The sequence below is a fragment of the Microbacterium barkeri genome (assembly GCF_027921765.1).
GTDB classification, from domain to species: Bacteria; Actinomycetota; Actinomycetes; order Actinomycetales; family Microbacteriaceae; genus Microbacterium; species Microbacterium barkeri.
In genome coordinates, this window is record NZ_BSEJ01000012.1 from 1 (window position 1) to 113,119 (window position 113,119).

The 113,119-nt window shown below is 71.3% G+C and carries 102 protein-coding genes, 1 tRNA gene and 1 other RNA gene (1 of these 104 cut by a window edge); 53 read left to right on the plus strand and 51 right to left on the minus strand.

All coding sequences use genetic code 11. The features are described from left to right. From PKE79_RS12140 to PKE79_RS12150, 3 genes are all read right to left on the minus strand, one after another. Positions 1–184: hypothetical protein (locus PKE79_RS12140; RefSeq protein ID WP_271173959.1), on the minus strand; the 184-nt coding region annotated here is incomplete at its 3' end. Then, positions 181–972, minus strand: a complete 792-nt coding sequence (gene imuA', locus PKE79_RS12145; protein WP_271173960.1) for a DnaE2-dependent mutagenesis accessory factor ImuA' — start codon at positions 970–972, stop codon at positions 181–183. The genes PKE79_RS12140 and imuA', both read right to left, overlap by 4 nt. A 130-nt stretch (positions 973–1,102) precedes the next feature. Then, positions 1,103–2,251 carry a hypothetical protein gene (locus PKE79_RS12150; RefSeq protein ID WP_271173961.1) on the minus strand — a complete coding sequence of 383 codons (1,149 nt, stop codon included), beginning with the start codon at positions 2,249–2,251 and terminating at the stop codon, positions 1,103–1,105. Positions 2,252–2,405: 154 nt separating this feature from the next. Between PKE79_RS12150 and ssrA the strand changes: the two genes are divergently transcribed. The 3 genes from ssrA (at position 2,406) to PKE79_RS12165 (ending at position 5,190) form a co-directional block, all read left to right on the plus strand. After that, positions 2,406–2,775: a transfer-messenger RNA gene (gene ssrA, locus PKE79_RS12155) on the plus strand. A gap of 144 nt (positions 2,776–2,919) precedes the next feature. Then, positions 2,920–4,233 (plus strand): APC family permease, encoded by a 1,314-nt coding sequence (locus tag PKE79_RS12160; protein ID WP_271173962.1) that lies wholly within the window; start codon positions 2,920–2,922, stop codon positions 4,231–4,233. Between the two features lie 60 nt (positions 4,234–4,293). Further along, a complete protein-coding gene (locus PKE79_RS12165) occupies positions 4,294–5,190 on the plus strand; it encodes a D-alanyl-D-alanine carboxypeptidase family protein (protein ID WP_271173963.1) in 897 nt (298 codons plus the stop codon). Positions 5,191–5,199: 9 nt separating this feature from the next. On the opposite strand, the gene PKE79_RS12170 is transcribed toward PKE79_RS12165, so the two are convergent. Genes PKE79_RS12170 through PKE79_RS12185 form a run of 4 tightly spaced genes read right to left on the minus strand, consistent with a single transcriptional unit; the run spans position 5,200 to position 9,678 of the window. Beyond that, positions 5,200–6,030: a nucleoside hydrolase gene (locus tag PKE79_RS12170; protein ID WP_271173964.1), complete on the minus strand. Its 831-nt coding sequence runs from the start codon at positions 6,028–6,030 to the stop codon at positions 5,200–5,202. A gap of 50 nt (positions 6,031–6,080) precedes the next feature. Continuing rightward, positions 6,081–7,004, minus strand: a complete 924-nt coding sequence (locus PKE79_RS12175; protein WP_271173965.1) for a hydroxymethylglutaryl-CoA lyase-like TIM-barrel protein — start codon at positions 7,002–7,004, stop codon at positions 6,081–6,083. After that, positions 7,001–8,227 carry a CaiB/BaiF CoA transferase family protein gene (locus tag PKE79_RS12180; RefSeq protein ID WP_271173966.1) on the minus strand — a complete coding sequence of 409 codons (1,227 nt, stop codon included), beginning with the start codon at positions 8,225–8,227 and terminating at the stop codon, positions 7,001–7,003. Before PKE79_RS12180 ends, PKE79_RS12175 begins: the two co-directional genes overlap by 4 nt. After that, positions 8,227–9,678: a GntP family permease gene (locus tag PKE79_RS12185; protein WP_271173967.1), complete on the minus strand. Its 1,452-nt coding sequence runs from the start codon at positions 9,676–9,678 to the stop codon at positions 8,227–8,229. The genes PKE79_RS12180 and PKE79_RS12185 overlap by 1 nt, the downstream gene beginning before the upstream one ends. Positions 9,679–9,784: 106 nt before the next feature. On the opposite strand from PKE79_RS12185, the gene PKE79_RS12190 reads away from it, so the two are divergent. Next, on the plus strand, positions 9,785–10,549 hold the full coding sequence (locus PKE79_RS12190; protein WP_271173968.1) for an IclR family transcriptional regulator: 765 nt from the start codon (positions 9,785–9,787) through the stop codon (positions 10,547–10,549). 33 nt (positions 10,550–10,582) lie between these two features. Here the strand turns inward: PKE79_RS12190 and PKE79_RS12195 are convergent, their stop codons facing one another. Next, positions 10,583–11,404, minus strand: a complete 822-nt coding sequence (locus PKE79_RS12195) for an aldo/keto reductase (RefSeq protein WP_271173969.1) — start codon at positions 11,402–11,404, stop codon at positions 10,583–10,585. 84 nt (positions 11,405–11,488) lie between these two features. Here PKE79_RS12195 and PKE79_RS12200 point away from each other — a divergent pair, with 84 nt between their 5' ends. Both PKE79_RS12200 and PKE79_RS12205 read left to right on the plus strand, forming a co-directional pair. Then, on the plus strand, positions 11,489–12,031 hold the full coding sequence (locus PKE79_RS12200) for an RNA polymerase sigma factor (RefSeq protein ID WP_271173970.1): 543 nt from the start codon (positions 11,489–11,491) through the stop codon (positions 12,029–12,031). A 65-nt stretch (positions 12,032–12,096) separates the two neighbouring features. Next, positions 12,097–13,419, plus strand: coding sequence for a hypothetical protein (locus tag PKE79_RS12205; protein ID WP_271173971.1), 1,323 nt, complete (start codon positions 12,097–12,099; stop codon positions 13,417–13,419). A gap of 7 nt (positions 13,420–13,426) precedes the next feature. Here the strand turns inward: PKE79_RS12205 and PKE79_RS12210 are convergent, their stop codons facing one another. After that, positions 13,427–13,990, minus strand: coding sequence for a hypothetical protein (locus PKE79_RS12210; protein ID WP_271173972.1), 564 nt, complete (start codon positions 13,988–13,990; stop codon positions 13,427–13,429). Then, positions 13,987–14,823, minus strand: a complete 837-nt coding sequence (locus PKE79_RS12215; RefSeq protein ID WP_271173973.1) for an inositol monophosphatase family protein — start codon at positions 14,821–14,823, stop codon at positions 13,987–13,989. The genes PKE79_RS12210 and PKE79_RS12215 overlap by 4 nt, the downstream gene beginning before the upstream one ends. A gap of 170 nt (positions 14,824–14,993) precedes the next feature. Between PKE79_RS12215 and PKE79_RS12220 the strand changes: the two genes are divergently transcribed. From PKE79_RS12220 to PKE79_RS12235, 4 genes are all read left to right on the plus strand, one after another. Beyond that, positions 14,994–15,069, plus strand: a tRNA-Lys gene (locus tag PKE79_RS12220). 383 nt (positions 15,070–15,452) lie between these two features. Next, a complete protein-coding gene (locus PKE79_RS12225) occupies positions 15,453–16,781 on the plus strand; it encodes an MFS transporter (RefSeq protein ID WP_271173974.1) in 1,329 nt (442 codons plus the stop codon). Positions 16,782–16,815: 34 nt separating this feature from the next. Continuing rightward, entirely contained in the window at positions 16,816–18,501 is a 1,686-nt protein-coding gene (locus tag PKE79_RS12230; protein ID WP_271173975.1) for an FAD-dependent oxidoreductase, read from the plus strand. A 20-nt stretch (positions 18,502–18,521) separates the two neighbouring features. Beyond that, entirely contained in the window at positions 18,522–20,159 is a 1,638-nt protein-coding gene (locus tag PKE79_RS12235) for a thiamine pyrophosphate-binding protein (RefSeq protein WP_271173976.1), read from the plus strand. 54 nt (positions 20,160–20,213) lie between these two features. On the opposite strand, the gene PKE79_RS12240 is transcribed toward PKE79_RS12235, so the two are convergent. Then, complete coding sequence (locus PKE79_RS12240; protein WP_271174078.1) at positions 20,214–21,155, minus strand: LysR substrate-binding domain-containing protein; 942 nt, start codon at positions 21,153–21,155, stop codon at positions 20,214–20,216. 144 nt (positions 21,156–21,299) lie between these two features. Here PKE79_RS12240 and PKE79_RS12245 point away from each other — a divergent pair, with 144 nt between their 5' ends. Further along, complete coding sequence (locus tag PKE79_RS12245; RefSeq protein WP_271173977.1) at positions 21,300–22,772, plus strand: aldehyde dehydrogenase family protein; 1,473 nt, start codon at positions 21,300–21,302, stop codon at positions 22,770–22,772. Positions 22,773–23,094: 322 nt separating this feature from the next. After that, a complete protein-coding gene (locus PKE79_RS12250) occupies positions 23,095–24,447 on the plus strand; it encodes an FAD-binding oxidoreductase (RefSeq protein WP_271174079.1) in 1,353 nt (450 codons plus the stop codon). Between the two features lie 42 nt (positions 24,448–24,489). On the opposite strand, the gene PKE79_RS12255 is transcribed toward PKE79_RS12250, so the two are convergent. From PKE79_RS12255 to PKE79_RS12275, 5 genes are all read right to left on the minus strand, one after another. Continuing rightward, positions 24,490–25,026, minus strand: a complete 537-nt coding sequence (locus PKE79_RS12255; protein WP_271173978.1) for an RNA polymerase sigma factor — start codon at positions 25,024–25,026, stop codon at positions 24,490–24,492. Beyond that, positions 25,026–25,211, minus strand: a complete 186-nt coding sequence (locus PKE79_RS12260; protein ID WP_271173979.1) for a hypothetical protein — start codon at positions 25,209–25,211, stop codon at positions 25,026–25,028. Before PKE79_RS12260 ends, PKE79_RS12255 begins: the two co-directional genes overlap by 1 nt. 345 nt (positions 25,212–25,556) lie before the next feature. Further along, complete coding sequence (locus PKE79_RS12265; RefSeq protein WP_271173980.1) at positions 25,557–27,095, minus strand: tripartite tricarboxylate transporter permease; 1,539 nt, start codon at positions 27,093–27,095, stop codon at positions 25,557–25,559. Beyond that, positions 27,095–27,673: a tripartite tricarboxylate transporter TctB family protein gene (locus PKE79_RS12270; protein WP_271173981.1), complete on the minus strand. Its 579-nt coding sequence runs from the start codon at positions 27,671–27,673 to the stop codon at positions 27,095–27,097. Before PKE79_RS12270 ends, PKE79_RS12265 begins: the two co-directional genes overlap by 1 nt. Further along, positions 27,670–28,692 (minus strand): tripartite tricarboxylate transporter substrate binding protein, encoded by a 1,023-nt coding sequence (locus PKE79_RS12275; protein ID WP_271173982.1) that lies wholly within the window; start codon positions 28,690–28,692, stop codon positions 27,670–27,672. The genes PKE79_RS12270 and PKE79_RS12275 overlap by 4 nt, the downstream gene beginning before the upstream one ends. A gap of 123 nt (positions 28,693–28,815) precedes the next feature. Between PKE79_RS12275 and PKE79_RS12280 the strand changes: the two genes are divergently transcribed. Together PKE79_RS12280 and PKE79_RS12285 are read left to right on the plus strand one after the other, a co-directional pair. Then, positions 28,816–30,096 (plus strand): ATP-binding protein, encoded by a 1,281-nt coding sequence (locus PKE79_RS12280; RefSeq protein WP_271173983.1) that lies wholly within the window; start codon positions 28,816–28,818, stop codon positions 30,094–30,096. Beyond that, complete coding sequence (locus tag PKE79_RS12285) at positions 30,093–30,815, plus strand: response regulator (protein WP_271173984.1); 723 nt, start codon at positions 30,093–30,095, stop codon at positions 30,813–30,815. The genes PKE79_RS12280 and PKE79_RS12285 overlap by 4 nt, the downstream gene beginning before the upstream one ends. Positions 30,816–30,828: 13 nt before the next feature. On the opposite strand, the gene PKE79_RS12290 is transcribed toward PKE79_RS12285, so the two are convergent. From PKE79_RS12290 to PKE79_RS12325, 8 genes are all read right to left on the minus strand, one after another. Beyond that, positions 30,829–31,164, minus strand: a complete 336-nt coding sequence (locus tag PKE79_RS12290) for a hypothetical protein (protein ID WP_271173985.1) — start codon at positions 31,162–31,164, stop codon at positions 30,829–30,831. A gap of 79 nt (positions 31,165–31,243) precedes the next feature. Continuing rightward, entirely contained in the window at positions 31,244–32,815 is a 1,572-nt protein-coding gene (locus PKE79_RS12295) for an HNH endonuclease signature motif containing protein (protein WP_271173986.1), read from the minus strand. Between the two features lie 92 nt (positions 32,816–32,907). After that, a complete protein-coding gene (locus tag PKE79_RS12300; RefSeq protein WP_271173987.1) occupies positions 32,908–33,711 on the minus strand; it encodes an HpcH/HpaI aldolase family protein in 804 nt (267 codons plus the stop codon). Then, complete coding sequence (gene hpaH, locus PKE79_RS12305; protein WP_271173988.1) at positions 33,696–34,484, minus strand: 2-oxo-hept-4-ene-1,7-dioate hydratase; 789 nt, start codon at positions 34,482–34,484, stop codon at positions 33,696–33,698. Before hpaH ends, PKE79_RS12300 begins: the two co-directional genes overlap by 16 nt. Further along, positions 34,481–35,644: a 3,4-dihydroxyphenylacetate 2,3-dioxygenase gene (gene hpaD / locus PKE79_RS12310; protein ID WP_271173989.1), complete on the minus strand. Its 1,164-nt coding sequence runs from the start codon at positions 35,642–35,644 to the stop codon at positions 34,481–34,483. The genes hpaH and hpaD overlap by 4 nt, the downstream gene beginning before the upstream one ends. Positions 35,645–35,678: 34 nt before the next feature. Further along, positions 35,679–37,190, minus strand: a complete 1,512-nt coding sequence (gene hpaE, locus PKE79_RS12315; RefSeq protein ID WP_271173990.1) for a 5-carboxymethyl-2-hydroxymuconate semialdehyde dehydrogenase — start codon at positions 37,188–37,190, stop codon at positions 35,679–35,681. Beyond that, complete coding sequence (locus PKE79_RS12320; RefSeq protein ID WP_271173991.1) at positions 37,187–37,894, minus strand: GntR family transcriptional regulator; 708 nt, start codon at positions 37,892–37,894, stop codon at positions 37,187–37,189. Before PKE79_RS12320 ends, hpaE begins: the two co-directional genes overlap by 4 nt. Before the next feature lie 4 nt (positions 37,895–37,898). After that, positions 37,899–39,365 (minus strand): fumarylacetoacetate hydrolase family protein, encoded by a 1,467-nt coding sequence (locus PKE79_RS12325; protein ID WP_271173992.1) that lies wholly within the window; start codon positions 39,363–39,365, stop codon positions 37,899–37,901. A gap of 158 nt (positions 39,366–39,523) precedes the next feature. Between PKE79_RS12325 and PKE79_RS12330 the strand changes: the two genes are divergently transcribed. Next, complete coding sequence (locus PKE79_RS12330) at positions 39,524–40,906, plus strand: MFS transporter (protein WP_271173993.1); 1,383 nt, start codon at positions 39,524–39,526, stop codon at positions 40,904–40,906. A gap of 57 nt (positions 40,907–40,963) precedes the next feature. On the opposite strand, the gene PKE79_RS12335 is transcribed toward PKE79_RS12330, so the two are convergent. Next, positions 40,964–42,607, minus strand: a complete 1,644-nt coding sequence (locus tag PKE79_RS12335) for a thiamine pyrophosphate-binding protein (protein WP_271173994.1) — start codon at positions 42,605–42,607, stop codon at positions 40,964–40,966. 275 nt (positions 42,608–42,882) lie between these two features. Here PKE79_RS12335 and PKE79_RS12340 point away from each other — a divergent pair, with 275 nt between their 5' ends. Further along, positions 42,883–44,766: an FAD-binding monooxygenase gene (locus PKE79_RS12340; protein WP_271173995.1), complete on the plus strand. Its 1,884-nt coding sequence runs from the start codon at positions 42,883–42,885 to the stop codon at positions 44,764–44,766. Between the two features lie 11 nt (positions 44,767–44,777). Here PKE79_RS12340 and PKE79_RS12345 read toward each other — a convergent pair whose 3' ends face one another. Further along, a complete protein-coding gene (locus PKE79_RS12345; RefSeq protein ID WP_271173996.1) occupies positions 44,778–45,482 on the minus strand; it encodes an IclR family transcriptional regulator in 705 nt (234 codons plus the stop codon). Positions 45,483–45,492: 10 nt separating this feature from the next. Next, positions 45,493–46,146, minus strand: a complete 654-nt coding sequence (locus tag PKE79_RS12350) for a phosphoribosyltransferase (RefSeq protein ID WP_271173997.1) — start codon at positions 46,144–46,146, stop codon at positions 45,493–45,495. A 238-nt stretch (positions 46,147–46,384) separates the two neighbouring features. On the opposite strand from PKE79_RS12350, the gene PKE79_RS12355 reads away from it, so the two are divergent. Then, complete coding sequence (locus PKE79_RS12355) at positions 46,385–46,555, plus strand: hypothetical protein (protein ID WP_271173998.1); 171 nt, start codon at positions 46,385–46,387, stop codon at positions 46,553–46,555. Between the two features lie 144 nt (positions 46,556–46,699). After that, positions 46,700–48,088: a glycoside hydrolase family 43 protein gene (locus PKE79_RS12360; protein ID WP_271173999.1), complete on the plus strand. Its 1,389-nt coding sequence runs from the start codon at positions 46,700–46,702 to the stop codon at positions 48,086–48,088. A 37-nt stretch (positions 48,089–48,125) separates the two neighbouring features. Here the strand turns inward: PKE79_RS12360 and PKE79_RS12365 are convergent, their stop codons facing one another. Together PKE79_RS12365 and PKE79_RS12370 are read right to left on the minus strand one after the other, a co-directional pair. Then, on the minus strand, positions 48,126–48,779 hold the full coding sequence (locus PKE79_RS12365) for an SIMPL domain-containing protein (protein ID WP_271174000.1): 654 nt from the start codon (positions 48,777–48,779) through the stop codon (positions 48,126–48,128). Positions 48,780–48,802: 23 nt separating this feature from the next. Further along, entirely contained in the window at positions 48,803–49,594 is a 792-nt protein-coding gene (locus PKE79_RS12370; RefSeq protein ID WP_271174001.1) for an aminotransferase class IV, read from the minus strand. 45 nt (positions 49,595–49,639) lie between these two features. On the opposite strand from PKE79_RS12370, the gene PKE79_RS12375 reads away from it, so the two are divergent. Further along, a complete protein-coding gene (locus PKE79_RS12375; protein ID WP_271174002.1) occupies positions 49,640–50,236 on the plus strand; it encodes an anthranilate synthase component II in 597 nt (198 codons plus the stop codon). Continuing rightward, positions 50,233–51,675 (plus strand): anthranilate synthase component I family protein, encoded by a 1,443-nt coding sequence (locus tag PKE79_RS12380; protein WP_271174003.1) that lies wholly within the window; start codon positions 50,233–50,235, stop codon positions 51,673–51,675. The genes PKE79_RS12375 and PKE79_RS12380 overlap by 4 nt, the downstream gene beginning before the upstream one ends. Here the strand turns inward: PKE79_RS12380 and PKE79_RS12385 are convergent. From PKE79_RS12385 to PKE79_RS12400, 4 genes are all read right to left on the minus strand, one after another. Next, on the minus strand, positions 51,660–52,304 hold the full coding sequence (locus tag PKE79_RS12385) for a GntR family transcriptional regulator (RefSeq protein WP_271174004.1): 645 nt from the start codon (positions 52,302–52,304) through the stop codon (positions 51,660–51,662). The two genes, PKE79_RS12380 and PKE79_RS12385, sit on opposite strands and share 16 nt — an antisense overlap. 118 nt (positions 52,305–52,422) lie before the next feature. After that, positions 52,423–53,652, minus strand: coding sequence for an MFS transporter (locus PKE79_RS12390; RefSeq protein ID WP_271174005.1), 1,230 nt, complete (start codon positions 53,650–53,652; stop codon positions 52,423–52,425). Continuing rightward, a complete protein-coding gene (locus PKE79_RS12395; protein WP_271174006.1) occupies positions 53,649–54,101 on the minus strand; it encodes a MarR family winged helix-turn-helix transcriptional regulator in 453 nt (150 codons plus the stop codon). The genes PKE79_RS12390 and PKE79_RS12395 overlap by 4 nt, the downstream gene beginning before the upstream one ends. Positions 54,102–54,177: 76 nt before the next feature. Next, on the minus strand, positions 54,178–54,465 hold the full coding sequence (locus tag PKE79_RS12400; RefSeq protein ID WP_271174007.1) for a hypothetical protein: 288 nt from the start codon (positions 54,463–54,465) through the stop codon (positions 54,178–54,180). 171 nt (positions 54,466–54,636) lie between these two features. On the opposite strand from PKE79_RS12400, the gene otsA reads away from it, so the two are divergent. The 8 genes from otsA to PKE79_RS12440 all read left to right on the plus strand — a co-directional run bounded on the left by otsA (position 54,637) and on the right by PKE79_RS12440 (position 63,965). Then, positions 54,637–56,052: an alpha,alpha-trehalose-phosphate synthase (UDP-forming) gene (gene otsA, locus PKE79_RS12405; protein WP_271174008.1), complete on the plus strand. Its 1,416-nt coding sequence runs from the start codon at positions 54,637–54,639 to the stop codon at positions 56,050–56,052. Then, positions 56,049–56,846, plus strand: a complete 798-nt coding sequence (gene otsB, locus PKE79_RS12410) for a trehalose-phosphatase (RefSeq protein WP_271174009.1) — start codon at positions 56,049–56,051, stop codon at positions 56,844–56,846. The genes otsA and otsB overlap by 4 nt, the downstream gene beginning before the upstream one ends. A 75-nt stretch (positions 56,847–56,921) precedes the next feature. After that, complete coding sequence (gene ilvD / locus PKE79_RS12415) at positions 56,922–58,625, plus strand: dihydroxy-acid dehydratase (RefSeq protein ID WP_271174010.1); 1,704 nt, start codon at positions 56,922–56,924, stop codon at positions 58,623–58,625. 63 nt (positions 58,626–58,688) lie between these two features. After that, positions 58,689–60,494: an acetolactate synthase large subunit gene (locus PKE79_RS12420; protein ID WP_271174011.1), complete on the plus strand. Its 1,806-nt coding sequence runs from the start codon at positions 58,689–58,691 to the stop codon at positions 60,492–60,494. 1 nt (position 60,495) lies between these two features. After that, positions 60,496–61,005 (plus strand): acetolactate synthase small subunit, encoded by a 510-nt coding sequence (ilvN, locus tag PKE79_RS12425; RefSeq protein WP_271174012.1) that lies wholly within the window; start codon positions 60,496–60,498, stop codon positions 61,003–61,005. 60 nt (positions 61,006–61,065) lie between these two features. Continuing rightward, positions 61,066–62,094 carry a ketol-acid reductoisomerase gene (gene ilvC / locus PKE79_RS12430; RefSeq protein WP_271174013.1) on the plus strand — a complete coding sequence of 343 codons (1,029 nt, stop codon included), beginning with the start codon at positions 61,066–61,068 and terminating at the stop codon, positions 62,092–62,094. Between the two features lie 157 nt (positions 62,095–62,251). Further along, a complete protein-coding gene (locus PKE79_RS12435; protein ID WP_271174014.1) occupies positions 62,252–62,671 on the plus strand; it encodes a YciI family protein in 420 nt (139 codons plus the stop codon). 4 nt (positions 62,672–62,675) lie between these two features. Further along, positions 62,676–63,965: an RNA polymerase sigma factor gene (locus PKE79_RS12440; RefSeq protein WP_271174015.1), complete on the plus strand. Its 1,290-nt coding sequence runs from the start codon at positions 62,676–62,678 to the stop codon at positions 63,963–63,965. Here PKE79_RS12440 and PKE79_RS12445 read toward each other — a convergent pair whose 3' ends face one another. From PKE79_RS12445 to PKE79_RS12465, 5 genes are all read right to left on the minus strand, one after another. Then, positions 63,966–64,892 (minus strand): carbohydrate kinase family protein, encoded by a 927-nt coding sequence (locus PKE79_RS12445; RefSeq protein ID WP_271174016.1) that lies wholly within the window; start codon positions 64,890–64,892, stop codon positions 63,966–63,968. A 17-nt stretch (positions 64,893–64,909) separates the two neighbouring features. After that, positions 64,910–66,031 carry a hypothetical protein gene (locus PKE79_RS12450; RefSeq protein ID WP_271174017.1) on the minus strand — a complete coding sequence of 374 codons (1,122 nt, stop codon included), beginning with the start codon at positions 66,029–66,031 and terminating at the stop codon, positions 64,910–64,912. Positions 66,032–66,149: 118 nt separating this feature from the next. Then, positions 66,150–69,425, minus strand: a complete 3,276-nt coding sequence (locus PKE79_RS12455) for a pectinesterase family protein (RefSeq protein WP_271174018.1) — start codon at positions 69,423–69,425, stop codon at positions 66,150–66,152. A 110-nt stretch (positions 69,426–69,535) separates the two neighbouring features. Further along, positions 69,536–70,921: a DNA recombination protein RmuC gene (locus PKE79_RS12460; protein ID WP_271174019.1), complete on the minus strand. Its 1,386-nt coding sequence runs from the start codon at positions 70,919–70,921 to the stop codon at positions 69,536–69,538. A 61-nt stretch (positions 70,922–70,982) separates the two neighbouring features. After that, the gene (locus PKE79_RS12465) at positions 70,983–72,218 is read right to left on the minus strand and encodes a dicarboxylate/amino acid:cation symporter (protein WP_271174020.1); all 1,236 of its coding nucleotides are present in this window, start codon (positions 72,216–72,218) and stop codon (positions 70,983–70,985) included. Between the two features lie 284 nt (positions 72,219–72,502). Here PKE79_RS12465 and rpsA point away from each other — a divergent pair, with 284 nt between their 5' ends. Next, on the plus strand, positions 72,503–73,951 hold the full coding sequence (gene rpsA, locus PKE79_RS12470) for a 30S ribosomal protein S1 (RefSeq protein ID WP_271174021.1): 1,449 nt from the start codon (positions 72,503–72,505) through the stop codon (positions 73,949–73,951). A gap of 95 nt (positions 73,952–74,046) precedes the next feature. On the opposite strand, the gene PKE79_RS12475 is transcribed toward rpsA, so the two are convergent. After that, entirely contained in the window at positions 74,047–74,409 is a 363-nt protein-coding gene (locus PKE79_RS12475; RefSeq protein WP_271174022.1) for a VOC family protein, read from the minus strand. A 170-nt stretch (positions 74,410–74,579) separates the two neighbouring features. Here PKE79_RS12475 and PKE79_RS12480 point away from each other — a divergent pair, with 170 nt between their 5' ends. Then, positions 74,580–75,302 carry a hypothetical protein gene (locus PKE79_RS12480; protein ID WP_271174023.1) on the plus strand — a complete coding sequence of 241 codons (723 nt, stop codon included), beginning with the start codon at positions 74,580–74,582 and terminating at the stop codon, positions 75,300–75,302. 187 nt (positions 75,303–75,489) lie between these two features. Here PKE79_RS12480 and PKE79_RS12485 read toward each other — a convergent pair whose 3' ends face one another. The 3 genes from PKE79_RS12485 to PKE79_RS12495 are packed head-to-tail and all read right to left on the minus strand — an operon-like array spanning position 75,490 to position 78,646. Beyond that, the gene (locus tag PKE79_RS12485) at positions 75,490–75,966 is read right to left on the minus strand and encodes a tetratricopeptide repeat protein (RefSeq protein ID WP_271174024.1); all 477 of its coding nucleotides are present in this window, start codon (positions 75,964–75,966) and stop codon (positions 75,490–75,492) included. Then, a complete protein-coding gene (locus tag PKE79_RS12490) occupies positions 75,963–76,658 on the minus strand; it encodes an SDR family oxidoreductase (RefSeq protein ID WP_271174025.1) in 696 nt (231 codons plus the stop codon). The genes PKE79_RS12485 and PKE79_RS12490 overlap by 4 nt, the downstream gene beginning before the upstream one ends. Beyond that, positions 76,655–78,646, minus strand: coding sequence for an FAD/NAD(P)-binding protein (locus PKE79_RS12495; protein ID WP_271174026.1), 1,992 nt, complete (start codon positions 78,644–78,646; stop codon positions 76,655–76,657). Before PKE79_RS12495 ends, PKE79_RS12490 begins: the two co-directional genes overlap by 4 nt. A 34-nt stretch (positions 78,647–78,680) precedes the next feature. On the opposite strand from PKE79_RS12495, the gene coaE reads away from it, so the two are divergent. Genes coaE through uvrB form a run of 4 tightly spaced genes read left to right on the plus strand, consistent with a single transcriptional unit; the run spans position 78,681 to position 83,748 of the window. Continuing rightward, positions 78,681–79,283: a dephospho-CoA kinase gene (gene coaE / locus PKE79_RS12500; protein ID WP_271174027.1), complete on the plus strand. Its 603-nt coding sequence runs from the start codon at positions 78,681–78,683 to the stop codon at positions 79,281–79,283. After that, positions 79,280–80,035: a 5-oxoprolinase subunit PxpA gene (gene pxpA / locus PKE79_RS12505; RefSeq protein ID WP_271174028.1), complete on the plus strand. Its 756-nt coding sequence runs from the start codon at positions 79,280–79,282 to the stop codon at positions 80,033–80,035. Before coaE ends, pxpA begins: the two co-directional genes overlap by 4 nt. Beyond that, positions 80,032–81,657, plus strand: coding sequence for a 5-oxoprolinase subunit B/C family protein (locus PKE79_RS12510; protein WP_271174029.1), 1,626 nt, complete (start codon positions 80,032–80,034; stop codon positions 81,655–81,657). The genes pxpA and PKE79_RS12510 overlap by 4 nt, the downstream gene beginning before the upstream one ends. A 9-nt stretch (positions 81,658–81,666) precedes the next feature. Continuing rightward, entirely contained in the window at positions 81,667–83,748 is a 2,082-nt protein-coding gene (uvrB, locus tag PKE79_RS12515) for an excinuclease ABC subunit UvrB (RefSeq protein ID WP_271174030.1), read from the plus strand. A gap of 46 nt (positions 83,749–83,794) precedes the next feature. On the opposite strand, the gene PKE79_RS12520 is transcribed toward uvrB, so the two are convergent. Continuing rightward, the gene (locus tag PKE79_RS12520) at positions 83,795–84,010 is read right to left on the minus strand and encodes a hypothetical protein (RefSeq protein ID WP_271174031.1); all 216 of its coding nucleotides are present in this window, start codon (positions 84,008–84,010) and stop codon (positions 83,795–83,797) included. A gap of 144 nt (positions 84,011–84,154) precedes the next feature. On the opposite strand from PKE79_RS12520, the gene uvrA reads away from it, so the two are divergent. From uvrA to PKE79_RS12575, 11 genes are all read left to right on the plus strand, one after another. Then, complete coding sequence (uvrA, locus tag PKE79_RS12525; protein WP_271174032.1) at positions 84,155–87,043, plus strand: excinuclease ABC subunit UvrA; 2,889 nt, start codon at positions 84,155–84,157, stop codon at positions 87,041–87,043. Position 87,044: 1 nt separating this feature from the next. Then, positions 87,045–88,997 (plus strand): excinuclease ABC subunit UvrC, encoded by a 1,953-nt coding sequence (gene uvrC, locus PKE79_RS12530; RefSeq protein WP_271174033.1) that lies wholly within the window; start codon positions 87,045–87,047, stop codon positions 88,995–88,997. A gap of 10 nt (positions 88,998–89,007) precedes the next feature. Beyond that, a complete protein-coding gene (rapZ, locus tag PKE79_RS12535) occupies positions 89,008–89,877 on the plus strand; it encodes an RNase adapter RapZ (protein ID WP_271174034.1) in 870 nt (289 codons plus the stop codon). Positions 89,878–90,004: 127 nt separating this feature from the next. Further along, on the plus strand, positions 90,005–90,979 hold the full coding sequence (whiA, locus tag PKE79_RS12540) for a DNA-binding protein WhiA (protein ID WP_271174035.1): 975 nt from the start codon (positions 90,005–90,007) through the stop codon (positions 90,977–90,979). Positions 90,980–91,106: 127 nt separating this feature from the next. Then, on the plus strand, positions 91,107–91,733 hold the full coding sequence (locus PKE79_RS12545; RefSeq protein ID WP_271174036.1) for a superoxide dismutase: 627 nt from the start codon (positions 91,107–91,109) through the stop codon (positions 91,731–91,733). A 99-nt stretch (positions 91,734–91,832) separates the two neighbouring features. Continuing rightward, positions 91,833–92,837 (plus strand): type I glyceraldehyde-3-phosphate dehydrogenase, encoded by a 1,005-nt coding sequence (gap, locus tag PKE79_RS12550; RefSeq protein WP_271174037.1) that lies wholly within the window; start codon positions 91,833–91,835, stop codon positions 92,835–92,837. An 82-nt stretch (positions 92,838–92,919) separates the two neighbouring features. Further along, entirely contained in the window at positions 92,920–94,134 is a 1,215-nt protein-coding gene (locus PKE79_RS12555) for a phosphoglycerate kinase (RefSeq protein WP_271174038.1), read from the plus strand. Beyond that, positions 94,125–94,916 (plus strand): triose-phosphate isomerase, encoded by a 792-nt coding sequence (gene tpiA, locus PKE79_RS12560; RefSeq protein ID WP_271174039.1) that lies wholly within the window; start codon positions 94,125–94,127, stop codon positions 94,914–94,916. The genes PKE79_RS12555 and tpiA overlap by 10 nt, the downstream gene beginning before the upstream one ends. A gap of 98 nt (positions 94,917–95,014) precedes the next feature. Beyond that, on the plus strand, positions 95,015–95,263 hold the full coding sequence (gene secG / locus PKE79_RS12565) for a preprotein translocase subunit SecG (RefSeq protein ID WP_271174040.1): 249 nt from the start codon (positions 95,015–95,017) through the stop codon (positions 95,261–95,263). Further along, on the plus strand, positions 95,263–95,616 hold the full coding sequence (locus PKE79_RS12570; protein ID WP_271174041.1) for an RNA polymerase-binding protein RbpA: 354 nt from the start codon (positions 95,263–95,265) through the stop codon (positions 95,614–95,616). The genes secG and PKE79_RS12570 overlap by 1 nt, the downstream gene beginning before the upstream one ends. Before the next feature lie 58 nt (positions 95,617–95,674). Next, positions 95,675–95,923 (plus strand): hypothetical protein, encoded by a 249-nt coding sequence (locus tag PKE79_RS12575; protein ID WP_271174042.1) that lies wholly within the window; start codon positions 95,675–95,677, stop codon positions 95,921–95,923. On the opposite strand, the gene pgl is transcribed toward PKE79_RS12575, so the two are convergent. From pgl to tkt, 6 genes are read right to left on the minus strand one after another with little or no spacing between them, the layout of a single operon-like run. Then, entirely contained in the window at positions 95,907–96,680 is a 774-nt protein-coding gene (pgl, locus tag PKE79_RS12580) for a 6-phosphogluconolactonase (RefSeq protein WP_271174043.1), read from the minus strand. The two genes, PKE79_RS12575 and pgl, sit on opposite strands and share 17 nt — an antisense overlap. Continuing rightward, positions 96,680–97,618 carry a glucose-6-phosphate dehydrogenase assembly protein OpcA gene (locus tag PKE79_RS12585; RefSeq protein WP_271174044.1) on the minus strand — a complete coding sequence of 313 codons (939 nt, stop codon included), beginning with the start codon at positions 97,616–97,618 and terminating at the stop codon, positions 96,680–96,682. Before PKE79_RS12585 ends, pgl begins: the two co-directional genes overlap by 1 nt. Further along, positions 97,615–99,162, minus strand: coding sequence for a glucose-6-phosphate dehydrogenase (gene zwf / locus PKE79_RS12590; protein ID WP_271174045.1), 1,548 nt, complete (start codon positions 99,160–99,162; stop codon positions 97,615–97,617). The genes PKE79_RS12585 and zwf overlap by 4 nt, the downstream gene beginning before the upstream one ends. 23 nt (positions 99,163–99,185) lie before the next feature. After that, positions 99,186–100,784, minus strand: a complete 1,599-nt coding sequence (locus PKE79_RS12595) for a glucose-6-phosphate isomerase (protein ID WP_271174046.1) — start codon at positions 100,782–100,784, stop codon at positions 99,186–99,188. Beyond that, on the minus strand, positions 100,781–101,887 hold the full coding sequence (gene tal, locus PKE79_RS12600; RefSeq protein WP_271174047.1) for a transaldolase: 1,107 nt from the start codon (positions 101,885–101,887) through the stop codon (positions 100,781–100,783). Before tal ends, PKE79_RS12595 begins: the two co-directional genes overlap by 4 nt. Further along, complete coding sequence (gene tkt / locus PKE79_RS12605; RefSeq protein ID WP_271174048.1) at positions 101,884–103,980, minus strand: transketolase; 2,097 nt, start codon at positions 103,978–103,980, stop codon at positions 101,884–101,886. The genes tal and tkt overlap by 4 nt, the downstream gene beginning before the upstream one ends. Positions 103,981–104,272: 292 nt before the next feature. On the opposite strand from tkt, the gene PKE79_RS12610 reads away from it, so the two are divergent. Next, a complete protein-coding gene (locus PKE79_RS12610; protein WP_271174049.1) occupies positions 104,273–105,205 on the plus strand; it encodes a heme o synthase in 933 nt (310 codons plus the stop codon). A gap of 35 nt (positions 105,206–105,240) precedes the next feature. After that, positions 105,241–106,731, plus strand: coding sequence for an MFS transporter (locus tag PKE79_RS12615; protein WP_271174050.1), 1,491 nt, complete (start codon positions 105,241–105,243; stop codon positions 106,729–106,731). A 25-nt stretch (positions 106,732–106,756) separates the two neighbouring features. On the opposite strand, the gene PKE79_RS12620 is transcribed toward PKE79_RS12615, so the two are convergent. Next, positions 106,757–107,152: a dinucleotide-utilizing enzyme gene (locus PKE79_RS12620; protein ID WP_271174051.1), complete on the minus strand. Its 396-nt coding sequence runs from the start codon at positions 107,150–107,152 to the stop codon at positions 106,757–106,759. A 138-nt stretch (positions 107,153–107,290) separates the two neighbouring features. Here PKE79_RS12620 and PKE79_RS12625 point away from each other — a divergent pair, with 138 nt between their 5' ends. Together PKE79_RS12625 and PKE79_RS12630 are read left to right on the plus strand one after the other, a co-directional pair. Next, a complete protein-coding gene (locus PKE79_RS12625) occupies positions 107,291–107,731 on the plus strand; it encodes a VOC family protein (RefSeq protein ID WP_271174052.1) in 441 nt (146 codons plus the stop codon). A 31-nt stretch (positions 107,732–107,762) separates the two neighbouring features. After that, positions 107,763–108,281 carry a YbhB/YbcL family Raf kinase inhibitor-like protein gene (locus tag PKE79_RS12630; RefSeq protein ID WP_271174053.1) on the plus strand — a complete coding sequence of 173 codons (519 nt, stop codon included), beginning with the start codon at positions 107,763–107,765 and terminating at the stop codon, positions 108,279–108,281. Here the strand turns inward: PKE79_RS12630 and PKE79_RS12635 are convergent. Next, positions 108,278–109,222 carry a COX15/CtaA family protein gene (locus PKE79_RS12635; RefSeq protein ID WP_271174054.1) on the minus strand — a complete coding sequence of 315 codons (945 nt, stop codon included), beginning with the start codon at positions 109,220–109,222 and terminating at the stop codon, positions 108,278–108,280. The genes PKE79_RS12630 and PKE79_RS12635 overlap by 4 nt on opposite strands. A gap of 234 nt (positions 109,223–109,456) precedes the next feature. On the opposite strand from PKE79_RS12635, the gene sufB reads away from it, so the two are divergent. The 4 genes in view from sufB to sufC are tightly spaced (at most 1 nt apart) and all read left to right on the plus strand, a layout consistent with a single transcriptional unit that may run on beyond the window. Continuing rightward, positions 109,457–110,875, plus strand: coding sequence for a Fe-S cluster assembly protein SufB (gene sufB / locus PKE79_RS12640; RefSeq protein WP_271174055.1), 1,419 nt, complete (start codon positions 109,457–109,459; stop codon positions 110,873–110,875). Continuing rightward, positions 110,876–112,087 (plus strand): Fe-S cluster assembly protein SufD, encoded by a 1,212-nt coding sequence (gene sufD, locus PKE79_RS12645; RefSeq protein ID WP_271174056.1) that lies wholly within the window; start codon positions 110,876–110,878, stop codon positions 112,085–112,087. Next, the gene (locus PKE79_RS12650) at positions 112,084–112,410 is read left to right on the plus strand and encodes a non-heme iron oxygenase ferredoxin subunit (protein ID WP_271174057.1); all 327 of its coding nucleotides are present in this window, start codon (positions 112,084–112,086) and stop codon (positions 112,408–112,410) included. Before sufD ends, PKE79_RS12650 begins: the two co-directional genes overlap by 4 nt. Position 112,411: 1 nt before the next feature. Beyond that, positions 112,412–113,119, plus strand: the 5' portion of a protein-coding gene (sufC, locus tag PKE79_RS12655) for a Fe-S cluster assembly ATPase SufC (protein ID WP_271174058.1). Its footprint extends 63 nt past the window's final position; the window shows 708 of its 771 coding nt (coding positions 1–708); the start codon lies at positions 112,412–112,414; its stop codon lies beyond the right edge, outside the window.

The following is a 113,119-nucleotide window of genomic DNA, read 5'->3' on the forward strand; positions in this document are numbered from 1 at the left end:
GGACCGCGACCGGGGGAGCGGCGGCGCCCGCCGCAGCGGCGGTCGCCGGCGCGGCGGTCGCGGGAGCGCTCGCCTGGCGTGCCCGCGGGTCGCGTGCGGCCCGGCGTGCCGCGTCGCGCGACACGGTCCGCAGGTGCGCGGTGACCGGCCAGTCCGGCAGCCACACGACGATGGCCCTGGTCATCCGACAGCCGCCAATCCGCGTCGCGCGGCGCGCGTCTTCTGCTCGGCGCGGGCGAGCACCGCGCGAGCGCGCTCGGCGCGTTCGGCCGCCGCCGCGTCGATCCGCTCCTCCGCTGCCGGGACGGGCACCACCGCGGGCACGAGAGCCGGACGGGGCACCGCGACAGGGGCGCCCTGTGGCCCGGGCAGCTGCACGCGCACGCGCTTCGGGACGGGGGAGCGCCGCCCCGACGACGACACCGTGACGGTGCGCGCCGTGAGCAGACCGTGGCCCTCGCCGAGGCCGGACCACACGGGATCTTCGAGGTGCAGCGTCGCCTCGGCCTGCGGCCAGGGCCCGGTCACGAGCAGCACGCCGCCTCGGTCGCGCAGTCGCGCGGTCAGGCGCGCGACCTCGGCATCGCGCGGGCTCCCGGCGGGGCGCACCGCGACCACGGGGAAGACCTCGGCGATCGCCGACACCGCGGCGAGCCAGCGGTCGCCGGGCTCGGGGACGAGCGCGAAGCGCGACAGGTCGACGCCCGCAGCCTCGGCCGCCTCCGCCGAGAGCTCGGGCATCCCCACGACCGCGCACCAGGAGCCCGCTCGCGAGGGCTCGGCGAGCAGGGCCAGCAGCAGACTCGCCGCGGGATCGAGCGTGTAGACGGCGCCGGGGCGCAGGCCTCCCTCGGGGAACAGGGGCGCGAGCGCGTCGTGCACGGGCAGCGCCGTGACGCGGGCGCTCGCCCGCTGCATCCTGCTGATCTCGGTCTGCAGCCGCAGCACCTCGACCGGAAGCGCCATCCCCATCCCACCATTCTAGAAAGTATGTTCTAGCTCCGCCAGAGGAGTTGTTCGAACACTATTTCCAGCCTCCGACATCGCGGTCGAGAGGACGGTGAGAGGGGAGAAGGGGTGCTGGTCGCCTCGGAGATCCGCCTCAGCGGGCGCCGAGGAACGCGCCGTCCGCTGACCCGATGAACGCGTAGTCCGCGTAGCCGTCGCCGAAGGAGATCGAGATGCCGACCGGGGCGCCCTCCTCGTAGCCGCGCTCGACGAACATGTACGGCCCGTCGGCGAGCTCGTCGCGCGTCAGGCCGGCCTCGTCGAGCGCCTGCGCGAGCAGCTCGGGGAACGCCGCCCACGCGATGTCGTCGAAGCGGAAGCGCTCCGCATCGGGGTTCTCCGGCTGGATCGACGCCGGACCCTGGTTCTCGACGGTGCCGCCCCGGTAGAAGAAGGTGTCGAACCGGTCGGAGCCCGGTGCGGTCGCCATGTCGGCGGACACGAACTCCTCGTACACGAGCACCTGCACCGTCTCATCCGTTCCCGCGGCCTCCTCGATCGCGGCGAGGGCGCGCTGCACGCGCCCCTCCGCGAACATCGACGCGTGGTCCTCGCCGGTGATGATCGTGAGCGTCTCGGCCCGGACGTCGTCGGCCACCGGCACGAGCACGGCTGCCGCACCGGCCAGGGCGAGCACCACGTAGGCGGCGATCCGCCATCCGCGGCCCTTCGGGCCCGTGCCGATGATCGGATCTCCCTTGCGCCTGCGCGGCGCCCGCTCCGCGCCCAGCACGACCGGGCCATCCTGCCACTCGGCCACGTGCTCGCGTGCGGGCAGGCGCGACAGTCGCGCGGCATCCGGCACCTCGTCGTCGACGATCGCGACCTCGGGCGCATCCGCCTCGAGGCGCGCCACGGTCACGGATGCCCCGGGCTGATACTGCGGGATCCGCACGATGTCGACGAGCTGGCGGATGGTCGTGCGGTAGGCGGGGCGGTCGGCCGGCGCGACCGACACGTCGATCTCGCACACCGGCTGGTCGTTGATCGTCGTGCCGGTGCGGCGGAGCGCGTCGATGCGCGCGGGGGCGAAGCGCCCCGCGGCCCTGGCGGCTTCGATCTTCTTCGGATGGAGCCCGGCGAGGGAGCCCATCGACCGCGCGACGAGCACGAGGGGGAAGAAGATCGACAGGACGATGATCGCGGTGATCCAGACCCACGTGAAGCGGTCGCCGACGAAGATCGTGAAGAGGAGCGCGGCGACCCCAGCTCCGAAGACGAAGGACATGAGGAGCCTGATCACGCTTCCACGCTATCGACATCTGCCGACGGGCGGATGACCGGGGTCGCGCGGGAATGCGGGGGCTCGGGATGTGTTGTAGTCTGTAGTGCTCGGGGAAACCCGAGGTGACAACTCCACAGAGCGACAGCGGTTCCCTTCGCGAGAAGGATTCCCAGGGGCTGATCGGTTTCGACAGTGCTTGCGAATCTGCGAGAAGCGGGCCGAGGATGCAGGGTTATCTCGTAAACGCTCCCTGCGAACCAATAAGTGCCGAATCCAAGCGCACTGACTTCGCCCTCGCTGCCTAAGCGAGCCCGATAGTCCGTCAGACCGTGGTTGATCCCGACACGGACTCTGGCGTCATCTAGGGATCTTGCTGCACGGCGGTGTCGGGACGCCGTGCGGGACTCTTTCTCGACTGGGCTCGTCGACTTAGGTGTCTGTGACAAAGGTCGGAGCCGAGCAGAACGCTTTCACAGACTGCGCCCGGAGAAGCCCCAGAGACTCAGCGCTGGACGGGGGTTCGATTCCCCCCAGCTCCACCGATCGCTGTCGCACAGTGGGAAGGCCCCTCTCCTCGCGTCCGCGAGGAGAGGGGCCTTCGTCATGCTCGGGCTCGGCCCATCGCAGGTGCGCCCCCGCCTCGTCAACCCCGCGCGCGGGCGCCGCGTCGCGGACAGGATGGTCGGATGGCGATCGACTCTGACACCGGAACGCGGCTGCGAAGGGGCATCACCACCCCGCTGCTGTTCGCCTTCATCCTCGGCGACGTCCTCGGCGCGGGCATCTACGCGCTCATGGGCGTGCTCGCCGAGGAGGTCGGCGGCATGCTCTGGGCGCCGCTTCTGCTCGCCCTGCTCATGGCGCTGCTGACGGCAGGCTCGTACGCCGAGCTCGTGACGAAGTACCCGCGCGCCGGCGGCGCCGCGGTGTTCGCCGAGCGGGCGTTCCGGAACCGCCTCGTGTCGTTCCTCGTCGGGTTCAGCATGCTGGCGGCCGGTGTCGTGAGCGCGGCCGGACTGGCCCTGGCGTTCGCGGGGGAGTACCTCGCCACCTTCGTCGAGCTGCCCGCGGTTCCCGTCGCGATCGCGTTCCTCGCCCTCGTCGCGGCGATCAACGCGCGCGGCATCCGCGAGTCCATGGGCGCGAACGTCGTGATGACCGTGATCGAGGTGAGCGGCCTCGTCATCGTCGTGGTCGTCGTGGGCGTGCTCCTCGGAGGAGGCGGCGGAGACCTCGGGCGCGTCACCCAGCTGCCGGATGGCGCGGGCGGGGCGGGCGCGATCCTCGCGGGAGCGATCATCGCCTACTACTCCTTCGTGGGGTTCGAGACATCGGCGAACGTCATCGAGGAGGTGAAGGACCCGACCCGCTCGTACCCGCGCGCGCTCTTCGGCGCGCTCGCCGCGGCGGGCGCCGTCTACGTGCTCGTGGGGCTCGCGAGCGCGATCGCGCTTCCGCCGGAGGAGCTGTCCTCCTCCACCGGGCCCCTCCTCGCGGTGGTCGAGTCGACCGGTGTGGCCGTCCCCTCGTGGCTGTTCAGCGCGATCGCCCTGGTCGCGGTCGCGAACGGAGCGCTCCTCACGATGATCATGGCCAGCCGACTCACCTACGGCATGGCGGAGCAGGGGATGCTGCCGGGCGCGTTCGCGCGGGTTCTCCCGAACCGGAAGACGCCGTGGGTCGCGATCGTCGCGACGACGGTCGTCGCGATGGCGCTCACCCTGATCGGCGACCTCGCGACGCTCGCGGAGACCGTCGTCCTGCTCCTCCTCTTCGTGTTCCTCAGCGCGAACATCTCCGTGCTCGTCCTGCGTCGCGACCGCGTCGACCATCCGCACTACCGCGTGTGGACGTTCGTCCCCGTCCTCGGCATCGCGTCGTGCATCGTGCTGCTCACCCAGCAGCGCCCGATCGTGTGGGCCTTCGGGGCCGCTCTGCTCGCCCTCGGCGGCGTGCTGTACGCGGTCGCCCGCTGGACGAGCCGCGAGCGCGCGCGCTGAGTCCGCGGATTCAGGGACATCCCGGATGTCCGCGGTCCGCCTCGCGGGACACACTGGAGTGTGATCACCTCCTCTGTCCGTCGGCCTGCGGGCATTCGCATCGCGATCGTCGTCGCGGTGCTCGCGGTCGCCGCGGCGCTCATCGTCGGGCTCGTCACGTGGGCGTCGAAGGCCTCGTCGTCAGCGGTCGTCGACGGCATCGACTGGCCGTCGCAGGGGCAGGCCGCCGTCGCGATCGCCGATGGAGACGTCGTCGCGAGCTCGGACGCGCCCGTGCCGATGGCGAGCATCTCGAAGGTCGTGACGGCGCTCATGGTGCTCGAGGAGCGTCCGCTCGAACCCGGTGAGCAGGGCGGCGACTACTGGTTCACCGAGGAGTGGGACATCGCGTACCGGGACTACATCGCGCGAGGCGAGTCCGCCCTGAAGATCCCGGTCGACGGGATGCTCACGCAGCGCCAGCTGCTCCAGGGGATGCTGATCGGCTCCGCCTGCAACTACGCCGACATCCTCGTGACGAGCATCTGGGGTGACGAGGCGGCGTTCGCGACAGCCGCGGCCGCCTTCGTGTCCGAGAACGGCCTCGACGGGATCACGATGGTCGAGCCGACCGGCATCGACACCCGGAACACGGCCACGCCCGAGGCACTCATCGAGCTCGGGCGCCTTGCGCTCGAGAACCCGGTGATCGCGGAGATCGTCGCGACGCCGTCTGTGGACCTCCCGGGGGCAGGGGTGGTCGAGAACACGAACGACCTGCTCGCGGATCCGGGTGTCGTCGGCATCAAGACCGGCACTCTCGAGGGCAGCAGCCTGCTCTCGGCCAAGGATGTGCCGGACGGAGACGGCGAGACGACCCGCGTCTACGCGGTCGTGCTGGGGCAGCCCGACGACGACGCCCGGTTCACGGCGTCGCGGGAGCTGTACGCGCAGGTCGAGGCGTCGCTCGCGGAGTGAGCGACCGGCTCAGCGCGCGGCGAGACGGAGCCGTGCGAAGAGGTCCTCGATGATCAGGCGCTCGTCGAGATCGACGCACACCAGCTCGTGGGGGAGCGATCCGGGAACGGTCCGCGTGCGCGCGTGCCGGAGCGCCGTGAACGCGAGCGGCGCGCTGTCGCCGAGCGGCCAAACGGGGTCGATCGCGACGCCCTCGGGAAGCGGCAGCTGCTCGTAGCGCTCCCACAGCCATCCGCCGAGCTCTCCGGAAGACGGCAGCCGCTCCTCGAGCTCGGCGACCGAGATCGCGAGCAGCCGGTACGTCTCGGCCGGGAAGCGGATGACCTCGAGCTCCGGCTGGGCGAAGACGAACGTCGCCGCGCCGGCATCAGTGTCGCGGTTGTACTCGAACCCGTCGCCCTCGAGCAGGCCGCCGACCCAGAGGAGGCGAGTCCGCTCGACGACGTCGGGCGCGAGGCGGAGGGCGTCGGCGACGTTCGTCAGGGGGCCGCCGCACACGACGGTCAGCTTCGCGTCGGGCGTCGCCTGCGCGGCCGCATCGACGATGAGCCGCGCCGCGGCGGTCTCGCGCGGGCTGCCGTCGAACCCTGTGTCGGCTCCCGCTGCGAGCGGAAGAGGCGCGTGCGCCATCCGCGTGAGGAGCTCGGCGGCGAGTTCACGGCCGCGCTCCGCGGTGCCCTCGGATGGGCCGAACATCGGGTTGAGGAAGGAGCTCGTCACTCCGACGACGTCGTCGGATGGCGAGAGGAGGTGGTGCGCGAGCGCCACGAGGCCATCCGGGTCGCCGCCCCAGTCGTTGTCGACGACCATACGTCCTGCTGTCGCGATCGCATGCCTCATCCGCGCCTCCGCTCCGCTGCCGTGGATGAAAACATTACACGCTTAATGTTTTAGTCTGGCGTGTCACCGACCACCCACGGGAACGCCTTCGCCCGGCTGCGCGCGCCGGAGCGCGCTCGCGACCGGTCGGGCTCGCCGAGCGTCGTCGTGATCTCCTCACCGAGGCGGACGAGGGTGCCGAAGGCGTCGGGAGTGAGCCAGTCGGGGCGGAAGGCGAAGGCGAGGTCCTCCAGGGCGGTGTTGCCGGAGGCGCCCGGCGCGAACGGGCATCCGCCGAGGCCGCCGAGCGCTCCGTCGACGACGGTCGCGCCGCCATCCGCCGCGGCGGCGGCGTTGGCGACGCCGAGGCCCCACGTGTCGTGCCCGTGGAAGACGACGCCGAGACCGGGGCGCGCGGACGCGGCCAGCGCGACGCGTTCGCGCACCTCCGCCGGATGAGCCTGGCCGAGCGTGTCGCAGACGACGACGTCGACAGCGCCGTCGGTGCGCGGGTCGTCGAGGATGCGCGCGAACCGCTCGAGGGGGACCTCGCCCTCGAAGGGGCACGTGAACGACGTCGCGATGCAGAGCTGCACGCTCCCGCCGACCTCCGCGGCCGCCGCGATCGCATCGGGCATGGCGGCGAGCGAGGTCTCAGTGTCGCGCCCGATGTTCGCCTGATTGTGGCTGTTGGATGCCGAGAAGCAGTACTGGAAGTTCCGCACGCCCGCGGCCGCCGCGCGCTCGACGTGGCGCGGCGTGGCGACCCAGACCCAGACGCGGTCGCGCTCGTCGGGGGTGAGGGCCGCGACGACGTCGAGTGTGTCGGCGAGCGCGGGCACGAGGTCGGGCCGCGCCATCGAGCCCACTTCGATGTGCTCGACGCCGAGGGCGAAGAGCTCGCGGACGAGCTGCACCTTCCGCTCGGTGGGGAGCGGTCTGCCGACGAGCTGGAGGCCGTCGCGGAGCGTGACGTCGCGATACTGCAGGGTCATCGAAGGTCCTCCTCGTAGGCGTCGATCCGCGCGTCGTCCCAGCCGAGCTCGCGCAGCACGTCGCGCGTGTGCTCGCCGAGATCGGGCCCGACGTGCGCGATGGGAAGCGATCGCCCGCCGAACACGGGCACGATGCCCGGGAATCCGACGCCCTCGCGGACGCCCTCTCCGTCGTCGACGTCGAAGCGCTGGATCATGTCGCGGGCCGCGTACTGCTCGTCAGCGCAGACATCCTCGGCCGTGTAGATCGGGCCGGATGGCACGCCCGCGGCATCGAGCACGGCAAGCGCCTCCTGGCTCGTGAGCCCGGCCGCCCACGCCCCGATCGCGTCGTCGAGGCGATCGCGCGCGGCCCACCGGCCCTCGTTCGACTGCAGATCGGGCGCGGAGGCGAGGTCGGGTCGGCCGATCGCCGTCATGTACCGCTGATAGATGGCATCTCCGTTGCCCGCGACGACGATGCTCTTGCCGTCTGCGCACAGGTACGCGTTCGACGGGGCGATGCCCTCCATCCGCCCTCCCGTGCGCTCGCGACGGACACCGTACGCCTCCCAGTCGGGGACGAGCGACTCGGTCACCGACAGCATCGCCTCGTTGAGCGCGACGTCGATCACGCGATCGCCGAACGGCGTCTCGCGCAGCCGACCCGCGTCTCGAAGACGCGCGAAGAGCGACATCGCGATGCCGAACGCCGCGTAGATGCCCGCGATCGTGTCGCCGATCGAGACGCCCGTGCGGCTCGGCGGTCGCCCGGGCTCTCCGACGAGCTCGCGGAAGCCGCCGTACGCCTCGGCGACGGCGGCGAAGCCGGGCCGGTGCGACAGGGGGCCGCTCTGGCCGAACGCGGAGATCCGCGCGACGATCAGGTCGGGGTTCGCCTCCTCGAGCGCGGCGGCGTCGAGGCCCCACCTCTCGAGGGTGCCGGGGCGGAAGTTCTCGAGGAGCACGTCGGACGTGCGGATGAGGTCGAGCACGATCGCGCGGCCCTCGTCGCTGCGCAGATCGACCACGACCGATCTCTTCCCGCGGTTGATCGTGCGGTAGAGCATCGAGGTCTCGCCGCGGTGCAGACGCCAGCGGCGCAGCTCGTCGCCCGTGCGCGGCCGCTCGACCTTGATCACGTCGGCGCCGAAGTCGGCGAGCAGGCGCCCTGCCGTCGGCGCCGCGATGTAATTGCCGAGCTCGAGGACGCGGACGCCGTCGAGGGGGCGGAAGGGAGACATCAGAGGAACACCGCCAGGACGAGGGTCATCGCGAGCGCGATGACGGAGGCGAGGGAGACGCCCACGGTCACGGTCTTGAGCGCGCCGCGCACGGACTGCCCGAGGAACGACTGCAGCAGCCAGAACGTGTTCGAGGTGACGTGCACGCAGAAGAGCGCTCCGGCGCCGGCCGCGAGGGCGATGAGCAGCGGGTCGAGCCCGAGGCTCGTCGCGACCGGCGCGATGACACCCGCCGCGGTGATCGCCGACAGGGTGACGGAGCCGACCGCGATGTGGAGCACGGCGGCCATCACCCAGACGACGAGCAGGGGAGCGAACGTCGTCGCCTGGAAGTACCCCTGCAGGATGGCGCCGAGGTCGCCCTCGGAGATGACGGCGGCGAGCGACCCGCCGACGCCCGTGAGGACGAAGATCTGCCCGCCGTCCTGGAAGCCCTTCACGAGCGACTTCTCGATGCGCTGCGTGCCGACCGCGCGGCGCCCGATCATGCCGGTCGCGATGACGGCGAACAGCAGGGCGATGACCGGATTGCCGATGAACTGCATCGCCGGCACCTCGATCGCCAGGACCGTCAGCACCGCCTGCGCGGCGATGAGCAGGAGGGCCGTGAGCATCGGGGCGAACAGGAGCAGGAGCGGCTGCTCGCGCTCGGTGCGCTCGGCGACGGCCGTGTATCCGTGCGGCACGCCGCCGAGCGCGGTGCGCACCGTGCCCGTCCGCGTGCGATCGATGCGCGGCGACGAAGCGGATGGCGCGGTGTCGGTCGAGCCATCCGCCGCGTCTTCCTTGGTCGGCTCCTCGACGATCGCCTTCTCGTCCTTCTCGGGGTTCCAGAAGCCGAGGCGGAAGGCGATCGTCATGAGCATGATCGTGAGGATCACGGTCGGCACGACCACGACGAGGCCGCCGATGAGCATGACGCCGAGCGGCACGCCGAGGAGGCCCGCGAGCGCGACCGCCGCGAAGCCCGGCACCATGAGCACGATGCCCGTCTCGAGGCTCACCGCGAAGACGACGCCCATGATGCCGGTGCCGTTGCGACCCAGGCGCGGGGCGATCCGGCGCGCGAGGGGTGCGGCGATGACGATCATGACGTCGACGAAGATCGTCTGGAGGTAGGTCGCGAACGACAGGCCCAGCGCGTAGGGCACGCCGCGCTTGCCGAACATCCGCAGGAGGCCGTCGACGAGCCGTGTGATCGCGCCCATCTCGTTGAGCATCGCTCCGATGAGCACACCCCACGCGATGAGCAGGCCGGCTTCCATCATGACGTCGCCGAAGCCGCGGGTCATGGTCGTCACGGTGTCGACCGGCCCGAGGCCGGTGAGCAGGCCGATCGCGGCCGCACCGACCGCGAGCGCGATCACGGGGTTGATGCGGAACCGCACGATCGCGAAGACCACCCCGACGATGACGAGTCCGACGACTCCCAGCGTGTACCACTCGTTCACAAACGGCCTCTCCCTTGAAGCGTCATCCTGCTCCTGCTCTGATCCCACACTGTAGGAGCAGTCTCACGATGTGGGCAAGCTGACGTCCGGTCCCTAGGATCGCCTCATGGCCGAACAGCCGCTCCTCGTCCTCGCGAAGATCACCGCCATCCTCGACGCGTTCACGCTCAGCGAGCCGCTACGGACGGCGAGCGAGATCCGCGCCTCGACGGGCCTGCCCGCGTCGACCGCGCACCGGCTGCTGGCGAACCTCGTCGACCACGGGTTCCTCGAGCGCGAGGGCGAGCGGTACCGGATCGGCGTGCGGATGGCGTACTGGGCCGGCCCCGCGACCCGCGCGCGCGACTTCACGGAGCTCCTGACGCCGCAGCTGCAGGCGCTGCGCGACGAGACGGGGGAGACGGCGTGCTTCTTCCGCGTCGAGCAGGGCGCGCGGGTGTGCGTGGGGGTTGCGGAGACGCGCCACGGTCTCAAGCGCGAGATGTACGTCGGGCGCATCCAGCCGCTGCACGTCGGCAGCTCGGGCCGCGTGCTCCTCGCGTGGACCGACGGTCTGCTCGACGAGGTCGCATCGGGGGAGCTGCCCGCGCTGACCGAGGCGACCATCACCGACCCCGACGTGCTGCGCGCGGCGGTCGCGCAGACGCGCGCCGCGGGCTACGCGATCACCGTGGGCGAGCGCATGGAAGCGGCCTCGGGGCTCGCGGCTCCCGTCTTCGACCAGCACGCGGCGCTCGTCGGCGCGCTCACGGTGATGGGCCCCACCCTCCGGATGCCCGTCGAGGTCTGCGAGCAGCTCGTCGACGCGGTCGTCACCGCGGCCGACGCGCTCACGGCCGCGTTCGGCGGGCGCAAGCCCAGCGCGGCCTGAGCCCGCCTCTCTGCCGGATCAGGCCCATTCGCCTCAGTCGAGCGAGGGGTCCCGGCCCGTTCGGAGGCCTGACTCGAGTGCCGCGATCGCCGCGAGATCATCCGCGTCGAGCTCGAACCCGAGGACGTCGATGTTCGCGCGGATCCGCGCAGGGGTGACGGACTTCGGGATGACGACGTTGCCGAGCTGCAGGTGCCACCGGATGACGACCTGCGCCGGGGCGACGCCGTGCTTCTCGGCGATGCGGGCCAGGGCGGGGTCGTCGAGGAGGCGCCCGCGTGCGAGCGGCGACCACGCCTCGGTCACGATGCCGTGGGCGGCGTGATACGCACGCAGGTCGGCCTGCGGCAGGAGAGGGTGCAGCTCGACCTGGTTCACGACGGGGGCCACGTCAGTCTCCGCGCGGAGGCGATCGAGGTGCGCGATCGCGAAGTTGGAGACGCCGATCGAGCGGGCCCGCCCCTCCTCGCGGATCCGCTCGAGGGCGCGGTAGGTCTCGACGTAGCGGTCGCGCGAGGGGATCGGCCAGTGGATGAGGTACAGGTCGACGGCGTCGAGGCCGAGGCGATCGAGACTCGCGTCGAAAGCGCGCAGCGTCTCGTCGAAGCCGTGGTCGTCGTTCCAGACCTTCGTCGTGACGAAGACCTCGTCGCGGGGGATCCCGCTTGTGCGGATCCCCTCGCCGACGCCGCGCTCGTTCTCGTAGAGGGCTGCGGTGTCGATGTGGCGGTATCCTGCCTCGATCGCGACCCGCACGCATTCGGCGGCGTCGGCATCCGGGATCTTGTACACGCCGAGACCGAGCTGAGGGATCGAGCGTCCGTCGGAGAGGGGGATGAGCGCGTGCGACGTCATGCCTCCACTCTGCCGCAGGCCGCGTGCAGGATGTCGGCGCGTCGCGTGCAAGATCCGTGGGCGTCGCGACAGAGACATGGTGTGATGAGCGTGCGCACCGCAGCGGAGGATCCGCCGGCCGAGGGAGGCACGATGCCCGACGACCTCGCCTGGTTCACGGCGGTCGTGCGCGCCCATGCGAGCGCGCTGGTGAAGTACTTCGCCCGGCGCGGGCCCCGGCAGGATGCCGAGGACCTCGCGTCGGACGTCTTCGCGGTCGCATGGCGCCGACGTGCCGACGTGCCGCGAGGGGCGGAGCTCCCGTGGCTCTATCGCACCGCCGAGCTGACCCTCGCGAATGCGCGTCGGAAGCACGTCGACCTCCCGGTCGAGACCCTGCCCGAGTCGGGAGCGTCTCGCGTCGCCGACGATCCCGAGCTGCACGCGCTGTTCGACGCCGAGCTGCGCGGTGCGCTCGCCGCGGTGGGGGAGCGGGACCGGCGGATCCTCCTGCTGCACGCCTGGGAGGGGCTCGACGGCGAGGAGCTCGCGGCGGTGCTCGGCATCTCGCGCTCGGGTGCAGACGCCGCGCTCTCGCGCGCCCGAGCGCGGCTGCGCGCCGCCTGGGGCGAGCGCCTCCGGTTCTGATCCCGCCGCAAGATCCGGCCTTCCCGCCACATAGGCAGGGAGAGCGAGCATTCCAGGAGGACGCCATGAACGCGCATGACCAGGACCCGGTCGACCGCCTCCGCGAGGCGGACCCGGCAGCGGACGTCGAGCCCAGGGAGGGCTTCGCCGACGCGGTGATCGCGGCGGCGACCGCGGAGGGCGCGGCACCGGTCGATCTGGACGCCGAGCGCGCTCGCCGCGGACCGCGGCGGATGGCCGTGCTCGCGATCGCGGCCTCGGTCGCGCTCGCGCTCGTCGTCGGAGGGCTCGCGGGCTACGGTCTCGCCGCGGGCCAGGCGACCGCCGGATCGGGCACCGGTTCTTCGGACGCCGGGGTCTCGGATGGCGACGGAGCGGCACCGCCGATCTCGCTGCCCAGAGAGGGCGGCCCCGCGCAAGGAGGCGCACTCGCCGATCGGGGCGCGGCGGAATCCGGTTCGCAGGACCTCTCCGCACAGTCGTCGGACACGAGCTACCCGTACGGGTACTCGTCGCGGAGCTCGTTCCGGTCGTCGATGCTGCTCTCGTCGAGCGGCGGCCGGGCGGCTGCGTATGGCTACGACGCTGCCGCGTCGTCCACTGCGGAGAAGGTGGGCGCCTTCGCCGCGGCTCTCGGCGTCGAGGGCGCCCCGGAGATCCGCGACGGGATGTGGGTGGTCGGCCCACAGGACGGCAGCGCTGCGTCGTTCAGCGCGAGTCTCGACGGCACTCTCGGCTTCTGGTTCTGGAGCGGCGGGGATCCATGGGCGTGCAGCAAGGCCTGCGTCGCCCCGGAGGAGGGCCCCGCCATCGCCGCCGCGCGCGACCTGATGACGCGGCTCGGAGAGGACCCGGCCGCGTACGAGTACACGTCGGAGACCTGGGAGGGGTCCGCGACCCGCTCGGTCTCGATCTGGACCGTCATCGATGGCCAGCGCATCGATAGCGCCCTGCACCTCGACTACGCCGCGGAGGGGATCGTCAGCGGATACGGCGCCCTCGCCGACATCGTGCCGTTCGGAGAGTACGAGGTCGTCAGCGAGCAGGAGGCGTTCGAGCGCCTGTCCGACCCGCGCTTCGGTGCTCAGCTGACGACCCTGCCCGAGGCGCTGCGCGAGGGCGTGGAGGGTGAGGAGTGGACGCCGCCGACGGCCGCGCCCTCGCTGCCGGAGCCGGGCGCGTCGGTCTCATGGAGCGTCAACGACGTCGAGATCGTGTCGGCACGCCTCGGGCTCGCGAGCCACTGGCAGGCCGATGGGTCCGTGCTGCTCGTGCCGACGTACGAGTTCACCGACTCCGCCGGCGGAACGTGGAGTGTCATCGCCGTCGCCGAGTCCGCACTGGACTTCTCCTCGGCGGAGGGCAGCCATTACGGCTGGATCGAGTGACGCGTGCTCAGCCGCGCCACGTGATGACGGCGAGGCCGCTCTTCGTGTCCGCGAGCGCGACCCATCCGTCGCCGAACGCGTACGTCATGCCGTACCCCTGCTCATCCGCCCATTCCGTCGAGGGCATGCTCTCGGTGAGGTAGACGACGCCGTCGGCCTCCTCGCGCTTCCAGCCCTGGTCGGCGAGGTACCCCTGCAGCTCTGCGGAGACATCCGCCTCGACGGGAGCCCATCCGTACATCTGGACGACGTCGGTCGCTCCGGCCTCGAAGTCGCCCCACGTGCAGCTGACGCCGCCGGGCACCTCGGTGGGGCCGACGTAGAACGGATCGGTGCGCGCCGTCCACCCCAGTTCGGCGAACTGGTCGACGAGCGCGGGCGCGATGATCGTCTCGCAGGTCGGCGCGCCGCCACCCGCACTGGAGGCGCCGCCGTTTGCGGATGATCCGCCGTCGGACGGCGTCTTGGGCGTGAGCGGCGAGGCGCAGCCGACCAGCATCGCGGCGGCGACGAGGAGGGTCGCTCCCGCCGCGGCGAGGGAGCGCCGAGTGCGGGCCGCCCCGGTCGTCACGTCGTGGCCTGCGGCGGGGCGGCGAGGAGCTCGAGGAAGGCGTCGTGGAGGACGCCGTTGGTCGCGAGAGCCGAGCCCTCCGCGATCGTCGGCGCGCCATCGAAGGAGGTCATGCGACCACCGGCCTCGGTGACGATCGCGGCGGCCGCGGCGAGGTCGTACTCCTTGACGTCGAACTCCGCGACGAACTCGAGACGGCCCTCGGCGAGGAGCATGTACGACCAGATGTCGCCGTATGCGCGGTCGCGCCACACGCGGCGGCTCAGGGTGATGAGCTCGTCGAGGTGGCCCGCGTCGTCCCACTGCGCGATGCTTTGGAAGCTCACGCTCGCATCGTCGAGATCGGCGACGTCGGACACGCGGATGGGCCGCGGCTTGCCGCCGTCGACGCTCGTCCAGGCGCCGAGGCCCTCGGCCGCCCACCAGCGGCGGCGCATCGCGGGGGAGCTCACGACGCCGAGGCGCGGATAGCCCTCGATGTCGAGCGCGATCATCGTGCCCCACGCGGGGACGCCGCGGAGGAAGTTCGCCGTGCCGTCGATCGGGTCGATGATCCAGCGGCGAGGCGCGTCGTCGTCGCGGCCGTACTCCTCGCCGAAGATCCCGTCGTCCGGGCGCTCGGTCGCGAGGATGTCGCGGATGGCGCGCTCGGCGGCCAGGTCGGCATCGGTCACGTGGCTGCGGTCGGCCTTGCGCGAGATCTCGAGGTCGGCGGAGTCGAAGCGCGGCAGCGTCTGGGCGTCGGCGGCGTCGGCGAGGCGGAGGGCGAGCGCGAGATCCTCGTCGAGGCCGGCGCGAGCGGGGGATGCGGGAGTCGACGAGGGGGAGGTCACCCGCTCAGGATATCGGCGCCGCCGCGACCGGCCCTGAGGTTCAGAGCACGCGTGAGGGGTGCACAGGAGACGCACAGGCACGCCCGGGCGCACCTCGATTCGCGCGGGCCTGGCGAGCCTGGTAACGTAGTCTCTCGGTTCGCAGGGAAGGAATTCCCGGAGAACGGAACGCACCTCTAGCTCAATCGGCAGAGCAACTGACTCTTAATCAGTGGGTTCAGGGTTCAAGTCCCTGGGGGTGCACCACCTGAAGGCCCGAGAGCCGCGGAAACACGCGGAACTCGGGCCTTCGTCGTATCCGGGGCCAGCTCCGAACGGGGCGGTTTCACCAAGAAATACACCACGAAACCCTCCGCTGAGCCCGTTCCCGAGCAGGTGGGAGGTCCCGCCGCGGACGGCGACGACGCCTCCCGCGCACGGGCTCGCGCAATGCCCGCGCATGACGACCCCGATCAATTCCTCATGGGTGCCGATGCACTCCGTCGAATCTAGCGTGGCGAGCGTCAATTCGATCGAGGTTAAAAGATAAGCCAGAATGTTGTGCTTGTCCTAAGAGAGGGGGAGGCTCAGGCTGGTCTCACCGACCAGACGAGAAAGTCTGGGTCCGCCTCAAACGGAAGGTCTCAATGATGAGCAACACGCCTTCGACGAGCAGCACCGAACCGGTCGCCATCGACACCGCGACCTTGCGCACCCCGCAGATGAAGCGGATCCTTGCATCCAGCTTCCTGGGCAGCGCGATCGAGTTCTACGACTTCCTGCTCTACGTCACTGCGGCCTCGCTGGTCTTCCAGCACATTTTCTTCGACAATCTGCCCCCGGCGGTCGCCGTCTTCGCCTCCTTCGGCACCCTCGCCGCGGGCTACGTCGCCCGTCCCATCGGTGGGATCATCTTCGGTCACTACGGCGACCGGCTCGGACGCAAGGGCGCGCTCGTCGTCTCGATGGTGATGATGGGGCTTGCCACCGTTGTCATCGGGCTGCTTCCCACGTACGCGCAGATCGGCGTCGCCGCGCCGATCCTGCTCGTCGTCCTGCGGGTGCTGCAGGGAATCGCCGTCGGTGGGGAGTGGGGCGGAGCGGTTCTCATCGCGCTTGAGCACGCACCCGGGGGCCGGCGGGGGTTCGCCGCGTCGTTCGCCAATCTCGGCGCCCCGGCGGGAGCCGCGATGGCCACCGCTGCCCTTGGTCTGGCCACGCTGCTGCCCGCCGACCAGTTCCAGGACTGGGGCTGGAGAATCCCGTTTCTCCTCAGCGCCGGGCTGCTGGCCGTCGGCCTGTTCGTGCGCCTGAAGGTCGTGGAGAGCCCTCTCTTCCAGACGTTCGAGAAGGAGGCCGAGAAGCGCCGTCTCCCGATCATCGACGTTTTCGCGAAGCACTGGCGCGTGGTCGTCCTCGGCGTGCTCGTCGCGATGAGCCAGCTGACGATCTCGGGGATGGCCAGTGCATGGGCCGTGAATGTCGCCGTCACTGCCGGTGCCGACTCGACCGGCGTGCTCACCTCGAAGACGCTCGCCGCGGTGGCCATGTTCGTCGCCACCATCGTCGGCGCTCGACTCTGCGACCGTTACGGGCGACGCCCGATCCTGGCGATCGGCATCATCGCGGCGATTCTCTTCGCGTTCCCCTTCGTGTTCCTCGCCCAAGGAGGCACCGTCCTGAGCTTCGCCGTCGCCGTGTTCGTCGCCCAGGGGCTGCAGGGGTTCATCCTCGGTCCGCTTGCGTCGTTCCTGTCCGAGCTGTTCCCTACCGCCGTGCGCTTCACCGGAGCCTCGCTCTGCTTCCAGGGCGCCTCCGCCATCGGCACCGGGTTCACGCCACTCGTGGCGGCGGCCCTGATGACCGCGGGCGGAACGATCCTGCTCGGGTCCGTGTGGGTTGCGGTGCTGGTGCTCTGCCTCATCGCGGTCTTCATCGCGCGAGAAGGGCGCACCCTGGACCTCTCCGACATCCACTGAACCCGGCGCCTGAAAGCAATCCTGGAGGACGACATTGACCATCGACACGGACGTCATCATCATCGGCGGTGGACCCGTCGGTCAGACCGCGGCCATCGACCTGCACGCGCGGGGGATCTCCAGCGTCATCGTCGAGAGGCGGCGCTACCTTGAACCGCCGAACGTGAAGTGCAACCACGTCTCGTCGCGCACGATGGAGCGTTTCCGTCAGCTCGGTCTCGCCGAGGAGGTCCGCAACGCGGGTCTGCCCGCCGACTACCCCCAGGATGTGGCCTTCCGTACGACCCTGACCGGGTGGGAGATCGGTCGCATCCCGATCCCTGCCCGTCGAGACAGGTACACCTCGCGTACCGGCCCCGACACCTCCTGGGCGACGCCCGAACCGCCGCACCGTATCAACCAGACGTTCCTCGAACCGATTCTGCAGAAGCACGCGTCGTCGTTGCCGGGGGTCACGGTGCTCTGGGAGTCGGAGTTCCGCCGCTATGAGCAGACGGAGGACGGCGTGCTGGCCGTCGTCACGGACCTGGACGGCGGGAACGAGCGGGTCATCCGAGGCCGCTTCCTCATCGGCGCCGATGGAGGGCGTTCGCTGGTGCGCAAGCAGATGGGGGCCAGGCTCTCGGGCGATGCTGTCCTGCAGAGCGTGCAGTCCACCTGTATCCGCGCCGAGGGCCTCTACGAACTCGCCGGCGGTGACAGGGCCTGGAGCTACTACATCTACAACGAACGTCGTTGCGGCCACATCTACGCGATCGACGGGCGAGAGGTCTTCCTCGTGCACAATTACCTCGCTGACGGAGAATCGTCGGAGAGCGTGGATCGCGACCGCGCGATCCGCACGATCCTCGGCGTGGGCGACGATTTCTCGTATGAGGTCGTCTCGAAGGAGGACTGGGTCGCGCGACGTCTCGTCGTCGACAAGCTGCGAGAGGGCAACGTCTTCCTCGCCGGTGACGCCGCGCACCTGTGGGTTCCCTACGCCGGGTACGGCATGAACGCGGGTATCGCCGATGTGCTCAACCTGACCTGGTCCCTCGCGGCCGTGCTCGACGGCTGGGCCGGCGTCCGGATGCTCGACGCGTACCAGGCCGAACGACTCCCGATCACCGATCAGGTGTCGCGCTTCGCCATGGGTCACCAGCGCAAGGTCGCCCTCTCCCGGATCCCCGCGCACCTCGAGGCTCACACCGAGGAGGGCGCCCGCGAGCGCGCCGCCTTGGGGCAGGCCGCGTACGAGCTCAACGTGCAACAGTTCGCCGCAGAGGGCCTGAACTACGGCTACGTCTACGACAGGTCGCCGATCATCTCATACGACGGCGAAGCCGCGCCGAGCTATTCGATGGGCGACTACACGCCGTCGACGGTACCCGGCACGCGCGCGCCGCACTTCTGGCTCGCCGACGACGTCTCTCTCTACGACGAGCTTGGCCTCGGCTACACCCTCCTCGCCCTCGGGGACACCGCCGCGGCGGAGCCGCTGATGGCTGCCGCGCGCGACGCGAATCTGCCGTTGAAGCTGATCGCCGTCGCCGACGGCGTCGCTCCCGACGTGTATCGCGAGGCCTACGTGATCGTGCGACACGACCAGCACATCGCGTGGCGGGGGCAGATCATCCCGCACGACCCCAACCACCTGATCGACATCCTGCGCGGAGCGGCCCCTCATCTCACCACCGCCCTCGGCGTGGTCGAGGAGCCGACTTCCGTCCCGGCCTGAGTCACACGAGAGAGAACACTATGAAAAGGACTGGTGGCGAGCTGCTCGCGGAACAGCTCATCGCGCAGGAAGTGAAGACCGTATTCGGCGTTCCGGGCATCCAGCTGGACTACGCGGTCGACGGGTTCGCGCAGCACCGTGACGACATAGATTTCATCTCCGCCCGGCACGAGCAGGGCGCGGCGTATATGGCGGACGGGTATGCGCGTGTCTCCGATCGCCCGGGTGTGGCGATCGTCGTCCCGGGTCCCGGCCTGCTCAACGCCGGCGCGGCGCTGTCGACCGCATTCGCGACGAACAGCCGGATGGTGTGCATCACCGGCCAGATCCCGTCACCCACGATCGGGCGCGGGCTCGGGATGCTGCACGAGATCACCGATCAGTCGGGGGTACTGAAGTCCCTGACGAAGTGGAGCGGTATCGCCCGCACGCCGGAGGAGATTCCCGACCTCGTCCAGGAGGCGTTCCGCCAGGTGGGTTCTGGACGGCCTCGACCGGTCGGCATCGAGATCCCGCCGGATGTCCTCAAGGCGACCACGTCCGCGACGGCGGTCGCGCCGGCCGAGATCGAACCGACGGTTCCCGACGCCGGGGAGATCTCTCGATCGGCCGCGCTACTGCGAGGAGCCGAGGAACCCGTGATCTTCGTTGGCGGAGCGGTGCGCGACGCCGCCGCGAGCCGAGCACTCGCCGCGCTCGCCGAGAAGCTGGGGGCACCGGTGGTCATGAGCCGCAACGGCAAGGGCGCGTTGAGCGATCGGCATCCCCTCGCGCTGTCGCGCCTCGCTGGAGTACCTGCGATGGAGGCCGCGGACGTCATCCTGGTGGTCGGCTCCCGCTTCATCACCATCGAGGGCAAGCCCTTCGTGCAAGCCGGTGACCGCAAACTTATCGCTCTGAACGCGGACGTTGCCGACACAGGAGCGCCTCGTGCCTACGACGAGCGGATCATCGCCGACGCACGGCTGGGTCTGGAGGCTCTCACGGCCGAGCTCGGCGAGTTCTCACGGGCGGCACGCGACCTCGAGCCGCTGCGAGCTGTCGAGCAGGAGAAGCTGCGCCTGATCGCTCCCCAGATCGAATGGCTGCAGGCCATCCGGCGCGCGCTTCCTGACGACGGGGTTCTCGTCGAGGAGCTGACGCAGGTCGGATACGCAGCCCGCCTGGCGTACCCGGTCTACGAGGCAGGGACCTACATCACGCCCGGCTACCAGGGAACGCTCGGCTACGGATTCCCGACGGGACTCGGCGCACGCGTGGGAAAACCGAGCAGTCCCGTCGTCTCGATCAACGGTGACGGTGGCTTCGGCTGGAGCCTGCAGGAGCTGTCAACGGCGGCGAAGTACGGGATCGGGCTGGTGACGGTGGTATTCAACAACGGTTCGTTCGGAAATGTGGAGCGCATCCAGCAGGACACCTTCGGCCGCACCATCGGCGTCGATCTGCACAACCCGGATCTGCGCACCCTCGCCAAGGCCTACGGCGTGGAAGCCGAGCGGGTCACCACGCCAGCGGGACTTGGGGCCGCGATCCGCAATGCCGCCGCTGCGAATCAGCCCATCCTGCTCGAGGTCCCTATGACCGACGTGCCCGATCCCTGGAAGCTCCTCGCCGAACGGAGCATTCCCGGAGAGCGACCGGCGAAGTCCGCGCACTGACCGGCGGTTCGTCACGGACGGCCCGCGCCCGAACGAGACGGAGTCGGGCCGTCCTCAGAGGGCTCCGGCTCGCACTGCGTCAGAGTCGATGTACTCGCCCTCGTGCCCGAACTCGTGCTTGCAGAACTCCACCAGCGCCGTGATCTTGGCAGTCGGGATGGTCCCGTCGGGGTAGGCGACGACGACAGCATTCGGCTCGAGCTCGTCGGCGATCCGGCAGTAGGAGATGGGGAGGCCGTCGTACGTGTGGTCACCGAACGGCCGACCCATGATGATCGAGTACCCGAGCCCGCGGGCCACCATCGAGCGGATCGTCTCGGCGTTGGTGCTGCGCCACTTGATGCGGGGGGTCACGCCCGCCTTGCGCATCATCGTCTCGACGTGTCCGATGGAGGGCTGCACGCCGAGCAGGATCGCGTCCTCCTCTTCGAGCTCCTTCAGATGCACCTCCTCACGCGCTGCCAGGGGATGGCTCGGGGCGAGCGCGAGTTGCAGTCGGACGGGCACGACGTCCTCGCCGCGGATGCCGTTCTCCAGGTGATTGCGATACAGCAGCGCCGCGTCCAAGTCGCCACGACGCAGCTTCGCCTGCAGGTCGGAGGACGCCCCTTCGCTGATCTGCAGATCCACTGCTGAATGCGCCGACACGAAGTACGACGCGATGCGGGGGAACAGCCAGGGCGACAGCGTGCTGAAGCAGCCCACGCTCAGTGGTCCGGTCAACTGGCCGCGCACCGCCTCGGCCGCCCGCTGGATGTCCTCCGTCCGATGGAGGACGGCGCGGGCCTCGGCGTAGACCCAGCGGCCGGCGGGTGTCACAGCCACACCCTTGCCGCGGCGTCGCAACGTCAACTGGACTCCCAGGCTCTGCTCGAGCTGGCTGAGCGACAGAGACAGACCGGCAGGCGAGACGCGCAGTCGACGCGCCGCCAGGACGATGGATCCCTCCTCGACGACGGCGACCAGGTGCTCCAATTGTCGAAGCGTGAAGTTCATCACGGTGGACCTCCTCGTCACCATTTCAGTTCAGCTTACTACTCTCGCTGGAATGATGTGCTTGTCATAACTGCAGCGGCCGTTCAGGCTAAAACAGAGGTCTCGGCCGCGTAAAGACAATGAGGTTGGAAGGACGACTCGACGATGAGCGGAACGCAAGGCACAGCCAGCAAACTCGCCGCATCACCTAGGGGACGCATCGACGACTCGCTGTGGATCGACAACGAACGGCGCATCCCGTCGGGCGACACGTATCTCGTCGTCGACGATTCCGCCACGGGGGACGAGATCGCGCAGGTTCGCTCGGCGGACGCGGATGACGTCGACCGCGCTTTCGCCTCCGCACGTCGAGCGCAGCAGGAGTGGGCTCAGGTCTCGCCGACCGGCCGTATCGCGATTGTCGAGCGCGCCACGCAGCTCCTGGACGACGCCAAAGACGACCTTGCCGCCACCATGCAGGCCGAGGTCGGCACGGTCCAGGCGCAGATCTACGGTTCACAGGTCGGTCTCGGTCTCGCCGCGCTCCGCTACACCACGGCCGCCGCGCTGCCCGCTCTCGAGGAGAAGCGCACTGTCGGACGCTCGGAGGTGGTCTATGAACCTGCGGGCGTCGTCGGGGCCATCACCCCCTGGAACTATCCCCTGATGCAGGTGGCGCTGAAGGTCGCTCCGGCCCTGGTGTCCGGCTCCACAGTCGTCCTGAAGCCGCCGAGCGTCGCACCGCTGACAGCCTTCCTCATCGGCGAGGCCTTCGCGCACGCCGGGCTGCCCGCTGGCGCGCTGAACATCGTGTGTGGCAGCGGCGGCCGAGTCGGAAATGCGATCGCAGGGCACCGCGACGCCGACTTCGTCTCGTTCACCGGGTCGACTGGAGCCGGTCGTCTCGTCGCGCAAGCTGCCGCGAAGTGGGGCACGCGCAATTCGCTCGAGTTGGGCGGAAAGAGCGCCGCGATCGTCCTCGACGATCACCTCATCGAACCGGCCGTGCGGCACACCATCGCCAGCTGCTTCGCCAACGCTGGTCAGACGTGCGCGGCGCTGTCTCGCCTCATCGTCCCGCGCCACCGCCTTGGTGAGGTCGAGCAGGTGGTGCGAGACGTTCTCTCCGCCGTCGTTGTCGGCGATCCCCGCGATCCCGCGAGCACCGTCGGGCCGCTCTCGAACAAAGGCCAGCAGGACGCAGTTCTCGGGTATCTGCGCCAAGCCGCCGAGTCTGATGGCGTCCGGATTCTCGCGGATGTCCGCGCGGAACACCTCACGCGGGGATGGTACGTCTCGCCGACGGTGGTGGTGGCCGACGATCCCTGGGCCCCGATCGTGCAGGAAGAAGTGTTCGGGCCTGTGCTGGTCATCCAGCCCGCCGACGATGAGGCTCACGCCGTGCGCCTCGCCGAAGGCACTGAGTTCGGCCTCATCGCGCGGGTGTGGACGCACGACGACGACCGGTTCACCGACGTCGCGCGGCGGCTGCGGGTGGGAGGCGTCATCCAGAGCGACACGGACACTGACTGGGCCGCCCCCTTCGGCGGGGTGAAGCACTCCGGTCACGGTCGCGAGCGCGGCGTCTTCGGGATCGAAGAGTACCTGGTCCCCAAAGCGCTGCAACGCAGGCGCTGACCTCCGTGCGGTTCGTGGCAGACGCCTGTGACTCGGCCCAGCCCTTCGCTTCGCTGGAGTCGACGCCTTGGTGCTCTCGAGCATCCTGCAGATCGCGCCGTGCGAATGCGACGGCGTCATCCGACGCCTGCGGGGTGTCCGCACCATCGCGCACGCCTCGCGAAGGACTGCACATCACGCGACCGCTGGTGTCGTGCGTGTCCACGAAGGACTTGACCCGAAGTCAGCGTGGTGGCGGTGCGGGCCCCCGAAAGTGTCTCCATACCGAGCACACGCTGATAGCCGACCCCTTTGTCGGCGCGTGAGGAAGGAACCCGTGACCATGATCCTCGACGAACTCGTCGCTCGACTCCACCCGACGCAGACCCTCACTGGAGACGCCACTGAGTCGTATACGCGCGACGCGTCGCCGGCGGTGCCCGAGATGCCGCTGGCTGTCGTGCTCGCGGAGTCGACGCAGGATGTCTCCACCACGCTGGAATGGGCGAGCACCCACCGCGTCCCCGTCATCCCGAGAGGGGCCGGCAGCGGCGTGTCCGGCGGCGCCACGGCAACGAAGGGGAGCGTCATCGTGTCTCTGGAGCGCATGAAGGCGATCCGCGAGTTGCGCCCCGCCGACCGATTGGCCGTGGTCGAGCCCGGCGTTATCATCGACACGCTGGATGCGGCCGCCCGCGAGCAGGGCCTGATGTTCGCTCCCGATCCCGCGAGTTCCGCCTGGGCGACGGTTGGAGGCGCCATTGCCACCAACGCCGGCGGATTCCACTGCCTGCGACACGGCGTCACAGCTGACAGCGTCCGCGCACTCACAGTGGTGCTCGCCGATGGCCGGGTGCTGCGCACCGGGGCGCGCTCTCGCAAGAACGTCGCCGGTTACGACCTCACCCACCTCTTCGTGGGGTCGGAGGGGACGTTGGGCATCGTCACCGAAGCAACGGTGAAACTGGAGCCGATTCCACGCGGCCAGACGCGGACGTTCCTGGTCGCGTTCCCGTCGCTGATGCAAGCCGGGAGCGCGGTGTCGGAACTCATGGCGAGCAGCATCACGCCGGATCTTCTGGAATTGCTGAACAGGACGACCGCCAATCTCGTGGAGGACTTCGAGCCGGGACACCTGGATCGCGGCGCCGCGGCGACGCTGATCGGGCAGGTGACCGACCTCGACGCGGATGCGCAGATCCATCAATTGCGGACGCTCTTCGCCCGGCATGGTGGTGAGCACTTCGAGGTCCGGAAGGGCGATGCGCTCATCGAGGTCCGCAAGCGCGTCCAGCCAGCCCTCGCGGCGCGCGGAATGGGCGTCGCCTGGATGTCGAGCGATGCCGCCGTGCCGCCGTCTCGACTGTCCGAGCTGCTCCGGCACATAGAGCAGCTCCAGATCGAGGACGGCCGCGACATCTCGGTGGTGGCGCACGCCGGCGACGGCAACATTCATGCAGCCGTCGCCGGCGGCGCAGGAGGAGCCGACGACCTCGCGGCGGCCAAGCGCATCGTGCGAGCGATCGCCGAGCGGGCCGTGCAGCTGGGCGGAACCGTCACTGGTGAACACGGCATCGGTTCGCTCAAGCGCGACTTCCTGGCGCTGCAGTTCGACGAAACGGCACTTGAGGTCCAAGCACACATCAAGGCGGCACTGGACCCGGCGGGGATTCTCAACCCGGGCCGGGCCGTCTGAGATCTCGAGGGATGCCGCATTTGGATCAACCGCGCGCGACGCTCAGGCCGAGAGGATCTGCCGCAGTCTCGCCCTCGCTCGGGCGTATCTGCTTCGGATGGTCGCGGGGCGCCTGCCGAGGATCCCTGCGATCTCGGCCAGGTTGAAGCCGTCCCAATGGTGGAGCTGCACGATCTCCCGGTCGAGCGGCGCGAGCGCACCGAGGGCGTCGCGCACACCTTCGGAGACGCTCTCGTCGAGGGGAACGTCGTGCCGGATCTGCTCGGCTGCGCGCTCTCTCAACCGGCGACGCCGGGCCTGTGCGCGCACATGGTTGCTCAGCACGTTCCGCGCGACCCCGAAAAGCCACATCCTCGCGCGTGTCTGATCGAACGGAATGTCGTCGGCTCGACGCCAGATGATCACGAACACGTCACCGGTGAGGTCCGCCGCGTCTTCGACGGAGTCGACTCTGCGCGCGAAGTACGCGAACAGCGCGTCACGGTGCAGCTTGATGAAGGACGTCGGGGTTGCCGGGACTCCCGATGACCACAGTTCCTGGATGTCTGCCGTCTCATCGCGTGCTCCCTCCGCCGCCATCAGTAGCGCTCCCACCGGCAGTCGGATGTGGCGATGGTCCCGACATCCGTCGCGGCGAGCAGATCCTCCGGGATCTCTTCGACCACCATCGTGCCGATGCCGTACTGAACCGTGAGGCGGTCAGCGGCTTCCTGCGTGAGGGCGGGGTCCCGCCCCAGCTGCTGGCGGCGATCATGAAGCGGCACTCCACGTGTCGTCCGGTCACGGTCGTGTACTCGATCGGGATGACCGCGTCGGGCTCGAAGGTCGGAATGACGGCCGATGCCCCAGCGGTCGCGGCGATGGCCGCCGCGAGGAGCCCGGTGCCGAAGAACGCCATCCGTCGCCGCCGTGCCCTCGCGTTCTCAGCTGCGGCGCGGTGGCGCGCGTCGGCTTCCGCGCGATCGAGCATCGCCTCGAGCACCAGGGGGCTCCGCTGCCACACGCCGTCGCGAGGTGCGAGAAGGCGATCGAGCTCGCTGGAGATCCTGCAGCAGGCACGCCGAAGGCCCGGCACGTCCCGTTCGGGACGCACCGGGCCTCAGCGCGGATCAGCGCACGAGCGACGTCTCGCTCGTCGCCGCCTCGAGCTTCTGCCGCCGGCGCGCGACGACCCGGCCGCGGATCGAGAACGCGAGCACGACGGCGAGCAGCGCGTAGAGCGCGATCGGGATCGGCCCGCCGACGAGCACCGAGAAGTCGCCGTTGGCGCTCATCGCGGCGTCGCGGAGGCTCGTCTCGGCCAGTGGGCCGAGCACCATGCCGATGATGAGCGGCGCCAGCGGATAGTCGACCGCCCGCATGATGAAGCCGACGATGCCGATGCCGAGCAGCATGAGCAGGTCGAACGTCGAGCCGCCGGTCGCGTACGTCCCGAGCGCGCAGAACACCGTGATGCCGGCGAACAGGTACGGCCGGGGGATGAGCAGCAGCTTGGCCCACAGCGTCGCGAACGGCAGGTTGAGGATCAGCAGGACGACCATCGCGATGAAGAAGCTCGCGAGCAGCGACCACACGAGATCCGGCGCACGCTCGAACAGCAGCGGGCCGGGCTGAAGCCCGTACTGGCGGAAGGCCGCGAGCATGATCGCGGCGGTCGCCGAGATCGGGAGGCCCAGGGCGAGCAGCGAGCCCATCGCCATGCCGGTCGTCGAGTTGCCCGCGGCCTCCGGGGCGGCGAGACCGCGGATGGCGCCGCTCCCGAACCGGGGGACGTCCCGACGGGCGTCGAGCCGCTTCTCGAGTCCGTACGCGAGGAAGGTCGGGATCTCCGACCCGCCCGCGGGCACGATCCCGAAGGGCACGCCGATCGCCGTGCCGCGCAGCCACGCGGGCGCCGCCTCGCGGAACTCGGTGCGCGAGAGCCAGGGCCGACCGGCCGGCTTGACCATCGAGCCCTCGCCCGACTGCCGCGAGAGGCACGCGACGTAGATCACCTCGCCGAGCGCGAGGACTGCCACGGTCACGGTGACGAGCGAGATGCCGTCGAAGAGGTACGGCGACTCCAGGGTGAAGCGCGGAGCACCGGACACGCTGTCGACCCCGATCACGGCGATCCCCAGCCCGAGGAAGAGCGACGCCATGCCGCGCAGCGGCGTGTCCGTCACGACGGATGAGGTCGCGGCGAACGCGAAGACCGCGAGCGCGAAGAACTCTGCCGGGCCGAAGCTGCTCGAGAAGTCGGCGAGGAGCGGCGCGAGGAAGACGACGAGCACCGAGGCGACGAATCCGCCGATGAAGGCGCCGATCGCCGCGGTCGCGAGCGCCTGCGCCGCACGACCGCTGAGCGCCATCCGGTGCCCCTCGAACGTCGAGGCGATGGCCGAGGCCTGACCCGGCGTGTTCATCAGGATGCCCATGGTCGAGTCTCCGAAGAGCCCGCCGAAGTAGACCCCGGCGAACATGATGAATGCGGCGGTCGGCTCGAGGGCGAAGGTGACCGGCAGCAGCAGCGCGACCGCCATCGACGAGCCGAGGCCCGGCAGCACGCCCACCGCGGTGCCGAGCAGGCATCCGACGAGGACCCAGATGAGGTTCTGCCAGGTCAGCGCCCCGGCGAATCCGTCGGCGAGAAGAGGAAGGACGTCCATCAGAGACCCCCTCCGAGAATGCCTGACGGCAGCGGGAGGCCGAGCAGCATGTCGAACGCGATGTAGATGACCGAGCTCAGGGTGAGACCCACGAGCGCATTGAACAGCCAGCGCGACGACGCGAACCCGCGCACGACGCCGACGAACAGCAGCGTCGCCGCGATGATCCAGCCGAGGACCTCGAGCAGGAGCGCGAAGGCGAGGAACGACCCCACGACCCACAGCAGCGATCGCCAGCGCGGACGGGAGAGGATGCCGCCTGCGCTGTCGGCTGCCGCGTCATCGGTCTGCGTCCGGCTGCTCTGCCACTGCCGGAAGCCCGAGAGCCCGAGCAGGACCGCCAGCAGGTAGAGGCCCGCCGAGATCAGTCCCGGGAAGAACTGCGGGCCGGGGAACGCCGCGCCCTCCGGGACCGACATCGTGAGGATGCCCCCGAGCAGGTAGCTCGCGAAGGCCGCCAGGAGCACGGGCATCACGAGATGCGCCGCGAGCGTCGCGATCGACGGCGCCGTCGTGCGGGGCGCCCTCGGATCGCCCACGACCGCGGACAGGGCGGTGGGATTGTTCGAAGGCATCATTGCCCCATCTCCTCGTAGAGGTCGGCGATCCGAGCACGCTCGGATTCCAGGAAGCCGGTCAGCTCGTCACCCGTGATCACGCGCTCCGTCCAGTGGTAGCGCTCGATCGCGTCCTGCCACTCCGGAGTCTCGAGCGTCTCGAGGACGAGGTCGGTGAGCTCCGTGCGCTCTGTCTCAGACAGGGCGGAGGGTGCGGCCACCATGCGCCAGTTCGTCAGCGCCACGTCGTAGCCCTGCTCGGCCGCCGTGGGGATCTCGATGCCCTCGACCGGCTGCTCGGCGATCAGCGCCAGCGCCCGCAGACGTCCGGACGCGATCTGGTCGATGTTGTCGGGGTAGCCGCCCGTGGCCGCCTGCGCGGTCCCGTTCAGCAGGGCCTGGATGGCCTCGCCACCGCCATCCGAGGAGATGTACGTCGTCTCCACCGGATCGATGCCCGCCGCGAGCGCGAGACCGGTCGCGACGAGCTGGTCGAACGAGCCGCCGCCGGTCCAGGGCAGCGCCCGCGGATCCTCCCGCCATGCGGAGACGAGATCGTCGAGGGTCTCGTACGGGGAGTCGGCGGGGACGACGACCACGTCGTATTCCTCCACCATCACGGCGATGGGCGTGACGTCGTCGAGCGTGGCGGCCGAATCGAACTGGATCGTCGCCGCGAGGAGGCCGGTTCCCCCGACGAGGAGGTTGTTCGGCTGCCCCGCGAGGACCGACACGTTCCCGAGCGCGATCGTGCCGCCGGCGCCCGGCATGTTCACGACCTGCACGTTGTTCACCAGGCCGTTCGCCCGCTGCGCCTGCTGCATCTCGCGCGCGACGCCATCCCATCCGCCGCCCGGAGCGGCGGGAGCGATGATCGTCATCGATGCATGGAGGTCCGTGCCGGCGGCTGCCGACGTCACGGATCCGTACACGGCGGTCGCGATCGCCGCCGTCGCGAGGGAGGCGCCGATCACGCGTGTGACCGTGCGGGCGACCGGCGAGCGCCCACGGGGAGGGGTGACGGAATCGTCTGTGCTCATCTCTGCTCCTTCTGCGGACACCTTTGTCGCCGCAAGATGAGTAATAGGATGAGCCGCCGTGAGAGCGCGCGCCTCGTCCCGAGGTGTTGTGATCATTGATGCTCACCGAATCCTCGCGAGGACATGACAAGGACCGCCGACACCCGAACGCGCGCCGTGCGCCTCGTGATGCTCTTCCTGCCATCCGTCATCGTGCTCGCCGCGGTCGGCCTGACGACGCTCGTCGCGCTCACGGTGCAGGAGCGGAGCATCCGGGAGGCGACGACCCAGCGCGTGCACGACGTGGCGCGCGGTCTCGCCGAGCTGAACGAGGTCCGCACGGCGGTGGAGGCGGCCGGTCCGATCGGGACCGCCGAGCGCCCCGCCGACGCATCCTCCCTCGCGACGGCGACCGCGGCGCTGCAGCCGCTGGCGGACGTGATCCAGCGCACGGCCGGGGTGTACTACGTCGTGATCACCGACGACGAGGGCGTGCGGATCACGCATCCCGATCCGTCTCAGCGAGGGGTCCAGGTGTCGACCACCACGGAGCCGGTGCTTGCGGGGGAGGAGTTCGTCGGCACCGAGACGGGGCCGTCGGGCGCCTCGCTCCGCGCGAAGGTGCCCGTGGTGGGCTCGAACGGGGCCGTGGTCGGCATGGTGGCCGTGGGCATCCTCGAGTCGAGCATCTCCGCCCAGACGGCCGCGGGCGTCGAGAAGCTGCTGCCCTGGGCATCCGCCGCGCTCATCGCCGCAACCCTGGCGAGCTCGCTGCTCGCGGCCGCGATCGAGCGACGGTTCCGGAGGAGCGACGCCATGGAGGCGGAGCACCGCCAGCTGCGTCATGTGACGGCGGCGCTGCGCGAGCAGGCGCATGAGTTCGGCACCCGACTCCACGTGATCCACGGACTCGTCTCGCACGGCGATCGCGCAGAGGCGCTCCAGTACATCGAAGGGGTCGTGCCCGTCCTCTCCGGGAACGGGGGCGAGGGGGTCTCGCGGCCCTCGGGGCTGCTGAGCGCGAGCATCGAGGCGCTCCGCTCCGAGCTGAGCGCGCGTGGGACGCGGCTCGAGACCGACATGGATCCGGACGTCCCGATCGACGAGGGAGTGCTCCTCGTCTTCGCGAATCTCGCGCGCAACGCCGCCGAGGCGGGGGCGTCGTCGGTGCGCTGCTCGCTGCGGCAGGTCGACGGCCGGTTCGTCGGAGCCGTTGAAGACGACGGGCCCGGCATCGACCCCGCCGACGTCGATCGCGTCTTCACGCGCGGCTATTCGTCGAAGCCGGACGCGTCGGGCGTCGGGCGCGGGATCGGTCTGGCGCTCGTTCGGCGCACCGTCACGTCGCGCGGCGGCACCATCGAGCTGCGTCGATCCGCGCTGGGCGGGTCGCGTTTCGACTTCGATCTGGGTGCCGAGCGATGAGCGAGCGGATCGGGGTGCTCATCGTGGACGACGATGCCGCGGCGCGCGCCCTGCACAGCCGGTTCGTCGCCGAGACGCCGGGGTTCTACGTGGCGGCGACGGCGGCCACCGGGCGAGCGGCGCTCGCCCAGCTCGGACGCGGCGTCGATCTCGTGCTCCTCGACATGCGGCTTCCCGACATCAGCGGGATCGAGGTCCTGCACCGTCTGCGGACCCTGGGAGAGGCGGGGGCGGACGTCCTCGTGATCAGCTCGTCCCACGATCAGGTGACCGTCCGGCAGGCGCTCGCCGCACGCGTTACGGGGTACCTCGTGAAGCCGTTCACGCAGGAGGTGCTCCAGGAACGGCTGCGAGCGTACGCGGCCGACGCCGACCGACGACGGGCGGACGCTGCAGATCGGCGTCTCTCCCAGGGCGAGATCGATCGCCTCCTCGCCGTCGGCACCACGCGGGCTCCCGAACGACCGAGGCGCGAGGGGCGTGTCGAGCTTCCCAAGGGACTCGCCGCGCAGACACTCGAGCGCGTCCTCGCGGCGCTCGACCCCGTCCGTTCGGTCTCCGCCGAGGAACTCGCGGCCACGTGCGGGATCTCGCGCGCGACGGCTCGCCGGTACCTCGAGCACCTCGTCGCCGAGGGGCGGATCGACATCGCGCACAGCTACGGGCGGCGGGGCCGCCCGCGCGTGCTCTATCGGCTGGCCCCGGCGCCGTCAGGCTGACGGCACGCGCGCGTCAGCGGCTGTCGAGGGCGGGCCGCGGAGTCAGCATCAGGGCGGTGGCGATCGCCGCCGCGGTGAGACCGAGGACGCCGGTGGCGAGCAGAGCGAGGCCGGCGGGCCACACCGTGTGGTACTCGGCCTCGTAGGTGTATCCGTCGTACGTTCGGGTGAACTCGAGCGTTCCGCTGCTCGTCAGCACGATCCCGACGACGAGCGCGACGACCGGGATGCTCCATGCCAGCCCCCACGCCAGGCGTCGTCGGGCCGACCACGGGTCGTCGATCTGTTCGGCCGAGGCTGCATCGAGATCGAGTCGGTGCTGTTCGTGCTCGGGCGCGTCTGAATCCACGTCTGCACCCTATCGGCGAAGAGCGGCCTGAGGCATGGACACGACGGGCGGCGGCGCCTGCCGTCTGCCCGCGTGCGTGTCAGAAGGGCGGTGGTTCGTTGTCGGGTGGGGTGAAGCGGGCGACGGGTGGTGGGGTGTCGGTGTAGACGCGCCCGTTCGGGGACGTCCATTCGAGCACGCCGCCGGGGCCCTGGGTGACGGTCCATTCGGTCATCTGCTCGAGCATGTGATGCGTTTCACAGAGGTACTCGAGATTGGCCACGTTCGTGGGCCCTCCCCGGGAGTGGGGATGGGTGTGGTCGATGTCGACGTAGTGCTTCCGGATGGCCTGCCGGCATCCGGGGAACCGGCACCGCTCGTCCCGCGCCTTCAGGAACCGCCGCTGCGCCATCGTGGGGAACCTCTGATCCACGGTGAGGAGCACCCCGGTGTTCGCGTCGGTGAACGCCCGGTTCCAGATCGTCGCGTCCGCGGCGATCTCCTTGGCGTCGATGATCGGGATCGGACCCGCCCCCGCGAGGGTGGCGCCCTCGGTCCGGTTCGTGGGGTCCGCCAGTGCGGTGGCGGGGATGGTGATGTGCACGCTCCCGCGGATCGCCCCGAGCCCGACAGGCTTCGGGGCCGGGCCGAACGCCGAAACCGCGCCAGAGCCCGAGCCCGTGCAGGGCGCTGAGCCCGCGCCGGCACCGGCGTCGGCCGTGGCGCCCGTCGCGCCGAGCCCGACGTCCCCGGCTTTCGCATCGGCCGTGCCGCCTGCACAGTTGCTGGTGGCGCCGAGTCCGGCGTCGGTGTCCTTGTCCTTCGCGTCCGCGCTGTTGCTCGGTTCGGGGAAGGTGGCGCCGTAGAGGTGGTCGTGGCCGGTGGGGATGCCGGTGAGGGTGAGGTCGGTGAAGATGTCCGCCCGGATCTCATCCAAGGTGCGGTCATCCGCGAGCGCGGCCGGGTCGCCAGCGCGGCGGGCCGCGGCGCGGGCGGCGAGGACGGTCTTGGCCATCTGGTCGATGCGGTCCATCATCCCCACCCCGAGCACGTTCGCGACCTCCGCGTCGAACGCGCCCATCGCGTCCTCCCCGGGCCGGAACCCCACCCGCCGGCGCCTGCGTGCGGCCTTGTGACGGTCGCTGATCGAGACCGGGTCCAGCTCCTGCGCGACCTTCCGCGCCACCTCCGCCAACGCGCCCGCGGTCATCGGCACCCGGTCCAGCCGCTCCAGCACCCGCACCTCGAACACGCTGCGGGTCTCGTCGTCGTCGATGCGGTCTCCGCACAGCACGATCGTGCGCGCGTGCGGGAGCGACACCGTCCCTTCCGCGAGTCGGTCCCGCACGACCGGGAACCGGGAGACGAGGTTCGTCGCGTCGTTCATCTGCCGCTCCACCGACCGGCCCGGGGTGTGCGTGGCCGCGGCGATCTCCTCCGCGATCGCCCGATGCGCCCACGCCCGCGACGAGCCCCCGGCCGCGACCTGCCGCTCATGCTGCGCCCACGCCACCTGCGACGCCGACGCCAACGCCATCTGACGCGCCGCCTGGGCATGCGCGATCACCCTGTCCGCCGCCCGGATCGCCTCGATCGCCGACTCCACCGCCGCACGCTCCGAAGGCGTCGGGGACGGACCATCCCCTTCACCCCACACGGCTCCATCGCTCATGAAACCAGTGTCCCGCCGACCTCGGACATTCGAAGGCCCCTACGAGCCAGAACGAAGCACAAAAGGTCACAGAACGATAACGAAGGTGAAGGTCAGGTCGCAGCCCGCCAGCGCTCCGCGTCCTCTCCGATGAAGCCGTCCGCGAGCGCCTCCGACGCGCGTGCGAGCAGCGCGACATCCGCTCCCACGAGCAGGAAGCGCGCGCCGGCCTCGGCGTAGGCGCGCGCGGCCGCGGGGTCGAACGCGTTCACGCCGCACGGCCGGCCCACGGCCGCGGCCGCCTCGAAGACGCGCTTCACCGCGGCGACGACCTCGGGGTGCGTCTGCTGCCCGAGCAGCCCCATCGACGCCGCGAGGTCGGCCGGGCCGACGAAAACGCCGTCGATGCCCGGCGTCGCCGCGATGTCGGCGGCGTTGTCGACGCCCTCCGCGGTCTCGATCTGCACGTACACGGCGACATGCTCGGCCGCGTCGCGCAGGTAGCCGTCGACCCGGTTCCAGCGCGCCGAGCGCGCGAGAGCGCTGCCGACGCCGCGTCGCCCTGCGGGCGGGTACTGAGCGGCCTCCGCGACCGCACGCGCCTCGTCGGCGGTCGAGATCATCGGCACGAGGAGCGTCTGCACGCCGAGGTCGAGCACCTGCTTGATGACGACGGGGTCGGCCGACGGGATGCGCACGCCCGCGGTCACGGGGTACGCCGACACGGCGTGCAGCTGCGCCAGCACCGACTCGAGCCCGTTCGGGGCGTGCTCCATGTCGATGAGCACCCAGTCGAGTCCCGATCCCGCCATGATCTCGGCGGCGACGGGAGAGCCCGAGCACACCCATCCGCCGTACAGCGGCCGCGTCGCCTCCGCGAGCCGGTGCCGAAGGGTCGGGTTCAGACGAAGCGGCATGAGATGGCTCCCATCGGCCCGTAGTCGGCGAGCACGGAGTCGCCCCTGTCGATCCAGACGGGCCGCGTGAACGAGCCCGCGAGGACGATCTCGCCCGCCTCGAGGCGCGCTCCGTGCTGGTGCAGCTTGTTCGCGAGCCACGCGACGCCCGTGCCGGGGTGATTGAGCACTCCGGCGGCGACGCCCGTCTCCTCGATCGTCTCGTTGCGGTAGAGCAGCGCCGACACCCAGCGCAGGTCGACGTCGTCGGGCCGGGTCGGGCTGCCGCCGAGCACGAGGCCGCCGTACGCCGCGTTGTCGCTGATCGTGTCGACGATCGTCCGCCCCTCCAGCTCGACGTGCGAGTTCAGGATCTCGAGTGCGGGCGTGACGTACTCGGTGGCCCGCAAGACGTCGAAGAGCGTGCAGTGCGGGCCCTCGAGCGGCGCGCTCAGCACGAACGCGAGCTCGACCTCGATCCGCACGTTCGAGAAGCGGTCGTGCGGGATGCGCGCGCCGCTCTCCCAGACCGTGTCATCGAACATGACCCCGTAGTCCGGCTCGGAGATGCCCGTCGCCTGCTGCATCGCGCGCGACGTGAGCCCGATCTTCCGGCCGACGAGGCGCCGCCCTGCGGCGATCCGGCCGTCGCGCCAGATGCCCTGGATCGCGTACGCGTCGTCGACGGTCGCCTCCGGATGGCGCGCGGTGATGCGCGGGATGAGCGTCCGGTCGCGGTCGGCTGCGGCCAGCTCGTCGGCGATCGCCCGGATCGCCTCGGCCGAGAGGCTCACAGCTGGTGCCCCAGCTTGTACTCGCCCTGCTTCCACTCGGGCATCGCCTCGTCGTCGTCTCGTCGCGTGTACGAGAAGCCGTCGGCGCCGATCGTCACCGCCATCTCGCTCGCGTCGGTGCGGGCGCGCACGGGCTGCGGGTTGCCGTCGAGGTCGAGCACGAGCGACGCATCGGTGTACCAGCTCGGCACGACCGGATTGCCCCACCAGTCGCGGCGCTGGTTGTCGTGCACGTCCCACGTGATGACGGGGTTGTCGGGGTCGCCCGTGTAGTAGTCCTGCGTGTACACCTCGACGCGATGGCCATCGGGGTCGCGGAGGTAGAGGTAGAACGCGTTCGAGACGCCGTGTCGCCCCGGTCCGCGCTCGATCGCGTCGGAGCGGCGCAGTGCCCCGAGCTTGTCGCAGATCGCGAGGATGTTGTGCTTCTCGTGCGTCGCGAAGCACACGTGGTGCATGCGCGGGCCGTCGCCGCCGGTCATCGCGGTGTCGTGCACGGTCGGCTTCCGGCGCATCCATGCCGCGTACACCGTGCCCTCCTCGTCCTGGATGTCCTCCGTGACGCGGAATCCGAGGCTCTGCATGTACGACACCGCCCGCGGGACGTCGGGCGTGACCTGGTTGAAGTGATCCAGGCGCACGAGCTCGCCGGGGACATGCAGGTCGTACCGCCACGACATCCGCTCGACGTGGTCGGCCTGGTGGAAGAACTCGTACGGGAAGCCGAGCGGGTCCTCCACGCGGACGGAGTCGCCGATGCCCTTCACGAAGCCCTCGGGTCGGCGCTCGACGCGGCACCCGAGCTCGGTGAAGAAGGCGACGGCGCGTTCGAGGTCCTCGGGTGAGCGCACGCGGTACGAGAACGCCGCGACCGCCGCGACCGGGCCCGTGCGGAGCACGAGGTTGTGGTGGATGAACTCCTCGGTCGAGCGCAGGTAGATCGTCGTGTCGTCCTCCTCGGTCACGTAGAGGCCGAGCACGTCGACGTAGAACGCGCGGGATGCCGCGAGATCGGTCACCACGAGCTCCATGTAGGCGCACCGGAGGATGTCCGGGGGAGCGGCAGCGGGGCGGGGGATCGGGTTCGCCGCGGCGATCGGCGCCTCCTGCGAGACGAAGTAGCCGGAGGAGGTGAGGGTCATGTCCTCGCGTCGGGTCATGTCATGCGTCCTTGCGTGAGCGGATGGCCGGGAGTCAGTTCCTGCCGAAGGTCGGGTTGTGCACCTCGCCGAGGGTGATGTGCACGGCCTGCTGGTCGGTGTAGAAGTCGATGGAGCGGTAGCCGCCCTCGTGGCCGAGCCCCGACGCCTTGACGCCGCCGAACGGCGTGCGCAGGTCGCGCACGTTGTTCGAGTTCAGCCACACCATGCCGGCCTCGACCGCCTGCGCGACGTTGTGGGCGCGCTTGAGGTCGTTCGTCCAGATGTACGCCGCGAGCCCGTACTTCGTGTCGTTCGCGAGCGCGAGCGCCTCCTCGTCGGTGTCGAACGGCGTGATCGCGACGACGGGCCCGAAGATCTCCTCCTGGAAGATGCGCGCGTCGCGCGGGACGTCGGCGAACACGGTCGGCGCGACGAAGTTGCCGAACGTGAAGCCGTCGGGCTGCCCGCCGCCGGCGACGAGCCGACCCTCGCTCTTGCCGATCTCGACGTACGACATCACCTTCGCGTAGTGCTCGGGGTGCACGAGCGCGCCCAGCTCGGTCGCGGGGTCGTGCGGGTAGCCGACCTTCACGCGCTTCGCCTGGGCCGCATACCGCTCGACGAACTCGTCGTACACCGCGCGCTGGACGAGGATGCGGCTGCCGGCCGTGCAGCGCTCGCCGTTGAGCGAGAAGACGCCGAAGATCGTCGCGTCGATCGCGGCGTCGAGGTCGGCGTCGGCGAACACGATCGCCGGGCTCTTGCCGCCGAGCTCCATCGAGAGCCCCTTGAGGTGCGGGGCCGCGTTCGCGAAGATGATCTGCCCCGTCCGGCTCTCGCCCGTGAACGAGATGAGCGGCACGTCGGGGTGCTTCACGAGCGCGTCGCCCGCCTCCTCGCCCAGGCCGTTGACGAGGTTGAACACGCCGCGCGGCAGGCCCGCCTCCTCGAAGATGCCCGCCCACAGCGACGCCGAGAGGGGCGTGAACTCCGCCGGCTTCAGCACGACGGTGTTGCCCGTCGCGAGCGCGGGGGCGAGCTTCCAGGACTCGAGCATGAACGGCGTGTTCCAGGGCGTGATGAGCCCCGCGACGCCGATCGGCTTGCGGTTGACGTAGTTGATCTGACGGCCGGGCACCTTGAAGGTGTCGTCCGCCTGCGCGACGACGAGGTCGGCGAAGAAGCGGAAGTTCTCGGCCGCGCGCCGCGCCTGGCCGAGAGCCTGCGTGATCGGCAGGCCCGAGTCGAACGACTCCAGCTCCGCGAGCCGCGCATCGCGCGACTCGACGATGTCGGCGATGCGGTGGAGCACGCGGGAGCGCTCGCGCGGCAGCATGCGCGGCCACGGGCCATCCGCGAACGCGCGGCGCGCAGCCGCGACCGCGCGGTCGACATCCGCCCTCTGCCCGGCGGCTGCCTGCAGGTACACGTCGTTCGAGACGGGCTCGAGCACGTCGAACGTGCCGCCGTCGACGGAGTCGACGAACTCCCCGTCGATGTAGTGCTGGATGCGCTCGGGCAGGTCCGCGGGCACGTGCCGGCGGTCGAGGGCGATGTCGGTCATGTCTCCTCCTCGGTGAGGGGCTTCGTTCGGTCGGTCTGCGTCTCGGCGGCGTGGCGCTGCGCGAGGAAGGCGTTCATGGTCGCCCAGCGGTGCTCCCGCGCCGCGAGCTCGATCTCGAGGGGCTCGGCGCCCGAGCGGATGAGCTCGAGGATGCGGTCGTGCTCGGCGACGGACTCGTGCGCGCGGCCGGGGACGAAGGCGAAGCTCGAATCCCGCAGCCCGGCCATCCGCGTCCATCCGCGGTGCACGAGGTCGAGGATGTGCGGATTGGGGCAGGGCTCGAAGAGCACCGCGTGGAACTCCTGGTTGATCACCGTGAAGCGGTGCGGGTCGAAGTCGTCGAGCAGCCGGCGCAGCCGCTCGTTGATCGCGCTCGCGCGGTCGAGGTCGGCGGCGTCGAGGAGCGGAGCCGAGAGCGAGGTCGCGACGCCCTCGACCACCCCGAGCGTCTGCATGGAGTGGAGGTACTCCGTCTCGTCGACGAGCGTCACGCGGGCTCCCACGTTGCGCTCGAACTCCACGATGCCCTCGGCCTCGAGGCGGCGCACCGCCTCGCGCACGGGGACGACGCTCATGTCGAGCGCGGCGGCGATCGAGCCGAGCACGAGACGGTAGCCGGGGCCGAACTCGTGCCGCTGGATCCGCTCGCGGATCCACTCGTACGCGCGCTGCGACTTGCTGAGGCCGGTGAGGGTGTCGGTCATGCTCTCATCCTCCCGTCCCGCGGGCGGCGTCGAAGCGCGCGCGCCACTCGGCGTTCATGGGGAAGAGGCCCTCGACCGGGTGACCCGCGGCGACCTGCTCCGCGATCCAGGCGTCCTCGGCCTCCTGCGCGAGCGCCGCGTCGGCCACCTCGTCGGCGAGAGCGGGCGGGATGACGATCACCCCGTCGTCGTCGCCGACCACGATGTCGCCAGGGACGACGGTCGCGCCGCCGCACGCGATCGCGATGTCGGCGTCCCACGGCACGTGACGTCGGCCGAGGACGGCCGGGTGCGGCCCCTGGCTGAAGACGGGCAGGTCCATCTCCGCGACGGCCGCGTAGTCGCGCACGCCTCCGTCGGTGACGACGCCGGCGGCCCCGCGCGCGAGGGCGCGCAGAGCGAGGATGTCGCCGAGCGTGCCCGAGCCGCGCTCGCCGCGGGCCTCGATCACGATGACCTCTCCCTCGCCGACGGCATCGAAGGCGCGCTTCTGCGCGTTGTAGCCGCCGCCGTGGCTGCGGAAGAGGTCTTCGCGGTGGGGCACGAAGCGCAGCGTCCGCGCGACGCCGACGAGCTTGACGCCCGGGCGGGTCGGCCGCACGCCGTCGATCGACACGCTGTCGAGACCGCGCTTGCGCAGCTGCTGCGAGAGCCCCGCGACGGGAGCCTCGAGGAGCTTGGCGCGCAGCGCGGGGTCGAGGGCGGGAGCAGGGGCGTCGAGCCCGGCGGCGGCACGCGAGCCCCACGCCTCCTCGCGCTGGCGGTCGTCGACGGAGGGGAGGGATCCCAGGGCTGGATCGAACCGGGCGGCGCCCTCGATGACATGCGAGACGAGTCGGCCGCTCGTCGGGGCACCCGGCGCGTCGGGCGCGTCGACCTCGACCTCGACGACGTCGCCGGGGAGGGCGACCGACGAGCCGGCGGGGGTGCCGGTCAGGATGACGTCGCCGGGCTCGAGCGTGAGGTGCTGCGCGAGGTCGGCGACGAGCTGCCGGAAGGGGAAGAGGAGGTCGGCGGTCGTGTCGTCCTGCACGAGCTCGCCATTGCGCCAGGTGCGCACGCGCAGGCCCGCGGGGTCGACCGCGCGCGCGTCGATGAGGTCGGGGCCGATCGGCGTGTACCCGTCGCGGCCCTTGTTCCGCAGGTTCGAGCCCCTGTCGTTCGCACGGAGATCGTAGAGCCCCCAGTCGTTGGCGGCCGTGACCCACGCGACGTGGTCCCACGCGTCGTCGATGCCGATCCCGCGCGCGGCCGTGCCGATCACGAGCGCGATCTCGCCCTCGAACGCGAGCAGCTCGGTCCCGGCGGGCCGTTCGACGGTCGCACCGCTCTCGGCGAGCGAGCTCGACGGCTTGAGGAAGTACGAGGGTGCGGCAGGGCGGCGCCCGCGCTGGTCGGCGCGCGAGGGGTAGCTCAGGTGCACCGCGATGATCTTCCCGGGTCGGGGGAGGCGGCGGTCTTCGAGGCCCACGGGAGCTCCTTCGCTCGTCGAACGGATGTCGTGTACGAGATCATATACGATCTGGTGGCCCGCGCAAGGGGTGTTGTCGGAATGTATTCGAAATCGTATATTGTCCAGATCGACGGCGCGCAGACGCGCCATCCGACCTCGTCACATTGGAGTGCCAGATGTCCGCGCATCACCCGAACGGCGGGCCGCTCACGCCCACCGGCACCATCGCCTCTTCGGCCGACCGCCGCCGCGTCGCCATCGCGACCGTCGTCGGCACGACCGTCGAGTGGTACGACTACTTCATCTACGCCTCGGCCGCCGGCCTCGTGTTCGCGCAGCTCTACTTCGAGCCGGCGGGCCCGGGTCTCGGCACGATCCTGTCGTTCCTCACGGTCGGCATCAGCTTCCTCTTCCGCCCGCTCGGCGCGTTCCTCGCTGGCCACTTCGGCGACCGCTTCGGCCGCCGCATCGTCCTCGTCGTGACCCTCATCCTCATGGGAGCAGCGACCGTCCTCATCGGGCTGCTGCCGACCTACGCGCAGATCGGCGCGGCCGCGCCGATCCTCCTCATCGTCCTGCGCATCCTGCAGGGCGTCTCGGCGGGCGGCGAGTGGGGCGGCGCCGTGCTCATGGCCGTCGAGCACGCGCCGCGCGACCGGCGCGGCCTCTATGGCGCGATGCCGCAGATCGGCGTCCCGATCGGCCTCCTCCTCGCGAGCGCCATGCTCGCGATCATGAACGCCGTGTTCCCGGGCGACGCCTTCCTCGAATGGGGCTGGCGCATCCCGTTCCTCTTCTCGATCGTCCTCATCGTCGTGGGCTACTGGGTGCGCCGCCGCGTCGAGGAGAGCCCGGTCTTCACCGAGATCGCCGAGCGCAAGGAGCGCACGAGCGCGCCCGTCGTGAGGCTCTTCGCGCGCTTCGCGCCGCTCGTGGTGCTCGCGGCGCTCGTCTTCGCGGGCAACAACGCGGTGGGCTACATGACGACCGGCGGCTACGTGCAGAACTACGCGACGAACCCCGACGGGCCCGTCGGGCTCGATCGCGGCGCGGTGCTGTGGGCGGTCACGGCCTCGTCGGTGACGTGGCTCGTCTCCACGTTCATCGCCGGCTGGCTGAGCGACGTGCTCGGTCGGCGCACGACGTACATCATCGGCTGGGTCGCGCAGGGCGCCGCGCTCTTCGCGCTCTTCCCGCTCGTCAACACCGGCAGCGCCGCTCTCCTCGCGCTCGGCCTGATTCTGCTGACGATCGGGCTGGGGTTCACCTACGGCCCGCAGTCGGCGTGGTACAGCGAGATGTTCCCGGCCTCCGTCCGCTTCTCGGGCGTCTCCATCTCCTACGCGATCGGCGCCATCCTCGGCGGGGCGTTCGCCCCCACGATCGCGCAGTGGCTGCAGCAGACGACGGGCTCGTCGACCTCGGTCACGTGGTATCTCGTCGGCATGACGGCCGTCGGCCTCGTCGCGACGCTGCTCCTGCGCGATCGCAAGGGCATCAACCTGCGTCCGACCGCGGAGGCCGAGCAGTCGGAGGGCATCTACGCCTGGGAGCGCTGACCCGCGCACGGAAGGAGGCCGCCCGGTGATCCGGGCGGCCTCCTCGGCGCCGACGCCTCAGCTGTTCACGCGGATGACCTCGCGCTGATACGGGGCGATGACCGACCGGCTCACGCGGAGGTCGAGCAGGAGGAACGGCCGCTCCTCGACGGGGCGCGCGGTCCAGCGCGCGAGGTGCTCGAGGTCGGCGAGGTCGCGCACCACCACCCCCTCGGCTCCCATCGCCGCGCCGAGCGCGGCGAAGTCGACGTCGGGGATGAGCATGGGCGCCTCGGCGAGGCCCTTGAGCCCGTAGAGGTTCACCTCGGCGCCATACGCCCCGTCGTTCCAGACGACGCACATGCCCCGGCCGCCCGCGGTCCGGACGGCGGTCTCGAGATCCGCGAGCGCCATCAGGCCGCCCCCGTCGCCGGTCGTGAGCACGACCGTCGCCGACGGGGCGGCCTGCACGGCGCCCGCGACGCTCGGGAACCCCAGCCCGATCGACTGGTACGCGGTGCCGACCATGATCATCCGCTCGGGCGATGCGACCGGCCAGTACATGTTGGCCCACGCGATGAAGTGCCCGCCGTCGCTCACGACGATGCGGTCCTCGGGCAGGAGCTCGCCGATGCGCGCCGCGGCGCTGCGCGGGTCGAGCCGCCCGTCGGGTGCCGTGCGCTCGCCCGGGTCCTGCGCGCGCAGGGGAGCGAGGTCGACGCTCTCGCGCCACCCCGAGGGCGTGGCCCCGTCGAGCGCGCGCACGAGGTGCTCGGCGATCACGCGCACGTCGCCCTGCAGGAACTCGCCGACGCGCGGATGGGTCGCCGTCGGCGCGACGTCGACCTGCGCGACGCGGGTTCCGGGCGAGAAGAGCTCGCCGAAGCGCATCGTGAACGGGCTGAGGGACGCGCCGAGAACGACGGCGACGTCGGCCTCGCGGATGAGCTCCATCGCCCCGGGAGCGCCGAAGCCTCCCGTCACGCCGAGATCGTGGCGCGGATCGGGGAAGACCCCGCGGCCGAGCGCCGTCGATGCCGTGATCGCCCCCGTCGCGTCGGCGAGTGCGCCCAGCGCGGCCCGCGCGCCGGCCAGGTGCGCACCGCGCCCTGCGAGCAGGAGCGGCCGCTCGGCCGCGGCGAGCGCCTCGGCGACGCGCGCGATCGCGGCGCGGGTGGCCGGCGACGGCTCCTGCGGCTGCGGCAGATGCAGGGGCGGCGTGGGCGGCACCTCGCCGGCCTCGAGGGTCGGCACGTCGTAGGGGATCGCGAGCACGACGGGGACGCGGTACGACAGCGCGTGCTCGATCGCGATCACGGTGCTCGCGGCGGCGTCCAGGCGTCCCGCGGTGTACGTGCGGACGCCGACGGCCGAGGCGAGCGCGATCTGGTCGACGTCCCACGGGCGGGGTCCGGATGTCGGCTCGTCCCCGACGATGAGGACGAGCGGCACGCGCGCCTGCGCTGCCTCGGCGAGCGCGGTGAGGGTGTTCGTGAAGCCCGCTCCGTACGTCGTCGTCGCGGCGGCGATCCGTCCGGAGGCGCGATAGTGCGCGTCAGCCGCGACCACGGCGCCCGCCTCGTGGCGGACGGCGGTGAACGACGCGGACGTGTGCCGCAGGATGGCGTCCAGGAAGTGGGCGTTGCCGTTGCCCATGAGGCCGAACACCTGGTCGATGTGGCGGGCGAGGGCGACGGCGACGTGCTGGGAGACATGGGGCATGGCAGGGCCTTTCGAGACGAGGGCGGGCGACGGTGCTCCGTATGTGTCTCGCTCGCGCCGCCGCGCGGCTTCGTGCCCCTTTTTCGAGCACCGGGCGCTCCCGCGGCCCGGACGCGACCATCCTATCGAATCGACGGGCAGATCGTATACGTTCTCTTGCCTCGACGGCGGATCCGGAGTACGCTCGGCTCATTCGATAAGAGAACGATGTGTTCGATTATCGAACTCGCGGCGCAGCAGCCTGCATCACCCACATCGACGTGAGGAGATCTCCCGTGCAGTTCCACCACCATGGCTACGTCTCCGGCGATCCGCGCGTGCAGCCGGCCGCGGGCGTCGGGCTGGAGCGCCCGGAGGAGCTCCCCGACGACGTCGACGTCCTCATCGTCGGCACCGGGCCCGCGGGCATCACCCTCGCGGCGCAGCTGTCGCAGTTCCCCGGGATCACGACGCGCATCATCGAGCGCCGCGGCGGACGGCTCGAGGTCGGCCAGGCCGACGGCATCCAGGCCCGCAGCGTCGAGACGTTCCAGGCGTTCGGCTTCGCGAACCGCATCATCGAGGAGGCCTACCGCATCACCGAGATGGCCTTCTGGAAGCCGGATGCCGCGCATCCCGAGAACATCGTGCGCACCGCGGTCGCGCCCGACGACCCGACCGGCATCAGCGAGTTCCCGCACCTCATCGTGAACCAGGCGCGCGTGCAGGACTACTTCCTCGAGGTCATGGCGCACTCGCCCACGAGGAACCGGCCGGACTACGGGTGGGAGTTCGTCGGGCTCGAGATCGGCGAGGGCGACCATCCGGTGTCGGTGACGCTGCGGCGCACCGTCGGCCCGGACCAGGGTGCCGAGCGCGTCGTCCGCGCGAAGTACGTCGTCGGCGGCGATGGGGCGCACAGCCGCGTGCGCGAGGCGATCGGCGCGACGCACCAGGGCGCGAAGGCGTTCCACGCGTGGGGCGTCATGGACGTGCTCGCCGACACCGACTTCCCCGACATCCGCCGCAAGTGCGCCATCCAGTCGCACGACGGCGGCAGCATCCTGCACATCCCCCGCGAGGGGAACCACCTCTTCCGCATGTACGTCGATCTCGGCGAGGTCCCGCCCGACGACGACGGCCGGGTGCGGCTGACGACGCAGGAGGAGGTCGAGGCCCGTGCCAACCAGATCCTCCACCCGTACACGCTCACCGTGCGGCACGTCGCATGGCGCAGCGTGTACGAGGTCGGCCACCGCGTCACCGATCGCTTCGACGACGTCGTCGAGCCGGGCTCGCGCACGCCGCGCGTCTTCATCATGGGCGACGCGTGCCACACGCACAGCGCCAAGGCGGGGCAGGGGATGAACGTGTCGATCCAGGACGGCTTCAACCTCGGGTGGAAGCTGGGCCACGTGCTCGAGGGCCGCGCGCCCGAGACCCTGCTCGCGACGTACTCCGCCGAGCGGCAGGTCGTCGCGCAGAACCTCATCGACTTCGACCGGAAGTGGTCGTCGCTCATGGCCGCGAAGCCCGACGAGCTGGACGATCCGACCGAGCTCGAGCGCTTCTACGTGCAGACGGCCGAGTTCCCCGCGGGGTTCATGACCGAGTACGCGCCGTCCATGATCGTGGGGGAGGGCGTGCATCAGGCGCTCGCCGCCGGGTTCCCGATCGGCAAGCGCTTCCGATCGCACCCCGTGGTGCGGGTGTGCGACGGCAATCCCGTGCACCTGGGGCACCACGCGCGCGCGGACGGCCGCTGGCGCATCTACGTCTTCGCGGGGGCGGATGGCCTCGCGCGCGGGTCGGAGACGGTCGAGTTCGCCGACTGGCTCGCGACCTCGTCGGCGTCGCCGCTCGCCGCGACGCCCGCCGGCGCCGACCGCGATGCGTGGTTCGACGTGAAGGTCGTCTACCAGGAGGCGCATCTCGACGTCGATCCGGGACGGGTTCCCGACGTGTTCCGGCCTCGGACGGGGCCGTTCCAGGTCGTCGACCACGAGAAGGTGTACGCGGCCGATCCGGGCGACGACATCTTCGACGTGCGCGGCGTCGACCGCTCGGGCGCCGTCGTCGTGGTGCGGCCCGATCAGTACGTCGCGCACGTCCTCCCGCTCGCGGCGCGCGACGAGCTCGCCGCGTTCTTCGCCGGCTGCGCGACCGCCGTCGACGCCTGAGCCGCTCCCGGTCAGGCCCCGTAGCGGCGCACGACGCTCGCGGCAGCGGACTGCAGGCGCGCGGCGATGGCCGCCGCATCGCGCGGCAGCGATACGTGGATGACCGCGATCGCGGCGGGCGGCTGACCCGGCACGGTCAGCGGGACTGCGACCGAGTGCAGCGACGAGACGACCTCGTCGTGGCTGACGGCGTAGCCGCGCGCGCGGCTCTCCGCGATCTCCGTGCGCAGCCGGTCGTCGACGTCGGCGGGCCAGGACTCCTCGGGGATGGACAGGAGGATCGCCTTGCCGGGGCCGCCCCGCGTGATGGGATGGCGGTGGCCGGGGCGGTAGGAGACGACGGCGATCGTCTGCCGCGGCGATGCGCTCAGCAGTGTCACGGCCTCGTCGCGGTCGAGCTGGATCGCGAGGAGGCAGGTCATCCCGAGCTCGTCGGCGACCGCCTCGAGATCGGGGAGCGCGGCCTGGCGGAGATCGCGCGAGACGCCGGCCGCCAGGGCGGCGAGGCCCGCGGCGAGCGCGACCCTGCCCGATTCGTCGCGGGAGACGAGTCCGTGGTCCTCGAGCGTGCGCAGCAGACGGTAGGCGACCGAGCGGTGCACGTCGAGGCGCGCCGCGAGCTCGTCGATCGTCGGATCGCGCTCGGAGGCGGCGATCAGCTCGAGCAGCCGGATGCCGCGGCTCAGCGTCTGCGATCCAGCTGCGGGTGCCGCCATGGGTTCGAGACTAGGACATGTCCCGCAGGGCGCGTGCGAGGAGCTCGCGCACCTCGTCGTCGCTCGTCTGATCGAAATGGTCGTACGCGGCGCCGACGGCCCACAGGCCCTCGGCCGCCCACGCGCACACCACCTCGTCGGCCTCGCGTGCGATGTCGTCGGCCGTCGTCCCGAGCGCGACGGGGACGGCGACGATGACGCGGGCGGGGGAGCCCGCGCGCACGGCGGCGACGGCGGCGCGCATGGTGGCGCCCGTCGCCAGGCCGTCGTCGACGAGCACGACCACGCGGCCGTCGATCCGCACGGGCGGGCGGCCGTCTCGGTACGCCCGCTGTCGGCGCCGCAGCTCGACCTCCTCATCGGCCCGCACGCCGGCCACCGCCAAGGGGTCGGCGATGGCCGGGTTCTCCACGGCGGCGAGGTCGTCGCGCCCGACCGCGGCGATCGCGCCCATGGCGACCTCGGGCTGTGCCGGATGGCCGAGCTTGCGCGCCACGAGCACGTCGAGCTCGGCCCCGAGCGCACGCGCGACCTCTGCCGCGACCGGCACGCCGCCGCGCGGGAGCCCCAGGACGAGGAGATCCGGCGTGCCGCGGAGATCCGCGAGCAGGTCGGCGAGCGCGCGGCCCGCCTCCGCGCGGTCGGCGAAGCGGTCGGTCCGCATCCTGTCAGCGCTCCTTCCCGCCCTTCCGTGGACACCTCCCTTCTGCCATGATCCTCCGGAGGATGCAATGGGTGAAGTCGAGGGTTAAATCCGCGACGCGCCCACCTCGCGGACGTCGAGGTGGCTTTACTGGAGGGCGGATGGGGAACGTCCTGGAGACCGAGGGGCTGCCCGCCGGACGGATCGGCGCGCAGGGGGATCACGGGGCGACTGGGGCCTCATCTGCAGGGAGACGGAAATGCCTTTCATCCGCTATGACGTGTGCGCAGAGGTGGGGGACTCCCGGCGTCAGACGAGCCACAGCATGCTCGCCGAGACGCCCGGCTTCTCTCAGAACGCCCACACCCCGTTCGCGCGCGAATCCGAGACGCGCGGACGCGTGATCGGAGGAGGCGGCATGGCCGCCTGACTCCGAGCGCCGTCGGGACGACGTCCCGCACGAGGTCGAGGGGAACGCGCCAGCGCGTTCCCCTCTCTCGTGCGGTTGACCCCTCGCGTCCGGTCCGGCTAGGGTCGGTGCAGTCCTGATCTACAACGTTGTAAAAGGAGTCAGATGACATCGCGCCGCTCTTCCGTTCTCCCGGCCGCGCTGCTGACGGCCACGCTCGTCGCGAGCGCGGCCGTGCCCGCCGCGGCCGCCCCGCCGACGGAGCCGGAGCCGGCACCGACCGGAGGCATCTCGGTCACCGGCCAGACCGCGCCGATCCACGACCCGTCGCTCTTCATCGACGAGAGCGACGGCACGTGGTACGTGTACTCGACCGGAGAGGTCGGCCGCGCGAACGGCGGGACGATCCAGACGTGGTCGTCGCACGACGAGGGCGTCACCTGGGAGTACGACGGCAACGTGTGGGACGAGATCCCCGCCTGGATCGACGACCACTTCGCCGACGGAGCACTGCCCGACAACCTGTGGGCGCCCGAGCTCTACGAGCACGACGGCACCTACTACCTCTACTACTCCGCGTCGCGCTTCGGCACGAACACCTCGGTCACGGCGCTCGCGACGAACACGACGCTCGACCCCGACGACCCCGACTACGCGTGGGTCGACCAGGGTCCCGTCATCGCGTCGCCCCAGCCCATCGCCGGCGGCAAGGAGTTCAACGCGATCGACGCCGGCATCATCGAGGACGCGGACGGGACGCCCTACATGGCGATCGGCTCGCACTGGTACGGGATCTTCCTCGTCGAGATCGCGTGGCCGAGCGGCAAGCCCGTGCCCGGCGCGCTCGAGAACGCCGTGCACCTCGTCGACCGCTTCGCCCCCGGCAATCGCGTCGAGGCGCCGTTCATCGAGGAGCACGACGGCTGGTACTACCTCTTCGTCTCCTTCGACGCCTGCTGCCAGGGTGCGGACAGCACCTATCACGTCGCGGTGGGGCGCTCGCGGTCGGTCGCGGGCCCGTACCTCGACAAGGACGGCCGCGACATGCTCGGCGGGGGAGGGAGCACGCTGCTCCACACCCACGGCGCGATCGTCGGCCCGGGCGGGCAGTCCGTCGACGACGGCGTGCTCGCCTTCCACTACTACGACGCGGCCAACGAGGAGATCCCGTACTTCCCCCGTCTCGGTCTCCACCGACTCGCGTGGGAGGACGGATGGCCCGTGGTCGATCAGACGGCCGGGCTGCCCGAGATCGCCGTGCAGCCGGACGACGCGACGGCGCGCAGGAACGGATCGGCGCAGTTCGCGATCGAGGTCTCGGGTGCGCCGACTCCGGTCGTGACGTGGGAGACATCCGCCGATGGCGGCGCGACGTGGGAGCCCGCGGCCGGCTCGACCGCGCAGATCGCGACGGACGGCTCGGCGTCGTACCGCATCGAGAAGGCGCGCTCCGAGAGCGACGGGCTGCTCGTGCGCGCGACGGTCGAGAACGCCCACGGCCGGGTGCAGAGCGACGTCGCCCAGCTCTCGGTCGCGAAGCCCGGACGACGATGACCGCCTGAGGCGGCGGGCGCGTGCGGCGCCCGCCGCCTCAGCGCGCGGCGAACCGCGCCTCGACGGCGGCCGCCACGACGATGTCGTCGGGGCGGTAGCTCACGGCGGCCTCTGCGGCGTCGAGCGCCGTCGCGCGCATCGCGCGAAGCGGCCGCGGGCCGCCGTCGGGGGCGAGGAAGCCCGGGTCGGCCACCTCGAGCGGGACGACGGAGTGCAGGCCGAGCGCCTCGGCATACGCCTTCGCCCTCGCGACCGCGATGCCCACCGCCCGCGCGGCGACGTCGCGCTCGAGGGCGGCCCGCGTCTGCGCGGTGAGGTGCCAGTGCACCTCGCCGATCTCGACGTCGTCGAGCGCCGATGCGTCCGACACCCACGCCGACAGATCGCCGGCGTCGGCGAACGTCGCCGTGAAGTCGACCGCGGCCGTGTGCACGGGGTCGTGGCGGACGCCGCCGTCGCCCCACGGGCGCTCGGCGCGCACGGCGAGACGCGTGCTCGACCAGTCGAGGATCGACCCGGCCGCGCGCGCCGCGGCGATCCGCTCGCGGACCGTCTCAGCGCGCGCGAGGACGCGCCGCACGACCTCGTCGCGCGCCGGCGCGTCGGCGCGCACGGAGAGATGGAGGGTCGCCCGCTCGGGGGCCCTGCGCTCCTCATCCTCGCCGCGCACCGTGATGATGACATCGCTCATGGCGCGACTCTACGCGGGCGCCCTCACACCTGCTCGAGGGGGATCCCGAGATAGGCCGTCTCGAGCCGCTCGAGCGCCGGGTGCGCGGGATCCCACGCGACCCCGTCGATGCTCGCGATGGGCCGCACACCGAATCCGGCGTTCGTCGCGAACGCCGCGTCCATCCGGGGGAGATCCGCCGGCGTCACGGCTGCGGTCGAGCTCGGCACCGAGTGCGCGCGCAGCGCGTCGTCGAGAACCGCCGCCGTGACACCGGGCAGCGCGTCGGCGGCCGGCCAGACGACGTCGCCGTCGCGCACGAACCCGAGGTTCCAGGTGGGCCCCTCCGCGAGCCGACCGGCGTCGTCGGCGAAGACGGCGTCATCCCACCCGTCGCGCTGCGCCTCGGCGCGGGCGAGCAGAGCGCCGAAGAGGCCCGTGTGCTTGACGGCCGGGAGCTCGCGGGCGAAGCGGACCGTGCGCACGCGCAGGGCGGGAGGCCGCGCGGGGGCGGCAGGGCGCGGCGTCATGAGCACGCGGGGGCGAGCCTCCGCTCCGGGTCTCTCGACCCCGAGCCGCGGGTCGAACACCGTCACCCGCACGATGACGGGGTCCGGCTCGTCGGCGATCGCCGCGCGCAGCTGATCGCGCGCGGTCGCGATGTCGAGCTCGGCGCGGAACACCGTGCGGCAGTCCCGCGCGAGCCGCGCGAGGTGCCGCGCGAGGCCGCGCACGCCGCCGCGCTCGACCCGCATCGTGGTGAAGTGGCCGAAGCCCGTGAGCGCGAGCGGCTGGAGATCGGCCGCCGACGCGGGCGCCCCGTCGAGCAGCTGCATGCGCCCAGTCTCGCACCCGTCCGCGCGTGCCCCAGAATGGTGTCGATGACGAAGGGACAGGCAGGCGAGCGCCGAGTGCTCCTCGTCGACAACTACGACTCGTACACGGGCAACCTGCTGCAGCTCATCTGGAGCGCGACGGGCGTGGAGCCGCACCTCGTGCAGAACGACGACGTCGACGTCGACCACCTGGCGAGGTACTCGCACGTCGTGCTCGGCCCGGGGCCCGGCACACCCCATCGCGCGAAGGACGTCGGGCGCGGCTTCGAGGTGCTCGAGCGCGCGGCGGTGCCCGTGCTCGGCGTGTGCTTCGGATTCCAGGCGATGGCGGTCGCGCTGGGCGGGCGCATCGTGCCGGCCCCGCGCCCCGCGCACGGGCGGATCGACCGCATCGCGCACGACAGGTCCGCGCTGTTCGCGGGCGTGGGCGACGGGTTCGACGCCGTCCGCTACCACTCGCTCGTCGTGGCCGAGCCCGCTCCGGCCGCGCTGCGCGTGACCGCCCGCTCGGAGGACGGGCTCGTCATGGCGGGGGAGTGCGTCGAGCGGGGCTGGTGGGGCGTGCAGTTCCATCCGGAGTCGATCGGGACCGGCGCGGGCGGTCGGATCGTCGAGAACTTCCTCGCACAGGAGCGCGCATGACGGGCTCGACGGGGCGCCCCGGCACGTGGCTCGCGTGGACGCGCACGCTGCCGCTCGAGGGCGACACCGAGGCGATCTTCGCCGCGCTGCACGGCGCGGACGGCGGGACAGCGGTCTGGCTCGACAGCGCCCAGCAGGCGTACGGCATGGGCCGCTGGTCGATCATCGGCGCGCCGGAGGGGCCGCGCGATCACGTCGTGGAGTTCTGGGCGGCGGACGGCCGGGTGCGGATCGACGGGGCCGACGCGGGATCGGGGATCGACCTGTGGGAGCTCCTCGCCGAGCGCCTCGACGCGAACCCGGTCGATGCGCCGGCCGATCTCCCGTTCGCCGGAGGCTACGTGGGCGCGATCGGCTACGGCGTCAAGGACATCGGCACGCGGCGGCGGATGCCCGAGCCCGACGCCCAGCTCGTGCACCTCAGCCGGTTCGTCGTCGTCGACCACGTCGACGCCGTCGTGCAGGTCGTCGCGACCGGTCCCGCATCCGACGAGGCGGACGCGCGCTCCTGGATCGCCGCGACGGCCCGCCGGCTCGGCGAGATCGCGCCGCTCGCGCCGCCGCTCGCGCCGCCGTCCGCGGGCGCCGCTGAGGCCTCGGTGACCCGCGTGCGCTACCGGCGCGACCTCGACGCCGTCCGCTCATGGCTCCTCGCGGGGGACTCCTACGAGGCCTGCTACACCTACACGCTGCGGTGCCCGGTCGACGACGCGCCCTTCGAGGCGTACCGGCGGCTGCGGCGCGCCAACCCCGCTCCCTACGCGTCGTACCTGCGGATGCCGGGCCGGACCATCCTGTCCTGCTCGCCCGAGCGCTATCTCACGGTCTCGCGCTCGGGCTGGGCCGAGACGAAGCCGATCAAGGGCACCGCGCGACGCCTCGCCGATCCCGCGGCCGACCGCGCGGCGGCGGCCGCGCTCGCCGCGGACCCGAAGACGCGCAGCGAGAACCTCATGATCGTCGACCTGCTGCGCAACGACCTGGGCCGGATCAGCGCCCCGGGCACCGTCGACGTGCCCCAGCTCATGGCCGTGGAGACGTATGCGACGGTGCACCAGCTCGTGACCTCGGTGCGGGCGCGCCTGCTGCCGCGCCCCGCCGCGGGCGTGCGGGCCGCGGGGGCGCTGTTCCCGCCGGGGTCGATGACGGGTGCGCCGAAGCGGCGCACGGTCGAGCTGCTCGATGCGCTCGAGGCGGAGCCGCGCGGGGTCTACGCCGGGGTCATTGGCGCCTTCTCGCGCTGCGGAGCCGTCGACCTGTCGGTCGTCATCCGCACCGCGGTCGTCGCCGACGGCGTCGCGCGCATCGGCACGGGCGGCGCGATCACGATCGACAGCGATCCCGCGGCCGAGGCCGACGAGACCGTCGCGAAGTCGGCGGCGATGCTGCGCGCCTTCGGCTGCACGCACCCCTTCGAAGACGGTCAGAGTCGCGCGTAGATCGCGTGGATCTCCCGGATGATCCGCTCGACGCCGTCGGCATCGCGCTCCGAGAGCGCCTCGCGCAGCCGCCGGTACCCGTCGCCCATCGCCGCGAGCAGGTCGTCCGGCACCGACTCGACGCCGTGCACCGCTCGCGCGAGCGCGAGGTTGATGTCGCGCGACGCGAGCTGGAGCTGCCGGCTGCGCGACTGCGCGAGGAGGTCGAGGTAGAAGTCGTCGAGCCGCTTCCGATGGGCGTCGGCGTCGCCGGTCTCGGCGAGGATCGCGTCGAGGAGCGAGAGCGCGTGCGCGAGCTCGTCGTCGGTCATCCGCTCGGCCGCGAGGCGCCCCGCCCATCCGGCCTGGTTGCCCGCGTACTCGAAGGCGTCCCGGGCGATCTCGGGCGTCATCTCGGTCACGCGCGTGTATCTGCTCGCGACCATCTCGATGAGGCCGATGCGCTCGAGATGGAGGAAGGCCTCACGCACCGGCATGCGGGACACGCCGAGCTGGGCGGCGACCTCGTCGTCCTTGATCTGGGCCCCGGGCGCGAGCTCTCCCGACACGATCGACGCGGCGATGCGCTCGAAGACGAGCTCGCTCAGTCGAGTGGGTGCCGGGGGCCGCAGGGGCGTGAAGTCGCTCATCGCGATACCGATATGACGCGCATGTTCGCAGTGTAGGGCCGCGCGCGCTCCGGGCGCGATACCCAGGTGCCCGTGGAGTCGCGGCGCGCTCGGCGCCGAGACTCCACGGGGCGCCGCATCAGTCGGCGTCGCCGACGAGGACGGCCTGAGCCTGGTCGACCGCGGTCTCGTGGCCCGTGTCGGCGCGCGCGAGCAGACGGCGTCCGCTCACGACGATGACGGCGGCGATGAGCGCGGCGATCGCCCCGAACACGTAGGGCGCGGTGTCGCCCCAATGCTCGGCGAGCACGGCCGCGAGGGGCGGCGCGGCGGCGCCGCCGAGGAAGCGCACGCCCGAGTACGACGACGACGCGATCGAGCGCGGGATGTCGGTCGCCTCCATCACGGTCTCCGTGAGGATCGTGTTCATGAAGCCGAACAGCAGCCCGCCCACGACGATGCACGTCACGAGCGCGGGCTTGCTGTGGACGAGGAGCCCCGCGACGACGAGGTCGACCGCGATGAGCGGGAGGATGATCGCGATCGCCGTCGTCCTGCGCACGACGTGCAGGAGCAGCGGCGCGCCCCAGATCGAGGTGATCGCGAGGCCGAGCCCCCAGCCGAAGAAGGTGAAGCCGATGCCGAGCGCCGAGAAGCCGAGCGGGAACGGCGAGTAGGCGAGCAGGACGAAGAACGCGATGTTGTAGAAGATCGCGGCCGTCGCGAGCAGGCCGAGTGCCGGCGTCGCGAGCGCGCGGAATGCCGCCGTGAGGCGCACGGGCTCCGGGCGGTCGGCCGGTGCCCTGAGCAGCACGGCGATCGCCATGATGGCGATGGCCATGAGGGTCGCGACGCCGAAGAAGGGAGCGCGCCAGGTCACCTCTCCGAGCAGACCGCCGACGAGCGGGCCCACGGCGAGACCGAGGCCGAGCGCGGCCTCGTAGAGCATGATCGCGTTCGCGCTGCCGCCGGCCGCCGCGCCGACGATCGTCGCGAGGGCCGTCGAGATGAAGAGCGCGTTGCCGAGGCCCCAGCCCGCGCGGAAGCCGATCACGGCGTCGACCGAGCCGCTGACAGCGCACAGGAACGCGAACACGAGGATGAACCCGAGCCCGATGAGGAGGGTGCGCTTGGCGCCGATGCGGCTCGAGACGAAGCTCGTGAAGAGCATCATGAGCCCCGTGATGACGAGGTAGCTCGTGAAGAGCAGCTCGCTCTCGGCGGGGGTCGCGTGCAGCTGCTCCGCGATCGCGGGCAGGATCGGGTCGACGAGGCCGATCCCCATGAACGCGACGACGCTCGCGAATGCGACCGCCCACACCTGCATCGGCTGGCGCCAGATCGACGCCGTTCTCTCTCCTGAGCTCATCGTGCCGAGCTCTCCTCTCCGTTCGCGGGCCGCGCGTCGGCCATCCGCTGCGTGAGCAGCTCGGCCGAGGTGCGCAGCGCCTGCCATTCGCTGTCGCTGAGATCCGCGAAGCGGGGGAGGAGCGCCTCGACGAGCTGCACGCGCCATGCGGCGTACGCCTGCTCGCCGCGCTCGGTGGCGGCCACGCGCACCGCGCGCGAGTCGTCCGGGTCGGGCTCGCGCGCGACGAGCCCCGCGTCGGCCATGCCGCCGATCAGGCGCGTGACGCCCGGCTGCGTGATGCGGCTGAGTCGAGCGAGCTCGCCGATGCGCAGCGGCCCCCGTTCGCGGAGGATCGCGAGGGTCCGCCACTGTGCGGCGGGCGCCTCGTTCCGGGTCTCGAGCGCCGCCACGCGGGTGAGCGCGTGCGCCGCGACGATGATGCTCTCGAGGTCCCGTGCGCGATCCATGTCAACAGCATACCGCAGTTATATAACCACGGTATGGATATGGGGACGACGGAGCGACGAGCTGACGCCGCGAGCGTCAGCGGCGCTTGCGGCCGCGCGTGCCCTTGTCCTTCTTGCCGGGCTTCGGCGTGCCGGCGTACTTGTACTCCTTGCCGGCGATGGGGGAGTCCTCGGGGACGGCGCCGCCGCGCGAGGCGGTGCGGATGTCGCGGGCCTCGCCGATCGCGAGGGTGAGCGTGATCGCCCAGCTCAGCCAGGCGAGTGCGACGCGCCACGTGAACCGCTTGTCGTTCGATCCCTTCAGCAGCGAGTAGCCGCTCGTGATCGCGCCGAGGAGTCCGGTTCCCATGAGGTACTTGCGCATGCCCCCACGCTAGCGCGCGACCCGCGCGTGCGCAGAGGACGCCGTGGGGCTTGCGGCGTCTCGCGCGCGCTGGTATCGGACGCGGCGCCGTGCCGTCAAGGGCGCCGCGGGGGAGCGGGGTCGGCCGCGCGGCGCTGGCTAGACTGGCGAACCGGATACTCAAGGAGCGTCATGGCCGAAGCGGATCTCGTCGTCGTAGCAAATCGCCTTCCCGTGGATCGGATCGAGGACGAGACCGGCCAGCCGGCCTGGCGTCGCTCCCCGGGCGGTCTCGTGACGGCTCTCGAACAGGTCATGCACAAGGTCGACGGCGCGTGGGTGGGCTGGGCAGGCAAGCCGGGCCTCGACGTCGAGCCGTTCGACTTCGACGGCACGCACCTCGTGCCGATCCAGCTCAGCGCCGAGGAGCTCGAGGACTACTACGAGGGCTTCGCCAACGGCACGATCTGGCCGCTGTACCACGACGTCATCGCGACGCCGGTCTACAAGCGCCGCTGGTGGGACGCGTATGTCCGCGTGAACCGCCGCTTCGCCGAGGCCGCGGCCGAGGTCGCGTCGGAGGGCGGCTTCGTGTGGGTCCAGGACTACCAGCTCCAGCTCGTCCCGCAGATGCTCCGCGAGCTGCGGCCGGACGTCATCATCGGCTACTTCCACCACATCCCGTTCCCCGCCTACGGCCTCTACGCCCAGCTCCCGTGGCGCCGCCAGGTCGTCGAGGGTCTCCTCGGCGCCGACGTCATCGGGTTCCAGCGGGTCGCCGACGCCGGCAACTTCCAGCGCTCGGTGCGGCGCATCCTCCGCTACGCGACGAGGAGCGACACGATCACCATCCCGCAGCCGGACGGCACCGCGCGCACGGCGATCGCGAAGGCGTACCCGATCTCGATCGACGCGCAGTCCTTCATCGAGCTGGCCCAGGATCCGGCCATCCGCGCTCGTGCGAAGGAGATCCGCGAGCAGCTCGGCAACCCCTCCAAGGTGCTCCTCGGGGTCGACCGCCTCGACTACACCAAGGGCATCCGGCACCGGCTCAAGGCGTTCGGCGAGCTCCTGCAGGACGGCCGCGTGCAGGTCGGCGACGTCACGCTCGTGCAGGTCGCGAGCCCCAGCCGGCCGGGTGTCGAGGCGTATCAGGAGCTCCGCGACGAGATCGAGCTCACGGTCGGCCGCATCAACGGCGACTACGACACGATCCACCACACGGCCATCCGCTACCTCCATCAGGGATTCCCGCGCGAGGAGATGGTCGCCCTCTACCTCGCGGCCGACGTCATGCTCGTCACGGCCCTGCGCGACGGCATGAACCTCGTCGCGAAGGAGTACGTCGCCGTGCACTCGGACAACCGCGGCGTGCTCATGCTGAGCGAGTTCGCGGGGGCCGCCGATGAGCTCAGCAGCGCGCTGCTGGTCAATCCGCACGACATCGACGGCATGAAGGAGGCGATCATGCGCGCGATCGAGATGCCCCCGGCCGAGCAGTCGCGGCGGATGCGCAGCATGCGCCGGCGCGTGCTCGAGAACGACGTCGAGCGCTGGGGGCGCCGCTTCCTGGCCGACCTCGAGACCTACCGGGAGCGTCGCCGATGACCGGCGCGGCGCCCGTCGGCGACCCGCGCGCGCAGGCGGCCATCGCGTCGGTCGTGCAGACCCCGCGTCTGCTCGTGGCCCTCGACTTCGACGGCACCCTCGCGCCGCTCGTCGACGAGCCGCTCACGGCGAGGGCCATCCCCGAGGCCACGGCGGCGGTGGCGGCCCTCGCGGCCGCCCCCGACACGATCGTGGCGTTCGTCTCGGGGCGCACGCTCGCCGACCTCCGGGTGATCGCCGAGCACGACGACGCCTCGCCCGTGTGGCTCTCCGGCTCGCACGGCGCTGAGCACTGGCGGCCCGCGGGAGCGGCGCCCGCGCCCGCCGCCGACGACGCCGATGAGCGGGCCGCAGCCGCCGCGCTGGTCGACGCGGCCGAGACCGCCGTCGCGGGGATGACCGGCGCGTGGATCGAGCGCAAGGCATTCGGATTCGCGCTGCACACGCGGCTGGCCGACGACGCGACGACCGCGGCCGCGCAGGACGCGGTCGACCGCCTCGTGGCGGAGCGCGCACCGGGATGGCGTCGCCGGACGGGGCGGGACGTCGTCGAGTTCGCGTGGCGGCACGAGGGCAAGGACTCGGCCGTCGCCGCGCTGCGCGAGGCGACGGGGGCGACGGCCGTGCTCTTCGCGGGCGACGACGTGACCGATGAGGATGCGCTCCGCGCGCTCGGGGATGGCGACCTCGGCATCCGCGTCGGCGAGGGGGAGACCGCGGCCGCCGTGCGCGTCCCCGACGCCGCCGCTCTCGCCGCGCTGCTCAGCGAGATCGCGCGTCGTCGAGCATCCTGACCAGTCGCGCGCGCCCTGGTCGACCCACCTGCGCAGCGGCACGGCGGCGCCCTGCGCGGGGAATAGACTTCCAGCGTGAGCGATACCCCTGAGATCGACATCAAGCCCCGCAGCCGCGTGGTGACGGACGGCATCGAGGCCACGACGTCGCGCGGCATGCTCCGCGCCGTGGGCATGGGAGACGCCGACTGGGACAAGCCCCAGATCGGCATCGCCTCGAGCTGGAACGAGATCACCCCCTGCAACCTGTCGCTCGACCGGCTCGCGCAGGGCGCGAAGGAGGGCGTGCACTCGGGCGGGGGCTACCCGCTCCAGTTCGGCACCGTCTCGGTCTCGGACGGCATCTCCATGGGCCACGAGGGCATGCACTTCTCGCTCGTGAGCCGTGAGGTCATCGCCGACAGCGTCGAGACCGTCATCATGGCCGAGCGCCTCGACGGCACGGTCCTGCTCGCGGGCTGCGACAAGTCGATCCCCGGCATGCTCATGGCCAGCGCGCGGCTCGGGCTGTCCAGCGTCTTCCTCTACGCCGGCTCGATCGCACCCGGCTGGGTCAAGCTCTCGGACGGCACCGAGAAGGACATCACGATCATCGACTCCTTCGAGGCCGTGGGCGCGTGCCGCGCGGGCCTCATGTCGGAGGAGGACCTCAAGCGCATCGAGTGCGCCTTCGCCCCGGGCGAGGGAGCCTGCGGCGGCATGTACACGGCCAACACGATGGCCTCGGTGGCCGAGGCGCTCGGCCTGAGCCTGCCCGGATCGGCCGCGCCGCCCGCGGCCGACCGCCGGCGCGACTACTTCGCGCACCGGTCGGGCGAGGCCGTCGTCGAGCTGCTGCGGCAGGGCATCACGACCAAGGACATCCTGACGAAGGAGTCGTTCGAGAACGCGATCGCGCTCGCGATGGCCCTCGGCGGCTCGACGAACGTGGTGCTGCACCTGCTCGCGATCGCACGCGAGGCCGAGGTCGAGCTGAGCCTGCACGACTTCAACCGCATCGGCGACCGCGTGCCGCACGTGGCCGACATGAAGCCGTTCGGAAAGTACGTCATGAACGACGTCGACCGCCACGGCGGCATCCCCGTCATCATGAAGGCGATGCTCGACGAGGGACTCATCCACGGCGATGCGCTCACCGTCACCGGCAAGACCGTCGCGGAGAACCTGCGCGAGCTCGACCCCGACCCGATCGACGGCACGGTGGTCCACCGCTTCGACGACCCGATCCACGCGACCGGCGGGCTCACCATCCTGCACGGCTCGCTCGCGCCCGAGGGGGCGGTCGTCAAGACCGCCGGCTTCGACGCGTCGGTGTTCGAGGGCCCCGCGCGCGTGTTCGAGCGCGAGCGCGGCGCCATGGACGCGCTCGCGAACGGCGAGATCGCCGCGGGCGACGTGGTGGTCATCCGCTACGAGGGCCCCAAGGGCGGCCCCGGCATGCGCGAGATGCTCGCGATCACGGCGGCCATCAAGGGCGCTGGCCTCGGCAGGGATGTACTACTCTTGACAGACGGTCGATTCTCAGGCGGCACAACCGGGCTGTGCATCGGCCATATCGCACCAGAGGCGGTGGACGCTGGTCCCATCGCCTTCGTGCGCGATGGTGATCTGATCAGGGTCGATATCGCGGCTCGCACTCTCGACCTACTCGTCGACGAAGCAGAGCTGAGCTCCCGCCGGGAAGGCTGGGAGCCCCTGCCCCCGCGCTACACCCGAGGCGTTCTGGCCAAGTACTCCAAGCTCGTGCGCTCCGCCGCGGAAGGCGCGACGACCGGCTGAGCCGGTCCCGGCCCCGCCGCGTCCGCTGAGCACCCACTCGACCAACAGCGAGGAAGCATCATCATGCCTGCCGAAACCGCACCGGCCGTTCCGCGGCCACCCGCTCGCACCTCCGCGCAAGCGCCCGTGCTCACGGGCGCCGAGGCGGTCGTCCGCTCGCTCGAGCTGCTGGGCGTCACCGACGTCTTCGGCCTTCCGGGCGGCGCCATCCTGCCCGTCTACGACCCGCTCATGTCGGCGGCCTCCCTGCGCCACATCCTCGTCCGGCACGAGCAGGGTGGCGGCCACGCGGCGGAGGGCTACGCCTCGGCCAGCGGCAAGGTCGGCGTGACGATCGCGACGAGCGGCCCGGGCGCGACCAACCTCGTGACCGCGATCGCCGACGCGTACATGGACTCGGTGCCGATGCTGGCCATCACCGGCCAGGTGTTCTCCACGCTCATGGGCACCGACGCGTTCCAGGAGGCCGACATCGTCGGCATCACGATGCCGATCACGAAGCACTCCTTCCTCGTGAAGGACGCCGCCGAGATCCCCGGCGCGATCGCCGCGGCGTACGAGATCGCCTCGACCGGCCGCCCCGGGCCCGTGCTCGTCGACATCACGAAGGACGCGCAGCAGGCCGAGGCCCCGTTCGTCTGGCCGCCCCGCTACGAGCTGCCGGGCTACCGCCCTGTCACGAAGGCGCACGGCAAGCAGATCCAGGCCGCCGTGTCGCTCATCGCTGAGGCGCGCAAGCCCGTCCTCTACGTCGGCGGCGGCGTCATCCGCGGCCGCGCGGCGGAGGAGCTGAAGACCTTCGCGGAGGCGACAGGCGCGCCCGTCGTCACCACGCTCATGGCGCGCGGCGCGTTCCCCGACTCCCACTCGCAGCACCTCGGCATGCCCGGCATGCACGGGGCGGTGCCGGCCGTGCTCGCCCTCCAGGAGAGCGACCTCATCGTCGCCCTCGGCGCGCGCTTCGACGACCGCGTCACTGGCAAGGCGGCGCTCTTCGCCCCGCACGCGAAGGTGGTGCACGTCGACATCGACCCCGCCGAGATCTCCAAGATCCGCACGGCCGACGTGCCGATCGTGGGCGACCTCAAGGAGGTGCTCGTCGATCTCGACACGGCGTTCCGCTCGACGACGCAGGGCGGCGCACCGGACTACGACGAGTGGTGGGCCTACCTGCGCGGCCTGCAGGATCAGTACCCGCTCGGCTTCGCCCCGACGACCGACGGGCTGCTCTCGCCGCAGCACGTCATCCAGCGGATCGGCGAGCTCACCGGCCCCGAGGCGGTCTACGCCGCGGGCGTGGGGCAGCACCAGATGTGGGCGGCGCAGTTCATCAAGTACGAGCGCCCGAACTCGTGGCTGAACTCCGGTGGCGCCGGCACGATGGGGTACTCGATCCCCGCCGCGATGGGCGCGAAGGTCGCCGAGCCGCACCGCGTGGTGTGGGCGATCGACGGCGACGGCTGCTTCCAGATGACGAACCAGGAGCTCGCCACGTGCGCGCTCAACGACATCCCGATCAAGGTCGCGATCATCAACAACTCGTCGCTCGGGATGGTGCGGCAGTGGCAGACGCTGTTCTACGACGGCCGCTACTCGAACACCGATCTCCAGACGGGCCACGACACCGTCCGCATCCCCGACTTCGTCAAGCTGGCCGAGGCGTACGGCTGCCTCGCGATCCGCGTCGAGCGGGAGGACCAGATCGACGACGCGATCCGCCTCGCGCTCGAGACGAACGACCGCCCCGTCGTGATCGACTTCGTCGTGAGCGCCGACGCCATGGTGTGGCCGATGGTGCCGCAGGGCGTCAGCAACAGCTACATCCAGTACGCGCGCGACCACTCGCCCGCCTTCTCCGAGGAGGACTGACATGTCGTCCCACGTGCTGAGCCTGCTCGTCGAGGACCGTCCCGGTCTGCTCACCCGCGTCGCGGGCCTGTTCGCCCGACGCGGCTTCAACATCCACTCCCTCGCCGTCGGCGTCACCGAGATCCCCGGGCTCTCCCGGATCACGGTCGTCGTCGACGTCGACGACCTCCCGCTCGAGCAGGTCACGAAGCAGCTCAACAAGCTCATCAACGTCGTGAAGATCGTCGAGCTCGACCCCGCGGCGTCGGTGCAGCGCGAGCACATGCTCGTGAAGGTGCGCGCCGACAACGCGTCCCGGTCGAACGTCCTCGAGGTCGTGAGCCTCTTCCGCGGCAACGTCGTCGACTACGCGCCCGACGCGCTCGTGATCGAGATCACGGGCGACCAGGGCAAGGTCGACGCCTTCCTCAAGGCCATCGAGCCCTTCGGCATCAAGGAGCTCGCGCAGTCGGGGCTGCTCGCCCTCGGCCGCGGCGGCAAGTCCATCACCGAGCGCGTCCTGCGCGGCTGATCAGAACCTCGGGCGGCGGTGCGCCGCCCGCGACGAACCCCATCCAAGGAGAGAAATACAGTGAGCACCGAGATCCTCTACGACGCAGACGCCGACCTGTCGATCATCCAGAACAAGAAGGTCGCGATCGTGGGCTACGGCTCGCAGGGCCACGCGCACGCGCAGAACCTCCGCGACTCGGGCGTCGAGGTCGTCATCGCGCTGAAGGACGGGTCGAAGTCGACGCAGAAGGCGCAGGAGGAGGGCTTCGAGGTCAAGAACGTCGCGGACGCCACCGCGTGGGCCGACCTCATCATGATCCTCGCGCCCGACCAGCACCAGCGCTCGATCTACGCCGAGTCGATCGCGCCGAACCTGTCCGAGGGCAAGACGCTCGCGTTCGCGCACGGCTTCAACATCCGCTTCGGCTACATCGACGCTCCCGAGGGCGTCGACGTCATCCTCGTCGCGCCCAAGGCCCCCGGCCACACCGTGCGCCGCGAGTTCGCGGCCGGCCGCGGCATCCCCGACATCATCGCGGTCGAGCGCGACGCGTCGGGCCAGGCCTGGGACGTCGCCCTCTCGTACGCGAAGGCGATCGGCGGCACGCGCGCCGGCGTCATCAAGACCACGTTCACCGAGGAGACCGAGACCGACCTCTTCGGCGAGCAGGCCGTCCTCTGCGGCGGCATGAGCCACCTCGTGCAGGCGGGCTTCGAGGTGCTCACCGAGGCCGGCTACCAGCCGCAGATCGCCTACTTCGAGGTGCTGCACGAGCTCAAGCTCATCGTCGACCTCATGTGGGAGGGCGGCATCGCCAAGCAGCGCTGGTCGATCTCGGACACGGCCGAGTTCGGCGACTACGTCTCGGGACCGCGCGTCGTCGACGCGCACGTCAAGGAGAACATGAAGGCCGTGCTCGCCGACATCCAGTCGGGCGCGTTCGCCAAGCGCTTCATCGACGACCAGGACGCGGGCGCGCCCGAGTTCCTCGGTCTGCGCGAGAAGGAGCAGCAGCACCCGATCGAGGCCACGGGCAAGGAGCTCCGCGCCCTGTTCGCATGGAAGCAGCAGGACTCGGACTACGTCGAGGGCTCGGCCGCGCGCTGATCTCCTGACCCGACCGACCCGGCCGCCGCCCTCACGAGGGGCGGCGGCCGATCTTTTTCGAACTTTCTCCGTGCGCATGTCGATCTGCGTCTGGCTCGTTCGACGCGTCAGTGAGAGGGTCGAGAGGCGGCCTTCGCACCAGACCGAGGAGAACATCATGGGCAAGTACATGCTGATCATGCGCGACACCGACGAGGCTCTCGCCGCGTCGAAGGAGATTCCCTTCGAGCAGATCATCGCGGCGATGGGGGCCTACAACGAGTCGATGATGAAGGCCGGCGTCCTCGCCGGCGGCGAGGGGCTCACGGACGCCGCAGAGGGCGTCGTCGTCGACTTCTCGAGCCAGCCGCCGGTCGCGACCGACGGCCCGTACGGCGAGACGAAGGAGCTCTTCAACGGCTTCTGGATCCTCGACGTGCCGACGATCGAGGAGGCGGTCGAGTGGGCCAAGCGCGCGCCGCTCGGCCCCGGCAGCAAGCTCGAGGTGCGCCGCATCAGCGGCGTCGAGGACTTCCCCGCCGACAACGAGTGGATCCAGAAGGAGGCCGGGTGGCGCGAGCAGCTCGGCACCGAGTGATCCCATGAGCGACACGACGGATGCCGCCGTGCGCGCATCGCGCGCGGCGGCATCCGCGCGCAGGAGCGTCGAGGCCGTGTGGCGGATCGAGTCGGCCCGCATCGTCGCGACGCTCACGCGGTTCACGGGCGACTTCGCGGCCGCCGAGGACCTCGCGCAGGACGCCCTCGCGGCAGCGCTCGAGCAGTGGCCGCGCGACGGCGTCCCCGCCAATGCGGGCGCCTGGCTCGTCGCGGTCGCCCAGCGCCGGGCGATCGACGGATGGCGGCGGCGCGAGCGGCTCGACGAGCGCTACGCGGCGATCGCGCGGGAGCTCGAGAGCGCCGACCTGGACACCGAGCCGTACGATCCCGACGAGATCGACGACGACGTGCTGCGGCTCGTGTTCATCGCCTGCCATCCCGCGCTCTCGCGCGAGGCGCAGATCGCGCTGACCCTCCGCGTCGTCGGCGGTCTCACGACCGAGGAGATCGCGCGCGCCTTCTTCCTGCCCGTCGCGACCGTCCAGCAGCGCATCGTGCGCGCGAAGAAGACGCTCGCCGCGGTGAAGGCGCCGTTCGAGGTGCCGGGGCGGGAGGAGTTCGCCGAGCGGATGGGCACGGTGCTGAGCGTGCTCTACCTCGTGTTCAACGAGGGGCACGTCGCCAGCTCGGGCGAGCGGTGGCTGCGCGCGGATCTCGCGCACGAGGCGCTCCGACTCGGCCGCGTGCTCGCGGAGCTCGCGCCGCGCGAGCCCGAGGTGCACGGCCTCGTCGCCCTCATGGAGTTCACGGCCGCGCGGTTCCCCGCGCGACTCGGCCCCGACGGGGAGCCGGTGCTGCTCGACCGGCAGGACCGGACGCGGTGGGACCGGCAGCTCATCGCCCGCGGCAGGGCCGCGCTCGCCCGCGCGGATGCGCTCGGGCGAGGGCGCGGGGCCTACGCTCTCCAGGCGGCGATCGCCGAATGCCACGACGTCGCGACCTCGGTCGAGTCGACCGACTGGGAGCGCATCGTCCTCCTCTACGAGGCGCTCGCGCGCCTCGCCCCCTCGCCCGTCGTCGAGCTGAATCGGGCGGTCGCCGTCGCGATGGCGACCGGCCCGGCCAGCGCGCTGCCGATCGTCGACGAGCTCGACCGGTCGGGCGCTCTCGCCGGCTCGCACCTGCTGCCGTCGGTCCGCGGTGAGCTCCTCGCGCGCCTCGGCCGGAACGCCGAGGCGCGCGCGGCCCTCGAGGAGGCGGCGCGACGGACGGCGAACGAGCGCGAGCGCGACGTGCTGCGCGCGAAGGCCGCTGCGCTGCCCGAGGGGTGATCAGCCGCGGGCGTCGAGCTCGGCGCGCGTCGGCGGGTCGGCGCCGGGGCGCGACACCGTCACCGCGGCGGCGTCGGCGCTGCGCCGCAGGAGGGACGTCAGCCGTGCGCTGTCGAGCGCGGCGACCGTCTCTCGCGCGCGCGACCCGGACGCGCCCGCATCGAGCAGGCCGTCGACGAGTGCGCCCATGAAGGTGTCTCCGGCTCCGACGGTGTCGACCACGTCGACGCGCGGCGCGGGGACCCGCACGACCCCGCTCGCGGTCGCCGCGAGCGCTCCCTCGGCCCCGGAGGTGATCACGACGAGCGCGGGTCCCGCGGCGACCCAGGCACGTGCGACCTCCTCGAGGTCGGCTCCGGGATGCAGCCAGGCGACATCCTCGTCGCTCGCCTTCACCGCGTCCGCGCGCTCGATGAGCGCGCGGACGCGGCGGCGGACGTCGTCTGCGTCCGTCACGAGGCTCGGGCGGATGTTCGGGTCGAACGTCACCAGCGCGCGGCCGCGTGCGCGCTCGACGAGGGCGAGCACGGCGGCGGCGCCGGGGGCGAGCGTCGTCGCGATCGATCCGACGTGGACGGCGCCCGGGATGTCCGCGCCCGCGGCGTCGACATCCCACTCGATCGCGAACGCGTAGCGCGCGGCGCCGGTCGCATCGAGGACGGCCGTCGCGGTGGACGTCCGTGCGGCCGCGCGCCCGGTCACCTCGACGCCGGAGTCCTCGAGCCACGCGCGCACGAGGCGGCCGCGGTCGTCGTCGCCGACATGCGTGAGGAGACGCGGGCGGCGGCCGAGGCGTCCCAGGGTGATCGCGACGTTCGCGGGGCTCCCTCCCGGCTTCTCGTCGACGGTGCCGTCGGCGCGGTGCACGATGTCGACGAGGGCCTCTCCGACGACGAGGACGTCGGGGGATGCGCCGGTGGGGGTCATGGGTTCTCCTTCGCGGATCAGAAGGCGGCGGCGTACGCCTCGTAGGTGGTGCCCTCGGGGTGCACCTCGGTGAAGAGCGCCTCGAATGGAGCGCCCTCGTCGGCGGTGACGGCCGCGTCGGGGTAGGCCGTTGTGACCTCGAAGATCGCACCGTCGGCGTCCCGCGCGAGCACGATCACCTCGGCGAGCTCGATGTCGGCCGTGCCCTCCGTGGTCACGACGCCCTCCACGGCCGTCGAGTACTCGTCGGACACGTCGGTCAGCTCGCCGACGACGAGGGGACCGTACTCCTCGATGGGCGCCTCGTCGTACTCCTCGACGACCGGGTCGATCACCTCGATGCCGTCGATCTCCTCATCGGCTGCCTCGAAGTATCCCGTCACGACGGTTGTGCCCGGCAGCAGCGTGCGCGGCGTCGAGCCGGCGTCGAGCACGTCGCCGTCGGCCGTGTGCGCCTCGACGTCGAGGAACGCGTACTCGTATGCGACGTCGCTCTGCGGCACCTCGAGCACCGCGACGTACCACCAGTAGTCGTCGTCGCCCCGCAGACGGCCGAAGGCGGTCTCGGTCGTCTCGATGTCGACGGTGATCGACTCGGCGGGCGGCTCGTACAGATCGGTCGGGCCGAGTGCCGGCGGGGACGAGATGAACGAGCCCACGGCGGCGAAGACCGACACGACGAGGACGACGATCGACGCGATCCCGCCCGCGACCGCGACGACGATCGCGGCGATGCTGAGGCCCCTGCCCTCCGCCCTGCGGACGAGGGCGACGATCGCCACGACGATCGCGGCGATGAGGAACAGCCACGACAGGCCGGTCACGACGGGGATGAGGGCGAAGACGAAGCCGACGCCCGCGAGCACGATCGCGGTGATCGCGAGGGCCATGCCGGGGCGGGGACCCGGGGCGGATGGGGGCGCTCCGTAGGCGGCGTAAGGCGAGCCGTAGGGCGGAGCCGGCTGTGCCCCGTAGGGCGGAGTCGGCTGAGCGCCGTAGGGCGGAGCGCCGTAGGGCGGTGCGGGCGGCGCCGCGTACGGCGGGATCGGAGCCGGGGGCGGTGTCGGCGCTGCCGACGGCGGCTGCGGGGGAGGCGACGCGGGAGCCGGAGGGATGTCGGGCGTGCTGTCGTCGGTCACGAGCGCCTCCTCGATGGCTGGGCGGACGGCGGCGCCGTGCGCGGTGTCCCTCCATCATCGTGCATGCGCCAGGCGGTGCGGGAGCGTCGTCGGACGCTCCCGCACCGCCGACCCGCGCTCAGAGCCAGGGGCTCCAGCCGTCGTCGCCCTGCAGGTACGCCTCCCGCGTGTGATCGCGAGCCTGCTCCTTCGTCAGCTGCGGTCGTCCGTCGGCGCCCGCGACGGCGGCCCCGTCGCCCCGGTTCCGGTACTCGGCGAACCGGTCGTCCTGCCACCGCCATCCGCTCATGTCGGTCCACGCCGGCGTGGAGATGTGCGCACCGAGGTGCGAGTTGCGGACGACCATCGACGGGTCGACGTCGGGGTTGCTGCTCGGGTGCCACGGCCGACCGAGGAACACTGTGCCGGCGGCCGCGTCGGACGTGAACCGGCTGCCCTGGAAGAGGAAGCCCGCGACGCCCGCCGCGGTCGAGGGCGCCGCGACGTAGCCGTTCACGGCCTGGCCGCGGTCGAGGGAGTGGATCCGGCTGTCCTCGAACACGGCCGTGGCGCGTCCGTAGATGAAGTCCACGTCGCCCTCGATGTAGGAGTCGGTCACGTACACGCGCGAGGTCTGCGTGATGTGCGGGGTGTCGGCGAGGAACGTGTCCTGGTTGCCGAGCAAGCGCACGCCGTCGAGCACCGTGCGGTCGCCGACCGTGCGCAGCGCAAGCGCCTGGCTCTGCCCCTTCGCGGCCTCGTCGTAGGCGTTCTCGATCGTGAGGTCCGCGAGCGTCACATCGTCGGCCATCGCGGAGACGGTGGGCGAGCCGGTGTGCCCCTGCGTGCCGCCGTAGAACTTCTGCTGCCCGGCCGCGAGATCGTACGTGATCACGACGTCCTCGGCGATGCCCGTCGCGCCGCGGATCGTGAGCCCGTCGGCGTCCGGCCAGATCCGGACGACCTCGCGGTACACCCCGGGCTGCACGACGACCTCGACGGGATGATCCGCGCGTGCGGCGGCGCCGACGGCAGCGCTCACGCTCGCGAAGTCGCCCGTGCCGTCGAGCGCGACCGTGACCGAGTCGCCGACGGCCTCCTCGTCGCCGAGCGAGCCCGCATGCGCGGCGAGGATCGCGGGGATCTCCCGGGCGGGGTCGGGGTGGTACGCGTAGCGATCGGCGGGCTCGAACGTAACGCCGGTGTCGTCGCGTCGACCGCGGGTGCCGGTGAACACGTTGTCCCGGGAGTCCACGGCCGAGCCGTCGCCGTAGGCCACGATGGGGTCCTCGCCGTTCTCGAAGTAGCTCTGCTCGACGACCACCTGCGATCCCTCGCGGGCGAGCATGCCGTAGCTCCCCGTGCCCTCGAGATGGTTGTTGTACGCGTGCGCGGCGGATGCCCCGCCGATGCTCGCGTTGCGCTGGTAGGTGTTCGAGAAGCGGTTGTGGTGCAGCGTGATCTCCGTCGCGACCTCCTCGGACCATCCGATCCCGACCGTCTTGTTGTGGTCGGAGAACGTGTTCCACGAGAGCGTCACCGCTGTCGACCCCTTCCGCACGTCGACGAGGCCGTCGCCGAGGCGCGCGAAGTCGTTGTGGTCGATCCACACGTGCGTCGCGGCATCCATCCGGATGCCGTCGTTGTCGTTCTCGCGGGTCTTGCCGTCCCAGTCGCCAGGGACGTACGAGTCGCGGAAGGAGAGGTTCCGCACGATGACGTTGGACGAGCCCTTGAGGAGGAGGCCGCCGCCGACGAGCGCGGCATCGGCGTCGGCTCCCGCGATCGTCTTGTCGTCGGCGACCTCGATCATCTCGCCGAACGGGACCTCGATGGCGCCCTCGACGAGGATGACGAGCGGATGGCGCGCGGCGGCGTGCCGGGTGAGCTCGTCGGCCGTGCGCACGGTCACGGTCGCGCCGCCCGCTCCGCCCGTCGTGCCCTGCGGCCGCTCGGGCGACGGGAGCGAGGCGAAGCCGGTCGCCGTGGGCGCCCACACCGGCCCGTCGGCGGTCGCATCGGCGGGCGCGCCGATCACGGCGAGCAGATCCGCTCCCGCATGCGCAGGGTCGAGCGGGTCGCGCCAGGTCTCGAGGACGCCGGAGCCGGCCCCCTCGGCGACCGCGCGGGCCGCGACCTCGGCGGGCTGGATCGGGCCATGCGGGCCGGCGGTCCCGGTCACGGCGCCCGCGAGGGGCAGATCCGGGTTCGCCGCGTTGTAGGCCGCGAGCACGTCGACCTCCGCGCCGTTCACCCAGGTGCCCGCGGCGTCTATGCCGGTGCCGCCGAAGTGGCCGATGATCCGGTCGGGGGTCACTCCCTCGGCGAGCTCGAAGGTGTTCTCGCGCGCGATGATGCTCGATTCGACGCCGACGCCCCACGAGTAGATGTAGTGGCCGGGGTCGGTCACCCGGTAGGTGTTGTCGTACACGTGCGCCTGCCCGAAGCGCACGCGGGGAGCGCGCTGGTTGAGGTCGACGAGCTCGTTGTGGTGCAGCGTGACCCGCAGCGCGCCGCGGTCGGTGATGCGGTCGTCGCCGTTGCCCCAGAGGAGCGACTTGTCGTGCCCCTGCATCCGGCTCCACGAGATCGTGACGAGGTCGGCCGCGCGGACGACGTCGAGCAGGCCGTCGTGCCGCAGGAAGCGCTCGCCGAAGTAGACCGGCTGATCGGCGTCGACCGTGTCGCCGTCGTCGAGGGTGAGGTGGTCGAGCCAGACGTGCGTCGATCCCGAGACGACGAGGTTGTCCCATTCGGTCTTCCAGGTCTCGCCGTTCCACGTCGGGAAGCAGTCGTAGGCGTCGGAGATGCGGAGGTTCCGGATGATCACGTCGTCGACGCCCGACACCTGGAAGGTGAATCCCGTGAGCGCGACGTCGCCCACGCCGATGACCGTCGTGTTCGAGCCGATGCGCGCCTCGATCTGCGCGCGCTGCACTGCCTGCGACGCCTTGCGCGCGTCTTCCAGCGCCCCCTTCGCAGGGCCGCTCCACACCGCGGGGTCGTATGCCGCCAGGTACGCGTCGAGCGAGTAGCCGTCTCGTGCGTACTCCTCGCACGCGATCCGCGTGCCGTCGGCGCGGGTGTTCGCGTCGATGTCCGCGACGACCCGGACGATCTTGGGCTCGTCGCCCGCAACGGCCGCGACGAGCTCGTCGCGGGTGCGGACGTCGATCACGCGGTCGGCCGGCGCGTCGGCCCCGCCGGTCGTCCCGCCGTCGAGGGAGGCCCATCCGTCGCCCGCGGGAAGCGTCTGCCGCTCCACGGGGACCGCAGGCGCCGGCGCGCCCTCCGCTGCGGGGGCGGCGCTCGGCTGGGCGTGCGCGGGCGCCGCGAGGAGGGATGCGCCGACGGCGGTCGCGAGGACGCCGACGGCGATCGGGGAGGGGTGTCGTCGAGGATGTCTCCAGGGCATGTTCGCTCTCCTTCGAGGGACCGGTGGTGCAGGCGCACCGGGCACGTCATCGTGCAGTAACCGGTTTCTCGAAAGCTAGCGACGCCCATCGGCGTCGTCAAGAGGGGCGGTCAGAGGCGCTCCTCGCGCACCTGCGCGATCGCCTCGGGCGCGAACGACGCCGTCGGCTCGTCGGCGTAGAGGTCGGCCTTCTGCGGGGCGATCGCGAGCGCCTCGACAGGCGCCGTCTCCGTCAGGACCTCGTCGAGCCCCTGCAGGGCGCTGAAGCGGCGCGCCTGGGTCACGACGTTCCGGTCGAGCGATCCGGCGAAGCGGTTGTATGCCTCGACGGTGGCGTTCAGGCGCTTCCCGAGCGTCGCGAGGTGCGCGCCGAGCGTGCCGAGGCGCTTGTGCAGCTCCTTGCCGACGAGGAAGATCTGCTGCGCCTCCTGTGCGAGCTGGTCCTGTCGCCACGCGTGACCCACCGTGCGCAGCAGGGCGACGAGCGTCGAGGGAGTCGCGATCACGACGTTGCGCTCGAACGCGTACTCGTACAGTGTCGCGTCCTCGTCGAGGGCGGCGGCGAGGAAGGGCTCGGCGGGGACGAACATCACGACGAACTCGGGCGACCCGGCCACCGCGTCCCAGTACTCCTTCGCGCCGAGGTCGTCGATGTGCTTGCGGAGGTGGCGGGCGTGAGCCTGCAGTCGCTGCGCGCGCACCGCGTCGTCGGTCGCCTCCATGGCCTCGAGGTAGCCGCTGAACGCGACCTTGGAGTCGACGACGACGCGCTTGTCGCCGGCGAGGTGGATGACGAGGTCGGGCCGGAGCGCTCCGTCGTCGGTGACATGGTGGGACTGCTCGGCGAAGTCGACGTGGTTGAGCATGCCGGCGGCCTCCACGACCCGCCGCAGCTGGAGCTCGCCCCACCGCCCGCGCACCTGAGGAGCGCGCAGCGCGTTCACGAGGTTGCGGGTCTCCGAGCCGAGCGCCTCCGACGAGCGCCGCATGTGCGCGAGCTGCTCCGCGAGAGCGGCGTTCGCCTCGAGCCGCGCCCTCTCGGCGGTCGACACCTCGGTCTTGACGGTGTCGAGCGTCTCGCGGATGGGGGCGATGAGCCGCTCGACCGCCTCCTGCCGTCGGCGCAGCTCGGCCGCGCCCTCGCTCTGGCTGCGCGTGAGGCGCTCCTCGGCCTGCGCGAGGAAGCTCCGCGTGTTGGCCTCGAGCGCGCGCCGGCTGAGCGCGTCGAACTCGTCGGCGAGGCGCTTCTGGTCGGCGCGCAGTTCGTCGACCCGCTCGGCTGCGAGCGTGCGCTCCTCCGCGACGCGCGCCGCGGTCTCCGCGCGCGCCGACGCGACGTCGCGCTGCAGGCTCGCGATCTGCAGGCGGGCGGCGCCGAGCTCCGCGCGCTGCTCGGCGTCTGCCGCGCTCCCGCGCTGGCGGCCGACGACGAAGCCGAGCGCCCCGGCGAGGGCCGCGGCGATCACGGCGATGGCGATGACGAGGAGGATGTCCATACCGGCATTGTGCGCGAGGGGTCGGACATCCTCGGGCGCGCCGAGCGCGCGCCCTCACCGGTCAGGTGCGGACGGCGTCCTGCTGCTCCGAGTCCTCGCCGATCCTGCCCCGCGCGAGCCTGTTGATGACGAGTGCGATCGCGCCGTCGCCGGTCACGTTCGTCGCCGTGCCGAAGCTGTCGAGTGCGATGTACAGCGCGAACATGAGGCCGACCTCGGTCTCGCCGAAGCCGAGCATGCTCGTGAGCAGGCCGGCGGCGGCGGCGATCGCGCCGCCGGGGACGCCGGGGGCCGCGATCATCATGACACCGAGCATGAGGATGAACGGCAGGTAGGACCCGAGCTCGACCGGCCCGCCCGTGATGAGCAGGATCGCGATCGAGAAGCAGGTGATCTTCACCATCGAGCCCGAGAGGTGGATGGTCGCGCACAGCGGCACGACGAACCCCGCGACCGCGTCGCTCACGCGATTGCGCTTGACCGACTCGAGCGTGACCGGGATGGTTGCGGCCGATGACGAGGTGCCGAGCGCCGTGCCGTAGGCGTCGCGCATGTTCCAGAGGGCCCTGAGCGGGTTGACGCCCGCGATCGCGCCCGCGGCCGCGTACTGGAGAAGGAGCACGACGAGCGTGAGCCCGAAGGACACCGCGACGACCACGACGAAGCGGCCTACGACGTCGACCGCCTCGCCGCTGCGCGCCAGATCCATGAAGATGCCGAAGATGTAGAGGGGGAGCGCCGGCACGATGACGTGCCGGATGAGCGACTCGATGACCGTGCGGAACTCGACCGCCGCCTTGAGGAGGATCGACGGGCGGATGGCCGTGAGCCCGATGCCGACGACGAACGCGAGCACGAGCGCCGTCATCACCTCGAGAGCGGGCGGCAGCACGATCTCGGTGGGCGACCCGCTCGGGCTCGAGGCGACCGTGAAGTACGGCGTCAGCCCCGAGCCGCTGCCCTCGGTGAGGGCCTCGAGGCTCCGGTCGCTCATGACGGGGGTGAAGATCCACCGGCTGACGGCGTAGGCGAGGAGGCCGGCGAGGATGGTCGAGGCGTACGCGATCGCCGCGGTCAGGCCGAGCCACCGGCCGGCGCCGCGTCCGAGCTCGGCGATCGCGGGGGTGACGAGCCCGATGATGATGAGCGGGACCGAGAATCCGAGGAGGCCCGAGAAGACCGAGTTGTAGGTGAGGAAGACGTTGCCGAGCCATTCCGGCATGACGGGCCCGGTGACGATGCCCAGCGCGATCGCGATGACGATCCAGGCGAGGAGGGGGAGGCGGAGGAATGTCATCGGGATCCCGATCGGCCGTCGCGGCGCGCCGGCCCGGCGCCGGCGCGTGCGGCCCGGTCGGCCGCGCAGGTCATCGTAGCCGCGTGGCCGCGGACATCGCGATCTGATAACCTTGACTGTCGCGCGCGTGCGCGCTCTTGGCGTGCCGCCGAGTGCCGCGTAGCGTGGGACAGCACAATCCAATCCACTGCCTCGGCTCATCCGGGGTGCCGTGCGTCGGCCAGCAGGCCCATGGCATCCGAGTCGCGAGGCCCGATCATCCCTCAACAAGGACAACCCACTACATGACTAACGCAACGACCGCCCCGGCCACCAAGCAGGTCGCGATCAACGACATCGGCTCTGCTGAGGACTTCCTGGCCGCGGTCGAGAAGACGCTCAAGTTCTTCAACGACGGCGACATCATCGACGGCACGATCGTCAAGATCGACCGCGACGAGGTCCTCCTCGATGTCGGCTACAAGACCGAGGGCGTCATCCCCTCGCGCGAGCTTTCCATCAAGCACGACGTCGACCCCAACGAGGTCGTCAGCGTCGGCGACCACGTCGAGGCCCTCGTCCTCCAGAAGGAGGACAAGGAAGGCCGTCTGATCCTGTCGAAGAAGCGTGCGCAGTACGAGCGCGCGTGGGGCGACGTGGAGAAGATCAAGGAGAACGACGGCGTCGTCACCGGCACGGTCATCGAGGTCGTCAAGGGTGGTCTCATCGTCGACATCGGGCTGCGCGGCTTCCTCCCCGCGTCGCTCATCGAGCTCCGCCGCGTGCGCGACCTGACGCCGTACCTCGGCCAGGAGATCGAGGCGAAGATCCTCGAGCTCGACAAGAACCGCAACAACGTCGTGCTGTCGCGCCGCGCGCTCCTCGAGGAGACGCAGTCGGCCACGCGCACGCAGTTCCTCAACAACCTGCACAAGGGCCAGGTCCGCAAGGGCGTCGTCTCGTCGATCGTCAACTTCGGTGCGTTCGTCGACCTCGGCGGCGTGGACGGCCTCGTGCACGTCTCGGAGCTGTCGTGGAAGCACATCGAGCACGCCTCCGAGGTCGTCGAGGTCGGCCAGGAGGTCACCGTCGAGATCCTCGAGGTCGACCTCGACCGCGAGCGCGTCTCGCTCTCGCTCAAGGCGACGCAGGAGGACCCCTGGCAGGTCTTCGCCCGCACCCACGCGATCGGCCAGATCACGCCGGGCAAGGTCACGAAGCTCGTGCCGTTCGGTGCGTTCGTCCGCGTCGCGGACGGCATCGAGGGCCTCGTCCACATCTCGGAGCTCTCGAACAAGCACGTCGAGCTCGCCGAGCAGGTCGTCTCGGTCGGCGAGGAGGTCTTCGTCCGCGTCATCGACATCGACCTCGACCGCCGTCGCATCTCGCTCTCGCTCAAGCAGGCGAACGACCTCGTCGACCCCAACGGCACCGAGTTCGACCCGGCGCTGTACGGCATGGCCACCGAGTACGACGAGAACGGCGAGTACAAGTACCCCGAGGGCTTCGACCCCGAGAGCGGCCAGTGGCTCGAGGGCTTCGACGAGGCCCGCGAGAAGTGGGAGCAGGAGTACGCTGCCGCCCAGGCTCGCTGGGAGTCGCACAAGGCCCAGGTCGCCAAGGCCCTCGAGGCCGAGGCCGAGGCCGGCGAGGAGTTCGGCGCGCCGACCTTCTCGAGCGAGTCGACCGGCGCCGGCACGCTCGCCGACGACGAGGCTCTCGCCGCTCTGCGCGAGAAGCTCTCCGGTCGCTGAATCCCGCTGACGCGGCGGATCTGATCCGCTGACGCTGCGATCACACGGCAAAGGGCCGGCTCCTTCGGGAGCCGGCCCTTTGTCGTGCGCGCCGGCTACATGCCGACGACGCCCTCGAAGAGTCCGATGTCGTTGCCGTCCGGATCGCGGAAGACGGCCCACCAGCTCGTCTCGGTGATCGGCGTCTTCTCCATGACGACCGTCGCGCCGGCGGCCTGCGCCTTCGCCAGCACGTCGTCGATCGAGTCGACCTCGACGTACGAGCGCGGCTGCGTGAAGTCCGCGCTGCGCGGCGCGAGCCCTCCGCCCGAGATCTTGTTCGGCGCCTGCCACATGGGGTACTCCTCGAAGCCCGGAGGCGCCGAGATCTCCCATCCGAACAGCTCTCCGTAGAACGCCGCGGCGCGATCGAGGTCGGACACCGGGATGTCGATGTGGGTGATGTCTCCGTGGGGCATGGCGGTCCTTTCACAGCGGGTGGCGGTGGACGCGGTCACCGTACCGCCGCCGGCGGGGGAGGACAAGGGCACGGCCCGCGAGCGCGCACAGCGGACGCATAGAGAAGGGACACGCGGCACGGAGCCAGGGGCGCTATCTTCGGATCACGAACCCCGACAGGAGGTTGATCATGGGATTCCTCGACCGCATCAGGCAGGCTGCGCGCGACGTCATGGGCGATGAGCGCTCCTCGACCTCCGTCGATCAGGATCGCACGCGCAGCTACGCGCAGACACCGCCTCCGCAGACGACCGCCTTCGGCACGATCGACCCCGACGGGCGGCCCACATCGCGCTCGTACACGACGGACACCACTCCGCCTCCGCCGAGCGCCGCAGGCCGGAGCGAGGAGGAGATCGCCGTCGAGCGCTACCGCTACCTCCTCCGCACGGCCCCGCCCGAGACGATCGAGCAGGTGCACGCCGAGGCGTTCGGCCGGCTCACCGAGGCTCAGCGCCAGCAGGTCCTGGCGGATCTGTCGCAGACCCTGCCCCCGCAGGAGCGTCCTGCGAATGCGGATCCCGCGGCCATGGCACGGGCCGCGACGCGGGCCGAGTACCTCAATCCTGGCACGATGGAGCGCACGCTGGGCGGCGGCCGTCAGGGCCCGGGATTCGGGACGATCGTCGGCGGCTCCCTGCTCGGGACGGTCGCCGGCTACGTCGTCGGATCGGCGCTCGTGAGCGCCTTCCTCGCTCCGTCCTTCGCGGGCGGGGAGGACGCCTCGGCCGGCGAGGACGCGTCGGCCGACGCCGGCGGCGCGGATGGCGCCGATGCGGCTGCCGACGGCGGCGCCGCCGACATGGGCGGCTTCGGAGATTTCGGAGGAGATTTCGGCGGCTTCGAGTTCTGACTCGCCGCCTCGGACTCGGGCTCTTTGGGAGAGGAGCCCGTGCTCGGATTCTCGGGAGAGGAATCCGTGGGAGAGAGAAGGGCGCCCCGGCCGGACCACCCCCAACCGGCCGGGGCGCTCGTTCGCGCGGGCGCGCGGTGCGCCGAAGATCAGCGCACGCTGGCGGATCGTCTCCGCATGAGGCGGCTCACTCGCCCGTGAGCTCGCGCGCATACGCTGCCGCCGAGCGGCGGTAGCGCGGCAGCGACGGGACGAGCGCCTCGATCGCCGTCCGCAGCGCCTCCGCGTCGCGGCCCGCGCTGTGCAGCGCGAGGGCGAGGAACACCTCCCGCGCGGCACCTGTCGCGGGGTGAGCAGGCGCGGCCTCGAGGAGGGCGATCGCGTCGTCGGCGCGGCCGAGGTTGCGCAGCGTCGATGCGCGCTGGATCGCGAGCTGCGCGGCGCGATCGGGGTCGAGGTCCGCGATCCCCGCGGCGGCAGCCCGCTCGTAGAGCTCGAGGGCCTCCGCCTCGCGGCCGACGCTGTCGTGCGCGCCGCCCAGCTCGAACGCCGCGAGCGCGGGATGCGGCGCATCGGCCGCGACCGCGGCCATCCGCTCGACGAGGGTGGACTCGTCGTCGTCGGCCCAGACGGCCTCGACCCGCTTCTCCCAATCCGCGTTCACAGGCGTGCGATCTCCTGGCGCGGGCGCAGCGCCACATCCGTGATGTGCGCGTCGGCGGGCAGGTCGACGACGTAGCGGACCGACGCCGCGACGGTCGCGGGGCGGATGTACCGCTCGGCGGTGTAGCTCTCGGCGGGGATCCCGGCGCGCAGCATGGGCGTGTCGGTCTGGCCGGGTGCGATCGTGACGACGCGCATGCGGTGCCTCTCCTCGTCGAGGCGCAGCACGTCGGCGACGGCTCGGAGGGCGTGCTTCGACGCCGTGTACACCGCACTGCCGGGCACCGGCCGCGTACCTGCTCCCGAGCCGATGAACACGACGGTCGCCGCGCTCGCGCGCAGCTGGGGCAGCAGAGCGCGCGTGAGGAGCGCGGGCCCCACGACGTTCGTCGACAGCATCCGCAGCCAGTCGTCCTCCGTCGCGTCCTCGACCGAGATGTGGTCGCCCACCGCGGCGGCGTGCACGAGGACATCGACGCGGTCGAGGTCGGAAGAGAGAGCGGCGAGCGCGTCGCGGTCGGTGACGTCCAGGCGGCGGGGCTCGGCGTGGGTCTCGGCCGCGAGCGCCGCGAGCGCGTCGTCGCGGCGTCCGAGTGCGATGACGCGGTGCGTGCGGACGAGGTCGCGCACGATCTCGGTGCCCATCCCGCCGGTGGCTCCCGTGACGATCGCGACGGGTCGGTTCTCGGTCATGTCGTGCTCCCGTGGTCGGATGCCGCGGCCGCGGCGATGAGGGACCGTGCGACGCGATCGGTCTCGCGCAGCATGGTGGGGTCGGTGCGCGGCATCGGGCTGATGATCGCGTCGTGCATGGTCTCGTCGATCGGGATGCCGGCCACGTGGAACGACGGGTCGACGGTGCCGTCGGCGTGCACGAGGCGCCCCGTGGCGGGCTCGATGTCGAATCCGCCGGTCGCCACGCCGCCCGACGCCCGGGACGGCGCCTCGAACGGGCGGACCCTGCCGTCCGCCGCGAGCGAGCGGACGAGCGGGTCCGCGGTCTCCGCCACGTCGTGGGCGTGCATCCACGCGTCCACGAGCACGGGGGCCGAGACCCCGGAGCCGGAGACCGCGGGCGAGGATGCGTGGAACGCGCCGTCGGCGGACGTCACAGCGGCGCCCGGGCCGATGAAGCGCACGATGCCCGCGCGCATGAGGGCGAGCAGCTGCCGGCTGCGGAACGCGGGCGGCCCCGATCCGACCATCCCGCCGACCGTCATCAGGGCTCGGAACCCCGCGGCGCGGGACTCCGCGTCGAAGCCGCCGAACGCGCCGATGCGGCTCACCACGCCGCGGGCGGACGCGATCGACCACAGCGCCGCCTTGAGCGGGCTGTCGAGGCCGCGCTCGGCCTCGGCGAGGTCGTCGAGGACGAACCGCTCGACCCAGGACGCGTACTCCGCAGGCGACGCCCACGTGGCGCCCTCGCCCGGCAGGATGGCCGCCGCCAGGTCGAGCCGATCGTCCGGATCGGCGACGAACGGGGAGACCGCGTCGGCGAGCACGGCGATCCGCTCGCGGGTCGCGGCGCCCGTCGCCTCGAGCGGAGCGGAGCGGATGGCGTCGAGGGCCGCGCGGAGATCCACGGCCTCCGGCTTCACGCGCGCGAGCGTCGTGTGGTAGTCGGCGAACGCGTCGCGCAGGATGAGCGGCCACACACGTCCGTCGAAGTCGATGGGGCGGGGGACAGCCGTCCAGTCGACGGCGCGGAGGTGGTGCTGAGGAGCCCGCGGCGGGAGGGAGCCGTACAGCGTCTTCGCGCGGAACGGCACCCCGCGCCGCGACGTCACGTGGAGCAGGGGCTCGCGCCCCGACGGCTCGTATCGGAGGCCGCCCGGAGCGCCGGCGTCGTCGGCGAAGCGCCCGCCGCGCCCGACGCTCAGCAGGGCCATGGCGTCGAAGAAGCCCATGCCGAGCCCCCGCACGATCGCCTCGGCGCGGTCGGGCACCCTGTCGAGGGACTGATCGGCGGGCGAGTCGGGGCGGACCCAGATGAGGGAGGGGTGCGCGTCGACCGCACCGAGGATCCTGCGTTCCTCGGCGGTCACCGTGCGCTCGAGCCATCCGGTCGCCGCGACGACCGCGTCGGCCGCGATCTCCCGATCGCCGAGGTCGAGGATGTCGCGCCCGTCGTGACGCCGGGCGCCGACCACGCGGGCGAGGTGCTCGTGGACGCGCACGCCCGCGGGGAGGGTCGCCTTCGCATGCGCGAGGCACCACGCGATGTACTCGCCGTAGAGGGCGCGCGACGGATGCGACTCCGGACGCTGCGCGCGCAGCTCGGCGCTGTACTCATCCGCGAGGCCGGGACGGACCGGCACACGCGCGAAGGCGGCGACGTGCGCCTCCGGGATGCGCGAGACGACGGCATCCGCGCCGCCGTGGGCGCCGTGCCGGACGAGCTGGCACCACTCGTAGAGGGTCGGGCCGGGGCGGATCGGGCCGGCGATGCTCGCGGCGTCGTCCGTGAAGAGCGTCACGGCGTCGGCGAGCGTGTTCATGCACAGCTCGCGCGGCTGGTCCGTGCGCCAGATCCGGCCGGCTCCGATCTGCGTGTCGTCGATGAGGTGCACGTCGAGCGCGGCGCCGCGAGGGAGGTTCGCGCCGATCCGCTCGAGCAGCGAGACCCCGCGGGGTCCGCCGCCGACGATCGCGATGACGGGTCGGGCAGTGGTGGGCATCCCCTCCATTCTCGCGCGCTCCTAGACTGGCGGCATGCCACTGGTAGCACTGACGGGCGGGATCGCGTCGGGCAAGTCGACCATCGCGCGCCGGCTCGCGGAGCACGGCGCGGTCATCGTGGACGCGGACGCGCTCGTCCGAGAGGTGCAGGCGCCCGGCCAGCCCGTGCTCGCGGCGATCGCCGCGGAGTTCGGGGACGACGTGCTCACGGAGGACGGCGCACTCGACCGTGCGGCGCTCGGCGCGATCGTGTTCGGCGACCGGGAGCGGCTCGCGCGCCTCAACGCGATCGTCCATCCGGCCGTCAAGGCCGAGTCGCAGCGCCGCTTCCGCGCCGCGCTCGATGCCGATCCGGACACCGTGGTCGTCTACGACGTGCCGCTCCTCGCGGAAGCCCGCGGAGCAGGGGAGTGGGATCGGATCGTCGTCGCGCACGCTCCGGCGGACGTGCGCCGTCGTCGCCTGGTGACCGAGCGGGGCATGAGCGAGGCGGACGCCGCCGCCCGTATCGCCAGCCAGGCCGGCGACGACGAGCGGCTCGCCCTCGCGGATGTCGTCATCGACACGTCGGGCTCGCTCGACGAGACGCTCGCCCAGGCCGACGCGCTCTGGCGATCTCTCACGGGCGGCCCGTGATCGACCTCAACGCCGACCTCGGCGAGAACGCGCCGGATCGCGTCGTGAGCGACGACGACGCGATGCTCGCGGTGGTCACGAGCGCGAACGTCTCGTGCGGCGCGCACGCGGGAACGCCCGACGGGATCCGCGCGACGCTCCGCGCGGCGGCCCGGCGCGGCGTCGTCGTCGGCGCGCATCCCGGCTACGAGGACCGAGCGGGATTCGGCCGCCGCCCCGTCGAGATCGGCGCGGCCGCGCTGCAGGAGAGCATCGAGCGCCAGCTGCACGACCTGCAGGCCCTCGCCGACGGCGCGGCCATCCGCTATGTCAAGCCGCACGGCGCGCTGTACAACGACGCCGCGTCCGATCCGGTGCGCGCTGCCGCCGTCGCCGCGGCCGTCCGCGCGGTCGATCCGCGGCTCGTCGTCCTGGGCCTGCCCGCCGGCGCCCTCCTCGCGGCGGCCGCACGGGCGGGGCTCGCCACCGCAGCTGAGGCGTTCGCCGACCGCGGCTACCTGCCCTCGGGCGCGCTCGCACCACGCGGCGAGGCGGGAGTGCTCCTGCACGACCCCGATGTCGTCGCCCAGCGGGTCCTGCGCCTCGCGCGGGACGGCGAGATCGAGGCCGTCGATGGGACCGTCATCCGCGTCCGCCCCGCCTCGGTCTGCGTGCACGGCGACAGCCAGGGGGCCGTCGCCATGGCGACCGCGGTGCGCGCCCTGCTCGAGCGCGAGGGCATCGCGATCGCCCCCTTCGCCGGCCGCCCATGAGGCGCATCCTCACGGCATCCGACCGTGCCCTCCTCGTCGAGGTGGACGACCTCGAGAGCGCGGTCCGGCTCCACGCGGCGCTCGAGGCGGCGCCGCCCGTCGGGGTCGTCGAGCTCGTCCCGGCCGAGCGCACGGTGCTCGTGCGCTGCGAGCCGCGGCGCCTGCCCGAGGTGCGGATCGCGCTCGAGCGGATCGCGCTCGCGGCGCGCACGGCCGCCGCCGACCGCTGCGTCGAGATCCCCGTGCACTACGACGGCGAGGACCTCGACGAGGTCGCGGAGCACCTCGGCCTCTCGCCCGCCGAGGTCGCTGCCCGCCACCAGACGGCCACGTGGCGCGTCGCGTTCACGGGGTTCGCGCCGGGCTTCGGCTATCTCGTGGGCGACGACCCCGTGTTCGACGTGCCGCGGAGGGCGTCGCCTCGCGCGCGCGTCCCTGCGGGAGCGGTCGCGCTCGCCGGCCGGTACTCGGGCGTCTACCCGCGGGAGAGCCCGGGCGGCTGGCGGCTGATCGGGCGCACCGACGCCGCGCTCTGGGACCTCGACCGGGATCCGCCCGCGCTCCTGCTCCCGGGAACGACCGTGCGCTTCGTCGACGCCTCGCGCGCGCATCCCGCGACCGCGGCCGACCGACGCAGAGGACGTCCGGCTCCGCTTGAAGCGCGCGCGGTCGACATGCCGGGCGATCGCGGCATCGCCCCTGCCGTCGAGGTCATCGAGCCCGGGCTGCAGCTCCTCGTTCAGGATCTCGGCCGACCGGCGCGCGCGCACCTCGGCGTCTCCGCGTCGGGCGCGGCGGACCGCGGGGCCCTGCGCGCGGCCAACGCCGCGGTCGGCAACGGGCACGGCGAGGCCGGCCTCGAGCTGCTCGGCGGCGGAGCGCGGCTGCGCCTCCGCGGCGCTGGCGTCCTCGCGCTCGCGGGCGCGGGGGTCGACGCGGCGCTCGTGCACGCCGACGGCGGGGTCGAGCCGGTGCCGCGCGGCGCGCCGACCGCCTTCCGCGAGGGCGACGAGCTCGTGACGGGCTTCGCGACGCGCGGTGTGCGCGCCCTCGTGGCGTTCCGAGGCGGTCTCGCTCTCACGCCCGTGCTCGGCAGCCTCGCGACCGACACCCTCGCCGGCATCGGGCCGCGCGAGCTCGGCGGACGCGCTCTCCGAGCGGGCGATGTCGTCCCGCTGCGCGGGCTCTCCGGGGTCCGCGAGGCCGTGGCACCGTGGTCACCCGCGCCGTGTGCTCTTCCCGCCCCTGGCGAGACCGTCGAGCTGCGGGTCGTGCTCGGGCCGCGCGACGACTGGTTCGCGGCGGATGCCCTCGACGCGCTCCTCGGCGACGAGTGGGCGGCGACGTCCCGCTCGGACCGGGTCGGGATCCGCCTCGAGGGCTCGCGGCCGCTCGCGCGCGCCGTGCCGGGCGAGCTCCCGAGCGAGGGGACGGAGACGGGGGCCGTCCAGGTGCCGCCGCACGGCCAACCGGTCGTCTTCCTGCCCGACCACCCGCTCACCGGCGGCTATCCCGTGATCGCCTCGGTGGTGGCCGCCGACCTCGACCTGGCGGGGCAGATCCCGCCCGGCGCGCGCGTGCGCTTCCGGCTCTCCGGCGCCGATGTCGGACGCCCCTCCTAGGCTGGAGGCATGCAGACCACACGCAGCGTCCGGCCCTTCGAGGTGGTGAGCGAGTACCAGCCCAGCGGCGACCAGCCCAAGGCGATCGCCGAGCTCGCCGCGCGCATCAACGCGGGTGAGACCGACGTGGTCCTGCTCGGCGCGACCGGAACGGGCAAGTCCGCGACGACCGCGTGGCTCATCGAGCAGGTGCAGCGCCCCACGCTCGTCCTCGCGCACAACAAGACCCTCGCGGCGCAGCTCGCGAACGAGTTCCGCGATCTCCTGCCGAACAACGCGGTCGAGTACTTCGTGTCGTACTACGACTACTACCAGCCAGAGGCGTACGTCCCGCAGACCGACACCTTCATCGAGAAGGACTCGTCGATCAACGCGGAGGTCGAGCGGCTGCGGCATTCCACGACGAACACGCTGCTGAGCCGCCGCGATGCCGTCGTCGTGAGCACGGTGTCCTGCATCTACGGCCTCGGCTCGCCCGAGGAGTACCTCCGCGCGCTCGTCGCGCTCCAGGTGGGGGAGCGCTACGACCGCGACGCGATCATCCGCCAGTTCGTGGCGATGCAGTACAACCGCAACGACGTCGACTTCTCGCGCGGCAACTTCCGCGTCCGCGGCGACACGATCGAGATCATCCCCGTGTACGAGGAGTTCGCCATCCGGATCGAGCTGTTCGGCGACGAGATCGAGGCGCTCTACAAGCTGCACCCGCTCACGGGCGATGTCATCGAGCGCATGGACGCGGTCGCGATCTTCCCGGCGACGCACTACGCGGCCGGCACCGACACCGTGCAGCGGGCGATCAAGACCATCGAGGAGGAGCTCGCCGAGCGCCTGCAGGAGTTCGAGAAGCAGGGCAAGCTGCTCGAGGCGCAGCGGCTGAAGATGCGCACGACCTTCGACCTCGAGATGCTGCAGCAGCTCGGCTTCTGCTCCGGGATCGAGAACTACTCGCGCCATCTCGACCAGCGCGCGCCGGGCGAGCCGCCGCACACTCTGCTCGACTTCTTCCCCGACGACTTCCTCCTCGTCATCGACGAGTCGCACGTCACAGTGCCGCAGATCGGCGCCATGTACGAGGGAGACGCATCCCGCAAGCGCACGCTCGTCGAGCACGGCTTCCGCCTGCCGAGCGCGATGGACAACCGGCCGCTGCGGTGGGACGAGTTCAAGGAGCGCATCGGGCAGACGGTCTACCTGTCGGCGACCCCCGGCAAGTACGAGATGGGCGTGGCCGACACGGTCGTGGAGCAGATCATCCGCCCGACGGGCCTCGTCGACCCGCGGATCGTCGTCAAGCCGTCCAAGGGGCAGATCGACGACCTCCTCGAGCAGATCCGCCAGCGCGTCGACCGCGACGAGCGCGTGCTCGTCACGACGCTCACGAAGAAGATGGCGGAGGAGCTCACCGACTTCCTCGGCGAGCACGGCGTCCGCGTCCGGTACCTCCACTCCGACGTCGACACGCTGCGGCGCGTCGAGCTGCTCACCGAGCTGCGTCAGGGCGTGTACGACGTGCTCGTCGGCATCAACCTGCTGCGCGAGGGGCTCGACCTCCCCGAGGTCTCGCTGGTCGCCATCCTCGACGCCGACAAGGAGGGCTTCCTGCGCTCGGGCACCTCGCTCATCCAGACGATCGGGCGCGCCGCGCGGAACGTGTCCGGCGAGGTGCACATGTACGCCGACAGCATCACCGACTCGATGCGCAAGGCGATCGACGAGACCGAGCGGCGGCGCGAGATCCAGATCGCCTACAACCGCGAGCACGGGATCGACCCGCAGCCCCTGCGCAAGAGGATCGCCGACATCACCGACTCCCTCGCGCGCGAGGAGGCCGACACCGCGAGCCTGCTCTCGAAGCGGGACTCCGCGCGCACGAAGACCGGCAAGGGGCGCGCGCCCACGCCTGTGCGCAAGCGCGAGGGCATCGCCGCGGAGGGGGCGATGCAGCTCGAGGAGGCGATCGCCGACCTCACGCAGCAGATGCTCGTCGCCGCGGAGGAGCTCAAGTTCGAGCTCGCCGCGCGGCTGCGCGACGAGGTCCAGGACCTCAAGAAGGAGCTCAGGCAGATGGAGAAGGCCGGGCACGCGTGAGCGCGCGGTCCGCGTCGGGCGGCGCCCGGCGCGGACGCGGCTGCACTCACTCCTCCGGGCAGTAGAGCACGCCGTCGCGCTCGACGTGCTCGACGCGCGTGCGACCGCAGTGCGTGCACGGCGCGCCGGGTCCGTCGCCGAGCTGCGCGGGTCCGGCGATGCGGATGAGCACGTCGTTGGCCCACTCGTAGATGCCGCCCGCCTCGCGGATGCGCTCCCGGAGATGCGGGTGGTGGTGCGTTCCGCTCTCCATGCTGATCATCTCCTCTCCCTCCAGTGTGCGCCTCTCCGGGCGCGGAGGACAGGGGATGCGCGGCACCGCTCGCCACGCGCGGATCTTCGAATCCCCTGAGGGAACACGTCGAACAAACGTCCAGATGTCCGTGGGGGTCCGTAGGATTGGATCGTGCCCATCATCCCCGTCGCCTCGCCCGGAAAGATCAGTGTCCGCGGTGCCCGCGTGCACAATCTCAAGAACGTCGACCTCGACATCCCGCGCGACGCGCTCGTCGTGTTCACCGGCCTGTCGGGCTCGGGGAAGTCGAGCCTCGCGTTCGACACGATCTTCGCGGAGGGGCAGCGGCGCTACGTCGAGTCGCTGAGCGCGTACGCGCGCCAGTTCCTCGGCCAGGTCGACCGCCCCGACGTCGACCTCATCGAGGGGCTGAGCCCCGCGGTGTCGATCGACCAGAAGTCGACGAACCGGAACCCGCGCTCGACCGTCGGCACGATCACCGAGATCTACGACTACCTGCGCCTCCTGTGGGCGCGCATCGGCGTGCCGCACTGCCCGCAGTGCGGCGAGCGGATCCAGCGCCAGACCGTGCAGCAGATCGCCGACCAGCTGATGACCCTCGAGGAGGGCACGCGCTACCAGATCGTCGCGCCCGTCGTCACGCAGAAGAAGGGCGAGTTCGTCGACCTCTTCAAGGAGCTCGCGGCCAAGGGCTACTCGCGCGCGGTCGTCGACGGCGAGCTCGTGCAGCTGGCTGAGCCGCCCGTGCTCAAGAAGTCGTACAAGCACGACATCGCGGTCGTCGTCGACCGTCTCGTCGCTCGCGCCGACATCCTCGGCCGCGTGACCGACTCCGTCGAGACCGCGCTCGGCCTCGCGGGCGGCGTCCTCCAGGTCAACTTCGTCGACGAGGAGGGCGACGACGCGTGGCAGTCGTTCTCCGAGAAGCTCGCCTGCCCCAACGGGCACGCGCTCCAGCTCACCGAGATCGAGCCGCGCACGTTCTCGTTCAACGCCCCGTTCGGCGCCTGCCCCGCGTGCTCGGGTCTCGGCACCCGGATGTCCGTCGACGTCGAGCTCATGCTCGGCGATGAGGAGCTCTCGATCCGCGAGGGCGTCATCGTGCCGTGGACGACGCAGGGCAAGGGCCTCTTCCAGTACTACGAGCGTCTCCTCGAGGGCCTCGCCGACGAGATGAGCTTCTCGCTCGACACCCCGTGGCGGGCGCTCCCGCAGATCGTGAAGGACGCGGTCCTGCACGGGCAGGACTACAAGGTCAACGTGCGGTTCAAGAACCGCTGGGGCCGCGAGGTCCGGTACGCGAGCGGCTTCGAGGGCGTCGTGCCCTACATCGAGCGCCAGTACGCGCAGGCCGAGACCGACACCACGCGCGCGCGGTGGGCGGAGTACCTGCGCGAGGTCCCCTGCCCCGTGTGCGAGGGCGCGCGCCTCAAGCCCGAGGTGCTCGCGGTGAAGGTGGGCGGCCGGTCGATCGCCGAGACGGCCGACCTCAGCCTCGAGGACACGCTCGCGATGATGAACCAGGTCACGCTGACCGACCGCGAGAAGCAGATCGCCGCGCAGATCCTGCGCGAGATCCGCGTCCGCCTCGAGTTCCTCATCCAGGTCGGCCTCAACTACCTCACGCTGAGCCGCGCCGCCGGGTCGCTCTCGGGCGGGGAGGCGCAGCGCATCCGGCTCGCGACGCAGATCGGGACGGGCCTGACGGGCGTGCTCTACGTGCTCGACGAGCCGTCGATCGGCCTCCACCAGCGCGACAACCGGCGACTCATCGAGACGCTCGTCACGCTGCGCGACCTCGGCAACACGCTCGTCGTCGTCGAGCACGACGAGGAGACGATCGAGGCGTCCGACTGGGTCGTCGACATCGGCCCGCGCGCGGGCATCGGCGGGGGAGAGGTCATCCACTCCGGTCCGTTCGAGGCGCTCGTCGAGGATGAGCGGTCGCTCACGGGCGACTACCTCGCCGGCCGGCGGATGATCGAGATCCCGCGCAAGCGCCGCCGGATCGACCGCAAGCGCATGCTCTCGGTCGTCGGAGCCCGTGCGAACAACCTCAAGAACGTGACCGCCGAGTTCCCGCTGGGCGTGCTCACGGCGGTCACCGGCGTGAGCGGGTCGGGCAAGTCGACCCTCGTGAACGACATCCTCTACGAGGTGCTCGCCCAGCGCCTCAACGGCGCCCGCACCGTGCCCGGCAAGCACACGCGCGTCACGGGCCTCGAGCACCTCGACAAGGTCGTGCACGTCGACCAGGCGCCCATCGGGCGCACGCCGCGGTCGAACCCCGCGACCTACACGGGCGTCTTCGATCGCATCCGCAACCTGTTCGCGGAGACGCCCGAGGCGAAGGTGCGCGGCTACAAGGCCGGCCGCTTCAGCTTCAACGTCAAGGGCGGGCGGTGCGAGGCGTGCTCGGGCGACGGCACGCTCAAGATCGAGATGAACTTCCTCCCCGACGTCTACGTCGACTGCGAGGTGTGCCACGGCAAGCGCTACAACCGCGACACCCTGCAGGTGCACTACAAGGGCAAGAACATCGCCGAGGTCCTCGAGATGTCGATCGCCGAGGCCGAGGAGTTCTTCGAGCCGATCCAGGCCATCCACCGGTACATGAAGACGCTCGTCGACGTGGGGCTGGGCTACGTCCGGCTCGGGCAGGCGGCGACGACCCTCTCCGGCGGCGAGGCGCAGCGCGTCAAGCTCGCGACCGAGCTGCAGAAGCGCAGCAACGGGCGCTCGATCTACGTGCTCGACGAGCCGACGACGGGTCTGCACTTCGAGGACGTCCGCAAGCTCCTCGAGGTGCTGAACGGGCTCGTCGACAAGGGCAACAGCGTCATCGTGATCGAGCACAACCTCGACGTCATCAAGTCGGCCGACTGGATCGTCGATCTCGGCCCCGAGGGCGGCTCGGGCGGCGGAACGATCGTCGCGACGGGCACGCCCGAGCAGGTCGCGAAGACCGACGGCAGCCACACGGGCGCGTTCCTCGCCGAGGTGCTCGGGATGGCCGAACGGCAGCGCAAGGCCGGCTGACATGGCCGACCAGCTCCCGTACAAGCCGAAGCCGGGGGAGATCCCCGTGAACCCCGGCGTGTACCGCTTCCGCGACGCGCACGGGCGGGTGCTCTACGTCGGGAAGGCGAAGAACCTCCGGCAGCGGCTGTCGAACTACTTCGCGCCGCTGCACACGCTCCACGAGCGCACGCGGCGGATGGTCACGACCGCGTCGTCCGTGGAGTGGACCGTCGTGCCCACCGACGTCGACTCGCTGCAGCTCGAGTACCAGTGGATCAAGGAGTTCGACCCGCCGTACAACGTCCGCTACAAGGACGACAAGTCGTACCCGTTCCTCGCGATCACGCTGGGTGACGAGGCGCCCCGCGTGATGGTGACGCGCAACCGGCGCATCCCCGGCGCGAAGTACTTCGGGCCGTACCCGAAGATCTGGGCCGTGCGCGACACGATCGACCTGATGATCAAGGTGTTCCCGATCCGCACGTGCAGCGACGCCTCCTACAAGCGCGCGATGCAGACGGGGCGCCCGTGCTTCCCCGGGCAGATCGGCAAGTGCGGCGGCCCCTGCTCGCAGCGCGTGACGATCGAGGAGCACCGCGCGATCGTCGACGACTTCATCGCGTTCATGAACGGCGGCGACGAGCGCTTCACGCGCGAGCTGACCGCGCGGATGAAGGCGGCGGCGGCCGCGATGGACTACGAGCAGGCGGCGGTGTACCGCGACAAGCTCGCCTCGATCGACGCCGTGCTCAACAAGAGCGCGCTCGTGCTGCCCGAGGACACCGAGGCGGACCTGTTCGGCGTCGCGGAGGACGAGCTCTCCGCGGCCGTCCACCACTTCGTGATCCGCGGCGGCCGCGTGCGCGGCGTCCACTCGACGACGATCGACAAGGAGCTCGACATCTCGGGCCCCGACCTCGTCGACCAGATCCTCCAGCGCGTGTACGGCGATGCGGCGCCTGCCGACATCCCCCGTCGCGTGCTCGTGCCCGTCCTCCCGCCCGATGCGGCGGAGATCGAGGAGTGGCTCTCCGGCAAGCGCGGCCGCCGCGTGGAGGTGCTCGTCGCGCAGCGCGGCCAGCGCGCCGAGCTGCTGCGCAATGCGACCCTCAACGCCACGCAGGCGCTCATGCGGCACAAGACGCGGCGCACGAGCGACTACGCCGCCCGCTCGCAGGCGCTCAGCGATCTGCAGGAGGCGCTCGGGATGGACGAGGCGCCGCTGCGCATCGAGTGCTACGACATCTCGCACCTGCAGGGCACGAACGTCGTGGCGTCGATGGTCGTGTTCGAGGACGGGCTGCCGCGCAAGGACCAGTACCGGTCGTTCTCGATCGCCGAGACCACCGACGACACCGACTCGATGCACCAGGTGCTCATGCGCCGCCTCGCGTACCTCGACCGCCCCGAGGAGGTCGAGCCCGATGCCGCGGAGCTCGCGACGAGCGGCGAGGACGGCGTCGTCACGGCCCCCGCGAAGCGGCGGCGATTCGCGTACCCGCCGCAGCTCCTCATCGTCGACGGCGGGCAGCCGCAGGTCGCGGCCGCCGCCCGCGCGCTCGCGGACTCGGGCCACGAGGAGATCGCGCTGTGCGGGATCGCGAAGCGCCTCGAGGAGCTCTGGCTGCCGGGGGAGGACTACCCCGTGATCCTCCCGCGCACGTCGGAGGCGCTCTACCTCGTCCAGCGTCTGCGCGACGAGGCGCACCGGTTCGCGATCACGCACCAGCGCAAGCGGCGGCGTCGCGACATCCACACGGTGCTGAGCGAGGTGCCGGGGCTCGGCGACGCGCGCATCCGCTCCCTGCTCCGGCACTTCGGCTCGGTGGCCGCCCTCCGCGAGGGGACGATCGAGCAGATCGAGGAGCTCCCGGGGATCGGACCGAAGCTCGCGGCGACGATCTACGAGCACCTGCACCGCGACGATGCGCGCGAGGCCGCCGTCGAGGCGGCAGGAGCGGATGATCGCTAGGCTGGCGTCGATGACGGAGACAGCGGGCGAGGTCCTGATCGTGACCGGGATGAGCGGTGCGGGCCGCTCGACGGTCGCGAACGCGCTCGAGGACCTCGACTGGTACGTCGTCGACAACCTGCCGCCGCAGATGCTGCGCCCGCTGCTCGACCTCTCCGGGCGCCTCGGCGACCAGCTCCCGCGTATCGCGGCGGTCGTCGACGTGCGCGGCCGCGATCTCTTCGCCGAGCTGCCGGCGGCCACCCAGGCGCTGCGTGAGCGCAACAACCTCCGGATGCTCTTCCTCGACGCGTCGGACGACGTGCTCGTGCGCCGCTTCGAGGCCGTGCGCCGGCCCCATCCGCTGCAGGGCGACGGCACGCTGCTCGACGGCATCCGCCGAGAGCGCGAGATCCTCGCTCCCGTGCGCGGCAGCGCCGACATCATCATCGACACCTCGAGCTACAACATCCACCAGCTCGCCACGCACGTGACCGACCTCCTCCGCGAGGAGGGGGCGCCGCGGCACCGCGTCACCGTCATGAGCTTCGGGTTCAAGTACGGTCTGCCGCCCGACGCGGACCTCGTCGCCGACATGCGGTTCCTCCCCAACCCGTTCTGGAACGACGACCTCCGCGCGCTCACCGGGCAGGACCCTGCGGTCAGCGACTACGTGCTCGATCAGGAGGGTGCGCGCGCGTTCCTCGACGCGTACGCTGAGGCCCTGACACCCGTGCTCGAGGGCTATCAGCGCGAGAACAAGAGCCACTCCACGGTCGCCGTCGGGTGCACGGGCGGCAAGCACCGCTCCGTCGCGATGGCGCTGGCGCTGGCGGAGCGGCTGAAGGACGTCCCGGGTGTCGCGGTCCGCGTGCGGCACCGCGATCTCGGGCGCGAGTAGACGGCGCCGATGGCGCCATAACCCCGTCGGCTGGGAGTTCGCACCCGGTCTCCGCGGGGGTATGGCGGCTAAGCTTGACCCTTGCGCCAAAATGGCCGAATCACCGTCTTCGAGAGTGGGGAAATCCGTGTCACTGACCGCCGATGTCAAGGCAGAGCTGATCACCGTCAGGGACCCGCGTCCTTCGGTTCGGATCGCTGAGACGACGGCGCTGCTGCGGTTCTCGGGCGGCCTCCACTCCATCGCCGGCCGCGTCGCGGTCGAGGCCGAGGTCGACTCGCCCCACCTCGCGCGCCGCGTCGCGCGCGACATCGCCGAGATCTACGGCGTCCGCCCCGAGATCGCGCACATCCAGGGCTCGGGGTCGCGCGACGGCGAGCACTTCGCGGTGCGCGTCGTCGACGGAGGCGAGACGCTCGCGCGGCAGACCGGCCTGCTCGACCAGCGCCGCCGCCCCGTGCGCGGTCTCCCCAACCGGCTGACCACCGGCACGCGCGACGACCTGGCCGCCATCTGGCGCGGCGCCTTCCTCGGCGCCGGCAGCCTGTCCGAGCCGGGACGCTCGGCGTCGCTGGAGGTCGCCTGCCCGACCGGCGAGGCCGGCATGGCCATCGTCGGAGCGGCCGGGCGCATCGGCATCTCCGCGAAGGCGCGCGAGGTGCGCGGCGTCCCGCGCGTCGTCATCCGCGAAGCCGAGGGCATCCGCGGCATGCTGCAGGCGATCGGCGCCGTCAAGGTCGCGGCCGAGTGGGACCAGATGCGGCAGCGCCGCGAGGTGCGCGCGGGCGTCAACCGGCTCGTGAACTTCGACGACGCCAACCTCCGCCGCTCGGCGCAGGCCGCCGTCGCCGCGTGCGCGCGCGTCGAGCGCGCCCTCGAGATCCTCGGTGAGGACGTCCCCGACCACCTCCGCGAGGCCGGCACGCTCCGACTCGCGCACCGCGACGCGAGCCTCGACGAGCTCGGCCACCACGCCGACCCGCCGCTCACGAAGGACGCCGTCGCCGGCCGCATCCGCCGTCTGCTCGCGATGGCCGACAAGCGCGCCGAGCAGGAGGGCATCCCGGGCACCCAGGCCGCGGTGCCCGTCGGCGCGGAGTAATCCGGCGTCAAGGCCCATCCCCGGTCCTCCCCGCGTCATTAGGATGTGAGGGAACCCTCCGTCCGCGCAGCGGGGAGGCACCGGACAGCGCCGCTCGGCGGCGCCGAGAGATGGGAAGAATCGACGCATGGCGAAGTACACGCTCCCGGAGCTCACCTACGACTACGCAGCCCTCGAGCCGCACATCAGCGGCCGCATCATGGAGCTGCACCACTCGAAGCACCACGCGACGTACGTCGCCGGCGCGAACACCGCGCTCGAGCAGCTCGCGGAGGCCCGTGCGAAGGGCGAGTTCGCGAACGTCAACAAGCTCGAGAAGGACCTCGCGTTCAACCTGGGCGGGCACACCAACCACTCGATCTTCTGGACGAACCTCACGCCCGAGGGCCAGGAGCGCCCCGAGGGCGAGATCGCCGCGGCGATCGACGAGTACTTCGGCGGGTTCGAGGGCTTCCAGGGCCAGTTCAACGCGGCCGCCCTCGGCATCCAGGGGTCCGGCTGGGCCGGCGTCTTCTGGGACTCGATCGGCCAGCAGCTGATCATCCAGCAGTTCTTCGACCAGCAGTCGCAGTTCGCGGCGGGCACCGTCCCCGTCCTGCTGCTGGACATGTGGGAGCACGCCTTCTACCTCGACTACCAGAACGTGAAGGCGGACTACGTCAAGGCGTTCTGGAACATCGTCAACTGGGACAACGTGCAGCAGCGTCTCGCCGCCGCACGCGAGAAGACCGCCGGTCTCCTGGTAGCGTCCTGAGTGACACGGCCGTCCGACGCGGGGTGCGAGCCCGCCCGGACGGCCTTCCCCTCCACAGCGCCTGTGCGGGCGCACCAACGATATTCAGGAGAAGACCCAGTGTCTGTTCGGATCGGAATCAACGGCTTCGGTCGTATCGGCCGCAACTACCTCCGCGCGGCTCTCGCGCAGGGGGCTGACCTCGAGATCGTCGCCGTCAACGACCTCACCGACAACAAGACCCTCGCGCACCTGCTCAAGTACGACTCGATCCTGGGCGTGCTCGACCAGGAGGTCACCTACGACGAGACGTCGATCACGGTCGGCGGCCGCAAGATCGCCGCCCTCGCGGAGCGCGACCCGGCGGCCCTGCCCTGGGGCGAGCTCGGCGTCGACATCGTCATCGAGTCGACCGGTCGCTTCACGAACGCCGACGACGCGCGCAAGCACATCGAGGGCGGCGCGAAGAAGGTCATCATCTCGGCTCCCGCGAAGGGCGAGGACGCGACGTTCGTCCTCGGCGTGAACGAGGACCAGTACGACCACGAGAACCACCACATCATCTCGAACGCGTCGTGCACCACGAACTGCCTCGCTCCCCTCGCGAAGGTGTTCAACGACAAGTTCGGCATCGTCCGCGGCCTCATGACCACGGTCCACGCGTACACGGCGGACCAGAACCTCCAGGACGGTCCGCACTCGGACCTCCGCCGCGCCCGCGCCGCCGCGCTCAACATCGTGCCGACCTCGACCGGCGCGGCCAAGGCCATCGGCCTCGTGCTGCCCGAGCTCAAGGGCAAGCTCGACGGCTTCGCGCTCCGCGTGCCGGTCCCCACCGGCTCGATCACCGACCTCACGGTCGAGACCGAGCGCGAGCTCACGCTCGACGAGATCAAGGCCGCCTACAAGGAGGCCGCGGAGGGCCCGCTCAAGGGCATCCTCAAGTACACCGAGGACGAGATCGTGTCGAGCGACATCACGCACGACCCGCACTCGTCGATCTTCGACGCCGGCCTGCTCCGCGTGCTCGGCACGCAGGTCAAGCTCTCGTCGTGGTACGACAACGAGTGGGGCTACTCGAACCGCCTCGTCGACCTCACCGAGCTGGTCGCCTCGAAGTTCTGACAGACGGACAGCTCCCGGGAAGCCCGTCGGCATGTGGTGTGCACCCGTGCCGGCGGGCTTCCCGCCTGTAGATTGAGAAACGATGTCACTGCGAACACTCGATACCCTCGGCGATCTCGCCGGCAAGCGCGTCATCATCCGATGCGACTTCAACGTCCCGCTCGCGGACGGCGTCATCACCGATGACGGCCGCCTCCGCGCGTCGCTGCCCACGCTGACCGCCCTGCTCGACGCGGGCGCTCGCGTCGTGGCGGTCTCGCACCTCGGGCGCCCCAAGGGCGAGCCCGACCCCCAGTACAGCCTCAAGCCGGTCGCGGACCGACTCGCCGAGCTGCTCGACCGCCCTGTCGCCTTCGCGACGGACACGGTCGGCGACTCCGCGCGCGAGACCGCCGGCGCACTCGAGGACGGCCAGCTCGCCGTGCTCGAGAACCTGCGCTTCAACGCGGGCGAGACCGCGAAGGACGACGCAGAGCGCGGCGCCTTCGCCGATCAGCTCGCCGAGCTCGCCGATGTGATGGTGTCCGACGGGTTCGGCGTCGTGCACCGCAAGCAGGCGAGCGTCTACGACCTCGCCCAGAAGCTCCCGAGCGCCGCCGGCCTGCTCATCGCCAAGGAGCTCGAGGTGCTGGACACCCTGACCGAGAGCCCCGTGCGCCCGTACACGGTCGTGCTCGGCGGATCGAAGGTGTCCGACAAGCTCGGCGTCATCGACCACCTGCTCCCGCGAGTCGACCGCATCCTCATCGGCGGCGGCATGCTCTTCACGTTCCTCGCCGCGCAGGGCCACAAGGTCGCGTCGAGCCTCCTCGAGGCCGACCAGATCGAGACCGCCCAGGGGTACATCCGCACGGCGGAGGAGAAGGGCGTGCAGCTGATCCTCCCGACCGATGTGGTCGTGGCCTCGAAGTTCGGCGCCGACGCGGAGCACGTCGTGACCGCGGCCGACGCGATCGAGGAGTCGCCCTTCGGCGCCTCGGGCCTCGGGCTCGACATCGGACCGGAGACCTCGGCGGCGTTCGCCGAGGCCATCCGCGGCTCGAAGACGGTGTTCTGGAACGGCCCGATGGGCGTGTTCGAGCTCGAGCCGTTCGCGGCGGGCACGAAGGCCGTGGCGCAGGCGCTCACCGAGGTCGACGGGCTCAGTGTCGTCGGCGGCGGAGACTCCGCGGCCGCCGTGCGCCAGCTCGGGTTCGACGACTCCGCGTTCGGTCACATCTCGACCGGCGGCGGTGCCAGCCTCGAGTTCCTCGAGGGCAAGAAGCTTCCCGGACTGGAGGTGCTCGGATGGGCGTGACGAAGAGGACCCCGCTGATCGCGGGGAACTGGAAGATGAACCTCGACCACCTGCAGGCGGTCGCGCTCGTGCAGAAGCTGCACTGGGCTCTCAAGGACGCCAAGCACGAGGACGGCAGCGTCGAGGTGGCGGTCTTCCCGCCGTTCACCGATCTGCGCAGCGTGCAGACGCTCCTCGACGCCGACAAGATCGCGTTCACGCTGGGCGCGCAGGACCTGTCGACGCACGACGAGGGCGCCTACACGGGCGAGATCTCGGGCGCGTTCCTCAAGAAGCTCGCCGTGTCGCAGGTCATCATCGGGCACTCGGAGCGCCGCGAGTACCACGCGGAGACCGACGAGGTCGTCGCCGCGAAGGTCCAGGCCGCGCTGCGCCACGAGCTCGTCCCCGTGATCTGCGTGGGTGAGACGAGCGAGGACCTCGAGAAGCACGGCGCGAGCGCCGTGCCGGTCGCGCAGCTCGAGAAGGCGATCGCGGGCGTGCCCGCCGACGCGGAGATCGTCGTCGCCTACGAGCCGGTCTGGGCGATCGGATCGGGCCAGGCCGCGACGCCGCAGCAGGCGCAGGAGGTGTGCGCGAAGCTCCGCGAGGTGCTCGCCGACAGGCTCGGCGCCGACACCGCGGCGCGCACGCGCGTGCTCTACGGCGGCTCGGTCAAGGCGGCCAACATCGCGAGCTTCATGCGCGAGCCCGACGTCGACGGTGCGCTCGTCGGCGGAGCCAGCATCAAGGTCGACGAGTTCGCCTCGATCATCCGCTTCGAGAAGCACGTCGGCGTGTGAGCGCATGCGGCCCGGGCGCGTGCGCTCGGGCCGCATGCCCCTCGCCGTATACTGAACTCCTGTGCGCGGCGCACGCGCGCACTCACGAAAGGCTCTCCGTGGAAGTTCTCGAGTTCATCCTCCAGGTCATCCTGGGCGTCACCAGCCTCCTGCTGACGCTGCTCATCCTCCTGCACAAGGGCCGGGGCGGCGGGCTCTCCGACATGTTCGGCGGCGGGATGTCGCAGGCCGTGGGCTCGTCGGGCCTCGCCGAGCGCAACCTGAACTACCTGACCGTCATCCTCGCGCTGGTGTGGTTCCTCTCCATCGTCGGCCTGGGCCTCATCACCAAGTTCCAGGTGATCTGATGGCCGTCGGCGGCAACGCGATCCGCGGGACGCGCGTCGGATCGGGCCCTATGGGCGAGCAGGACCACGGCCACCACGCCGATCGCGTGGCGGTGTCGTACTGGGATGCGCTCGGCAACGAGACCGTGCGGTACTACGCGGCGGGCGTGGCGGAGGAGGAGATCCCCGACGTCATCGACCATCCGCACTCCGGACTGCCTGCGGGGCGCGACCGCGAGAACCCGCCGGAGGCCTCGCGCAACGAGCCCTACAAGACGCACCTCGCGTACGTGAAGGAGCGCCGCACGGACGAGGAGGCCGAAGAGCTCCTCGGCGACGCGCTGCAGAAGCTCCGCGAGAAGCGCGGCCAGTAGCCAATCCGCGAGAAGGCCCCCGATCCTGAGGATCGGGGGCCTTCTCGCTGCGCTCGCGATGCGTTTCGCCTCGCTTCGCTCGCTCAACGACCGGAGGCGGCTCGCTGCGCTCGCGGAGCGTTTCGCCTCGCTTCGCTCGCTCAACGACCGGAGGCGGCTCGCTTCGCTCGCGGAGCGTTTCGCCTCGCTGCGCTCGCTCAACGACCGGAGGCGGCTCGCTTCGCTCGCGATGCGTTTCGCCTCGCTGCGCTCGCTCAACGACCGGAGGCGGCTCGCTGCGCTCGCGGTATCTAGTCGGGGTCGATGAGGTCGTCGGGCACCTCGGCGGCCGCGGCCGCATCGGTGAACACGATCGTCTGCTCGGTGCCGTACGCGCCCGCCGCCGGAACGGACGCGTAGCTCGCGCCCGCCATCACGAGCCCGAGAGCCGACGCCTTGTCGGCGCCGGCCAGCACCATCCACACCCGCGCGGAGGCGTTGATGACGGGGCGGGTGAACGTGACGCGCTCGGGCGGCGGCTTGGGGGAGTCGCGCACCGGCAGCACCACGGCGTCGGTCACCGCGACCTCCCCGCGATCGGGGAAGAGCGAGGCGACGTGGCCGTCGGGGCCGACGCCGAGGAAGCACACGTCGAACGCGGGGAAGCGGCGCTCCTCGGACGACGCGAAGCGCGCGAGCTCGTCCGCGTAGGCCGTCGCCGCCTCGTCGAGGGTGACCCCGTCGTCGGCTGCCGCCGGCTCGTGGACGTTCTCGGCCGGGATGGCGATGCGGTCGATGAGCGCCGCGCGGGCCTGACCCGCGTTGCGCTCGGCATCGCCGCGCGGCACGAACCGCTCGTCGCTCCACCACAGGTGGACGAGCGACCAGTCGATGTTGTCCCGCCAGGGGTGCGCGGCCGTCGCCTCGAGGACCGCGATGCCCATCGAGCCGCCCGTGAGCGACACGTGCACGGGGCGCGAGAGCTGGGTGAGCTGCGCGAGCAGTCCCACGAAGCGGTTCGCGACGTGCTCCGCGAGCGCGGGCTTGTCGGGCTGGACGACGACCCGCGTGTCGGCGTCGGCCATCAGAATTCCTCCGTGGGCGGCCCCAGGCGCTCCCAGCCGTCCGTGAGGACGCGGCCGTAAAGCAGGTCGGGGTCGAGCCGACGCAGCTCCTCGGCGATGCACTCGCGCAGCGAGCGGCGGGGGAGGAGGAGCACGTGGTCGGGCTGGCCCGGCTGGGTGAGGCGCGCGTGCGTCGCGCTCGTGCGCTCGAGCACGATGTCGCCCCCCGCGCGGTGCAGCACGACGGAGTGGATGCCGTGGTTCCAGCGCTCGGGCGCCTCGTAGCACCACTCGACGGGCACGTCGAGTGCCATCCCGAGCCAGGCGGCGAGGAGGGCGGTCGACGGAGACGTGGAGGCGCCGCGCACCTCGACGGCCGTGACCGGCTCGAACGGCGGCTGGTCGAGCACCGCCGCGAGCTGCTCGCGCCAGCGTGTGAGGCGGGTCCACGCGAGGTCGGTGTCGCCGGGCGTGTAGACGAGGTCGAGCTGGCGCAGGCGGTCCGGCGCGTACGGAGCGGTGGACGTGTCGGTGATGCGCCGCTGGGCGATGCGGCCGAGCGCGTCCTTGCCGGGGCGTGCGGGCGGCTCGTCGGGCCACCAAACGACGACGGGCGCGTCGGGCAGCAGCAGGCCGGTGATGAGGGTCTCCTCGTTGCTCGCCGCAGGGCCGAATGCGCGCAGCACGATGACCTCGCTCGCGCCCGCGTCGCCGCCCACGCGGATCTCGGCGTCGAGCCTCGCCTCGCCGCGCGGGTCGGTCACGAGCACGATGACGCGCATCGGGTGCTCGCGCGACGCGTCGTTCGCGGCGTCGATGACGGCCTCGTCGAGCGTCCGCTTCGACTTGATGATGAGCGTGAGCACGCGGCCGAGAGCGACCGCGCCGCCCTCCTCGCGCACGGAGACGAGGCGCTTGGCGACCTCGCTGACGCTGGTGTCGGGAAGGTCGATGATCACGGGCGCCTCCAAACGCGGCCGTCGCGGGCGAGGAGCGCGTCGGCGGATGCCGGCCCCCACGACCCGGAGTCGTACTGCTCGAGCGGCTCGTCGAGCGAAGCCCAGTACTCCTCCACGGGGTCGAGGATGCGCCAGGACAGCTCGACCTCCTCGTGGCGGGGGAACAGGGGCGGGTCGCCGAGCAGCACGTCGAGGATGAGCCGCTCGTACGCCTCGGGGCTGGCCTCGGTGAACGCGTGGCCGTACCCGAAGTCCATCGTGACGTCGCGGACGTTCGTGCCGGCGCCGGGGACCTTCGAGCCGAAGCGCAGCGTCACGCCCTCGTCCGGCTGCACGCGGATGACGAGCGCGTTCTGGCCGAGCTCGCTCGTCTGGCCGCGCGAGAACAGGTGCTCGGGGGCGCGCTTGAACACGACCGCGATCTCGGTCACACGACGCCCGAGGCGCTTGCCCGTGCGGACGTAGAACGGCACTCCGGCCCAGCGGCGGGTGTTGATGTCGAGCTTGATGGCCGCGTACGTCTCCGTGCGCGACTCCGGGCTCATCCCGTCCTCCTCGAGGAAGCCGGTCACCTTCTTCCCGCCCTGCCATCCGCCCGCGTACTGCCCGCGCGCGGTCGCCGTGGAGAGGTCGGCCGGCAGCGTGACGGCCGCGAGCACCTTCTCCTTCTCCGCGCGCAGGTGCTCGGCGGAGAGGCTGATCGGCTCCTCCATGGCGGTGAGGGCGAGCAGCTGCAGCAGGTGGTTCTGGATGACGTCGCGCGCCGCGCCGACGCCGTCGTAGTAGCCCGCACGACCGCTCACGCCGATGTCCTCGGCCATCGTGATCTGCACGTGGTCGACGTAGTTGCGGTTCCAGATCGGCTCGTACAGCTCGTTCGCGAAGCGCAGCGCCAGGATGTTCTGGACCGTCTCCTTGCCGAGGTAGTGGTCGATGCGGAAGATCGAGTCGGCCGGGAACGCGGCCTCGAGGGCGTCGTTGAGCTCGCGCGCGGACTCGAGGTCGTGGCCGAACGGCTTCTCGATGACCACGCGGCGCCAGCGGTTGTCGTCGGGCTTGTCGTCGACGAGCCCCGACTCGAGCAGCTGCTGCGCGACGACGGGGAACGACTTCGGCGGGATCGACAGGTAGAACGCGTGGTTGCCCATCGTCCCGCGCTCGACGTCGAGGGTGTCGACGGTCTCGCGCAGACGGCGGAATGCCGCGGGGTCGTCGAACTCGCCCTGCACGAAGCGGATGCCCTGCGCGAGCTGCTGCCAGGTCTCCTCGCGGTACTCGGTGCGCGCGTGCTGCTTGACGGCCTCCTGCACCACCTGGGCGAAGTCCTCGTCCTCCCAGTCACGGCGGGCGAACCCGACCAGTGCGAAGCCGGGGGGCAGCAGGCCGCGGTTGGCCAGGTCGTACACCGCGGGCATGAGCTTCTTGCGCGAGAGATCGCCGGTGACACCGAAGATCACGAGGGCGCTGGGCCCCGCGATGCGGTTGAGGCGGCGGTCATCGGGATCGCGCAGCGGATTGACGCCGCGCGAGATGTCAACGGTCATGAAAGGGGGGACTCCTCTTGCCCTTACTGCGCTGCTTCGAACAGCGAGAGAACCTCGGTCTGGGGATCGGTGAGAGTGAGCGTCACGACGGGCCGGCCGAGCGCGGCCAGGACCTTCGCGTCGCCGTCGGCCTGCGCCTCGATGAGCTGCCCGAACGTGAAGGGGAGACCGGGAATCTCGAGGTCGACCGGCGTGCGCTCCGTGATCTGCACGAAGACGCCCTGCGCGGGGCCGCCCTTGTGATACTGCCCGGTCGAGTGGAGGAACCGCGGCCCCCACCCGAAGGTCGCGGGGCGACCCGAGTCGGCGGCGACCATCTCGCGCAGGCCGTCGAGCTGCGGCACCTCGGTGCGCGCGACGTAGGCCTGGATCGAGACGTACCCGTCCTCCGGCAGACGCGCCCACAGCGCGTCCAGGACGCCCGCGATCGTCCCCGACTCGGCGAGTGCGGGGTCGCTCACGCGCACCTCGACGCCGTCCTCCGTGAAGGCGGGGGCGGCGGGCTCGGGACGCTGCGCGAGAAGTCCGCGCGCGGCCTCCTTCGCCGACTCGACGTCGGGCTGATCGAACGGGTTCACCCCGATGAGACGCGACGCGACCGCGACCGCGTACTCCCACACGAGGAACTGCTCGCCGAGCGCTCCGCTCACGAGCACCTCGCCGGGGTTGTGGTGCGGCGCATCGTCGACGTCGTCGACGATGCGCACGAGCTGCATGTCGGACGGCGTCTGCTCGACCTCGGGGGAGACCGGGAGGAGGACGACCGGCAGGATGCCCTTGCCGTCCTTGCCTGTGGACTCGGCGAGCAGCTGCTCGATCCAGTCGGGGAGTCCCTCGAGGCGCGTGCCGTCGGCGATGAGGCCGAGCTTGTCGCGGCGCGGCTCGGTCGCGGCGATCGCCGCTCCCAGCACGAGAGCGGGGTTCGACGGCGAGTCGATCGCGACGTCGAGCATCACGGCCTCCGCTTCGTCGAGCAGCCGCTCGATGTCCGCGCCAGCGAGGCCGCTCGGCACGAGGCCGAACGCCGTGAGGGCGGAGTAGCGGCCGCCCACCTCGGGGTCGGCGGCGAAGACGCGATAGCCGGCCTCTCGGGCAGCCGTGTCGAGCGGCGAGCCCGGGTCGGTCACGACGACGATGCGCTCTGCGGGGTCGATGCCGAGATCGCGGAAGGCGGTCTCGAAGACGCGGCGGTGCGCGTCGGTCTCGACGGTCGAGCCGGACTTCGACGAGACGACGAGCGCCGTGCGCTCGAGGCCGCCGTCCAGAGCGGCCAGCACGTCGCCCGGGGAGGTCGAGTCGAGGATGTCGAGCTCGACGCCGGCCGAGCGCGCGATCACCTCGGGGGCGAGCGACGAGCCGCCCATCCCCGAGAGGACGATGCGGTCCACGCCGCGCGCGCGGAGGTCGTCGCGCAGAGCGACGATCTCCGCCACGAGCGGGCGCGAGTTCGCGACGGCCTGGACCCAGCCGAGCCGGCGCGCCGCCTCGCCCTCCGCCGAGGAGCCCCACAGGGTGGGGTCCTCGGCGGTGATGCCCGATGCGACGAGGTCCGCGACGAGGCCGGGAACGGCCTCCTCTGCGGCGGTCCTCGCCGCACCGGACACGCGGATGGCGAATGTCACTTGGCGGACTCCAGCGCGGTGCGCACGGTCTCCTGGAGGTCGTGCCACGACGCGATGAACTTCTCGACGCCCTCGTCCTCGAGCACCTGGGTCACGTCGGCGAAGTCGACGCCCACGCCCGCGAGCGCGGAGAAGACCTCGCGCGCGTCCTCGTACGCGCCCGTCACGGTGTCGCCCGTGACGACGCCGTGGTCGAACGTGGCCTGGAGCGTCTTCTCGGGCATCGTGTTGACGACGCCCGGTGCGACGAGCTCGGTCACGTAGAGGGTGTCGGGAAGCGCCGGGTCCTTGACGCCGGTCGAGGCCCACAGCGGACGCTGCAGGTTCGCGCCGGCGGCGAGCAGGCCCTTCGCGCGGTCCTCCGCGAACTTCTGCTCGAACAGCTCATACGCCAGGCGCGCGTTGGCGAGGCCGGCCTTCGACTTGAGCGCGAGCGCCTCGTCCGTGCCGATCGCCGCGAGGCGCTTGTCGACCTCGGTGTCCACGCGCGACACGAAGAACGACGCGACGGAGTGGATGCCCGACAGGTCGTGCCCGGCCTCCTTCGCCTTCTCGAGGCCGGCGAGGTAGGCGTCGATGACCTCGGCGTAGCGCTCGAGGCTGAAGATCAGCGTGACGTTGACGGAGATGCCCGCGCCGATCACCTCGGTGATGGCGGGCAGGCCCGCCTTCGTCGCGGGGATCTTGATGAGGACGTTCTCGCGGTCGACGGCCGCGTGGAGCTGCTTCGCCTGCGCGATCGTGCCCTCGGTGTCGTGGGCCAGGTCGGGGGAGACCTCGATCGACACGCGCCCGTCCACGCCGTTCGTGCGGTCGTAGATCGGACGGAAGATGTCGCAGGCGTCGCTCACGTCGGTCGTCGTGAGCGCGAAGATCGCGTCGTCGGCCGAGGCGCCCGCCGCGGCCTGCGCCGCGATCGAGTCCTCGTAGCCCACGTGCGCCGAGATCGCGCCCTGGAAGATCGTCGGGTTCGTCGTGATGCCGACGACGTCGCGCGTCTCGATGAGCTCGTGCAGGTTGCCCGACGTGATGCGCGAGCGCGACAGGTCGTCGAGCCAGATGCTGACGCCGGCGGCGGACAGGTCTGCGGTGGGGGAGGTCATGCGTTCTCCTTGAGGGTCTCGCGTGCGGCCGCCACGACGGCGTCCGCGGTGATGCCGAACTTCTCGAACAGCGTCTTGTAGTCGGCGGAGGCGCCGAAGTGCTCGATGGAGACCGAGCGGCCCTTGTCGCCGACGATGCCGCGCCACGTGAGCGCGACGCCCGCCTCGACCGAGACGCGCGCGGTGACGGACGAGGGCAGCACGCTCTCGCGGTACTCCTCGCTCTGCTCGGCGAACCACTCGAGCGACGGCGCGGACACGACGCGCGCGTTCACGCCGTCGGCCGCGAGGCGCTCGCGCGCCTCGACGGCGAGCTGCACCTCGGAGCCCGTCGCGATGAGGATGACGTCGGGCGTGCCGTTCGGCGCCTCGGCCAGGACGTAGGCGCCCTTGACGGCGTGAGCCGCGGAGGCGAACACGTCGCCGCGCGCCTCCCCGTCGCCGCGCTCGTAGACGGGGATGTTCTGACGCGTGAGCGCGATGCCCGCGGGGCCCTGACGGCGACGCAGGATCTCGAGCCACACGACGCCCGTCTCGTTGGCGTCCGCGGGACGCACGACGGCGAGGTTCGGGATCGAGCGGAGCGTCGCGAGCTGCTCGACGGGCTGGTGCGTCGGGCCGTCCTCGCCGAGGGCGACGGAGTCGTGCGTCCAGACGAACACGCTGGGCACGTTCATGAGCGCCGCGAGACGGACCGCGGGGCGCATGTAGTCGCTGAAGATGAGGAACGTGCCGCCGAAGGCGCGCGTCGGGCCGTGCAGGACGATGCCGTTGAGGATGGCGCCCATCGCGTGCTCGCGGATGCCGAAGTGCAGCACGCGGCCGTAGGGGTTGCCCGACCACTCGTGCGTCGACCACTCGGCGGGGATGAACGACGCGGCGTCCTTGATCGTCGTGAGGTTCGACTCGGCGAGGTCGGCGGAGCCGCCCCACAGCTCGGGCAGCTCGGCCGCGAGGGCGTTGATGACCTGGCCCGACGCGGCGCGCGTGGACACGTCCTTGCCCGCCTCGAACACGGGAAGCGCGCTCTCGATGCCCTCGGGCAGCTCGCCCGCCTGCAGGCGGTCCCACAGCGCCTTGCGCTCGGGGTTCGCCTCGGCCCACGCGTCGAACGCCTTCTGCCACTCGGCGTGCGCGGCGGCGCCGCGCTCGACGAGCTGGCGCGTGTGCGCGATCACGTCGTCGGCGACCGCGAAGTGCTCCTCGGGGTCGAACCCGAGCACCTTCTTCGTCGCGGCGAGCTCCTCGGCGCCGAGCTTCGCGCCGTGGATCTTGCCGGAGTTCTGCTTGCCCGGCGAGGGGTAGCCGATGATCGTCTTCAGGATGATGAGCGACGGCTTCGAGGTCTCGGCCTTGGCCGCCTCGATCGCCGCGAACAGCTCCTGCACGTCCTCGACGTACTCGCCCGACTTCTTCCAGTCGACCGTGAGCACCTGCCAGCCGTACGCCTCGTAGCGCGCGGCGACATCCTCGGTGAAGGCGACGTTCGTGTCGTCCTCGATCGAGATCTGGTTCGAGTCGTAGATCGCGATGAGGTTGCCGAGCTGCTGGTGGCCCGCGAGCGAGCCGGCCTCGCTCGTGACGCCCTCCTGCAGGTCGCCGTCGCCCGCGATCACGTAGATGTGGTGGTCGAACGGGCTCTCGCCCGCCGGCGCCTCGGGGTCGAACAGGCCGCGCTCGTAGCGCGCCGCGTACGCGAAGCCGACCGACGAGGCCAGGCCCTGACCGAGCGGGCCGGTCGTGATCTCGACGCCCTTCGTGTGGCCGTACTCGGGGTGGCCGGGGGTCAGCGAGCCCCACGTGCGCAGTGCCTTGAGGTCGTCGAGCTCGAGCCCGAAGCCGCCGAGGTACAGCTGCACGTACTGGGTCAGCGAGGAGTGGCCAGCGGACAGGATGAACCGGTCGCGACCGGGCCACTGCGTGTCCGCAGGGTCGTGCCGCAGCACCCGCTGGTACAGGAGGTACGCCGCGGGAGCGAGGCTCATCGCCGTTCCCGGGTGGCCGTTGCCGACCTTCTCCACGGCGTCTGCCGCCAGCAGGCGTGCTGTGTCCACAGCGCGCCGATCGATCTCATCCCAACGCAGTTCCGACACCGGACCGCCTTTCGTGGTGGGGCTTGTGCGCCCGGCTCTCGGTCCGCGGATCCCGTAACACAGGCGAAGCAGACGGCACTCGGGCGCGCGTTTCTGGCCCCAGCATAGCCTCGCGGCGGATGGGGCGTGCCGGTCTGTGACGACCGGTTGCGCCGAGTGTGGCAGAGCGCTGTGACGCGCGGGTGACGTGCGTCTCACGACGCCGGCCGCACGGGTGTGAGGAGGATCCGGGCGGCGCGCCGATGGCCTAGAATCGGATGTGCCTGTGCCAGCCGAGGGGAGACGTGAGCGCATGTCCACGACGATCGTCGATTCGGATCGGACCTCGCGTCAGCGTCTCGGCCGGAAGATCCGCGCGTACGTCGCGCTCACGAAGCCGCGCGTGCTCGAGCTGCTGCTCGTGTCGACCGTGCCGGTCATGTTCCTCGCCGCGAACGGCGTCCCGAACCTCTGGCTCGTGCTCGCGACCGTCATCGGCGGATCGCTGAGCGCCGGCTCCGCGGCCGCGTTCAACATGTACATCGACCGCGACATCGACGCGCACATGGCGCGCACCGAGAACCGGCCGATCGTGACGGGGGAGATCTCGCCCCGCAGCGCACTCGTGTTCGCGTGGACCCTCGCGATCGTCTCGACCGTCTGGTTCCTGGCGACGACGAATCTCCTGACGGCGTCGCTGTCGGCGTTCGCGATCTTCTTCTACGTCGTGATCTACACGATGATCCTCAAGCGCCGCACCGAGCAGAACATCGTCTGGGGCGGCATCGCCGGGTGCTTCCCGGTGCTCATCGGCTGGGCCGCCGTCACGAACGGCCTGGACTGGGCGCCCTTCATCCTCTTCGCGCTCGTGTTCCTGTGGACGCCGCCGCACTACTGGCCGCTCTCCATCAAGTACGCGGTCGACTACGAGAACACCGACGTCCCGATGCTCGGGGCCACGCGATCGGGATCCCAGGTCGGCCTGCAGATCATCCTCTACGCATGGGCGACCGTCGCGTGCTCGCTCCTGCTCATCCCGGTCGCCGGCATGGGCCTCGTGTACTCGGTGTCGGCGCTCGTCTTCGGCGGCTGGTTCATCTACGAGTCCCACCGGCTCTACAACCGCACGGTGCTCGAGCAGGACGGCGAGAGCCGACCGCGCCCGATGCGCGTCTTCCACGCGTCGATCACGTACCTCACGCTCGTCTTCGTCGCCGTCGCGGTTGACCCGCTGCTGCCGTTCTGACGCGTCCCGCGCGCGCAGGGGTAGCGTTCTGAGTGATGACGAACCCTCCCGCGCAGCCGCCGACCCGCTCCATCCCGATCTCCGACCGCCGCCGGTGGGAGGCGTTCTGGGTCTGCGTGAGCGTGTCGGGCTTCACGATCCTCGACATCTCGAAGGTCAACGTCGCGCTCCCTGCGATCGAGACGGCCTTCGGCGCCGGATCGACCGAGCTCCAGCTCATCGTCTCGGGATACATCCTCGCGTTCGGGCTCGTGCTCGTGCCGATGGGTCGCCTCGGCGACCAGCGGTCACGCAAGTCGCTCCTGCTCATCGGCCTCGTGCTCTTCACGCTGTCGAGCGCCGCGTGCGCGCTCGCGGGCGACATCTGGGTGCTGCTGGCAGCGCGGCTCCTGCAGGGCGTGGCAGCGGGCATCCAGATGCCGCAGGTGATGGGCACCATCCAGCAGCTGTTCACGGGCAGGGAGCGCGGCACCGCCTTCGGTCTCTTCGGCGCGATGATCGGCCTCGCCACGGCCTTCGGCCCCACGATCGGCGGCCTCCTCATCGCGGTCGGCGGGGAGGCCGACGGATGGCGATGGATCTTCTGGATGAACGTCCCCCTGTTCGCGATCGCGTTCGGGCTCGTCCTGTGGCTGCTGCCGGAGCTGCGCAGGCCGAGCCGCGACCCGGTCTCGCTCGACCCCGTGGGCGTGCTCCTCTTCGGCGTCGCGGTCGTCGCGCTCATGCTGCCCTTCCTCTTCACGACGGGTTCGCCTGACGACGCCCCCGAGCGGTGGTGGACGCTCGTCGTCTTCGTGCTGTTCGCGGCCGCCTTCGTCGCGTGGGAGCGCGGATACGAGCGCAGGGGCGGCTCGCCCCTCATCACGCTGCGCCTGTTCCGCGTGTCGTCGTTCCGCAACGGCACGATCATCATGGCCGCGTACTTCACGGGCCTGCCCGCCCTGTTCCTGCTCACGACCCTCTTCCTGCAGACTGGCCTCGGCGTGTCCGCGCTGCACGCCGGCATGGTCACGATCGGGTTCGCCCTCGCGAGCGCCGTCTCGTCGTGGTTCGGCGGTCAGCTCGTCGGGCGCTTCGGGCGCCCCGTGGTCGTCGTCGGCCTCGTCCTCGTGCTCGCGACGGTCGTCGGGCTCGCCGTGACCGCGCTGTTCATCCCGCCCGCTGCCACGCCGTGGGCGATGGCCGCGGTGATGGTCGTGGGCGGCCTCGGCGGCGGCATGGTCATCTCGCCCAACCAGACGCTCACTCTCGCCGAGATCCCGCCCGTGCAGGGCGGAGTCGCCGGATCGATCGGGCAGCTCGGACAGCGCGTCGGCACCGCGATCGGCACGGCGGTCGGTCTCTCGCTCTTCTACGCGACGATCTACCGCGAGACGGCCGAGAAGCCGGCGCTCGAGGTGTACCACGACGCCTACGCGATCGGGCTCATGTCGGTCGCGCTCTTCGTCGCGGTCGCGTTCGCGGTCGCCCTCATCGACATGGGGTCGCGACTGCGCCGCGACCGGTCGGGAGCCGGAGAGGCCTGAGCCGCCCGGCACCCGACCAGCGCCCTCAGCGGACCTCGGCGGGCTCCGAGACGGCCGGCGCGGTGTGCACGTGCGCGGCGGGCTCATCGTCGGCGGGCGCGTCGTCGATGGGCTCGTCCTCGGCGGACGCCGCCGGGGCCTGCGCTTCGGCAGCGCGCGGCGCGACGAGGGCCTTCGCGGCGGCGAGGGCGAGCGCGAGGATCAGCCCGACGGCGCCCGCGCCCACGAGCCCCGCAGCGAGGGTGATCCAGGCCTGGCCGACGTACACCTCCACGCCGGTCGCCGTGCCGTTCAGGAGCATCTCCTCCATGGTGCCGATGCGGGGCAGGGACAGCGCGAGGCCGCCCGCGATCGCGAGCACGGATGCGAGCACGAGCGTCCAGTACGCGGCGCTGCGGGTGAGACGGGCGGGGTGAGTCATGATCCTCCTCTGTGCGCCGCATCTCGGCGCGGGATCCACCCTCGCGACCCGGCCAGGGCGCCGTCGATGCGCGGGCTATGCGTCCTCTGTGAACCGCGGCCCTGGTGGTCGCGCGCTCGCGGGCCTATCGTGCCGCCCATGGGCATCAGGATGGAGAACGTCGGCATCGCCGTCCGCGACATCGAGGAGGCGATCGCGTTCTTCCGCGATCTCGGCCTCGCCGTCATCGGGCGCGACGAGGTGAGCGGCGAATGGGCGGACACGGCGGTGGGACTCGACGGCAACCACGCGCGGATCGCGATGCTCGAGACGCCGGATGGGAGCGGACGGCTCGAGCTCTTCGAGTACCTCCACCCCGATGCGCTCGAGACGGAGCCGACCCTCCCGAACGAGATCGGGATGCACCGCGTCGCGTTCTCGGTCGACGACCTCGATGCGGCGCTCGGGATCGCCGCCCGGTACGGCTGTCGCCCGCTGCGCGGCGTCGCGGACTACCAGGGGGTCTACCGCCTGACCTACCTGCGCGGCCCGAGCGGCATCCTCGTGATGCTCGCGGAGGAGCAGCGGCGCTCTCGCTAGTCTGGACGCGACGCCGATCGGAAGGAGTCCTGTGTTCTCATACGATCCGTACGCCGAGCTCGCGACGCTGCGCAGCTTCGCGCCGCTCGCGCTCACGAGCACCGACATCGCCGAGGGGCAGCCGCTGCCTCTCGCGCAGTGGGGATCCGCCGGCGGCGGCTCCGACACGTCGCCCCAGCTCAGCTGGTCGGGCGCGCCGGAGGGAACGCGGTCGTACGCGGTGTCGTGCTTCGACCCGGATGCGCCCACGGGCGCCGGCTACTGGCACTGGGCGGTCTACGACGTGCCCGCCGACGTGACGTCGTTCGCGACGGGGGAGGCGGGGCGCACGCCCGGCATCACCCTGCGCAACGAGGCGGGGGTCCCCGGCTACATCGGCGCGGGGCCGCCTCCGGGCACGGGGGTCCACCGCTACTTCTTCGTCGTGGACGCCCTCGACGTCGAGCACCTCGACATCACGTCGGACGCGACGCCGTCGATCCTCGGATTCCAGCGTCATTTCCACTCGCTGGCCCGCGGCATCCTCGTCGCGACCGCGACGGCCGATTAGTCGCGGGGGAGCGCAGCGGGCGTCTTCATCCGCAGCACGACCACCGTGAACGTCGCGGCCGACAGCGCGGCGAGCACCATGTGGATGCCGACGAGCAGCTCGGGCAGGCCGTTCCTCGCCTGGATCACTCCCACGAGGATCTGCACGCCGATCGCGAGCAGCAGCACGGCCATCCAGCGGCGCGTCGGCAGGCGGAGCGTCCAGGCGGCCGCGAGGAGCACGACGACGAGCCCGAGCAGGATGTAGCCGGGCCAGGAGTGCACGTGGGCGAGGACCGTCGCGTCGAACCCGCGGCGGATCACCTCGGCGTCGCCCGAGTGCGGGCCGGAGCCGGTCGTCAGGACGCCGAAGAGGATCGTCACCGCGAGCACGAGGGACGTGACGTGCGTGAGGATCAGGTACCAGCGGGGGACCGCGAGGCTGCGCGGTCCCGGTGCGTCGTGCGCGCGGACGAGGAACGCCGCGGTCAGGCACACGAGGGTGAGCGATGCGGCGTAGTGGAAGCCGACGATGAAGGGGTTCAGCCCCGTCCACACGGTGATGCCGCCGACCACGGCCTGGGCGACGATGCCGCCGAGCACGATCGCCGCGAGCGCGAACAGGTCGCGGCGCTCGGCGCGCATCCGCCACACGAGCACGAGCACGGCGAGGGCGACGAGGCCGACGACGCCCGTCATCGTGCGGTTGCCGAACTCGATGAGTCCGTGCACGCCCATCTCCGGGGTCGGGACGAGCGACTCCGGCGTGCACAGCGGCCAATCCGAGCAGCCCAGGCCCGACCCCGTGAGGCGCACGGCGCCGCCCGTCCCGATGATGACCGTCTCGGCGATGAACGACAGCCAGGCTGCGACGCGCACGCGCGCGTCGACCGCGGTCGGAAGCCAGGAGACGAACCGCGTGCGCAGGTCGGCGGCGTCGGATGGTGCGGTGTCGGCGGGCATGGCGAGGCGCCTCCTGCGGTTCGCCTGAGCGTCCGGCGCGAACGGCGCCGAACGAGGCGGAACCTGTAGAATCGTGGGTGACTGAGGATGCGGGCGCGTGCGCTCAGCGCATCCACTAACAGTGTAGGCGCGAGCGATCGCGCCGGAAGCCGGGTCCCACAGACGGCCGCTCCGCTCCGAGCGACCGGGGCGGATGACACCGCTGCGAGACCCCTGAGGAGAGTGTGAAGCGTCATGTCTGATGTGCTGATCGACCGCCCCGAGCTCGAAGGTCTGGGGGTGTACGAGTTCGGATGGCACGATGCCGACGCGGCTGGCGCGAGCGCCAGGCGCGGCCTCAGCGAGGCCGTCGTGCGCGACATCTCGGCCCTCAAGAGCGAGCCGGAATGGATGCTCAAGAACCGTCTCAAGGGCCTCCAGCTCTTCGGACGCAAGCCGATGCCGACGTGGGGTGCCGACCTCAGCGAGATCGACTTCGACAACATCAAGTACTTCGTCCGCTCCACCGAGAAGCAGGCGCAGTCCTGGGAGGACCTCCCCGAGGACATCAAGAACACGTACGAGCGCCTCGGCATCCCCGAGGCCGAGCGCCAGCGCCTCGTCGCGGGCGTCGCGGCTCAGTACGAGTCGGAGGTCGTGTACCACCAGATCCGCGAGGACCTGGAGGCGCAGGGCGTCATCTTCATGGACACCGACACCGCGCTGCGCGAGCACCCCGAGTTCTTCGAGGAGTACTTCGGCACGGTCATCCCGGCCGGCGACAACAAGTTCGCCGCGCTGAACACGGCCGTCTGGTCGGGCGGCTCGTTCGTCTACGTGCCCAAGGGCGTCCACGTCGAGATCCCGCTCCAGGCCTACTTCCGCATCAACACGGAGAACATGGGCCAGTTCGAGCGGACGCTCATCATCGCGGACGAGGACTCCTACGTCCACTACATCGAGGGCTGCACGGCTCCCATCTACAAGAGCGACTCGCTGCACTCGGCGGTCGTCGAGATCATCGTGAAGAAGAACGCCCGCGTGCGCTACACGACGATCCAGAACTGGTCGAACAACGTCTACAACCTCGTCACCAAGCGCGCGATCGCGCACGAGGGCGCGACGATGGAGTGGATCGACGGCAACATCGGCTCCAAGGTGACGATGAAGTACCCGTCGATCTTCCTCATGGGCGAGCGCGCCAAGGGCGAGACCCTCTCGGTCGCCTTCGCGGGCCCCGGCCAGCACCAGGACGCCGGCGCGAAGATGATCCACATGGCGCCGTACACGCAGTCGTCGATCGTCTCGAAGTCGATCGCCCGCGGCGGCGGTCGCGCCGGCTACCGCGGCGAGGTGCGCGTCGACGCGAACGCGCACCACTCGGCGAACACTGTGCGCTGCGACGCGCTCCTGGTCGACACGATCTCGCGCAGCGACACCTACCCGGCGATCGACATCCGCGTCGACGACGTGCAGCTCGGCCACGAGGCGACCGTCTCGAAGGTCAGCGAGGAGCAGCTGTTCTACCTCATGAGCCGCGGCCTCCCCGAGGACGAGGCGATGGCCATGATCGTGCGCGGGTTCATCGAGCCGATCGCGCGCGAGCTGCCCATGGAGTACGCACTGGAGCTCAACAAGCTCATCGAGATGGGCATGGAAGGATCGGTCGGCTAGATGACGACCCCGACGCAGGCGCCGGAGCAGACGGCGCAGGACACGCACGCTCACGTGGACCCGGCCGCGGCTCTCCGCGACGACGCCGTCGTCCCCGTCCAGACGCGCTCGGAGCGGCTCCGCTCCTACGAGCCGGCCGACTTCGGCACGCCCACGGGCCGCGAGGTCAACTGGAAGCACACGCCCGTCGACCGCATCGCGCCGCTCTTCGCGGTCGCCGACGCGAACGACGGCGTGACCACGACCTTCGTCTCGGGCGGGCAGTACGCCGCGGCACCCCTCGCCGCCGGCACGGCGCCGCGCGGCGAGTTCTTCGAGCCCGAGGACCTGCCGGCCGCCGTGGCCTGGCAGGGGGCCGCCGAGGCGCTGCACATCCGCGTCCCGCGCGAGGAGGAGGTCGCCGAGCCGATCGTCGTCCTCGTCGACGGCCAGGGCGCTGACCGCCGCGCCGACGCGCACATCGTGATCGAGGCGCTCGAGCTGTCGAAGGCCACCGTCGTGCTGCGGCACACGGGCACGGCCCAGTACGCGCAGAACGTCGAGATCCTCGTGCGCGACGGCGCCCAGCTCACGGTCGTCTCGGTGCAGCAGTGGGACGACTCGGCCGTGCACGCCGCTGCCCACCAGGCGCGCGTCGACCGCGATGCGACGCTCCGCCACGTCGTCGTGAGCTTCGGCGGCGGCGTCGTCCGGGTGAACCCGAACGTCGAGCTCGCCGGCCAGGGCGCGAACGGCGAGGTCTACGGCCTCGCCTTCGCCGACGACGGGCAGCACCTCGAGAGCCAGGTCTACCTCTTCCACAAGGGCCCGGAGACGACCGGCGACGTGCTCTACAAGGGCGCGCTGCAGGGCCTCACGGCCCGCTCGGTCTGGATCGGCGACGTGCTCATCGGCCCCGACGCGACCGGGACCGACTCCTACGAGGCGAACCGCAACCTCATCCTCACGAACGGCGCGCGCGCGGACTCGATCCCGAACCTCGAGATCCAGACCGGCGACATCAAGGGCGCCGGCCACGCGTCCGCGACCGGTCGATTCGATGACGAGCAGCTGTTCTACCTCCAGGCGCGCGGCATCACCGAGGCCGAGGCGCGCCGCCTCGTCGTCCTCGGCTTCCTGAACGAGATCGCGCAGAAGATCGATGTGCCGGGCCTGCAGGACGAGCTCGTCGCCGCGATCGAGAAGGAGCTCGCAGACGGGGCGGCGGCATGACCGCGTCCCGCGTGTGCTCGTTCAGCGAGCTCGAGCCGGACACCGCGCTGCGGGTCGTCGTCGACGGCGTGCCGATCGCGGTCGTGCGCGACTCGAACGACGAGGTGCACGCGATCGGCGATGTCTGCACGCACGGCGACATCTCGCTGTCCGAGGGCTTCGTCGAGGGCGAATCGCTCGAGTGCTGGGCCCACGGCTCGGCCTTCTCGCTCCGCACGGGCAAGCCCCTGAACCTCCCCGCTTACGAGCCCGTCCCGGTCTACGTCGTCCAGATCGACGGCGACGACGTGCTCATCGACCCGAATGTGAAGAAGGAAATCTGAAATGGCAGTCCTCGAGATCCGCGACCTGCACGTGACGGTCGAGACCGATGAGGGTACGACGCCCATCCTCAACGGCGTCAACCTCACCGTGAAGACGGGCGAGACCCACGCGATCATGGGCCCCAACGGCTCGGGCAAGTCGACCCTCGCGTCGACCATCGCCGGTCACCCGAAGTACACCGTGACCTCCGGCTCGATCACGCTCGACGGCGAGGACGTCCTCGAGATGTCGGTCGACGAGCGCGCCCGCGCCGGCCTGTTCCTCGCGATGCAGTACCCGGTCGAGATCCCCGGCGTGACGGTGACGAACTTCCTCCGCACCGCCAAGACCGCGCTCGACGGCGAGGCGCCGGCGATCCGCACGTGGACCAAGCAGGTCAAGGAGGGCATGAAGAACCTCCGGATGGACGACAGGTTCGCGCAGCGCAACGTCAACGAGGGCTTCTCGGGCGGCGAGAAGAAGCGCCACGAGATCCTCCAGCTCGAGCTCCTCAAGCCGCAGCTGGCCATCCTCGACGAGACCGACTCGGGGCTCGACGTCGACGCGCTCAAGATCGTCTCGGAGGGCGTGAACCGCGCCAAGGAGAACACCGGCCTCGGCGTCCTCCTCATCACGCACTACACGCGCATCCTCCGCTACATCAAGCCGGACTTCGTGCACGTCATGGTCAAGGGCCAGGTCGTCGAGGAGGGCGGGCCGGAGCTCGCC

Bases quoted from the DNA above. Each gene is read 5' to 3' on its own strand.
- imuA' (WP_271173960.1), bottom strand. From the start codon at position 972: ATGGGGATGGCGCTTCCGGTCGAGGTGCTGCGGCTGCAGACCGAGATC.
- PKE79_RS12160 (WP_271173962.1), top strand. From the start codon at position 2,920: ATGGCGATCGACTCTGACACCGGAACGCGGCTGCGAAGGGGCATCACC.
- PKE79_RS12170 (WP_271173964.1), bottom strand. From the start codon at position 6,030: ATGAGGCATGCGATCGCGACAGCAGGACGTATGGTCGTCGACAACGAC.
- PKE79_RS12175 (WP_271173965.1), bottom strand. From the start codon at position 7,004: ATGACCCTGCAGTATCGCGACGTCACGCTCCGCGACGGCCTCCAGCTC.
- PKE79_RS12180 (WP_271173966.1), bottom strand. From the start codon at position 8,227: ATGTCTCCCTTCCGCCCCCTCGACGGCGTCCGCGTCCTCGAGCTCGGC.
- PKE79_RS12190 (WP_271173968.1), top strand. From the start codon at position 9,785: ATGGCCGAACAGCCGCTCCTCGTCCTCGCGAAGATCACCGCCATCCTC.
- PKE79_RS12195 (WP_271173969.1), bottom strand. From the start codon at position 11,404: ATGACGTCGCACGCGCTCATCCCCCTCTCCGACGGACGCTCGATCCCT.
- PKE79_RS12200 (WP_271173970.1), top strand. From the start codon at position 11,489: ATGAGCGTGCGCACCGCAGCGGAGGATCCGCCGGCCGAGGGAGGCACG.
- PKE79_RS12205 (WP_271173971.1), top strand. From the start codon at position 12,097: ATGAACGCGCATGACCAGGACCCGGTCGACCGCCTCCGCGAGGCGGAC.
- PKE79_RS12225 (WP_271173974.1), top strand. From the start codon at position 15,453: ATGAGCAACACGCCTTCGACGAGCAGCACCGAACCGGTCGCCATCGAC.
- PKE79_RS12235 (WP_271173976.1), top strand. From the start codon at position 18,522: ATGAAAAGGACTGGTGGCGAGCTGCTCGCGGAACAGCTCATCGCGCAG.
- PKE79_RS12240 (WP_271174078.1), bottom strand. From the start codon at position 21,155: ATGAACTTCACGCTTCGACAATTGGAGCACCTGGTCGCCGTCGTCGAG.
- PKE79_RS12245 (WP_271173977.1), top strand. From the start codon at position 21,300: ATGAGCGGAACGCAAGGCACAGCCAGCAAACTCGCCGCATCACCTAGG.
- PKE79_RS12250 (WP_271174079.1), top strand. From the start codon at position 23,095: ATGATCCTCGACGAACTCGTCGCTCGACTCCACCCGACGCAGACCCTC.
- PKE79_RS12255 (WP_271173978.1), bottom strand. From the start codon at position 25,026: ATGGCGGCGGAGGGAGCACGCGATGAGACGGCAGACATCCAGGAACTG.
- PKE79_RS12265 (WP_271173980.1), bottom strand. From the start codon at position 27,095: ATGGACGTCCTTCCTCTTCTCGCCGACGGATTCGCCGGGGCGCTGACC.
- PKE79_RS12270 (WP_271173981.1), bottom strand. From the start codon at position 27,673: ATGATGCCTTCGAACAATCCCACCGCCCTGTCCGCGGTCGTGGGCGAT.
- PKE79_RS12275 (WP_271173982.1), bottom strand. From the start codon at position 28,692: ATGAGCACAGACGATTCCGTCACCCCTCCCCGTGGGCGCTCGCCGGTC.
- PKE79_RS12280 (WP_271173983.1), top strand. From the start codon at position 28,816: ATGACAAGGACCGCCGACACCCGAACGCGCGCCGTGCGCCTCGTGATG.
- PKE79_RS12285 (WP_271173984.1), top strand. From the start codon at position 30,093: ATGAGCGAGCGGATCGGGGTGCTCATCGTGGACGACGATGCCGCGGCG.
- PKE79_RS12295 (WP_271173986.1), bottom strand. From the start codon at position 32,815: ATGAGCGATGGAGCCGTGTGGGGTGAAGGGGATGGTCCGTCCCCGACG.
- PKE79_RS12300 (WP_271173987.1), bottom strand. From the start codon at position 33,711: ATGCCGCTTCGTCTGAACCCGACCCTTCGGCACCGGCTCGCGGAGGCG.
- hpaD (WP_271173989.1), bottom strand. From the start codon at position 35,644: ATGACCCGACGCGAGGACATGACCCTCACCTCCTCCGGCTACTTCGTC.
- hpaE (WP_271173990.1), bottom strand. From the start codon at position 37,190: ATGACCGACATCGCCCTCGACCGCCGGCACGTGCCCGCGGACCTGCCC.
- PKE79_RS12320 (WP_271173991.1), bottom strand. From the start codon at position 37,894: ATGACCGACACCCTCACCGGCCTCAGCAAGTCGCAGCGCGCGTACGAG.
- PKE79_RS12330 (WP_271173993.1), top strand. From the start codon at position 39,524: ATGTCCGCGCATCACCCGAACGGCGGGCCGCTCACGCCCACCGGCACC.
- PKE79_RS12335 (WP_271173994.1), bottom strand. From the start codon at position 42,607: ATGCCCCATGTCTCCCAGCACGTCGCCGTCGCCCTCGCCCGCCACATC.
- PKE79_RS12345 (WP_271173996.1), bottom strand. From the start codon at position 45,482: ATGGCGGCACCCGCAGCTGGATCGCAGACGCTGAGCCGCGGCATCCGG.
- PKE79_RS12350 (WP_271173997.1), bottom strand. From the start codon at position 46,146: ATGCGGACCGACCGCTTCGCCGACCGCGCGGAGGCGGGCCGCGCGCTC.
- PKE79_RS12355 (WP_271173998.1), top strand. From the start codon at position 46,385: ATGCCTTTCATCCGCTATGACGTGTGCGCAGAGGTGGGGGACTCCCGG.
- PKE79_RS12360 (WP_271173999.1), top strand. From the start codon at position 46,700: ATGACATCGCGCCGCTCTTCCGTTCTCCCGGCCGCGCTGCTGACGGCC.
- PKE79_RS12365 (WP_271174000.1), bottom strand. From the start codon at position 48,779: ATGAGCGATGTCATCATCACGGTGCGCGGCGAGGATGAGGAGCGCAGG.
- PKE79_RS12370 (WP_271174001.1), bottom strand. From the start codon at position 49,594: ATGCAGCTGCTCGACGGGGCGCCCGCGTCGGCGGCCGATCTCCAGCCG.
- PKE79_RS12375 (WP_271174002.1), top strand. From the start codon at position 49,640: ATGACGAAGGGACAGGCAGGCGAGCGCCGAGTGCTCCTCGTCGACAAC.
- PKE79_RS12380 (WP_271174003.1), top strand. From the start codon at position 50,233: ATGACGGGCTCGACGGGGCGCCCCGGCACGTGGCTCGCGTGGACGCGC.
- PKE79_RS12385 (WP_271174004.1), bottom strand. From the start codon at position 52,304: ATGAGCGACTTCACGCCCCTGCGGCCCCCGGCACCCACTCGACTGAGC.
- PKE79_RS12390 (WP_271174005.1), bottom strand. From the start codon at position 53,652: ATGAGCTCAGGAGAGAGAACGGCGTCGATCTGGCGCCAGCCGATGCAG.
- PKE79_RS12395 (WP_271174006.1), bottom strand. From the start codon at position 54,101: ATGGATCGCGCACGGGACCTCGAGAGCATCATCGTCGCGGCGCACGCG.
- PKE79_RS12400 (WP_271174007.1), bottom strand. From the start codon at position 54,465: ATGCGCAAGTACCTCATGGGAACCGGACTCCTCGGCGCGATCACGAGC.
- otsA (WP_271174008.1), top strand. From the start codon at position 54,637: ATGGCCGAAGCGGATCTCGTCGTCGTAGCAAATCGCCTTCCCGTGGAT.
- otsB (WP_271174009.1), top strand. From the start codon at position 56,049: ATGACCGGCGCGGCGCCCGTCGGCGACCCGCGCGCGCAGGCGGCCATC.
- PKE79_RS12420 (WP_271174011.1), top strand. From the start codon at position 58,689: ATGCCTGCCGAAACCGCACCGGCCGTTCCGCGGCCACCCGCTCGCACC.
- ilvN (WP_271174012.1), top strand. From the start codon at position 60,496: ATGTCGTCCCACGTGCTGAGCCTGCTCGTCGAGGACCGTCCCGGTCTG.
- PKE79_RS12435 (WP_271174014.1), top strand. From the start codon at position 62,252: ATGGGCAAGTACATGCTGATCATGCGCGACACCGACGAGGCTCTCGCC.
- PKE79_RS12440 (WP_271174015.1), top strand. From the start codon at position 62,676: ATGAGCGACACGACGGATGCCGCCGTGCGCGCATCGCGCGCGGCGGCA.
- PKE79_RS12445 (WP_271174016.1), bottom strand. From the start codon at position 64,892: ATGACCCCCACCGGCGCATCCCCCGACGTCCTCGTCGTCGGAGAGGCC.
- PKE79_RS12455 (WP_271174018.1), bottom strand. From the start codon at position 69,425: ATGCCCTGGAGACATCCTCGACGACACCCCTCCCCGATCGCCGTCGGC.
- PKE79_RS12460 (WP_271174019.1), bottom strand. From the start codon at position 70,921: ATGGACATCCTCCTCGTCATCGCCATCGCCGTGATCGCCGCGGCCCTC.
- PKE79_RS12465 (WP_271174020.1), bottom strand. From the start codon at position 72,218: ATGACATTCCTCCGCCTCCCCCTCCTCGCCTGGATCGTCATCGCGATC.
- rpsA (WP_271174021.1), top strand. From the start codon at position 72,503: ATGACTAACGCAACGACCGCCCCGGCCACCAAGCAGGTCGCGATCAAC.
- PKE79_RS12475 (WP_271174022.1), bottom strand. From the start codon at position 74,409: ATGCCCCACGGAGACATCACCCACATCGACATCCCGGTGTCCGACCTC.
- PKE79_RS12480 (WP_271174023.1), top strand. From the start codon at position 74,580: ATGGGATTCCTCGACCGCATCAGGCAGGCTGCGCGCGACGTCATGGGC.
- PKE79_RS12490 (WP_271174025.1), bottom strand. From the start codon at position 76,658: ATGACCGAGAACCGACCCGTCGCGATCGTCACGGGAGCCACCGGCGGG.
- PKE79_RS12495 (WP_271174026.1), bottom strand. From the start codon at position 78,646: ATGCCCACCACTGCCCGACCCGTCATCGCGATCGTCGGCGGCGGACCC.
- coaE (WP_271174027.1), top strand. From the start codon at position 78,681: ATGCCACTGGTAGCACTGACGGGCGGGATCGCGTCGGGCAAGTCGACC.
- PKE79_RS12510 (WP_271174029.1), top strand. From the start codon at position 80,032: ATGAGGCGCATCCTCACGGCATCCGACCGTGCCCTCCTCGTCGAGGTG.
- uvrB (WP_271174030.1), top strand. From the start codon at position 81,667: ATGCAGACCACACGCAGCGTCCGGCCCTTCGAGGTGGTGAGCGAGTAC.
- PKE79_RS12520 (WP_271174031.1), bottom strand. From the start codon at position 84,010: ATGATCAGCATGGAGAGCGGAACGCACCACCACCCGCATCTCCGGGAG.
- uvrC (WP_271174033.1), top strand. From the start codon at position 87,045: ATGGCCGACCAGCTCCCGTACAAGCCGAAGCCGGGGGAGATCCCCGTG.
- rapZ (WP_271174034.1), top strand. From the start codon at position 89,008: ATGACGGAGACAGCGGGCGAGGTCCTGATCGTGACCGGGATGAGCGGT.
- PKE79_RS12545 (WP_271174036.1), top strand. From the start codon at position 91,107: ATGGCGAAGTACACGCTCCCGGAGCTCACCTACGACTACGCAGCCCTC.
- PKE79_RS12555 (WP_271174038.1), top strand. From the start codon at position 92,920: ATGTCACTGCGAACACTCGATACCCTCGGCGATCTCGCCGGCAAGCGC.
- tpiA (WP_271174039.1), top strand. From the start codon at position 94,125: ATGGGCGTGACGAAGAGGACCCCGCTGATCGCGGGGAACTGGAAGATG.
- PKE79_RS12570 (WP_271174041.1), top strand. From the start codon at position 95,263: ATGGCCGTCGGCGGCAACGCGATCCGCGGGACGCGCGTCGGATCGGGC.
- PKE79_RS12575 (WP_271174042.1), top strand. From the start codon at position 95,675: ATGCGTTTCGCCTCGCTTCGCTCGCTCAACGACCGGAGGCGGCTCGCT.
- pgl (WP_271174043.1), bottom strand. From the start codon at position 96,680: ATGGCCGACGCCGACACGCGGGTCGTCGTCCAGCCCGACAAGCCCGCG.
- zwf (WP_271174045.1), bottom strand. From the start codon at position 99,162: ATGACCGTTGACATCTCGCGCGGCGTCAATCCGCTGCGCGATCCCGAT.
- tal (WP_271174047.1), bottom strand. From the start codon at position 101,887: ATGACCTCCCCCACCGCAGACCTGTCCGCCGCCGGCGTCAGCATCTGG.
- PKE79_RS12610 (WP_271174049.1), top strand. From the start codon at position 104,273: ATGTCCACGACGATCGTCGATTCGGATCGGACCTCGCGTCAGCGTCTC.
- PKE79_RS12615 (WP_271174050.1), top strand. From the start codon at position 105,241: ATGACGAACCCTCCCGCGCAGCCGCCGACCCGCTCCATCCCGATCTCC.
- PKE79_RS12620 (WP_271174051.1), bottom strand. From the start codon at position 107,152: ATGACTCACCCCGCCCGTCTCACCCGCAGCGCCGCGTACTGGACGCTC.
- PKE79_RS12625 (WP_271174052.1), top strand. From the start codon at position 107,291: ATGGGCATCAGGATGGAGAACGTCGGCATCGCCGTCCGCGACATCGAG.
- PKE79_RS12635 (WP_271174054.1), bottom strand. From the start codon at position 109,222: ATGCCCGCCGACACCGCACCATCCGACGCCGCCGACCTGCGCACGCGG.
- sufB (WP_271174055.1), top strand. From the start codon at position 109,457: ATGTCTGATGTGCTGATCGACCGCCCCGAGCTCGAAGGTCTGGGGGTG.
- sufD (WP_271174056.1), top strand. From the start codon at position 110,876: ATGACGACCCCGACGCAGGCGCCGGAGCAGACGGCGCAGGACACGCAC.
- PKE79_RS12650 (WP_271174057.1), top strand. From the start codon at position 112,084: ATGACCGCGTCCCGCGTGTGCTCGTTCAGCGAGCTCGAGCCGGACACC.